General features: G+C 65.3%; 106 protein-coding genes and 2 riboswitches (2 of these 108 cut by a window edge). Of the genes, 68 read left to right on the top strand and 38 right to left on the bottom strand.

What is annotated here, in order from left to right:
* Together AC1PQG_RS01320 and AC1PQG_RS01315 are read left to right on the top strand one after the other, a co-directional pair.
* Positions 1-436, top strand: partial view of a bifunctional enoyl-CoA hydratase/phosphate acetyltransferase gene (locus tag AC1PQG_RS01320; protein WP_481120884.1) — the end only. It extends 974 nt beyond the left edge of the window; the window shows 436 of its 1,410 coding nt (coding positions 975-1,410); the start codon falls outside the window, past its left edge; its stop codon occupies positions 434-436.
* Complete coding sequence (locus tag AC1PQG_RS01315) at positions 433-1,632, top strand: acetate/propionate family kinase (protein ID WP_481120883.1); 1,200 nt, start codon at positions 433-435, stop codon at positions 1,630-1,632. Before AC1PQG_RS01320 ends, AC1PQG_RS01315 begins: the two co-directional genes overlap by 4 nt.
* Positions 1,633-1,766: 134 nt before the next feature.
* On the opposite strand, the gene AC1PQG_RS01310 is transcribed toward AC1PQG_RS01315, so the two are convergent.
* The 12 genes from AC1PQG_RS01310 to AC1PQG_RS01255 form a co-directional block, all read right to left on the bottom strand.
* The gene (locus AC1PQG_RS01310; protein ID WP_481120882.1) at positions 1,767-3,230 is read right to left on the bottom strand and encodes a glutamate synthase subunit beta; all 1,464 of its coding nucleotides are present in this window, start codon (positions 3,228-3,230) and stop codon (positions 1,767-1,769) included.
* Positions 3,231-3,232: 2 nt separating this feature from the next.
* Positions 3,233-7,909 carry a glutamate synthase-related protein gene (locus AC1PQG_RS01305; RefSeq protein WP_481120881.1) on the bottom strand — a complete coding sequence of 1,559 codons (4,677 nt, stop codon included), beginning with the start codon at positions 7,907-7,909 and terminating at the stop codon, positions 3,233-3,235.
* A gap of 235 nt (positions 7,910-8,144) precedes the next feature.
* Positions 8,145-9,269: a deoxyguanosinetriphosphate triphosphohydrolase gene (locus AC1PQG_RS01300; RefSeq protein ID WP_481122952.1), complete on the bottom strand. Its 1,125-nt coding sequence runs from the start codon at positions 9,267-9,269 to the stop codon at positions 8,145-8,147.
* 11 nt (positions 9,270-9,280) lie between these two features.
* Positions 9,281-10,360 (bottom strand): 3-dehydroquinate synthase, encoded by a 1,080-nt coding sequence (aroB, locus tag AC1PQG_RS01295; protein WP_481120880.1) that lies wholly within the window; start codon positions 10,358-10,360, stop codon positions 9,281-9,283.
* Entirely contained in the window at positions 10,348-10,875 is a 528-nt protein-coding gene (locus tag AC1PQG_RS01290) for a shikimate kinase (RefSeq protein ID WP_481120879.1), read from the bottom strand. The genes aroB and AC1PQG_RS01290 overlap by 13 nt, the downstream gene beginning before the upstream one ends.
* A 48-nt stretch (positions 10,876-10,923) precedes the next feature.
* Positions 10,924-12,090, bottom strand: a complete 1,167-nt coding sequence (locus AC1PQG_RS01285) for a hypothetical protein (RefSeq protein WP_481120878.1) — start codon at positions 12,088-12,090, stop codon at positions 10,924-10,926.
* Positions 12,087-12,977, bottom strand: coding sequence for an Ig-like domain-containing protein (locus AC1PQG_RS01280; protein ID WP_481120877.1), 891 nt, complete (start codon positions 12,975-12,977; stop codon positions 12,087-12,089). Before AC1PQG_RS01280 ends, AC1PQG_RS01285 begins: the two co-directional genes overlap by 4 nt.
* Positions 12,978-13,000: 23 nt before the next feature.
* Positions 13,001-15,181, bottom strand: coding sequence for a type IV pilus secretin PilQ (locus AC1PQG_RS01275; protein ID WP_481122951.1), 2,181 nt, complete (start codon positions 15,179-15,181; stop codon positions 13,001-13,003).
* Between the two features lie 2 nt (positions 15,182-15,183).
* Complete coding sequence (locus AC1PQG_RS01270) at positions 15,184-15,705, bottom strand: pilus assembly protein PilP (protein WP_481120876.1); 522 nt, start codon at positions 15,703-15,705, stop codon at positions 15,184-15,186.
* A gap of 5 nt (positions 15,706-15,710) precedes the next feature.
* Positions 15,711-16,349, bottom strand: coding sequence for a type IV pilus inner membrane component PilO (locus AC1PQG_RS01265; protein WP_481120875.1), 639 nt, complete (start codon positions 16,347-16,349; stop codon positions 15,711-15,713).
* 32 nt (positions 16,350-16,381) lie between these two features.
* Positions 16,382-16,987 (bottom strand): PilN domain-containing protein, encoded by a 606-nt coding sequence (locus tag AC1PQG_RS01260; RefSeq protein WP_481120874.1) that lies wholly within the window; start codon positions 16,985-16,987, stop codon positions 16,382-16,384.
* The gene (locus AC1PQG_RS01255) at positions 16,984-18,060 is read right to left on the bottom strand and encodes a pilus assembly protein PilM (RefSeq protein WP_481120873.1); all 1,077 of its coding nucleotides are present in this window, start codon (positions 18,058-18,060) and stop codon (positions 16,984-16,986) included. The genes AC1PQG_RS01260 and AC1PQG_RS01255 overlap by 4 nt, the downstream gene beginning before the upstream one ends.
* Positions 18,061-18,235: 175 nt before the next feature.
* Between AC1PQG_RS01255 and AC1PQG_RS01250 the strand changes: the two genes are divergently transcribed.
* Positions 18,236-20,518, top strand: a complete 2,283-nt coding sequence (locus tag AC1PQG_RS01250; protein ID WP_481120872.1) for a penicillin-binding protein 1A — start codon at positions 18,236-18,238, stop codon at positions 20,516-20,518.
* A gap of 17 nt (positions 20,519-20,535) precedes the next feature.
* On the opposite strand, the gene cyaY is transcribed toward AC1PQG_RS01250, so the two are convergent.
* Positions 20,536-20,856 (bottom strand): iron donor protein CyaY, encoded by a 321-nt coding sequence (gene cyaY / locus AC1PQG_RS01245; protein WP_481120871.1) that lies wholly within the window; start codon positions 20,854-20,856, stop codon positions 20,536-20,538.
* 47 nt (positions 20,857-20,903) lie between these two features.
* Between cyaY and lptM the strand changes: the two genes are divergently transcribed.
* Both lptM and lysA read left to right on the top strand, forming a co-directional pair.
* A complete protein-coding gene (gene lptM / locus AC1PQG_RS01240; RefSeq protein ID WP_481120870.1) occupies positions 20,904-21,092 on the top strand; it encodes an LPS translocon maturation chaperone LptM in 189 nt (62 codons plus the stop codon).
* The gene (gene lysA / locus AC1PQG_RS01235) at positions 21,089-22,351 is read left to right on the top strand and encodes a diaminopimelate decarboxylase (RefSeq protein ID WP_481120869.1); all 1,263 of its coding nucleotides are present in this window, start codon (positions 21,089-21,091) and stop codon (positions 22,349-22,351) included. The genes lptM and lysA overlap by 4 nt, the downstream gene beginning before the upstream one ends.
* Positions 22,352-22,481: 130 nt before the next feature.
* On the opposite strand, the gene AC1PQG_RS01230 is transcribed toward lysA, so the two are convergent.
* From AC1PQG_RS01230 to AC1PQG_RS01205, 6 genes are read right to left on the bottom strand one after another with little or no spacing between them, the layout of a single operon-like run.
* A complete protein-coding gene (locus AC1PQG_RS01230; RefSeq protein WP_481120868.1) occupies positions 22,482-23,885 on the bottom strand; it encodes an exonuclease domain-containing protein in 1,404 nt (467 codons plus the stop codon).
* A 7-nt stretch (positions 23,886-23,892) separates the two neighbouring features.
* On the bottom strand, positions 23,893-24,081 hold the full coding sequence (locus tag AC1PQG_RS01225; protein ID WP_481120867.1) for a DUF3460 family protein: 189 nt from the start codon (positions 24,079-24,081) through the stop codon (positions 23,893-23,895).
* A 39-nt stretch (positions 24,082-24,120) separates the two neighbouring features.
* Positions 24,121-26,331 carry a RelA/SpoT family protein gene (locus tag AC1PQG_RS01220; protein ID WP_481120866.1) on the bottom strand — a complete coding sequence of 737 codons (2,211 nt, stop codon included), beginning with the start codon at positions 26,329-26,331 and terminating at the stop codon, positions 24,121-24,123.
* Positions 26,332-26,357: 26 nt separating this feature from the next.
* Positions 26,358-26,573: a DNA-directed RNA polymerase subunit omega gene (rpoZ, locus tag AC1PQG_RS01215; RefSeq protein WP_079434420.1), complete on the bottom strand. Its 216-nt coding sequence runs from the start codon at positions 26,571-26,573 to the stop codon at positions 26,358-26,360.
* A gap of 1 nt (position 26,574) precedes the next feature.
* A complete protein-coding gene (gmk, locus tag AC1PQG_RS01210; protein ID WP_481120865.1) occupies positions 26,575-27,189 on the bottom strand; it encodes a guanylate kinase in 615 nt (204 codons plus the stop codon).
* Positions 27,190-27,198: 9 nt separating this feature from the next.
* The gene (locus AC1PQG_RS01205) at positions 27,199-28,065 is read right to left on the bottom strand and encodes a YicC/YloC family endoribonuclease (RefSeq protein WP_481120864.1); all 867 of its coding nucleotides are present in this window, start codon (positions 28,063-28,065) and stop codon (positions 27,199-27,201) included.
* 86 nt (positions 28,066-28,151) lie between these two features.
* On the opposite strand from AC1PQG_RS01205, the gene AC1PQG_RS01200 reads away from it, so the two are divergent.
* The 15 genes from AC1PQG_RS01200 to AC1PQG_RS01130 all read left to right on the top strand — a co-directional run bounded on the left by AC1PQG_RS01200 (position 28,152) and on the right by AC1PQG_RS01130 (position 42,887).
* Entirely contained in the window at positions 28,152-29,102 is a 951-nt protein-coding gene (locus AC1PQG_RS01200; protein ID WP_481120863.1) for a serine/threonine protein kinase, read from the top strand.
* The gene (locus AC1PQG_RS01195; RefSeq protein ID WP_481120862.1) at positions 29,099-30,007 is read left to right on the top strand and encodes a PP2C family protein-serine/threonine phosphatase; all 909 of its coding nucleotides are present in this window, start codon (positions 29,099-29,101) and stop codon (positions 30,005-30,007) included. Before AC1PQG_RS01200 ends, AC1PQG_RS01195 begins: the two co-directional genes overlap by 4 nt.
* Positions 30,004-30,750 (top strand): ribonuclease PH, encoded by a 747-nt coding sequence (rph, locus tag AC1PQG_RS01190; RefSeq protein ID WP_481120861.1) that lies wholly within the window; start codon positions 30,004-30,006, stop codon positions 30,748-30,750. The genes AC1PQG_RS01195 and rph overlap by 4 nt, the downstream gene beginning before the upstream one ends.
* Before the next feature lie 22 nt (positions 30,751-30,772).
* On the top strand, positions 30,773-31,366 hold the full coding sequence (rdgB, locus tag AC1PQG_RS01185) for an RdgB/HAM1 family non-canonical purine NTP pyrophosphatase (protein WP_481117037.1): 594 nt from the start codon (positions 30,773-30,775) through the stop codon (positions 31,364-31,366).
* Between the two features lie 25 nt (positions 31,367-31,391).
* Positions 31,392-32,615: a radical SAM family heme chaperone HemW gene (hemW, locus tag AC1PQG_RS01180; RefSeq protein ID WP_481120860.1), complete on the top strand. Its 1,224-nt coding sequence runs from the start codon at positions 31,392-31,394 to the stop codon at positions 32,613-32,615.
* Between the two features lie 34 nt (positions 32,616-32,649).
* Positions 32,650-33,918, top strand: a complete 1,269-nt coding sequence (locus AC1PQG_RS01175; protein WP_481122950.1) for an HsdM family class I SAM-dependent methyltransferase — start codon at positions 32,650-32,652, stop codon at positions 33,916-33,918.
* A gap of 97 nt (positions 33,919-34,015) precedes the next feature.
* Positions 34,016-35,314, top strand: a complete 1,299-nt coding sequence (gshA, locus tag AC1PQG_RS01170) for a glutamate--cysteine ligase (RefSeq protein ID WP_481120859.1) — start codon at positions 34,016-34,018, stop codon at positions 35,312-35,314.
* Between the two features lie 39 nt (positions 35,315-35,353).
* Complete coding sequence (gene gshB / locus AC1PQG_RS01165) at positions 35,354-36,295, top strand: glutathione synthase (RefSeq protein ID WP_481120858.1); 942 nt, start codon at positions 35,354-35,356, stop codon at positions 36,293-36,295.
* On the top strand, positions 36,286-37,338 hold the full coding sequence (locus AC1PQG_RS01160; RefSeq protein WP_481120857.1) for an FAD:protein FMN transferase: 1,053 nt from the start codon (positions 36,286-36,288) through the stop codon (positions 37,336-37,338). The genes gshB and AC1PQG_RS01160 overlap by 10 nt, the downstream gene beginning before the upstream one ends.
* A gap of 122 nt (positions 37,339-37,460) precedes the next feature.
* Entirely contained in the window at positions 37,461-37,844 is a 384-nt protein-coding gene (locus tag AC1PQG_RS01155) for a PTS sugar transporter subunit IIA (RefSeq protein ID WP_481120856.1), read from the top strand.
* Between the two features lie 60 nt (positions 37,845-37,904).
* Complete coding sequence (locus tag AC1PQG_RS01150) at positions 37,905-38,174, top strand: HPr family phosphocarrier protein (RefSeq protein WP_481120855.1); 270 nt, start codon at positions 37,905-37,907, stop codon at positions 38,172-38,174.
* Between the two features lie 64 nt (positions 38,175-38,238).
* Positions 38,239-39,960: a phosphoenolpyruvate--protein phosphotransferase gene (ptsP, locus tag AC1PQG_RS01145; RefSeq protein ID WP_481120854.1), complete on the top strand. Its 1,722-nt coding sequence runs from the start codon at positions 38,239-38,241 to the stop codon at positions 39,958-39,960.
* Positions 39,961-40,137: 177 nt separating this feature from the next.
* The gene (gene metX, locus AC1PQG_RS01140; RefSeq protein WP_481120853.1) at positions 40,138-41,262 is read left to right on the top strand and encodes a homoserine O-succinyltransferase MetX; all 1,125 of its coding nucleotides are present in this window, start codon (positions 40,138-40,140) and stop codon (positions 41,260-41,262) included.
* Positions 41,263-41,361: 99 nt separating this feature from the next.
* Positions 41,362-41,964 carry a methionine biosynthesis protein MetW gene (metW, locus tag AC1PQG_RS01135; protein ID WP_481120852.1) on the top strand — a complete coding sequence of 201 codons (603 nt, stop codon included), beginning with the start codon at positions 41,362-41,364 and terminating at the stop codon, positions 41,962-41,964.
* Between the two features lie 59 nt (positions 41,965-42,023).
* Positions 42,024-42,887, top strand: a complete 864-nt coding sequence (locus AC1PQG_RS01130) for a Dyp-type peroxidase (protein WP_481120851.1) — start codon at positions 42,024-42,026, stop codon at positions 42,885-42,887.
* Between the two features lie 24 nt (positions 42,888-42,911).
* Here the strand turns inward: AC1PQG_RS01130 and AC1PQG_RS01125 are convergent, their stop codons facing one another.
* The 3 genes from AC1PQG_RS01125 to AC1PQG_RS01115 form a co-directional block, all read right to left on the bottom strand.
* Positions 42,912-43,781: a PA4780 family RIO1-like protein kinase gene (locus AC1PQG_RS01125; RefSeq protein ID WP_481120850.1), complete on the bottom strand. Its 870-nt coding sequence runs from the start codon at positions 43,779-43,781 to the stop codon at positions 42,912-42,914.
* Positions 43,782-44,045: 264 nt separating this feature from the next.
* Positions 44,046-44,447: an alternative ribosome rescue aminoacyl-tRNA hydrolase ArfB gene (gene arfB, locus AC1PQG_RS01120; protein ID WP_481120849.1), complete on the bottom strand. Its 402-nt coding sequence runs from the start codon at positions 44,445-44,447 to the stop codon at positions 44,046-44,048.
* Between the two features lie 39 nt (positions 44,448-44,486).
* Positions 44,487-44,900 carry a VOC family protein gene (locus AC1PQG_RS01115; RefSeq protein ID WP_481120848.1) on the bottom strand — a complete coding sequence of 138 codons (414 nt, stop codon included), beginning with the start codon at positions 44,898-44,900 and terminating at the stop codon, positions 44,487-44,489.
* 144 nt (positions 44,901-45,044) lie between these two features.
* Between AC1PQG_RS01115 and AC1PQG_RS01110 the strand changes: the two genes are divergently transcribed.
* The 3 genes from AC1PQG_RS01110 to AC1PQG_RS01100 all read left to right on the top strand — a co-directional run bounded on the left by AC1PQG_RS01110 (position 45,045) and on the right by AC1PQG_RS01100 (position 49,190).
* Positions 45,045-46,082: an RNA methyltransferase gene (locus AC1PQG_RS01110; RefSeq protein ID WP_481120847.1), complete on the top strand. Its 1,038-nt coding sequence runs from the start codon at positions 45,045-45,047 to the stop codon at positions 46,080-46,082.
* 287 nt (positions 46,083-46,369) lie between these two features.
* Positions 46,370-48,481: a TonB-dependent receptor gene (locus AC1PQG_RS01105; protein WP_481120846.1), complete on the top strand. Its 2,112-nt coding sequence runs from the start codon at positions 46,370-46,372 to the stop codon at positions 48,479-48,481.
* A 10-nt stretch (positions 48,482-48,491) separates the two neighbouring features.
* Entirely contained in the window at positions 48,492-49,190 is a 699-nt protein-coding gene (locus AC1PQG_RS01100; protein ID WP_481120845.1) for a PepSY-associated TM helix domain-containing protein, read from the top strand.
* A 3-nt stretch (positions 49,191-49,193) separates the two neighbouring features.
* Here AC1PQG_RS01100 and AC1PQG_RS01095 read toward each other — a convergent pair whose 3' ends face one another.
* The 5 genes from AC1PQG_RS01095 to AC1PQG_RS01075 form a co-directional block, all read right to left on the bottom strand.
* Positions 49,194-50,201 carry a nucleoid-associated protein gene (locus tag AC1PQG_RS01095; RefSeq protein ID WP_374484526.1) on the bottom strand — a complete coding sequence of 336 codons (1,008 nt, stop codon included), beginning with the start codon at positions 50,199-50,201 and terminating at the stop codon, positions 49,194-49,196.
* Between the two features lie 167 nt (positions 50,202-50,368).
* Positions 50,369-50,572: a hypothetical protein gene (locus AC1PQG_RS01090; protein ID WP_481120844.1), complete on the bottom strand. Its 204-nt coding sequence runs from the start codon at positions 50,570-50,572 to the stop codon at positions 50,369-50,371.
* A gap of 15 nt (positions 50,573-50,587) precedes the next feature.
* The gene (locus AC1PQG_RS01085; RefSeq protein WP_481120843.1) at positions 50,588-50,959 is read right to left on the bottom strand and encodes a diacylglycerol kinase; all 372 of its coding nucleotides are present in this window, start codon (positions 50,957-50,959) and stop codon (positions 50,588-50,590) included.
* Between the two features lie 20 nt (positions 50,960-50,979).
* A complete protein-coding gene (locus AC1PQG_RS01080) occupies positions 50,980-51,777 on the bottom strand; it encodes an alpha/beta fold hydrolase (protein WP_481120842.1) in 798 nt (265 codons plus the stop codon).
* Between the two features lie 3 nt (positions 51,778-51,780).
* The gene (locus AC1PQG_RS01075; protein WP_481120841.1) at positions 51,781-52,272 is read right to left on the bottom strand and encodes a flavin reductase family protein; all 492 of its coding nucleotides are present in this window, start codon (positions 52,270-52,272) and stop codon (positions 51,781-51,783) included.
* Between the two features lie 101 nt (positions 52,273-52,373).
* Between AC1PQG_RS01075 and mutY the strand changes: the two genes are divergently transcribed.
* The gene (mutY, locus tag AC1PQG_RS01070) at positions 52,374-53,429 is read left to right on the top strand and encodes an A/G-specific adenine glycosylase (RefSeq protein ID WP_481120840.1); all 1,056 of its coding nucleotides are present in this window, start codon (positions 52,374-52,376) and stop codon (positions 53,427-53,429) included.
* Between the two features lie 33 nt (positions 53,430-53,462).
* On the opposite strand, the gene AC1PQG_RS01065 is transcribed toward mutY, so the two are convergent.
* The 4 genes from AC1PQG_RS01065 to AC1PQG_RS01050 all read right to left on the bottom strand — a co-directional run bounded on the left by AC1PQG_RS01065 (position 53,463) and on the right by AC1PQG_RS01050 (position 59,398).
* Positions 53,463-54,065 carry an LON peptidase substrate-binding domain-containing protein gene (locus AC1PQG_RS01065; protein WP_481120839.1) on the bottom strand — a complete coding sequence of 201 codons (603 nt, stop codon included), beginning with the start codon at positions 54,063-54,065 and terminating at the stop codon, positions 53,463-53,465.
* Between the two features lie 95 nt (positions 54,066-54,160).
* Positions 54,161-54,790, bottom strand: coding sequence for a flavin prenyltransferase UbiX (locus AC1PQG_RS01060; RefSeq protein WP_481120838.1), 630 nt, complete (start codon positions 54,788-54,790; stop codon positions 54,161-54,163).
* Between the two features lie 90 nt (positions 54,791-54,880).
* On the bottom strand, positions 54,881-56,389 hold the full coding sequence (locus tag AC1PQG_RS01055; protein WP_481120837.1) for a high affinity choline transporter 1: 1,509 nt from the start codon (positions 56,387-56,389) through the stop codon (positions 54,881-54,883).
* 90 nt (positions 56,390-56,479) lie between these two features.
* Entirely contained in the window at positions 56,480-59,398 is a 2,919-nt protein-coding gene (locus AC1PQG_RS01050) for an EAL domain-containing protein (RefSeq protein WP_481120836.1), read from the bottom strand.
* 312 nt (positions 59,399-59,710) lie between these two features.
* Here AC1PQG_RS01050 and ubiU point away from each other — a divergent pair, with 312 nt between their 5' ends.
* The 23 genes from ubiU (at position 59,711) to AC1PQG_RS00935 (ending at position 81,481) form a co-directional block, all read left to right on the top strand.
* Entirely contained in the window at positions 59,711-60,724 is a 1,014-nt protein-coding gene (gene ubiU / locus AC1PQG_RS01045; RefSeq protein WP_481120835.1) for a ubiquinone anaerobic biosynthesis protein UbiU, read from the top strand.
* A gap of 83 nt (positions 60,725-60,807) precedes the next feature.
* Positions 60,808-61,713, top strand: a complete 906-nt coding sequence (locus tag AC1PQG_RS01040) for a U32 family peptidase (protein WP_481120834.1) — start codon at positions 60,808-60,810, stop codon at positions 61,711-61,713.
* 19 nt (positions 61,714-61,732) lie between these two features.
* Positions 61,733-62,203 carry a ubiquinone anaerobic biosynthesis accessory factor UbiT gene (gene ubiT, locus AC1PQG_RS01035; protein WP_481120833.1) on the top strand — a complete coding sequence of 157 codons (471 nt, stop codon included), beginning with the start codon at positions 61,733-61,735 and terminating at the stop codon, positions 62,201-62,203.
* A 123-nt stretch (positions 62,204-62,326) separates the two neighbouring features.
* A complete protein-coding gene (locus AC1PQG_RS01030; RefSeq protein WP_481120832.1) occupies positions 62,327-63,406 on the top strand; it encodes a VanZ family protein in 1,080 nt (359 codons plus the stop codon).
* A gap of 93 nt (positions 63,407-63,499) precedes the next feature.
* Complete coding sequence (locus AC1PQG_RS01025) at positions 63,500-63,808, top strand: (2Fe-2S) ferredoxin domain-containing protein (protein WP_481120831.1); 309 nt, start codon at positions 63,500-63,502, stop codon at positions 63,806-63,808.
* Between the two features lie 2 nt (positions 63,809-63,810).
* Positions 63,811-64,449: an alpha/beta hydrolase gene (locus AC1PQG_RS01020; protein WP_481120830.1), complete on the top strand. Its 639-nt coding sequence runs from the start codon at positions 63,811-63,813 to the stop codon at positions 64,447-64,449.
* A gap of 13 nt (positions 64,450-64,462) precedes the next feature.
* Positions 64,463-65,071: a glutathione S-transferase gene (locus AC1PQG_RS01015; RefSeq protein ID WP_481120829.1), complete on the top strand. Its 609-nt coding sequence runs from the start codon at positions 64,463-64,465 to the stop codon at positions 65,069-65,071.
* Positions 65,071-66,027 carry an ATP-binding cassette domain-containing protein gene (locus tag AC1PQG_RS01010; RefSeq protein WP_481120828.1) on the top strand — a complete coding sequence of 319 codons (957 nt, stop codon included), beginning with the start codon at positions 65,071-65,073 and terminating at the stop codon, positions 66,025-66,027. The genes AC1PQG_RS01015 and AC1PQG_RS01010 overlap by 1 nt, the downstream gene beginning before the upstream one ends.
* 6 nt (positions 66,028-66,033) lie before the next feature.
* Positions 66,034-66,834, top strand: coding sequence for an ABC transporter permease (locus AC1PQG_RS01005; protein WP_481120827.1), 801 nt, complete (start codon positions 66,034-66,036; stop codon positions 66,832-66,834).
* A gap of 7 nt (positions 66,835-66,841) precedes the next feature.
* Positions 66,842-67,177 carry a divalent-cation tolerance protein CutA gene (cutA, locus tag AC1PQG_RS01000; RefSeq protein ID WP_481120826.1) on the top strand — a complete coding sequence of 112 codons (336 nt, stop codon included), beginning with the start codon at positions 66,842-66,844 and terminating at the stop codon, positions 67,175-67,177.
* Between the two features lie 87 nt (positions 67,178-67,264).
* Positions 67,265-69,088, top strand: a complete 1,824-nt coding sequence (gene dsbD, locus AC1PQG_RS00995) for a protein-disulfide reductase DsbD (protein WP_481120825.1) — start codon at positions 67,265-67,267, stop codon at positions 69,086-69,088.
* A 54-nt stretch (positions 69,089-69,142) separates the two neighbouring features.
* Positions 69,143-69,251: riboswitch (S-adenosyl-L-homocysteine riboswitch) on the top strand.
* 101 nt (positions 69,252-69,352) lie between these two features.
* Positions 69,353-70,765, top strand: coding sequence for an adenosylhomocysteinase (gene ahcY / locus AC1PQG_RS00990; RefSeq protein WP_481120824.1), 1,413 nt, complete (start codon positions 69,353-69,355; stop codon positions 70,763-70,765).
* A gap of 56 nt (positions 70,766-70,821) precedes the next feature.
* Complete coding sequence (metF, locus tag AC1PQG_RS00985; protein ID WP_481120823.1) at positions 70,822-71,679, top strand: methylenetetrahydrofolate reductase [NAD(P)H]; 858 nt, start codon at positions 70,822-70,824, stop codon at positions 71,677-71,679.
* A gap of 5 nt (positions 71,680-71,684) precedes the next feature.
* On the top strand, positions 71,685-71,963 hold the full coding sequence (locus tag AC1PQG_RS00980) for a DnaJ domain-containing protein (protein ID WP_481120822.1): 279 nt from the start codon (positions 71,685-71,687) through the stop codon (positions 71,961-71,963).
* Positions 71,960-72,466 (top strand): hypothetical protein, encoded by a 507-nt coding sequence (locus AC1PQG_RS00975; RefSeq protein WP_481120821.1) that lies wholly within the window; start codon positions 71,960-71,962, stop codon positions 72,464-72,466. The genes AC1PQG_RS00980 and AC1PQG_RS00975 overlap by 4 nt, the downstream gene beginning before the upstream one ends.
* A gap of 18 nt (positions 72,467-72,484) precedes the next feature.
* A complete protein-coding gene (locus AC1PQG_RS00970; protein ID WP_481120820.1) occupies positions 72,485-73,249 on the top strand; it encodes a hypothetical protein in 765 nt (254 codons plus the stop codon).
* A 10-nt stretch (positions 73,250-73,259) separates the two neighbouring features.
* Positions 73,260-74,486, top strand: coding sequence for a hypothetical protein (locus tag AC1PQG_RS00965; RefSeq protein ID WP_481120819.1), 1,227 nt, complete (start codon positions 73,260-73,262; stop codon positions 74,484-74,486).
* A 128-nt stretch (positions 74,487-74,614) separates the two neighbouring features.
* Complete coding sequence (locus AC1PQG_RS00960; protein WP_481120818.1) at positions 74,615-75,772, top strand: ABC transporter substrate-binding protein; 1,158 nt, start codon at positions 74,615-74,617, stop codon at positions 75,770-75,772.
* A 470-nt stretch (positions 75,773-76,242) separates the two neighbouring features.
* On the top strand, positions 76,243-76,491 hold the full coding sequence (locus AC1PQG_RS00955) for a hypothetical protein (protein WP_481120817.1): 249 nt from the start codon (positions 76,243-76,245) through the stop codon (positions 76,489-76,491).
* Positions 76,492-76,545: 54 nt separating this feature from the next.
* Positions 76,546-77,082, top strand: a complete 537-nt coding sequence (locus AC1PQG_RS00950; RefSeq protein WP_481120816.1) for a lipocalin family protein — start codon at positions 76,546-76,548, stop codon at positions 77,080-77,082.
* Positions 77,083-78,117: 1,035 nt separating this feature from the next.
* Positions 78,118-80,427, top strand: coding sequence for a PhnD/SsuA/transferrin family substrate-binding protein (locus AC1PQG_RS00945; RefSeq protein ID WP_481120815.1), 2,310 nt, complete (start codon positions 78,118-78,120; stop codon positions 80,425-80,427).
* Positions 80,428-80,630: 203 nt separating this feature from the next.
* Entirely contained in the window at positions 80,631-81,023 is a 393-nt protein-coding gene (locus AC1PQG_RS00940) for a hypothetical protein (protein WP_481120814.1), read from the top strand.
* Positions 81,024-81,052: 29 nt separating this feature from the next.
* Positions 81,053-81,481: a hypothetical protein gene (locus AC1PQG_RS00935; protein ID WP_481120813.1), complete on the top strand. Its 429-nt coding sequence runs from the start codon at positions 81,053-81,055 to the stop codon at positions 81,479-81,481.
* A gap of 161 nt (positions 81,482-81,642) precedes the next feature.
* On the opposite strand, the gene AC1PQG_RS00930 is transcribed toward AC1PQG_RS00935, so the two are convergent.
* A complete protein-coding gene (locus AC1PQG_RS00930) occupies positions 81,643-81,843 on the bottom strand; it encodes a PEP-CTERM sorting domain-containing protein (protein WP_481122949.1) in 201 nt (66 codons plus the stop codon).
* A gap of 245 nt (positions 81,844-82,088) precedes the next feature.
* Between AC1PQG_RS00930 and AC1PQG_RS00925 the strand changes: the two genes are divergently transcribed.
* From AC1PQG_RS00925 to AC1PQG_RS00905, 5 genes are all read left to right on the top strand, one after another.
* A complete protein-coding gene (locus AC1PQG_RS00925; protein ID WP_481120812.1) occupies positions 82,089-82,763 on the top strand; it encodes a CsgG/HfaB family protein in 675 nt (224 codons plus the stop codon).
* Positions 82,760-83,143 carry a DUF4810 domain-containing protein gene (locus AC1PQG_RS00920; protein WP_481120811.1) on the top strand — a complete coding sequence of 128 codons (384 nt, stop codon included), beginning with the start codon at positions 82,760-82,762 and terminating at the stop codon, positions 83,141-83,143. The genes AC1PQG_RS00925 and AC1PQG_RS00920 overlap by 4 nt, the downstream gene beginning before the upstream one ends.
* Before the next feature lie 37 nt (positions 83,144-83,180).
* The gene (locus AC1PQG_RS00915) at positions 83,181-83,846 is read left to right on the top strand and encodes a DUF799 domain-containing protein (protein ID WP_481120810.1); all 666 of its coding nucleotides are present in this window, start codon (positions 83,181-83,183) and stop codon (positions 83,844-83,846) included.
* Between the two features lie 114 nt (positions 83,847-83,960).
* Positions 83,961-84,851, top strand: coding sequence for an AraC family transcriptional regulator (locus AC1PQG_RS00910; protein WP_481120809.1), 891 nt, complete (start codon positions 83,961-83,963; stop codon positions 84,849-84,851).
* A gap of 39 nt (positions 84,852-84,890) precedes the next feature.
* A complete protein-coding gene (locus AC1PQG_RS00905) occupies positions 84,891-85,373 on the top strand; it encodes a NuoB/complex I 20 kDa subunit family protein (RefSeq protein WP_481120808.1) in 483 nt (160 codons plus the stop codon).
* Between the two features lie 2 nt (positions 85,374-85,375).
* Here AC1PQG_RS00905 and AC1PQG_RS00900 read toward each other — a convergent pair whose 3' ends face one another.
* Both AC1PQG_RS00900 and AC1PQG_RS00895 read right to left on the bottom strand, forming a co-directional pair.
* Positions 85,376-87,289 carry a hypothetical protein gene (locus tag AC1PQG_RS00900; protein ID WP_481120807.1) on the bottom strand — a complete coding sequence of 638 codons (1,914 nt, stop codon included), beginning with the start codon at positions 87,287-87,289 and terminating at the stop codon, positions 85,376-85,378.
* 221 nt (positions 87,290-87,510) lie between these two features.
* Complete coding sequence (locus AC1PQG_RS00895) at positions 87,511-89,511, bottom strand: UvrD-helicase domain-containing protein (RefSeq protein ID WP_481120806.1); 2,001 nt, start codon at positions 89,509-89,511, stop codon at positions 87,511-87,513.
* 81 nt (positions 89,512-89,592) lie between these two features.
* On the opposite strand from AC1PQG_RS00895, the gene AC1PQG_RS00890 reads away from it, so the two are divergent.
* From AC1PQG_RS00890 to AC1PQG_RS00850, 9 genes are all read left to right on the top strand, one after another.
* A complete protein-coding gene (locus AC1PQG_RS00890) occupies positions 89,593-90,540 on the top strand; it encodes a homoserine kinase (protein WP_481120805.1) in 948 nt (315 codons plus the stop codon).
* Between the two features lie 107 nt (positions 90,541-90,647).
* A complete protein-coding gene (locus AC1PQG_RS00885; protein WP_481120804.1) occupies positions 90,648-91,451 on the top strand; it encodes a BPSS1780 family membrane protein in 804 nt (267 codons plus the stop codon).
* Between the two features lie 4 nt (positions 91,452-91,455).
* Positions 91,456-92,229, top strand: coding sequence for a BPSS1780 family membrane protein (locus tag AC1PQG_RS00880; protein WP_481120803.1), 774 nt, complete (start codon positions 91,456-91,458; stop codon positions 92,227-92,229).
* Positions 92,219-92,869 carry a nicotinate-nucleotide adenylyltransferase gene (gene nadD, locus AC1PQG_RS00875; protein WP_481120802.1) on the top strand — a complete coding sequence of 217 codons (651 nt, stop codon included), beginning with the start codon at positions 92,219-92,221 and terminating at the stop codon, positions 92,867-92,869. The genes AC1PQG_RS00880 and nadD overlap by 11 nt, the downstream gene beginning before the upstream one ends.
* A gap of 4 nt (positions 92,870-92,873) precedes the next feature.
* Complete coding sequence (gene rsfS / locus AC1PQG_RS00870) at positions 92,874-93,242, top strand: ribosome silencing factor (protein ID WP_481120801.1); 369 nt, start codon at positions 92,874-92,876, stop codon at positions 93,240-93,242.
* 46 nt (positions 93,243-93,288) lie between these two features.
* Positions 93,289-93,759 (top strand): 23S rRNA (pseudouridine(1915)-N(3))-methyltransferase RlmH, encoded by a 471-nt coding sequence (gene rlmH, locus AC1PQG_RS00865; RefSeq protein WP_481120800.1) that lies wholly within the window; start codon positions 93,289-93,291, stop codon positions 93,757-93,759.
* A 4-nt stretch (positions 93,760-93,763) separates the two neighbouring features.
* Positions 93,764-94,363, top strand: coding sequence for a Maf family protein (locus AC1PQG_RS00860; RefSeq protein ID WP_481120799.1), 600 nt, complete (start codon positions 93,764-93,766; stop codon positions 94,361-94,363).
* 160 nt (positions 94,364-94,523) lie between these two features.
* Positions 94,524-95,978, top strand: coding sequence for a ribonuclease G (rng, locus tag AC1PQG_RS00855; protein WP_481120798.1), 1,455 nt, complete (start codon positions 94,524-94,526; stop codon positions 95,976-95,978).
* A 170-nt stretch (positions 95,979-96,148) separates the two neighbouring features.
* Positions 96,149-97,237, top strand: coding sequence for a ComEA family DNA-binding protein (locus AC1PQG_RS00850; RefSeq protein ID WP_481120797.1), 1,089 nt, complete (start codon positions 96,149-96,151; stop codon positions 97,235-97,237).
* A gap of 65 nt (positions 97,238-97,302) precedes the next feature.
* Here the strand turns inward: AC1PQG_RS00850 and AC1PQG_RS00845 are convergent, their stop codons facing one another.
* Positions 97,303-97,836 (bottom strand): M48 metallopeptidase family protein, encoded by a 534-nt coding sequence (locus AC1PQG_RS00845; RefSeq protein WP_481120796.1) that lies wholly within the window; start codon positions 97,834-97,836, stop codon positions 97,303-97,305.
* Between the two features lie 136 nt (positions 97,837-97,972).
* Here AC1PQG_RS00845 and AC1PQG_RS00840 point away from each other — a divergent pair, with 136 nt between their 5' ends.
* The 6 genes from AC1PQG_RS00840 (at position 97,973) to AC1PQG_RS00815 (ending at position 107,192) form a co-directional block, all read left to right on the top strand.
* Entirely contained in the window at positions 97,973-99,313 is a 1,341-nt protein-coding gene (locus tag AC1PQG_RS00840; protein ID WP_481120795.1) for a TolC family protein, read from the top strand.
* Positions 99,314-99,326: 13 nt separating this feature from the next.
* On the top strand, positions 99,327-100,394 hold the full coding sequence (locus tag AC1PQG_RS00835) for an HlyD family secretion protein (RefSeq protein WP_481120794.1): 1,068 nt from the start codon (positions 99,327-99,329) through the stop codon (positions 100,392-100,394).
* Between the two features lie 8 nt (positions 100,395-100,402).
* The gene (locus tag AC1PQG_RS00830; RefSeq protein ID WP_481120793.1) at positions 100,403-102,361 is read left to right on the top strand and encodes an ATP-binding cassette domain-containing protein; all 1,959 of its coding nucleotides are present in this window, start codon (positions 100,403-100,405) and stop codon (positions 102,359-102,361) included.
* Entirely contained in the window at positions 102,358-103,512 is a 1,155-nt protein-coding gene (locus tag AC1PQG_RS00825; RefSeq protein WP_481120792.1) for an ABC transporter permease, read from the top strand. The genes AC1PQG_RS00830 and AC1PQG_RS00825 overlap by 4 nt, the downstream gene beginning before the upstream one ends.
* Positions 103,509-104,678 carry an ABC transporter permease gene (locus AC1PQG_RS00820; protein WP_481120791.1) on the top strand — a complete coding sequence of 390 codons (1,170 nt, stop codon included), beginning with the start codon at positions 103,509-103,511 and terminating at the stop codon, positions 104,676-104,678. The genes AC1PQG_RS00825 and AC1PQG_RS00820 overlap by 4 nt, the downstream gene beginning before the upstream one ends.
* Before the next feature lie 75 nt (positions 104,679-104,753).
* Positions 104,754-107,192 carry a sensor histidine kinase gene (locus AC1PQG_RS00815; RefSeq protein ID WP_481120790.1) on the top strand — a complete coding sequence of 813 codons (2,439 nt, stop codon included), beginning with the start codon at positions 104,754-104,756 and terminating at the stop codon, positions 107,190-107,192.
* Between the two features lie 393 nt (positions 107,193-107,585).
* On the opposite strand, the gene AC1PQG_RS00810 is transcribed toward AC1PQG_RS00815, so the two are convergent.
* A complete protein-coding gene (locus AC1PQG_RS00810; RefSeq protein WP_481120789.1) occupies positions 107,586-109,961 on the bottom strand; it encodes a peptidase S53 in 2,376 nt (791 codons plus the stop codon).
* Positions 109,962-110,039: 78 nt separating this feature from the next.
* A riboswitch (cyclic di-GMP riboswitch) is annotated at positions 110,040-110,128 on the bottom strand.
* Positions 110,129-110,330: 202 nt separating this feature from the next.
* Between AC1PQG_RS00810 and AC1PQG_RS00805 the strand changes: the two genes are divergently transcribed.
* Positions 110,331-111,608 carry a Bcr/CflA family multidrug efflux MFS transporter gene (locus AC1PQG_RS00805; RefSeq protein WP_481120788.1) on the top strand — a complete coding sequence of 426 codons (1,278 nt, stop codon included), beginning with the start codon at positions 110,331-110,333 and terminating at the stop codon, positions 111,606-111,608.
* Between the two features lie 2 nt (positions 111,609-111,610).
* On the opposite strand, the gene AC1PQG_RS00800 is transcribed toward AC1PQG_RS00805, so the two are convergent.
* Together AC1PQG_RS00800 and uvrA are read right to left on the bottom strand one after the other, a co-directional pair.
* Positions 111,611-112,555 (bottom strand): LysR family transcriptional regulator, encoded by a 945-nt coding sequence (locus AC1PQG_RS00800; RefSeq protein WP_481120787.1) that lies wholly within the window; start codon positions 112,553-112,555, stop codon positions 111,611-111,613.
* A 4-nt stretch (positions 112,556-112,559) separates the two neighbouring features.
* Positions 112,560-114,514, bottom strand: the final stretch of a protein-coding gene (gene uvrA, locus AC1PQG_RS00795) for an excinuclease ABC subunit UvrA (protein WP_481120786.1). It continues 3,559 nt past the right edge of the window; the window shows 1,955 of its 5,514 coding nt (coding positions 3,560-5,514); its start codon lies beyond the right edge, outside the window; it ends in the stop codon at positions 112,560-112,562.

The raw sequence follows: 114,514 nt of genomic DNA, 5'->3' as shown, positions 1-114,514 counted from the left end.
GGCGATCATGATGGGCGTGCCGGAACCCAAGGTGGCGATCCTGTCCGCCGTCGAAACGGTCAACGTCAAGATCCGCTCCACCCTCGACGCTGCCGCCCTGTGCAAGATGGCCGACCGCGGCCAGATCAAGGGTGGCCTGCTCGACGGCCCGCTGGCCTTCGACAACGCGGTGTCGCTGGTAGCCGCCAAAACAAAGGGCATCCGCTCTGCGGTGGCCGGCCAGGCCGACATCCTGGTGGTGCCCGATCTGGAGTCCGGCAACATGGTCGCCAAGCAGCTCGAATACCTCGCCGACGCGCTGATGGCCGGCGTGGTGCTGGGTGCCCGCGTGCCCATCGTCCTGACCAGCCGTGCCGATACCGCCGAAACCCGTACCGCCTCCTGCGCCATCGCCCAGCTGATGGCCCATAAACGCCGCCAGGGAGTCCGCCTGTGAAAGCCATCCTCATCCTCAACGCCGGCTCGTCGAGCCTGAAGTTTGCCCTCTTCCCGATGATCCCCGAGCTGGCCGACCGGCCACGCCTGTCCGGCCAGGTGGAAGGCATCGGCGCCGAGCCGTTGATGCACGCGGTGGACAGCAGCACCGGCGAACGTTTCGCCGAAGGCCTGACTGTGCCGGAGGGCACCGACCAGAACGGCCAGCACCGCCTGGCGCTGGAATTCCTCTTCGAGTGGATCAACCGCCACACCCCCGGCGTGGACATCATTGCCGCGGGTCACCGCATCGTGCATGGCGGCGACCACTACGGCGCGCCGGTCGTGCTGACACCTGAAGTGGTCGGCGAGCTGGAAACCCTGATCCCGCTGGCACCACTGCACCAACCGCACAACCTGCGGGCCATCAAGTCGCTGTTTACGCTGATGCCCGACGTGCGCCAGGTCGGCTGCTTCGACACCGCCTTCCACCGTACCCGCTTGCCGGTGGCGTCGCGCTTCCCGCTGCCCCGGGCGCTCTACAACGAGGGAGTCAAGCGCTACGGTTTCCACGGCCTGTCCTATGAGTTCGTGTCCCGCCAGTTGCCCGATCTGCTCGGCGAGGAAAAGGCCGGCGGCCCGATCATCGTCGCCCACCTGGGCAACGGCGCCAGCATGTGCGCGCTACGCGACGGCGTCAGCCGCGACACCAGCATGGGCTTCACCGCAGTGGACGGCCTGATGATGGGCACCCGCACCGGCGCCCTCGATCCCGGCGTGATCCTGCACCTGATCGAACAGAAGGGCATGGACGCCAAGTCCCTCAGCAACCTGTTCTACAAGCAGTCAGGCCTGCTCGGCGTGTCCGGCATCAGCCAGGACATGCGGACCCTGCTCGACTCCGACGAAGCATCGGCGAAGGACGCCATCGAGTTGTTCTGCTACCGCGCCGCCTGCATGATCGGCCACCTGTCGATGGCCGCCGGCGGGCTGGATGCGCTGGTGTTCACCGGCGGCATCGGCGAACACGCGGCGCCGGTGCGCACACGTATCGCCGAATGGCTGGAATGGACCGGCCTGCGCCTCTACCCCGCCGCCAACCAGCGCCACGCCACGCGCATCCACGCCAAGGACAGCAAGGTGGAAGTGCTGGTGGTGCCGACCAACGAGGAATGGATGATCGGCCACCATACGGTGAATCTGCTAGGGCTGCACTGAAGCAGCGATATTGGGACGGGGAGCCCCTCTGCCGGGCTCTCCCTTAGGGGAGAATCCTCTCCTGTACAGCAAGCACTCCCCAGAAACGCAAAAAGCCCGGGTCACCCCGGGCTTTTTGCTTGATGCCTTGCAGATCAGCGCGGCAGGACGCTGCTGCCCATCAGGAAGGTGTCGACCTCGCGGGCGGCCTGACGGCCTTCGCGGATCGCCCACACGACCAGGGACTGGCCACGGCGCACGTCGCCGGCGGCGAAGACCTTCGGCACGTTGGTGGCGTAGCAGCCGTCACCGTCGGTGGTGGCCTTGGCGTTGCCACGGCCATCCTTGTCGACGCCGAAGGCTTCGAGCAGGGACGCCACCGGGTTGGTGAAGCCCATCGCGAACAGCACCAGGTCGGCCGGCAGCTCGCGCTCGGAACCCGGCACTTCGCTCGGCTTGCCGTTCTTCCATTCGAGTTCGACGGTCTTGAGGGCCTTGACCTTGCCGTTCTCGCCGATGAACTCCTTGGTGGACACGGCGAACTCGCGGGAGCAGCCTTCCTCGTGGGAGGAAGAGGTGCGCAGCTTGATCGGCCAATACGGCCAGGTCAGCGGACGGTTCTCTTCCTTCGGCGGCTCGGGCATCACTTCGAACTGGGTCACGGACGCAGCGCCGTGACGGTTGGAGGTGCCGACGCAGTCGGAACCGGTGTCGCCACCGCCGATCACAATGACGTTCTTGCCGGTCGCGGAGATCGGGTTCTTGTCGTCGCCAGCCACTTCCTTGTTCTGCGGAATCAGGAATTCCAGCGCGAAGTGGACGCCAGCCAGCTCGCGGCCCGGGACCGGCAGGTCACGCGGCACTTCGGAACCGGCGGCGAGGATCACCGCATCGAACTCGGACTTGAGCTGCTCGGCGGAGACCACTTCGACGGCGTCATCGTTGATGCCGGTGACGCCCGGCTTCACGCCGACGCAGACCTTGGTGCGGAAGGTGACGCCTTCGGCTTCCAACTGCTCGACACGACGGTCGATGGTGGACTTGTCCAGTTTGAAGTCGGGGATGCCGTAGCGCAGCAGGCCACCGATGCGGGAGCTCTTCTCGAAGACGGTCACGTCGTGGCCGACGCGGGCCAGCTGCTGGGCCGCAGCCAGACCGGCGGGGCCGGAACCGACGACGGCAACCTTCTTGCCGGTCTTGGCAGTGGCGGGCTGGGCAGTGACCCAGCCGTTTTCCCAGGCCTTGTCGATGATCGCGTGCTCGATCGACTTGATGCCCACCGCTTCCGTGTTGATGTTCAGCGTGCAGGCGGCCTCGCAGGGTGCGGGACAGATCCGGCCGGTGAAATCCGGGAAGTTGTTGGTGGAGTGCAGGACTTCGATCGCTTCCTTCCAATTGCCGCGATAAACCAGGTCATTCCAGTCGGGAATGATGTTGTTCACCGGGCAGCCGTTGTTGCAGAACGGAATACCGCAATCCATGCAGCGTGCGCCCTGCTTGGCCGCATCCTCGTCGTTCAGGTGATCGACGAATTCCTTGTAGTGCTTGAGACGCTGCTCAACCGGGGCATAGGCCTCGGAAAGACGCTGGTACTCGAGAAATCCAGTTGGCTTGCCCATTGTTACGCGGCCTCCAGTTCTTTCTGTTGTTGCGCGGCCATCTCGGCCAACGCGCGACGGTATTCGTGCGGCATCACCTTGACGAACTTGCAGCGGTAGGCTGCCCAGTCGGCCAGGATGGCCTTGGCGCGCTCGCTGCCGGTGTAGGTGGCGTGACGTTCGATCAGCATCTTGAGCAGGGCTTCATCGGCCATGCCGAGGTGACGCACGTCGACGCGGCCGTGGCCTTCGAGGTCGTCACCGGCCTCGGAGCCCTGACGGGCGGCGAATTCTTCCTCGACCGGCTCCAGGGCCACCTGGGCCATGTTGCAGCGGCCTTCGAAAGTGCCGTCCTCGTCGAACACGTAGGCGACGCCGCCGGACATGCCCGCAGCGAAGTTGCGGCCGGTCATGCCGAGCACCACGACGGTACCACCGGTCATGTATTCGCAGCCGTGGTCGCCCACACCTTCGACGACCGTGGTCGCACCGGAGTTACGCACCGCGAAACGCTCACCGCCGACGCCGGCGAAGTAGGCTTCGCCTTCGGTCGCACCGTACAGCACCGTGTTGCCGATGATGATGTTGCTCGGCGTGTCGCACTTGAAGCCGGGCGCCGGGCGCACAATGATGCGGCCACCGGACAGGCCCTTGCCGACGTAGTCGTTGCCTTCACCCACCAGTTCGAGGGTCAGGCCGCGGGACAGGAAGGCCGCAAAGCTCTGGCCGGCGGTGCCGTTGAGGCGGATATGCACGGTGTCGTCCGGCAGGCCGGCGTGACCGTACTTGGCCGCGAAGCGGCCGGACAGCATGGCGCCGACGGTACGGTTGATGTTGCGCACCGGGACTTCGAAGGAGACCTTTTCGCCGTTCTCGAGGGCCGGCTTGGCCAGCTCGATGAGCTTGTTGTCGAGGGCCTTGACCAGGTTGTGGTCCTGGACTTCGGTGTGCAGACGCGGCACTTCGGCGGGCACGTTCGGCAGGTGGAAGATGCGGCTGTAATCCAGACCGCGGGCCTTCCAGTGCTCGATACCGGCGCGCATGTCGAGCAGGTCGGCACGGCCGATCAGGTCGTCGAACTTGCGGATACCCATCTGGGCCATCAGCTCGCGCACTTCCTCGGCAACGAAGAAGAAGTAGTTGACCACGTGCTCCGGCTGGCCGGAGAAGCGCTTGCGCAGCGTCGGATCCTGCGTGGCCACGCCCACCGGACAGGTGTTCAGGTGGCACTTGCGCATCATGATGCAGCCTTCGACGACCAGCGGCGCGGTGGCGAAGCCGAATTCGTCGGCGCCCAGCAGCGCGCCGATGACGACGTCGCGACCGGTCTTGATCTGGCCATCCACCTGCACGCGGATACGGCTGCGCAGACGGTTGAGGACCAGGGTCTGCTGGGTTTCAGCCAGGCCCAGTTCCCACGGGGAGCCGGCGTACTTGATGGAGGACAGCGGCGACGCACCGGTACCACCGTCGTGACCGGCGATCACCACGTGGTCGGCCTTGGCCTTGGCCACGCCGGCCGCCACGGTACCGACGCCCACTTCGGACACCAGTTTGACGGAGATGTCGGCCGCCGGGTTGGTGTTCTTCAGATCGTGGATCAGCTGGGCCAGATCTTCGATCGAGTAGATGTCATGGTGCGGCGGGGGCGAGATCAGACCGACGCCCGGTACCGAGTGACGCAGGAAGCCGATGTACTCGGACACCTTGTGGCCGGGCAGCTGGCCGCCTTCACCGGGCTTGGCGCCCTGGGCCATCTTGATCTGGATCTGGTCGGCATTGACCAGGTACTCGGTGGTCACGCCGAAACGGCCGGAAGCCACCTGCTTGATCGAGGAACGCAGGCTGTCGCCAACCTTCAGCTCGATGTCGCGCTCGATGCGGCTCGCACCGATCAGCTCGGACAGCTTGGTGGGCTTGGAGATCGGGATGAAGCGCTTCGGATCCTCGCCGCCTTCGCCGGTGTTCGACTTGCCGCCGATGCGGTTCATGGCGATCGCCAGCGTCGTGTGGGCTTCGGTGGAGATGGAGCCGAGGGACATGGCGCCAGTGGCAAAGCGCTTGACGATTTCCTTGGCGGATTCGACCTCTTCCAGCGGCACCGGGGCACCGACGGGCTTGAGTTCGAACAGGCCGCGCAGCGTCATGTGGCGCTTGCCCTGATCATTGATGATCTTGGCGTATTCCTTGTAGGTGTCGAACTGGCCGCTGCGGGTGGAGTGCTGCAGCTTGGCGATCGCGTCCGGCGTCCACATGTGCTCGTCGCCACGGATGCGGAAGGCGTATTCGCCGCCGGCATCGAGGGCGTTGGCCAGCACCGGGTCGGCACTGAAGGCAGCCTGGTGCAGGCGGATGGCTTCTTCCATCACCTCGAACACGCCGATGCCTTCGACCTGGGAAGCAGTACCGGTAAAGTACTTCTCGACCAGCGTCTTCTGCAGGCCAATGGCTTCGAAGATCTGGGCGCCGGTATAGGACATGAAGGTCGAGATGCCCATCTTGGACATGACCTTCATGAGGCCCTTGCCGACGGCCTTGATGAAGTGCTTGATGTACTTCTCGGCGGTCTCGACATCACCGTGGGCCATCTCGGTGAGGGTCTCGAGGGCCAGGTAGGGGTGCACAGCCTCGGCGCCATAGCCGGCCAGCACGGCGAAGTGGTGGGTCTCACGGGCGGAGCCGGTTTCGACCACCAGGCCGGTGCGAGTACGCAGGCCCTTGGTAACCAGGTGCTGGTGAATGGCGGACGTGGCCAGCAGGGCCGGGATCGCCACCTGCTCGGCGCTGACCTTGCGGTCGGACACGATCAGGATGTTGGAGCCTTCCAGCACCGCGTTCTCTGCTTCGGCACACAGGGAGGCCAGACGTGCTTCGACGCCTTCCTTACCCCAGGCCAGCGGATAGCAGATGTCCAGTTCGGCGGAGCGGAACTTGTTCTCGGTGTAACGGGCGATCTCGCGCAGCTTCGCCATGTCGGCGAAGGTCAGCACCGGCTGGGTGACTTCCAGGCGGTACGGGGGGTTGATCTCGTTGATGCCGAGCAGGTTCGGGCGCGGGCCGACGAAGCTCACCAGGGACATGACCAGTTGTTCGCGGATCGGGTCGATCGGCGGATTGGTCACCTGGGCGAAGAGCTGACGGAAGTAGCTGAAGATCGGCTTGGCCTTGGCGGACAGCACAGCCAGCGGGCTGTCGTTGCCCATCGAGCCGGTACCCTCTTCACCTGTCTTGGCCATCGGCTCGAGGATGAACTTGACGTCTTCCTGGGTGAAGCCGAAAGCCTGCTGGCGGTCCAGCAGGGACGCGGCGCACTCGGGCGCGGCAACGCTCTCGGGCACGGCACAGGTGTCGAGCTTGATGTTGATGCGGGACAGCCATTCCTGGTAGGGCTTGGCGGCGGCAAGGGATTCCTTGATTTCCTTGTCGTCGATGATGCGGCCCTGTTCCATGTCGATCAGGAACATCTTGCCCGGCTGCAGACGCCACTTCTTGACGATCTTCTCGTCAGGAATCGGCAGCACGCCGGATTCGGAAGCCATCACGACGTAATCGTCGTCGGTGACCAGGTAACGAGCAGGACGCAGACCGTTACGGTCGAGCGTCGCGCCGATCTGGCGACCGTCGGTGAAGGCCACCGCGGCAGGACCGTCCCACGGCTCCATCATCGCAGCGTGGTATTCGTAGAAGGCACGGCGCTTCTGGTCCATCAGCGTGTGGGATTCCCAGGCTTCGGGAATCATCATCATCATCGCGTGGGCCAGGGAATAGCCGCTCATCACCAGCAGTTCGAGCGCGTTGTCGAAGGCGGCGGAGTCGGACTGACCCGGGTAGATCAACGGCCACAGCTTCTGCAGATCTTCGCCGAGCAGCGGGGACTGGGTGCCCTTCTCGCGGGCCCGCATCCAGTTGTAATTGCCGCGCACCGTGTTGATTTCGCCGTTGTGGGCGATGTAACGGAACGGGTGGGCCAGGTGCCAGGTCGGGAAGGTGTTGGTCGAGAAGCGCTGGTGGACCAGGGCCAGCGCGGAGACGCAGCGCGCATCCTGCAGGTCGGAGTAGTACTGGCCGACCTGGTCGGCGAGCAGCAGGCCCTTGTAGTTGATCGTACGCGCCGACATGGACGGCGTGTAGAACTCCTTGGAGTGCTTCAGCTTGAGGGCGGCGATGGCGTTGGCGGCACGGCGACGGATCACGTACAGCTTGCGCTCGAGGGCGTCAGTGACCATCACGTCGGGACCGCGGCCGATGAAGACCTGGCGGATCACCGGTTCCTTGGCCTTGACGGTCGGGGACATCGGCATGTTCGGATCGGTCGGCACGTCGCGCCAGCCGAGCACGACCTGGCCTTCGGCGCGGGTGGCGCGCTCGATTTCGTCCTCACAGGCGAGACGGGAGGCGTGCTCCTTCGGCAGGAAGACCATGCCGACACCGTAGTCGCCTGCCTGCGGCAGGGTGATGCCCTGCTTGGCCATTTCTTCGCGGAACAGCGTATCCGGAATCTGGATCAGGATACCGGCGCCGTCACCCTGCAACGGGTCGGCACCCACGGCACCCCGGTGGTCCAGATTCTTCAGAATTTCGAGACCCTGATTTACGATCTCATGCGTCTTGTTGCCCTTGATATGTGCAATGAAGCCGACACCACAGGCGTCATGTTCGTTGGCGGGGTCGTAAAGACCCTGCTCCAGGGGAAGATCCATCTTGTTTTTCCTCGACACAACACACACCGGCGCCGCGTAGCGCACCGCGCCGGACCTTCAAACTGCGGGAAATCGCCCCGTCCGAACCGTGAAAAAGCCGGCGACACGCGGCCAGCCGGCTACGTTCGATCCCGACGAGGAGACCGTTCAAACACATTGGGCGAGGGTCGAATATACCGCTCCAAGAGCCCTGTTTTCAAGGATTTTTTTGCGCCGCCGCAAGCCGTTGCGGGGCTCAGTGGATCTCACCGACCGCAAAGAGGCGCCGGTGTTCACGCATCGCATACCGATCCGTCATTCCAGCGACATAATCGGCGATCGCCCGTGGCTTGTCGTTACGGGCCATCTGCTGGTATTGCGGCGGCAAGAGGCGGGGGTCGTTCATGAACGCCCCGAAGAGATCCTGAATGATGCGACGGGCCTTGTCGGTCATGCGCAGCACCTGGAAGTGGTGATACAGATCTTCGCGGAGGAAGGTTTTGAGGACGCGCAACTCGGGCAACAGGGAGTCGCTGTAGGCCACCAGACGCGGCGCGGCATGCACATCGCCGAGAGATACGATGCCGGCCGCGGCGATATTGGCGCGGGTCTGATCGATGAGGTCCACCGCCATCATATTGATCATGCGGCGGATGGTTTCATGGATCAGCCGCCGTCCGGTCAGCCCCGGGTAGGCAGCTTCGACAGCCTCCCGGTTGCGCCGGAAAATCGGCACCGCGCCGAGCTGTTCGAGGGTGATCAACCCGGAGCGCAGGCCGTCGTCCACGTCGTGGTTGTTGTAGGCGATCTCGTCGGCCAGATTGGCCAGTTGCGCCTCCAGCGAAGGCTGGCGCCCGTCGATGAAACGTTGCCCGATGTCGCCGAGCAGTGCAGCATTTTTGAGCGAGCAGTGCTTGAGGATCCCTTCGCGGGTCTCATGCATCAGGTTGAGGCCATTGAACTCGGCATAGCTTTCTTCGAGCACATCCACCGTCCGCAGGGACTGAAGATTGTGTTCGAAGCCGCCGAAGTCCTTCATGCAGGCATGCAGCGCATCCTGCCCGGCGTGACCGAAGGGCGTGTGGCCGAGGTCATGCGCCAGAGCCACCGCCTCGGCCAGGTCTTCGTTGAGGTGCAGCGCCCGCGCGATGGAGCGGGTGATCTGCGCCACTTCGATGCTGTGGGTCAGCCGGGTGCGGAACAGGTCGCCTTCGTGATTGACGAAGACCTGGGTCTTGTACTCCAGGCGCCGGAAGGCCGTGCAGTGCACGATGCGGTCGCGGTCACGCTGGAACTCGCCGCGCGCCACCGGCGGCGGCTCGGCCACCCGGCGACCACGGGAATTGGCCTCAACAACAGCATAGGGCGCCAGTTCGGCCATCGGCGGGGTGCTCAGCAACAGGCCTCGATGGAAGCGCGGATGTCGGCCTGGCTGGCCTCGGCAGTAATCACCGCCTCCCCTATCGCCTTCAGCAATACCAGCCGCAGGGTTCCGTCCGCCACCTTCTTGTCATGGGCCATCAGCTCGAGATAGCGATCCACCCCCAGCGGCGCCCCCTTGACCGGCAGGCCGGCGCGCTCATGAATGGACCGCACCCGCTCGACGTCCGCATCGGACAGCCAGCCCAGACGCCGGGACAGGTCGGCGGCCATGATCGCCCCTGCGGCCACGGCCTCCCCATGCAGCCAGACGCCGTACCCCAACCCGGTTTCGATGGCATGGCCGAAGGTATGCCCCAGATTGAGCGTGGCGCGCACCCCCTGCTCGGTTTCATCAGCGGCGACGACTTCCGCCTTGTTGCGGCACGAACGCTCGACCGCCTCGGCCAGCGCCTCGGCATCGCGGGCGAGCAGACGCTCGACGTTTTCCTCGATCCACTCCAGGAAGGACAGGTCCCGGATCAGCCCGTACTTGATGACCTCCGCGAGCCCCGCCTTCAGTTCGCGCTCGGGCAGTGTGTTGAGGACGGAGGTATCGGCGAGCACCAGACGCGGCTGGTAGAAGGCGCCGATCATGTTTTTGCCGAGGGGGTGATTGATTGCCGTCTTTCCGCCGACAGACGAGTCTACCTGGGACAGCAGCGTAGTCGGCACCTGGATGAAGGGTACGCCGCGCTGGTAGGTCGCCGCTGCAAAGCCGACCATATCGCCAACCACGCCACCACCGAGAGCGATCAGCGTCGTTCCGCGATCGCAGCGGCTCGACAGCAAGCCATCGAAAATCGTGTTGAGTGTCTCCCAGTCCTTGTGCGCCTCACCATCCGGCAGCACGATCTCGGTGACGGTCAGCCCACGGGCTTTCAGCCCATCCGCAAAAGCACGCAGGTACAGAGGCCCGACCACGTCGTTGGTGATCACCGCCACCCGGCGTGACTTCACGTAGGGCAATACCAGCTCGAGGTCTGCCAACAACCCGCCCCCGATCCGGATCGGATAGCTGCGTTCGGCCAGTTCGACGTTCAGTGTGCGCATAAGTCCTGCAATTCCTTTTCGATCAGACGCACCATCGCATGCGGCGTTCCACGCCCTCCCTCGACAGTGATGTGAGCAACCTCGCGGTACAGTGGGTCGCGGACCACATATAGCTGCTGAAGGCGCCCTTTGGGGTCCGGCACCTGCAGCAGGGGACGCGTCTTGTCGTGACGGGTGCGCTCCCACAGAACATGGGGCGGAACATTGAGATAAACGACCACGCCCCGCTCGGAAAGCAGGGCGCGATTGATGGGATTGATTACGGCACCGCCACCGGTAGCGAGCACCATGTCCGACTCCGTGGTCAGTTCATCCAGGGTCTGGGTCTCCCGACGGCGAAAGCCATCCTCTCCCTCGATCTCGAAGATGGTCGGGATCTTGACTCCCGTCCGGGCCTCGATTTCGTGATCACTATCGACAAAACGGAGGCCGAGACGCTTGGCAAGTTCCCGGCCGACCGTGGTCTTACCGGAGCCGGGCATGCCAATCAGAACAACACAGCGTGGAAAATCCATTCCCTTCCTTTGCAGTCGGGGAAAGACTTTTACTCCCCAAGGTGTGTGTTAATTGATGGTGATAGTCTGACTACTCGCATTACCACTCGGTGACGTCACCGTGAGGGTAATGCTTCCAACGGGCTTCGTCTGGCACTTGGAGCCCTCCACCGTGAAGGTATGGAAGGTACCACCTGCAGCGCTCGTATTGGCAACAGATGCTGAACCAGAAGACACGCCCACTGAAGCCTTGACCGTATCCCCCGTATCATTCTTGTAAGTCACAGACGAATCCATGGTCAGCGTCGCACCTGCCGGCATCGGATTATTATTTTCATCAGACAACCGGAAAGTAAAGGAGCCCATACAACCCGGCATGGTGAAGGTGGACGGCGAAACCGTACCGATCACATAGCTGGACAATATGACCAGATTGACCCGGCGCACATGCGCCTGCCCCCACACGCCATCACATGTCCCTGCACTATATGGCGCATTCGCGTAACGCCCGTCAGCAGGATAGGCGGGACACGCCCCTGACTTGCCAAAGGCAATCTCGGACTCGCCAGCTTGCCTCACCCCGTCTTCATTGTTATCGACGAAAGCATTACCAAGATCACGGAAGGTTTCACCCGCGTCGTAGATATTGTTAAAGTTGCTGTCGTCAAAACTCTCCTCGCCCATCGCATAGGCCAGGATGGTCACTCGACCGTTCGTTACGGAGCCAGAAGGTTCCGTGTCATTGCGTGGCCGGTATTCCCCGCTGGTGATTGTCACGGAACACGAAGCAGAAATTGTCGTGCAGGAGGCGCCAATGCCCGCACCTTCACTGATGAAATTAATAACAGTGCCATCCGGAACCGGGTTGCCCAGGCGATCAAATGCATAGACGGTCGCGCTCGTGGTTGTCCCATCCCGACGCCAGCCTTCGATATTGAAGGTCCCAACCGCCAGCGAGAAACGGTCTTGGGTTGGACGTCCGGTGGAGATCGTCAGATTCGGCGACTGACTCTTGATCGCCGGGTTCTCCGCCAGTACTGCAGTCACCCACACCGGCGTAGGCACGGTGCCCGCAGTCACAGTCACGCTGACCGTACCATCAGCCTTTGTCGTGCCCTGCACAGTGCCAGAGGACTGTCCGTTCAGCTTGACTCCACCTACACGCGTCGACAAGTCGAAATTGACCGCCTTGCCAGCGATTGGGCTATTAGTGCTATCCACCAGCTTGAACGTCACGATGGAGTCGGACGACAAGCCCTCCCCCCTGTGCCAGCCAGCACGATTGATGAAGGTGAAGAGGATACGAAACTCACATTCGATGCCTGAGGTGCTGCAACCTGCAGGGAAATCGAACTTGAAGCCCCTTGCACGGATGCGGTGACCGCATCGGACCCAGCACACCCTTTATCGGTATAGGTTGCCGTCGCCACACCATTGACCGACGACACGCTATGCGTAATCGACGCCTTGCCTGCCGTGTCACAAGCGGATGAGAAGGTTACAGTCTGGGAGGATGTTGCTGGAGCACCGTTTACCAACACCTGCACTGCAACCGACGTACTTCCATAGGCACTCAGGGAAGTAGAATTGGCCGCCAGATTGGCAAGCGCCACAGAACCAGGGCTGACGGCATACCCGACCGTCTGCGTCAGCGACTTTCCGGCGACGCTCGCAGTCACGGTCAAAGTGGCCGCTCCGCTGGAAGCGAGACTTGCTGCCTGCAGGTTAACCGAGGCGATACCGCTACTGTTGGTCAGCGCCGTACCTGAGGCAGGATCGAATGATCCCAGCGTGGTGTCCGTCGCAAAAGTGACCACCACATTGGGAACAGCTGCACCACTAGCATCCTTCACCAAAGCCTTAACCGTCAAAGGCTTACCTGCTGACAGGGTATTGCTGCTTGCCCCCGATGCAGCATCGGTAAGGGTTAGGGTGATCGTGCCGTCCGTCGCTGTTGAGCCGCTTCCACCCGAAGAACAGGTGAGAAAGCCTCCCGGACAGGCCGTACTGCCGCTCGAACCGCCGCCTCCGCCGCCGCACCCCGCAACGGCCAGCGCAATGACACTCAGGGCGAAGAAACGGCCTTGTGATGACAAACGGCCCAAGGCACTGACGTTATGCATAGAAATTCCCATAATAATGAAGGTCAGCGCAGACCGAGCTGATCGTTGATGATTCGAGGTGTGATGAACACGAGCAGCTCGGTCTTGTTGTCCTTGCGCTCAGTGTTCCTGAACAGATAACCGAGAACCGGTACATCCCCCAGCAATGGAATCTTCGTCGTGTTATTGCCGACTTCCTGGATATAGATCCCGCCGATCACGACCGTACCACCGTTCTCGACCACCACTTCCGTCTTGACGTGCTTGGTGTCAATCGGCACATTGCCGCCGGCAACCGGCTGGTCGTAACGCGGCTGATCCTTATTGACCTCAAGTGCCATCATCACCTTGCCATCCGGCGTGATCTGCGGCTTCACTTTCAAGGTCAGGTTGGCCTTCTTGAAGCTGACGGTCGGGAAAGCGGTTCCCCCGGACTGGGTTTGATACGGCACTTCCGAACCCTGCTCGATAATCGCCTCCGCCTTATCGGCCGTCATCACCCGCGGGCGGGACACGACCTTGCCACGCCCATCTGCTTCCAGCGCCGAGACCTCGAGATCGATGTAACGGGTTGCCGCGCTGTTCCACAATGCAAACGAGAACGCGCCCGCAGACTTATTGTTGATCGACGACGCCGGCAGATTCACACCCAAGCCGTTGGTGTAATCAGGAACCGTCGTAATCTGGCCAGCTTGGTAGCCGATTGAAGACAGATTACCCGTCCCAAGAGTATTCCGGAAGACCGGAACCCCCCCCGTAGTCGTTCCAATCTGACCGCCGGTTTTGGCCCCGAAGCCGAGACGCACCCCCAGGTTGCTCGCAAACGTATCGGTGGCCTCGACGATCTGCGCCTCAATCAGGACCTGACGCACCTCGACATCCACTTCGGCGATCAGACGACGAATATCCTCAAGCCTAGAGGCCACATCATTGACGAAAATCTTGTTGCTGCGCTCGTCTGGCAGAACACTACCCCGCTTGGAAAGCACGGACTGGTCCTTGCTCTTCAGGAACTCGGCAACACTCTTAGCCTTATGGTAGTTGATCTGAAAACTCTCGGTCCGCAGCGGCTCCAGATCACCGACCTGAGCCTTGGCTTCCAAGTCGAGCTTCTCGCGAGCAGCCAGTTCGTCCCGCGGCGCGATCCAGATCACATTGCCGTTCTTGCGCATGTCCAGACCCCGCGCCTGCAGGATGATATCGAGGGCCTGATCCCACGGCACGTCTTTGAGGCGCAGCGTCAGGTTGCCCTGCACGGAGTCACTGGTGATGATGTTGAAATTCGTGAAGTCCGCGATGACCTGCAGCACGGAACGCACGTCGATGTTCTGGAAGTTCAGGGACAGCTTCTCGCCGGAGAAACGGCCCTTGCCCGCGCCTTGCGTCAGCTTGTTGGGATCCTCCTTGACAGGCTTCACCTCGAGCACAAACTGATTGTCGCTCTGGTAGGCGTTATGCTCCCACAGCCCACGCGGCGTCACCGTCATGCGGACATTGCCACCCTGGGTCTTGGTCAGCACGGTGGACACCGGGGTACCGAAATCCACCACATCCAGCTTGCGGCGCAATTGCTCCGGCACATCCGTCTTGAGAAAGTCGACTATCAGGTTCTCGCCCTGCTGACGAATGTCGATACCGGCATTCGGGTCGGACAGATCGACCACCAGCCGCCCCTCGCCATCCTTGCCGCGCCGGAAGTTGATATCGCGAATAGCGTGGTGCTCCGACTGCCCCACGGCGGCCGGAGCAAACTGGGTACTCTGCTGAGCGAGCTGGCTCGCCGCCTCACGGACCTGTCCAGCCGCCAGCGTGATCAGGAGATCGTTCCCATCCTGGCGCGTCTCATAAGGGTAGACCCGGGACAGGTTCAGGACCAAGCGGGTCCGGTCCCCGACCTGCACAACGTTCACACTCCGCAAATCACCAGCATTGAGCGTCTGGCTATTGCGCCCCAAGCCATTCGCCGTATCCGGGAAATCGAACGCAATGCGCGCCGGGCTCGCGACACTGAAACTTGCCGGCAAGGCGGCCAGCGGCCTAGCAAGGGTAAGCTTGAGGACAATGTTGCCCCCTTGCTCCATGGCCATGATCTTCTCAATCCGGTTGCCTGCCGGCACGGCGTCCGCCGCCTGCGGGACCTGGGCCAGCACGGACACCGGAAGCACCAGCCCGCCAAGACACGCAGCCACCGCCCATGCGCCCAACCTGACCCCACAAGGTCTCATTTTCATTTCTTCGCCTCCTGAGGCGCCTGCTCCTGCAACTGGAGCGTGCTGATGCGCTCGGTCCATTCACCGCCCACATCCTCGACAAGTTCTTTCAAGGTCACGGCGGATTCGCTGATGTCCGTGATCTTTCCGTAATTCTGCCCAAGATAATTGCCGACCTTGACCTGATGGAGTGTCTTGTCGACAGCGATAATGGCATGGGCCTGACCTTTTCTCATCATGACGCCAACCATCTTGAGCGATTCGAGCGGATACGCTTCAAGGGGCTCCCGGCGCCGGTTTGCATCCGGCATGAAGCCCGACTTCTTGTCCGGCTCAAGTTTGGCCTGCTTGAACGGATCGAGCAGGCCACTGCCTTGGTAATTCACGACGGACGCCTGGCGGATTGGCGGCAAGGGCTTTAGATTGGGCTTGAGGTCTTTCGACGCCTCGGCCATCCAGTCGCGCAAATCCTGCTGTTTGTCACCACACCCGGCCAGCAGTAACGAAAGAAGCAGAGGCACTATCAGAGTCAGTCGCATGATCGTCACTTGCGCGCCTTTTCCTTGGCCTTTTCCTTACGCAGGGCCGAGACTTCTTCGTCATCCAGGTAACGATATGTCACCGCCGTCGCATCGAACTTGAGGTTGCCTTCCTTGAGCGTCTCGATAGCGATGTCATTTAATGTCACGATCCGCGGCATCTGCGCCACGTCACTGACAAATTCGCCGAGGTCGTGGTAACTGCCGGTCACTCGCACGGAAATCGGCAACTCAGCATAAAAGTCCTTCAAGCCCTCGGCCCCTGGCTTGAACAGCTCGAACTGCAGTCCACGCCCCAGACCGGCCTGGTTGATGTCCGCCAACAAGGACTCGATCTCGGAGCGATTCGGCAACTGCTTCAATAAGGCACCAAACTGACGGTCGATCTCCGCCAGTTGCCGGCGGTATTCAGGAAGATTTACGGCCTGGCGCTTCTTCAACAACCACTCATCCTTGAGTGCGGCTTCTTCCTTTTCCTTGCTATCCAGCGTGGTCAGCTGATCGCTCCAGTCGAACCACCAGCCACCGACGACGATAGCCAGAAAAATCGCCAGCAACGTCGCCAACCGGGGCAGCAGCGGCCACTGCCCGGGATCATTGGGATCCAACCCCTGGAAATCCCGCATCAGGGTCTGGACATCCATCGTCCGGAGCTTCTCCATCGACTCCCTTAGACTCATGGCTTGCCTCCCGAAGGATTGCTGGCCCCGCCAGCCTTCGGCTTGCCAGAGTCCTCCGCCTTGGTGCGCTCGATGCTCACATTGAGATTGAATTCACTGACGCGACGGGTATTCAGAACCGCCGCCTTGACCTCGACCAGATCAGCACGCTCAAGATAAGGCGAAGCCTCAAGATTACGCATCAGGGTGGATACCCGCGCGTTCGACTGGGCATAGCCGATCAAATTGATCTTGGAGCCGGACTGCTTAAGCGACTTGAGATAAACGCCTTCAGGCATCTGACGGACCAATTCGTTGAACAACTGGACAGTTTCCGTACGATTGGTCTGCAACGACTCGATGACCTGCTTTCGGGACAGCAACGCCTCAGCCTGTTCCCGCAAGCCCTTGATTTCCACGATCTCCTTATCAAGCGCGGCGATTTCCTGCTTGAGGAAGACGTTCTTTGCATCCTGACCATCCACATACCCCGCCAGGATCGTATGACCGATGAACCACACCACAAGCCCTACCACCGCCACAAAGGCGGAAAACAGCGCGAATTGCTGACGGCGCGCCTTGCGCTTCTCTTCCCGATGGGGAAGCAGGTTGATACGGATCACGAATCGAACCTCCGCAAGGCCAGACCACAGGCAACCAGCAAGGCAGGGGCATCCGCCGCGAGATTTTTCGGCCGAACCTTTGAACCAAGGCTCATGTTCGCGAACGGGTTGGCCACCAGGGTATCCACCTGGGTACGGCCCGCGACCGTTTCCGCGAGCCCAGGGATGACGGCACAACCGCCAGCAAGGACGATATGGTCTACCTGATTGAACTGGGTGGAGGTGAAAAAGAACTGTAGCGCCCGCGACACTTCCAGTGCCATGGCGTCCATGAACGGGCGCAGAAGATCGGACTCATAGCTCTCGGGCAACGAACCGGTACGCTTGCCACTTTCGGCTTCTTCAAGGGACATCCCAAAGTGGCGCATGATGTCCTGGGTGAGGAAGAAACCACCGAAGGCCTGCTCACGGGCGTACACCTGATTGCCATTGCGCAGCACTGACACATTCATCACGTTGGCGCCGGCATCCACCAGCGCGATGATTTTGTCTTCCCCGCGGTCGGGCAGCTGCTCCTGAACCAGTTCGAAGGCAGCCAGCGACGCGTAGGACTCGACGTCCATCACCAGCGCCTTGAGGCCAGCAGCCTCCGCTGCAGCGACCCTGTCTTCGACCTTTTCCTTGCGGGACGCTGCGATCAACACCTCATCCTCGTCCGCACTGGAAGCCGCCGGACCGATGACCTGAAAATCGAGATTCACCTCATCGAGCGCAAAGGGAATGTACTGATTCGCTTCTGACTCGACCTGCACCTCCAACTCCTGGTCGCGCAGGCCCGCTGGGAGGATGATCTTCTTGGTGATGACCGCCGACGCCGGGAGCGCAAGCGCCACGAAACGGGTCGCGGTTCCGAGCCGACGCCAGCCACGCCGGATGGCATCGGACACAGCCTCCAGATTGACGATGTTTCCATCGGATACGGCCTCCCGCGGAAGCGCTTCGACGGCGTACCGCTCGACCCGATAGCCACCGCCCGAGACGGCGGACAACTCCACCATCTTGACCGACGACGACGAGATGTCGACACCGATCAAAGGGCGCGCCCGGGGGCTCAAAAAGGAGAGGTCGATCACAAAAAGTCCTGAAATTTCTTTATGTTAGGTGCAATACCAACAAACTACTTGAGATCCTAACAACAACCATGACAAGTGTAAAGGTAAGGCCCGGGAGAATACCGGATTGCATATCAGGCGACAAATCGGGCCTCCTCGTATAATGCAGCACTTTACTCTGCTCCCCGCTCCCGTCATGCGCTGGGTACTCTACCCCTTCATCGCACTTCTCGGCCTGCTGGCCATTGGCCTCGCCATCCTCGCCCTGGCCGTCGCCTTCGCCTGGCCGACCCTCCCGTCGCTGGAAGCACTGACCGACTACCACCCCAAGATTCCGCTGCGCGTCTACACGGCTGACGGGATTCTGATCGGCGAGTACGGCGAAGAGCGCCGTGCCTTCATCCACATCCAGGACGTACCGCCCGTTCTCAAGCACGCCATTCTGGCCGCCGAGGACGACCGCTTCTACCAGCACTCCGGGGTCGATTTCACTGGCGTGCTGCGTGCGGCGGGCGCCAACCTCGTCACAGGCAGCAAGCGCCAGGGCTCCTCGACGATCACCATGCAGGTGGCCCGGAACTTCTTCCTGACCCGCGAGAAGACCTACTCGCGCAAGCTTTACGAAATCCTGCTGGCGTTCAAGATCGAACAGAACCTCACCAAGGATCAGATCCTCGAGGTCTATATCAACCAGATCTACCTTGGCCGCCGCGCCTACGGTTTCGCCGTTGCCGCTCAGACCTATTTCGGCAAATCCATCCACGACCTTAATGTTCCGGAGGCCGCCATGCTCGCGGGCCTGCCGAAAGCCCCCTCCGCCTACAATCCGGTCGTCAATCCGAAGCGCGCCGCCCTGCGCCAGCAATACGTACTGCGTCGCATGACCGAACTGGGCTTCATCTCCGAAACGGAGCACCAGCAAGCCGTCAACGCTCCACTCAAGGTCGTCACCGGACCTGGCGACGTCGGTGGCAGCGCCGACTATGTGGCGGAAATGGCCCGCCAGATCGCCTACGAACAGTTCAAGGAAGAGGCCTATACCCGCGGCATCAAGGTCATCACGACGATCAACAAGGCCGAACAGGATGCCGCCTACCGGGCACTGCGCCGCGGCATCATGGATTACGACCGCCGCCACGGCTACCGGGGTGTCGAGGGCTATGTGGATCCTGCCCGAATGAGCGGGGAGCAGACCGAGGGCCTGGACGAAGTCCTGGCCGAGACACCTGATTACGACGACCTCCAGGCGGCCATCGTGACCCAGGCGGGCAACGGCGCAGTCACCGCCTACCGCTACGGCGAGACCTTCCGCATCAGCGGCGACGGACTGCGCTTCGCCGCGGCAATGCTCAGCGAGAAAGCCCCGCCCAACAAACGCATCCGCCCGGGCGCCATCATCCGCGTGGTGCATGTGGATAATCACTGGGAAATCAGTCAGCTACCAGAGGTCGAAGGCGCCCTGACCGCAGCCGACCCACACACCGGCGCGATCCGCGCGCTGGTCGGCGGCTTCGATTTCAACCGCAACAAGTTCAACCATGTCACCCAGGCGTGGCGCCAGCCCGGCTCCAGCTTCAAGCCTTTCATCTATTCGGCCGCCTTCGAGAAAGGCTACGGCCCCAACAGCATTGTCGACGACTCGCCGATCTCCTTCCCTGCGGGAGACACCGGCTCACAGGCCTGGGAGCCAAAGAACTACGACGGCAAGTACGACGGACCGATGTCCCTGCGCTCCGCACTGGCGCGCTCCAAGAACATGGTGTCGATCCGCCTGCTGAAATCCATCGGCCCCCGCTACGCGCAGGACTACGTCACCAAGTTCGGTTTCGACGCCGAACGCCATCCGGCCTACCTGACCATGGCCCTTGGCGCCGGCTCCGTCACGCCGTGGCAGATGCTGCGCGGCTACTCGGTCTTCGCCAACGGCGGTTACCGCGTCGAGCCTTACCTGGTGAAGGAAATCCAGGACGAGGCCGGCCACGTACTCGCCCGCGTCGACCCGCCGGTGGCCGGCGAAACCGCCGAGCGGGCCATCGACGAGCGCAATGCCTACCTGATGGACTCGATGCTGAAGGACGTCGTCCGCCGCGGCACCGCCGCCAAGGCGCTGGCCCTCAAGCGCGGTGACCTGGCCGGCAAGACCGGCACCACCAACGAGTACGTGGACGCCTGGTTCTGCGGCTACCAGCCGACCGTCGTCGCCGTGGCGTGGATCGGTTTCGATCAGCCTCGCAAGCTGGGCAGCGGAGAAACAGGCGGAGCAGCCGCACTGCCGCTGTGGATCAACTACATGCGAAAGGCTCTCGACGGCGTGCCCGAGAGCTATCCGACTCCGCCGGATGGCCTGATCCGCATCCAACCGGAAGGCAGTGCCACCGAGGAGCTGATCTACAAGGAGAACCTGCCGGCAGCACCGGTGGAAGCCCCGCAGGAGCCCACCAGCCCGCCGGCGGAAGAAGCCCCGCGCAATACCAACTAGCGCGGCCCGGGAGCCGGTCAGCCCTTCAGGTCGACCGGCTCGCCAGCCTGCTCGGACATGCAGCGGGACAGCACGGCGTAGAAATCCGCCCCATCCCGCGTGCCCAGCCAGCGCCCGCCGTCGGGGCGGAAGTGGAAACCGCCCGACTTGGCGGCCAGCCAGATCTCCCGCGCCGCACTGTGCCGGTTAACGATGATCTTGCTGCCGTTGTCGAACTCCAGCTCGAAGACCCCACCCGGCTTCACCTCGTAATCGAAATCCAGCTCGCAGGCCTCCAGCAGACCCTCCAGGCGCTCCAGCTCGGCATCCGCCAAGGCGTTGAAATCCGCTTCGTCCATCGACCCCTCCGTTGTTCTGTTAACATTGCCGTTTTTGCGCGGAACCCATGCGAACCATCGCCATTGCCGCCGCGACCTGCGGCCTACTCGTCCTAGCCGGCTGCGGCATCAAGGGGCCGCTGTACATCCCGCAAGTTCCCAAGCCTGCCAGCAAGCCGGCTCCGCAGCCCGCCGACGCCACCCAGGCGCCGGGCGGCGATCATAACAAACCCGCTCCCCAGGATTCAGCCCAATGACCACCGCACTGCCCGTGCCGACGCTCGCCGCCGGCCCCGCCGGCCTGACCCTCGAAGGGGTCGCCCTCGCCGACATCGCCGAGCGCTTCGGCACCCCGACCTACGTGTATTCCCGTGCCGCGCTGACCGCAGCCTTCGCGGCCTATCAGCAGGCCCTCGGCATGCGCAAGGCGCTCGTCTGCTATGCGGTCAAGGCCAACTCCAGCCTAGGCATCCTGTCGGTATTTGCCAAGCTGGGCGCCGGTTTCGACATCGTGTCCGGGGGTGAGCTGGCCCGCGTCCTCGCCGCCGGCGGCGACCCCGGCAAAGTGATCTTCTCGGGCGTTGGCAAGAGCGTCGACGAAATGCGTTACGCGCTGGAGTCGGGGATCGGCTGTTTCAACGTCGAATCCGCCGCCGAACTGGACCGCCTGAATGATGTAGCCATCAGCCTCGGCAAGCGTGCGCCGATCGCCTTCCGCGTCAATCCGGACGTCAATCCGAACACCCACCCGTACATCTCCACCGGCCTGCGCAGCAACAAGTTCGGCGTGGCCTTCACCGAAGCCCTCGACCTCTACCGCAAGGCGGCCAAGCTGCCGAACATCGAGATCAGTGGCATCGACTGCCACATCGGCTCCCAGCTCCTCGACCCGGCGCCGATGGCCGAAGCGGCAGACAAGATCCTGGGCCTGGTGGACCAGCTCGCCCGCGAAGGCATCAAGCTCGACCACATCGACCTGGGCGGCGGCCTCGGCATCCGCTACCGTGACGAGGAACCGCCGACGCCGACCGAATACCTCAAGCCCCTGCTGGAGCGCTTCGCCGGCCGCGACGAGGCCCTGTGCTTCGAACCGGGCCGCTCGCTGGTCGGCAACGCCGGCCTGCTGCTGACCCGCATCGAATACCTGAAGCCCGGCGTCGAGAAGAACTTCGCGATCATCGATGCGGCAATGAACGACCTGGCCCGCCCCGCGCTGTACGACGCCTACCACGAGATCGTCGCGGTGGCACCGCGCGCCGTCCCCGCCACCCGCTACGAAGTGGTCGGCCCGATCTGCGAGAGCGGCGACTTCCTCGGCCACGACCGCGACCTGTCGGTGGAAACCGGCGACCTGCTGGCCATCCTGTCGGCGGGCGCCTACGGCATGACGATGAGCTCCAACTACAACACCCGCCCACGTGCCGCCGAGATCCTGGTGGACGGCACGGACGTGCACGTCATCCGCGACCGGGAAACCCTCGCCCACCTGCTCGCCGGCGAACGCCCGCTGCCCTGAGCGCGGCCATTCTCCACGGGGCGCATCCATTGGCCCCACAGAGGAGTCGGGTTTTCACACAGATGATATGAGGCAGGAATTGTCCAGAGCCGACGGCAGGTCGGCTCTGGACAAATCGCGTTGACGCGCCTCAGCCCAGCGGCGTGACCGCGGCGCGCGCCAACGGCGTATCCAGCCAGCGGACGAGGATGCGGTAGATATCCGGATCGAAGCGGCGTTGCGGCAGGGCCGCCAGCAGACTGGCCAAGGCCGCCTCGTCATCGGCGCGGCCGAGCAGGCACCACTGATCCACCACGTGTGCGGCGCTGCGCCCGGTATCGGCATGGTGTTCGCGCACCACCACCGGGCCGGCCCACGGCCAACGCCGCAAGCGCAGGCTTTCGAGCACCTTCAGCAGACGCTCGTCATGCTGGGCGGGGCTTTCCTTGCCGGCACACACGCCGGCGCAGCGGCGCGCCTGGTGCGCGAGACAAGGCCCTTCCCCCCACGCTTCAGTGCCAATGCGGCGCGGGCACAGCTTGTAGAGACTGGCCAGTTCCCGCAGCGCATTGTCGGCTTCCTTCTTGGTCCGGAAAGTCCCGTAGAGACTGTCCCAGCTCGCCGGGTCACCGCCGTTCAGTGGCTCGCGCTGCAACACCGGGCCACGCCGACGGGCTGCGTCGAAACGCAGACCGAAGACCGCGGCGACATCCGCCGGCTGGCGATTCTCAGCCGGCCTCTCGGTACGGACCAGATGCGACTCGAGCAGCAGCGCACCCAGCTCGCCGGCGGTCACCCGCCAGTCCACACGGCGGACCTGCTGGATGATCTTGGCCTCCCGGCCCTTCAGCTTGTCACCTGCAAAGTGACTCATCACCCGCGAGCGCAGGCTGACGCTGCGTCCGACATACAGCAGCACATCGTTCTCGCCGTAGAAGAGATAGACCCCGGGCCCCTCGGGCAGACCTTCGAGCACCCCTTCGGGCAGACCGGCAGGGCGGTTCGGTGCCTTCATCGCCTTGACGATTGCCGCATCGAGCACACCGCGCTCGAAGCTCCCCACCACCTGGCCGACAAACTGGACCAAAGCCTCCGTATCGCCAAGGGCGCGATGGCGGGCCGAACAGACGAGTCCGTGGCGCTCGATCAAGGCGTCGAGACCGTGGCGGTGATGCTGGGGATAGAGGGCGCGCGACAGCTTGACGGTACACAGCACCGGCGCCTCGAAGGACTGGCCCAGACGCTGGAACTCGTTCTTGATGAAGCCGTAATCGAAGCGTGCGTTATGGGCGACGAAGATGCAGTCCGCGAAGAGCTCGCGGACCCGTTCGGCCACATCGGCGAACGGCGGCGCCTCTGCCACCATGTCGTCGGTGATGCCGACCAGACTCTGGATGTTCAGCGGAATGGTCCGCCCGGGATTGACCAGGGTGGACCACCGCTCAACCAGCTCACCGTCTTCGACCCGCAGAATCGCAATTTCGGTGATCCGGTCTTCCACCGGGTTGGCCCCGGTGGTTTCTACGTCGATGAAAGCAAGTTTGGGAGCGAGCAAAGCCCGCTCAGCTTTCGGTCGAGTAAGGATAGGGCTTCTGGGCAACGCGGCCAGCAGCGTACTCACGCTGGGTCTCCAGATCCTGCGGCTTGTCCCACCACAGGGAGCGCCCCTTCTTCTGCTCTTCGACCTGCTCAGGATGCTTGGCCATCCATTCACGCATGAACTTGGTGTGCTCGGACTCGTAACCTGCCATGTGGATCTCCCTTTTTAAGCGGCGTGGATTCTAGCAGCCTCAGCTGCCCTTCTGGTCGCCCTTGAGGCGGTTGATGCGGACCACCTCCGGGATGTTTCGTATCCCGCGGATGACCTTGGCGAGATGCAGGCGATGAGTCACCTGCACCGTGATGTAGATGGTGGAATAGGCACCCTGATCGCCATCGGTACTGACGTTCTGGATGTTGCAGTCTTGCTCGGCGATCGCATTGGCGACCTTGGCCAGCACACCACGCACGTTCTGCGTGAGCAGGCGCAGCGTCACGTCGAACAGGCGGTCGGTGGCGGCTTCCCACTCCACGTCGATCCAGCGGTCCCGCTCGCTGCGTAGCTTGCGGGCCTGCGGACAGTCGTGCATGTGCACTTCCAGCCCCTGCCCCTTGCGGATGATGCCGACGATGGGATCGCCCGGAATCGGTCGGCAGCAACGCGCCAATTGGACCGCAACGCCTTCTGTGCCGCGGATCAGGATCGCCCCGGCAGGCTTGGGCTTGACGACATCGGCGCGGCCGGACTCCATATCCTGGATCTCCGCCAAGCGCCGCGCGACGATGGCCGGCAGACGTCGGCCGAGGCCGATGTCGGTCATCAGTTCCTTGCGGTTGTTGAGCGTGAACTCCTTCAGGAAACGCTCCCATGCAAAGGTGCTGACCTGGCCGAGGGTCAGGCCGTGCAAGCGCAGGGCCTGGTTGAGCAGGCGCTCGCCGAGGGTCGAGGCTTCTTCCTGCTGGGCGTTCTTAAGGAAATGGCGGATCTGCGCCCGCGCCTTGCCGGTCCGCACATAGGACAGCCAGGCCGGGTTGGGGCTGGCGTGGGCGGCGGTGATGATCTCGATCTGGTCGCCGTTGTGCAGTTCGGTGCGCAGCGGCATCAGCTCGCCATTGATGCGTCCCGCCACACAGCGGTTGCCGACGTCGGTATGCACCGCGTAGGCGAAGTCCACCACCGTGGCGCCGCGCGGCAGCGCGAAGATCTTGCCCTTCGGCGTGAAGGCGTACACCTCGCCCGGGAACAGGTTGACCTTCACATGCTCCAGGAACTCGCTGGAGTCACCGGACGTGGACTGTAGTTCGAGCAGCGACTGCAGCCAGCTGTGGGTCTTGTGCTGCAGCTCGGTAAGGGTCTTTTCGTCTTCCTTGTACAGCCAGTGGGAAGCCACACCACTCTCGGCGATGTGGTTCATCTCCTGGGTGCGAATCTGCACTTCGACCGGCGTGCCGAAGGGGCCGATCAAGGTGGTGTGCAGCGACTGGTAGCCGTTCGCCTTGGGAATGGCGATGTAGTCCTTGAACTTGCCGGGCACCGGCTTGTAAAGCGCATGCAGCGCGCCGAGGGCGCGGTAACAGGTCTGCACGTCGGGCACGATGACGCGGAAACCGTAGATGTCGAGCACCTGGGAGAAGGTCAGGCGCTTCTCCGACATCTTCCGGTAGATGCTGTAAAGGTGCTTCTCGCGGCCGCGCACGTCGGCCTGGATATCCCACTGGGGCAGGCGCTCCTCGATCGCGACGAGGATCTTGCCGACCACTTCACGCCGGTTGCCACGAGCAGCCAGGATGGCCTTCGACAGCACCCGGTAGCGCATTGGGTAGCGATGCTTGAAGGCCAGTTCCTGCAACTCGCGGTACAGGCTGTTGAGGCCCAGCCGGTTGGCGATGGGCGCGTGGATTTCCTGGGTTTCGCGGGCGATGCGACGCCGCTTGTCGGGGCGCACGCAGTCGAGCGTGCGCATGTTGTGCAGGCGGTCGGCCAGCTTGATGAGGATCACCCGCAGGTCGCTGGCCATCGCCAGCAGCATCTTGCGGAAGTTTTCCGCCTGGGCTTCCTCGTGGGACTGGAACTCGATCTTGTCGAGCTTGGACACCCCATCCACCAGTTCGGCCGTGGTCCGCCCGAAACGTTCGGCGATCTCGGCCTTGGTGATGTGGGTGTCCTCCATCACGTCGTGGAGGAGGGCCGCGCACAGGGCCTGGGCGTCCAGATTCCAGCCGGCGAGGATCTCCGCAACAGCGACCGGATGGGAGATGTAAGGCTCCCCGCTGATCCGCATCTGCCCCTCATGGGCGTCGGCGGAAAAGTGATAGGCGGCCTCGATACGCCCCACGTCCTCAGGACGCAGGTAGGCACTGACGATGTTCTTCAGCCTGCCGAAGTCGAGGGGCAGGACGCAGGAAGCGGGGGGCTGGAAAACGCCGCTACCACTGACCGGAGTTGGTGCGGCGGATTCCATGGCATTGCTCTCTGGCGGAAAGGCGCTCAGGCCTGGCCGCGGTTCAGGACTTCGGTGCCGACCTTGCCGGCGGCGATTTCACGCAGCGCGATCACGGTGGGCTTGTCCTTGTCGTGGCGGTCCAGATCCACCTGCGGGGTGGCGCCGGCCGTCAGCTGACGGGCACGGTAGGTCGCAGCCAGGGTCAGCTGGAAGCGGTTGGGGATTCTTTTCAGACAGTCGTCGACGGTAACGCGGGCCATATCAATCCTGTTCCAGGTAATGGAAAAACTCCGGCTTGCGTGCCTCCTGGTTGGCGTAACGCAGCCGCGAGGCTCGCACCACGGCCACCAGATCATCCAGGGCCGCAGGCAAGTCTTCGTTGATTATAACGTAGTCGAACTCCGCCACATGGCGCATCTCGCCACGGGCTGCCAGCACACGACGGGCGATCACCTCTTCGCTATCCGTGCCACGGCCGCGCAGGCGACGCTCCAGTTCGTCCACCGACGGCGGCAGGATGAACACGCCGACCGCCTTCGGAAATACCTTGCGGACCTGCTGGGCACCCTGCCAGTCGATCTCCAGCAGGATGTCCTTGCCGGAGCTGATCTGGGACTCGAGCCAAGTTCTGGAGGTCGCGTAATAGTTGCTGTGCACCTCGGCCCACTCGAGGAACTCGCCCTTGTCGCGCAGCGCGCGGAAGGTCGGCACATCGACGAAGTTGTAATGCTGGCCATTCACCTCTCCGGTACGCGGTGCACGGGTGGCGTAGGATACCGACAGGCTGACCAGCGGGTCACGCTCCAGCAAGCCGCTGACGAGGGTGGTCTTGCCGGCGCCGGATGGCGCGGTGACGATGAACAGGGTACCCGGCATGCTCACTCCTTACTCGATGTTCTGCACCTGCTCGCGCATCTGCTCGATGGCCAGCTTGAGTTCGACGGCAATCGCGGTCATGTCGGCAGCCATTGCCTTGGAGCCGAGGGTGTTGGCCTCGCGGTTAAGCTCCTGCATCAGGAAGTCCAGGCGCTTGCCGGCCGCGCCACCGGCCTTGAGGATGCGCTCGACTTCATCCAGATGGGTGGATAGGCGGGACAACTCTTCCGCCACATCGACACGCTGGGCGAACAGGCCGACTTCCAGGCGGATGCGGTCGTCGTCAAGGGTCGCCGCTGCGTCGCGCAGGCGGGTGGCGAGCTTTTCCTGATACTCGGCGACCAACGCCGGCACCCGCGGCTGCACCGTGGCAACCAGACCGCGCATGTGGGCGATCCGCCCACGGATCATCTCGGCGAGCTTTTCGCCCTCGCGCCGGCGGGTGGCGATGAGCTCGTCCAGCGCCGCCGCAATGGTTGCCGCGATCTCCGGCTGCAGGGATTCGAAAGTCACGCTGTCGTCGGCCAGCATGCCGGGCCAGCGAAGGACCTCGGCCACGGACAGCGGCGCGGCCTGCGGCAGATCGGCCTGCACCGCCGCCTGGGCGGCTTTCAGCTGGGCCAGCAGCACACTGTTGATCGCAAGGTCGCGAGGTGCGCTATCCTTCGCCTGCAAATTGAAACGGCATTCGACCTTGCCCCGCCGCAGCTTGGCGGTGATGGCTTCGCGCAGCATGGGCTCAGCCTGCCGCAGATCATCGTTGATCCGGAAGGCAAGATCGAGATAGCGGGAATTGACGCTGCGCAATTCCAGGTGCAGGGCGACTCGGCCCAGGTCGCGGGCCTGGACGGCATAACCCGTCATGCTGTGGATCATCGTGTTTTTCCCGAGATAGCGCGGCGAAGCGAGGCTAAACTAGCGCCTTCGACCGCCACAAAAGACGAAGTGTAGCGCCCTGCCTGATGGCCACTCAACAAAACTGCGCCCTGCCGTCCGGATTTCAGCTCGACCACTACCGGGTCGAGCGACAGCTGTCCCTGGGCGGCTTCTCCATCGTGTACCTGGCCTACGATCAGGACGGGACGCCGGTCGCCATCAAGGAATACCTGCCCAACTCCCTCGCTCTGCGGGCCGAGGGCGAAGTCACGCCGCACGTCACCGAGGCCCACCAGGGCGCCTTCCGCTACGGCATGAAGTGTTTCTTCGAGGAAGGCCGGGCGCTGGCCAAGCTGGTGCACCCCAACGTGGTGCGGGTGCTCAACTTCTTCCGCGCCAATGGCACCGTTTATATGGTGATGCAGTTCGAACGCGGGCGGACGCTCCACGACTACGTGCAAAAGAACAAAGGCAACGTCCGCGAACGCTTCATCCGGGGCGTGTTCACGCGCATGCTCAACGGCCTGCGCGAGGTCCATGCGCACAAACTGCTGCATCTGGACATCAAACCGTCCAACATCTACCTTCGCGCCGACGGTACGCCGGTGCTGCTCGACTTCGGCGCAGCACGCCAGACCCTGATGTCCGACACGCCGATCCTGAAGCCGATGTACACGCCCGGTTTCGCGTCGCCGGAGCAATTCACCAACCGGGACGCACTCGGCCCGTGGAGCGACATCTACAGCGTGGGCGCCAGCATGTACGCCTGCCTGGCCGGCTCCTCGCCGCAACGCTCCGACGAGCGCCTCAAGCACGACACCGTGGTGCCTGCCACCAAGGCCTGGTACGGACAATACTCGCCGCATTTCCTGGCCACCATCGACTGGTGTCTGCAGCTCGACCCGCTGAAACGACCGCAGAGCTGTTTCGCCCTGCAGAAGGTGCTCGCCCAGCGCCATCGGGAAGCCCCCCCGCAACAGAAATCCTGGCTTGAAGGGCTGGGTACAAAACTAAGAACAATGATAGGCCGCTCATGAGATTCACAATTTTCCAGGAGAGCCGGGTCGGCAAGCGCCGCACCAACCAGGACCGCGTCGCCTACTCCTACACGCGGGATGCGCTGCTGATGCTGCTCGCCGACGGCATGGGCGGGCACCTCTACGGCGAGTTGGCGGCACAGATCTCCGTCCAGTTCATTGCGCAGTCCTTCCAGCAGGAAGCCAAGCCCAAGGTCACCGACCCGGTGCTGTTCCTGTCGCGGGTGCTCAGCAACGCCCACCACGCGATCCTCGATTACGCCTTCGACAAGCACCTGTCGGACATCCCGCGCACGACCATCGTCGCCTGCCTGATCCAGGACGGCGTCGCCCACTGGGCGCACGCCGGCGATTCCCGCCTGTACCTGATCCGCAAGGGACGCCTGATCGCCCAGACCCGCGACCACTCCCGCGTTCAACTGATGCTCGACCAGGGCCTGCTGGATGCCGAAAGCGCCGCCGTGCATCCGGGCCGCAACCGCATCTTCTCCTGCCTGGGCGGCAGCCATCCGCCGCAGATCGAGTTCTCCCGCGGCACCCCTCTCGGCAACGGCGACGTGATCGCCATGTGCTCGGACGGCGTGTGGGGCCCTCTCGACACCAACACACTGGTGAAGGCCCTTTCCGACGGGAAAGTCATGGAAAGCGTACCGCGCATCATGAATGAGGCCGAAGAACTCGGCGGCCCCCAATGCGACAACATGTCCCTGATCGCCATGACCTGGCACGACGACAACCCGGGCGACATCCCCGATACGGTATCCACCCGCACCATGCCCTTCGACGCCGTCACCACGCAGATGGAGGGCTTCGGGCGCGGCAAGCGTGATCAGGAAGACCTCAGCGAAGACGAGATCGAACGCGCCATCCGCGAAATCAACGCAGCCATCCACAAATTCAAATGACCACCGCCTCCGACACCTTTTCCCGCCCCAGCGGCCGGGCCCCCGCCGACCTTCGTCCGATCCGGATTACCCGCGGTTTCACTCGTCACGCAGAAGGCTCGGTGCTGATCGAATTCGGCGATACCCGCGTACTGTGCACCGCCAGCGTCGAGGAAAGCGTGCCGCCCTTCCTACGCGGCAAGGGCCAGGGCTGGCTAACCGCAGAATACGGCATGCTGCCCCGCTCCACCCACACACGCAGCCCGCGGGAAGCGGCCAAAGGCAAGCAGAGCGGCCGCACCCAGGAGATCCAGCGTCTGATCGGCCGCAGCCTGCGCGCCGTGGTGGACATGGAAGCCCTCGGCGAGCGCCAGATCACCATCGACTGCGACGTGCTGCAGGCTGATGGCGGCACCCGGACGGCGTCGATCACTGGTGCCTGCATCGCAGTCCATGACGCGCTGGAAGGCCTCGTCAAGGCCGGCAAGCTGCCCGCCAACCCAATGCGCGACTTCGTCGCCGCTATTTCCGTCGGCATCTACAAGGGCGTGCCGGTGCTCGACCTGGATTACCCGGAAGACTCCGGCTGCGACACTGACATGAACGTGGTGATGACCGGCAGCGGCGGCTTCGTGGAGGTGCAGGGCACCGCCGAAGGCACACCCTTCTCGCGCACCGAACTCGACAGCCTGCTGGAACTCGCCGCCGCTGGCGTGGCCCAACTGATCGTCGAACAGAAGAAGGCGCTCGGTCTCGGCGCCTGAAGCCCACGGAGGATCTGGCGCCATGAAACAACTCGTCCTGGCCAGCGGCAACGCCGGCAAACTCAAGGAACTTTCCGCCCTGCTCGCCCCGCTTGGCATCGAAGTGCTGCCCCAGTCGGCCTTCAACGTCAGCGAGGCCGAGGAACCGCATCCCAGCTTCGTCGAGAACGCCCTCGCCAAGGCCCGCCACGCGTCCCGCGCCACCGGTCTGCCGGCCCTCGCCGACGACTCGGGGCTGTGCGTGGATGTGCTGGGCGGAGCACCGGGCGTGCTATCGGCGCGCTTTGCCGGCGAACCCAAGTCCGACGAGCGCAACAACGCGCTGCTGCTCGAACGCCTGGCCGGCCAGGCCGACCGCCGCGCGCGCTTCTACTGCGCGCTGGCCCTCGTCCGCCACGCCGACGACCCGCAACCCCTGATCGCCTGCGGCGAATGGCACGGCGAGATCCTACCCGCGCCGCGCGGCAAGGGCGGCTTCGGCTACGACCCGCTGTTCCTCGTCAGCGAACTGGAGCAGACCGCTGCCGAAATCCCGCACGAACTCAAGAACGTCCTGTCCCACCGGGGCTCCGCCTTCCGCCAGTTGCTCGACAAGCTGCGCGCCGAACAGAGCTGAGCCCCCGCTTCACGCATCACGCTCCATGCCCGAAAACCGGATCATCCCGATCACACCCAGGGCCGCCGTGCCGAAATCCGCCGACGGCCGCTGGGAATCCCACCTCACCGCGTCGCCGCCCCTGTCCCTGTACGTGCATTTCCCATGGTGCGTGCGCAAGTGTCCGTACTGCGACTTCAATTCCCACGCAGTGAAGGACGAGGGCATTCCCGAGCAGGCCTACATCGCGGCCCTGGTGGCCGATCTGGAGAGCGCGCTGCCGCAGATCTGGGGCCGCCGCGTGCACACCATCTTCATCGGTGGTGGCACACCCAGCCTGATCACCCCCGACGGCCTCGACGACCTGCTCACCGCGATCCGCATGCGCGTGCAACTCGACCCGCAGGCCGAGATCACGCTGGAAGCCAACCCGGGCACCGTCGACGCAGGCCGTTTCCGGGCCTTCCGTCAGGCTGGCGTCAATCGCCTGTCGGTCGGCATCCAGAGCTTCGACGACCGCCACCTGCAGGCCCTCGGGCGCATCCACGGCCGCGCCGACGCCATCGCCGCGGCCGAAGCCGCGCTGAGCCATTTCGAGGCGGTCAACCTCGACCTGATGTACGCGCTGCCCGGCCAGACCCTCGCCGAAGCGGAGGCCGACCTCGCCACGGCGCTGGCCCTCGGCCCCCAGCACCTGTCCTGCTACCACCTGACGCTGGAACCCAACACCGCCTTCGCCGCCAACCCGCCGGAAGTGCCCGATCCCGACCAGTCCGCCGACATGCAGGATCACATCGAAGCGCGCCTGGCCGCAGCCGGCTACGGCCACTACGAGACCTCGGCCTTCGCCAAGCCCCACCGGGAGTGCCGCCACAACCTCAACTACTGGACCTTCGGCGACTACCTGGGCATCGGCGCCGGCGCCCACGGCAAGCTGTCGTCCCACGAAGGCATCGTGCGCGAAACCCGCCCCAAGCATCCAGCGGCCTACCTGGCGGCCCGCGACAGCGGAGCCTTCGTCCAGGAGCGGCGCAGCATCGGCACCGACGAGTTGCCCTTCGAGTTCATGATGAACGCGCTGCGCCTCAACAAGGGCGTGCCCCGCCGGTTGTTCTCCGAGCGTACCGGCCTGCCCTTCGAGGCCGCCGAGGAAGGCCTGCTGAAGGCCCGCCAGCAGGGCCTGATCGAGATCGACGACGAGACCCTTCGCCCATCCGCCAAGGGCCGCCACTTCCTCAACGAACTGCTGATGCTGTTCCTCGCTGCCTGAACCACCCGTGCCCGCCAAGCCCGGCCCCAAGCCCCTGACTCCGACCGCCGCCGACCTGCCGACCCCCGAGGCCCTCGGCCAGGTGTTCACGCCCGAAAAAGTCGTACGTGCCATGCTGCGCCTGCGCCAGAACGCCGGCCGCGTGCTCGAGCCCTCCTGCGGCGACGGCGCCTTCCTGCGCCACCTGCACAATGCGGTCGGTATCGAGTTCGACCCCCGCCAGTGCCCGCCCAATGCGCGCAACGAGGACTTCTTCGCCTATCCGGAGAACGAGAAGTTCGACACCGTGATCGGCAACCCGCCCTACGTGCGCTACCAGGATATCGGTCGGGACACGCGGGCGCTGCTGCGCCAGGACGGCCTCGACGGACGCAGCAACCTCTACCTGTTCTTCATCGAGAAGTGCCTGCGCCACCTGCAGCCGGGCGGCGAGCTGATCTTCATCACCCCGCGCGACTTCCTCAAGGCCACCAGCGCCCGCCCGCTCAACCGCTGGCTGTTCGAGCACGGCACCATCACCCACGCCATCGACCTGGGCGACGCCCGGGTGTTTTCCGGCGCGGTGCCCAACTGCCTGATCTGGCGCTACGAACTCGGCAACCTGTCGCGTCGCACCGCCTGGGCGCAGATCGGCCAGGGCGACGATCTCACCCGCAGCCTCGAACAGCCGCCCTGGCAGACCCGCCACTTCTTCGAATGCGCCGGCCACCTACTGTTCTCCCGCGGCGAATACCCCCTCAGCCTGGCCGACGTGGCCAGCGTGAAGGTCGGCGCGGTCTCCGGGGCCGACGACATCTACGTCAGCGACACGGCCGGCACCCGGGACTTCGTCAGCTCCCGCACCGCCCGCAGCGGCGAGACCCGCCGCATGATCTGGTGCGACCCCGGCACCGGCGCGCCCGACGTGCTGCTGCCGCACCGGGAACGCCTGCTCGCCCGGCGCATCCGCCCGTTCGACGACAGCAACTGGTGGCAGTGGGGGCGCGGCTATCCGCAGACCGACGCGCCTCGGGTCTACGTCAACACCAAGACGCGTCAACCGAACCCGTTCTTCCTGCACCCCTGCAACAACTTCGACGGCGCGATCCTTGGCATCTTCCCGCTGCATAAGGACGCTGATCTGGCCACTTTCCGCGATGCCCTCAACGGCGTGGACTGGGCCGACCTGGGCTTCGTCTGCGACGGGCGCTACCTGTTCTCCCAGCGCAGCCTGGAAAACGCACCGCTGCCCGACAGCTTCCGGGCCTTCCTGCCCCCCGTGGCCGACGCCCCACCGCCGGGGCCGCCGGAGTCGATGGTGTAACATCGGGCGAACAAATACGGGCCACGCAGGTCGACGACGCACACGTGCTCGTCGGACACCCGACGCATCGCCCCCTGAGAACAGTCCGCGAGGCCCCATGGTTCCCCATCTCACCACCGCCCTCACCGGCCCACTGCTGGAGCTGGAGCGCCACTTCCTCGACAACGCCTGCGCCATCGAGCGCTGGATGCGTACCCGCTGGCAGGAACACCTGCCTCCCTTCTACGCCTCGACGGACCTGCGCAACGCCGGCTTCAAGCTGGCACCGGTAGACCTCAACCTGTTTCCCGGCGGCTTCAACAACCTCCACGACGCCTTCCTGCCCCTCTGCGTGCAGGCCGCCCAGGCCGCCATCGAGCGCATCTGCGTCGACGCCCGGTCGATCCTGCTGATCCCGGAGAACCACACCCGCAACCAGTTCTACCTGCAGAACGTCGCCAAGCTGGTGTCCATCCTGCGTCTCACCGGCCTGGAAGTACGTCTCGGCAGCCTGCTGCCGGAGATCACCGAGCCGACCGTGGTCGAACTGCCCAATGGCGCCAGCCTCACGCTGGAACCGCTGGAGCGCCACGGCCGTCGCCTCGGCCTGAAGGACTTCGACCCCTGCGCGGTGCTGCTCAACAACGACCTGTCCGCCGGCGTTCCCGCCCAGCTGGAAAACCTGCACGACCAGTGGGTGATCCCTCCGCTGCATGCCGGCTGGCACGCCCGCCGCAAATCCAGGCACGCCGCCGCCTACGACCGTGTGACGCAGGAGTTCGGCGCCGCCATCAGCATCGACCCGTGGCGCATCAACCCGGCCTGGGACAGCTGCAGCGGACTGGACTTCCAGGCCCGCAGCGGCGAGCAGGAACTCGCCGACAAGGTCGCCACGATGCTCCACGGCATCCGCGCCAGGTACAAGGAATACGAAATCGGCGAGGAGCCCTTCGTGATCGTCAAGGCCGACGCCGGCACCTACGGCATGGGCATCATGACGGTCAGGGACGCCTCTGAGCTGATCGGCCTCAACCGCAAGCAGCGCAACAAGATGAGCGTCGTCAAGGAGGGCCTGGCGGTCCACGACGTGATCATCCAGGAGGGCGTTCCGACCGTCGAAACCGTCCACCACGCCACCGCCGAACCGGTGGTCTACATGATGGATCACTACGTCGTGGGCGGCTTCTACCGGGTGCATGGCCAGCGCGGCCGCGACGAGAACCTCAACGCCCCCGGCATGCAGTTCGAACACCTGGCCTTCGAGGCGCCCTGCAGCCTGCCCGACTGTAGCCTGGGGCCGGATGCCCCGCCAAACCGCTTCTACGCGTACGGCGTGGTGGCCCGTCTGGCCCTGCTCGCCGCCGCCCTCGAGATCGAAGCCACTGAACCCGCCGTCTTCGCTGCAGAAGCGGCCTGAGCCTTCCGACAAGAACACACCGCCAATACCGACACGACCATGAAATTCGCCTTCATCCTCGACCCCCTCGACAAACTCAAGGCCTACAAGGACTCCAGCATCGCGATGATGCGGGCCGCCGCCCGCCGCGGCCACCAGATCCACGCCATCCAGCGCGAACACCTGGTGTGGGAAGCCGGCACCGTCAGCGCCCGCGCACTGGCCCTGACGCTCACCGACGACGACGAAACCTGGTACGTGGCAGGCACCGAGGAAAGCCTGCCCCTCACCGCCTACGACGCAGTACTGATGCGCCAGGACCCGCCCTTCGATTTCGAATATGTAACCGCCACCTGGCTGCTGGAGAGTGCCGCCAGGGCCGGTGCGCGGATCTTCAACAACCCGGAGTCGATCCGCGACCACTCCGAGAAGCTGGCGATCCTCGAATTCCCCCAGTTCATCCCGCCGACCCGCGTGGCCCGCGCCGCGGCCGACGTCAATGCCTTCATCGACGCCCACGGCGACACCATCCTCAAGCCCCTCGACGGCATGGGCGGCAGCCAGATCTTCCGCGTGCGCGCCGACGACCCCAACCGCAACGTGATCATCGAGACGCTCACGCAGGAAGAGCGCCGCACGATCATGGCCCAGGCTTACCTGCCGGCCATCTCCGGTGGCGACAAGCGGGTGCTGATCATCGGCGGCAAGGTCATCCCGTATTCCCTCGCCCGCATCCCCAAGGCCGGCGAGACCCGCGGCAACCTGGCCGCCGGTGGCCGCGGCGTAGCGATGCCGCTGACCGACGGCGAGCGCGCCATCGCCGAATACCTGGCCCCCATCCTGTGGGCGCGCGGGCTGCTCATCGTCGGCCTCGACGTGATCGGCGACCGCCTCACCGAGATCAACGTCACCAGCCCCACCTGCATGGTCGAGATCACCGCCCAGATGGGCTTCGACGTGCCCGGCGCAGTCATCGACGCCCTGGAGGCCGCATGCGCGTGAAGCGGCGTATCGCCGGCTGGCTGGCGGTCCTCGCCTGCACCACCGGCCTCCTGGCCGGCTGCAGCCGGGAGCGCATCCACCAGCAGGAGTCCTACGTCTTCGGCACCCGCGTCGAGGTCCTGACCTGGGATGCGTCCGAAGAACATTCTCGCGCCGCGGTCAGCGAGGTTCTGCGCGAGTTCGACCGCCTGCACCGGGCCTACCACGCGTGGGAGCCGTCCGAGCTCACCGCCCTCAACAGCGCCATTGCCGCCGGCCAGCAGGACATCCCGGTGTCGCCCGAGCTGGCCGCCATGCTCAGCGATGCCAAGGCCATTGCCGCCAAGGGCGACGAGCTGTTCGACCCGGCCCTCGGCGAGCTGATCGCCCTGTGGGGCTTTCACACGGATACCTTTGTGCCGACTCACCCCGATCCGGCCAGGCTGGCGGCGATCACCAAGGCCCATCCGCAGATGGCCGACCTGACCATCGTCGACAACAAGGTGAGCAGCCGCAACCGTGCCGTCCAGCTCGACCTGGGTGGCTACGGCAAGGGCTACGCACTCGACCGGGCCGCCGCGATCCTGAAAGCCCACGGCGTCAATAACGCCCTCATCAACATCGGCGGCAACGTACTGGCGCTCGGCAGCAAGGGCGACCAGCCCTGGCGGGTCGGCATCCAGCACCCCCGCGAACCGCGTCCGCTGGCCTCCCTGCCACTGCGCGACGGCGAGGCGATCGGCACCTCCGGCGACTACCAGCGCTTCTTCGAGCTGGACGGCGTGCGCTACTGCCACCTGCTCGATCCGCGCACCGGCATGCCGGCCCGCGGCACCCAGGCGGTGACCATCCTGATCACGCCCCGCGCCAACGCCGGCACGCTGTCCGACGCAGCCAGCAAGCCGGTCTACCTCGGCGGCGACAAATGGCGCGAATACGCCAGACGCTTCGGTATCGACCATGCACTGCGGGTGAACGCCGACGGCAAGGTGGAAGTCACCCGCGCCCTCAACGACCGTCTGCAGTACGGCGACAAGATCAAGCCGGCGCTGATCGTCAACTGAGCCCCGCTTCTTTGATCTGACGCAGCCTTTCACATATTCCCACTTGCCAGCCGCCCCCCTTCTGACGCAGCCTTCAGGGATTCCGTCTTGCCCGGCGGAACCCATCGGATAGAATGGCCTGAATGATCGGAATCCTCATCATCACCCATGGCAGCCTGGGTGAAGCACTCATCCAGTGCTCCTGCCATGTACTGAACCGCCGGCCGCCCCAGTTGCTCCAACTCGGCGTTTCCGGGCAGGACGATCCGCTCGACGCCCTGCCACTGGCCCGACGCCTGCTGAACATGGTCGACAGCGGGGATGGGGTATTGATCCTGACCGACATTCTCGGCGCCACCCCCGCCAATACCGCGGCCAAGCTCCTGGAGCCGGGCCGCATCGAAGGGGTAGCCGGCGTCAACCTGCCCATGTTGCTGCGGACCATCACCTACCGGGAACGCAACATGGAAGTTCTGGTCAAGAAGGCCGTGGCCGGCGCCTGCGAAGGCGTCGTGCATATGAAATAAAGATAGCAACCGAAGGCCCCGACACAAGAGCCCAAAACCACATCGAGGAAGAAGAAAGAGATGCCACGTCAGGACGCCGAAATCATCAACAAGCTGGGCCTCCACGCCCGCGCCTCTGCCAAGCTGACCCAGACCGCCAGCGCCTATGAAAGCGACGTCTGGCTCGAGCGCAACGGCAAGCGTGTCAACGCCAAGAGCATCATGGGCGTGATGATGCTGGCCGCAGCCAAGGGCTGCACGATCACCATCGACACCAACGGGCGCGACGCCGACCAGGCCATGTCCGCCCTCCTCGGCCTCATCGCCGACAAGTTCGGGGAAGGAGAATGACGCGCCGCCCCGCTCCCTTCAGCATCCGTCCGGTCAGCCCTCAGTCTGCCGCACGGGTGCGGCGATGAGCTTCACCGTCCACGGACTCGCGGTCTCCCAGGGCATCGCCATCGGCCATGCCCATCTGGTTTCCCATGCGCTACTGGAAGTCGCCCATTTCACGATCGCTCCCAAGCACGTAGAGGCCGAGGTTTCACGCCTGCTCGCCGCGGTCGCCACCGTCAAGACCGAACTGGTCGGCCTGAAAGCCTCGGCCAGCACCGGCGCCGCGCCGTCCGAGGTCGATGCCTTCATCGGCATGCACATCATGATCCTGCAGGATCCGATGCTCGTCGATGCAGCCGCTAACCTGATCCGCACCCGCCGCGCCAACGCGGAATGGGCGATGGTCCAGCAGATGGAGCAGCTGGTCGAACAGTTCGAGGCCATCGAGGACGCCTACCTGCGCGAGCGCAAGGCCGACGTGGTGCAGGTGGTGGAGCGGGTCGTAAAGGTCCTGCTCGGCCATCCGGGCCACCTGCCGCCCAAGCGCAAGGATGGGCTGGGCACCATCGTCGTCGCCCACGATCTGTCGCCCACCGACACCATCGGCTTCAAGGACCACGCGGTCGCCGGCTTCATCACCGACGCGGGCGGTCCCACCGGCCACACCGCCATCGTCGCCCGCAGCCTGTCGATCCCGGCGGTGGTGGCGCTGCGTCACATCCGCCACGTGGTAAAGGACGATGAGCTGATCATCATCGACGGCACCCGCGGCGTGGTCATCGTCGATCCGGATGAACGGGTCCTCGAGGAATACCGCCTGCGCAAGGCCGAGGTGGAGCTGGAGCGCTCCAAGCTCAAGCGCCTCAAGTCGATGCGCGCGGCCACCCTCGACGGCGAGGAAGTGCAGATCCTCGCCAACATCGAGCTGCCGCCCGATGCGACCCAGGCCAAGAACGTCGAAGCGGACGGCGTCGGCCTGTTCCGCACCGAATTCCTGTTCATGAGCCGCGACACCTGGCCGGACGAGGACGAGCAGTTCGAAGCCTACAAGACGGTGGTCAAGACGATGGCCGGCAAGCAGGTCACCGTGCGCACCCTCGACGTGGGCGCCGACAAGGAGCTCGAAGGTGCCACCCGGCCGGAAGACAACCCGGCACTCGGTTTGCGAGCGATCCGCTACTGCCTGGCCGAACCGAAGATGTTCCTCACCCAGCTGCGCGCGCTGCTGCGGGCCAGCCACTTCGGCAAGCTGAAGATCCTGATCCCGATGCTGGCCAGCAGCAACGAGATCGACCAGACCCTGATCCTGCTCGAAAAGGCCAAGACCCAGCTGCGCGAACGCAAGATCAAGTTCGACGAGGCCGTGCCGGTGGGCGGCATGATCGAGGTGCCCGCCGCGGCCCTGTGCCTGGGCGCCTTCACCAAGCGCCTGCAGTTCCTGTCCATCGGCACCAACGACCTGATCCAGTACACGCTGGCCATCGACCGCGGCAACGAAGCCGTCGCCCACCTCTACAACCCGCTCCACCCGGCGGTGCTGCGCCTGATCCACCAGACCATCCAGGCCGGAGTTAAAGCCGGCATCCCGGTGTCAGTGTGTGGGGAGATGGCCGGCGACCCGGACTGCGCCCGCCTCTTGATCGGCATGGGCCTGCGCCAGTTCTCGATGCATCCGGCACAGATCCTCGAGGTCAAGCAGGCCATCCTGCGCGCCGATGCCGCCGACCTGACGGTCAAGGTGCAGCGCCTGCTCAAGCTGGACGATCCGGACCGGGTCCGTGAGGCAGTCGAGAAACTCTGACGTGCCGGCGACCGGCGGCGGGTTTGACTTGCCGCCGGCCATCGCGCTACTCTTTGCCCCACAGCGCCGATTTGAGTCCTTCAGCTTGCGGGCGCTTTACAAGTACGGCTAAAGCGACGGCAGCCCAGTCCGCGACCGTTCGCCGGCTGGGTTTTTCGTTTCCGGGACGAAACTGAGATGACACAAGAACAATCCATCGGAATCGTGGTGCCGCAGACGGCCCACTTCAGCACCCCACTTCCTCTCAAGAGCGGCGGAGCCCTCGCCGAGTACGACCTGGTCTATGAGACCTATGGCACCCTCAACGCCGCGCGCAGCAACGCGGTGCTGGTCTGCCACGCGCTGTCCGGCTCCCACCACGTGGCCGGCATCGACGCCGCCAGCGGCGCCGTCGGCTGGTGGGACAACCTGGTCGGCCCCGGCAAGCCCCTCGACACCGGGCGCTTCTTCGTGATCGGGGTGAACAACCTCGGCGGCTGTTACGGCAGCTCCGGCCCCAACTCGATCAACCCGGCCACCGGCAAGCCCTGGGGCGCCGACTTCCCCTTCGTCACCGTCGAAGACTGGGTCGACGCCCAAGCGCGCCTGGCCGACCAGCTCGGCATCGAGCGCTTCGCCGCGGTGGTCGGCGGCAGCCTCGGCGGCATGCAGGCACTGTCGTGGACGCTGCAGTACCCCGAGCGCGTCGCCCATGCGCTGGTGATCGCCTCCGCCCCCAAGCTCACCGCCCAGAACATCGCCTTCAACGAAGTGGCCCGCCAGGCCATTCTGAAGGACCCCGAGTTCCACGGCGGCCACTACTACGAGCACGGCGTGGTGCCCACCCGTGGCCTGGCGCTAGCGCGCATGGTCGGCCACATCACCTACCTGTCGGACGACGCGATGGGCCAGAAATTCGGCCGCACGCTGCGCCACGACAAGCCGGTGTTCAGCTACGACGTGGAATTCGAGATCGAGTCCTACCTGCGCTACCAGGGCGACAAGTTTGCCGGCTTCTTCGACGCCAACACCTACCTGCTGACCACCAAGGCCCTCGACTACTACGACCCGGCCTTCGACTACGACGGCGACCTGGTGGCCGCCCTCGGCCGCGCCAAGGCCGACTACCTGGTAGTGTCCTTCAGCACCGACTGGCGCTTCGCCCCGTCGCGCAGCCGCGAGATCGTCTACGCGCTGATGCACAGCGACCGGCGGGTCAGCTACGCGGAGATCGACTGTCCGGCCGGGCACGACTCCTTCCTCCTCGACGACGCCCAGTACCACTCCGTGCTGCGGGCCTACATCGACAACATCAAGCTGTGAGGTGACGGCCCCCGCCGACCTGCCGCTCCGCGCCAGGCCCCCCCGAGGGGGGTCAAGAAAACTCGGGGCGGCCCTTCGTTTTCTTGAGAGAGCACGAAAATGAGTTTCCAGCGTTACGACTACGATGTGATCTCCAACTGGATCGAGCCCGGCGAGCGGATCCTCGACCTCGGCTGCGGCGACGGCAGCCTGCTGCGCTACCTGAAGGAGCGCCGCCAGGTCCGCGGCTACGGCGTCGAGAACGACCCCGAGCGGGTCCTCGCCTGCGCGCGCAACGGTATCAACGTGATCCAGATCGACCTGGAACAAGGCCTTGCCGGCTTCGACGACGGCTTCTTCGACCACGTCATCATGAGCCTGTCGTTGCAGGCCATGCGCAACACCCAGGGCATCCTCAAGGAGATGCTGCGGGTCGGCCACGAGGCGGTGGTGAGCTTCCCCAACTTCGCCTACTGGCGTCACCGCCAAGCCATCCTCAACGGCCACATGCCGGTTTCCAAGAACCTGCCCTACCAGTGGTACGACACGCCCAACGTGCGCTTCTTCACCATTGCCGACTTCGAGACCCTGTGCGAGCAGGAAGGCATCGCGATTCATGAGCGGCTGGCCTTCGACGAGGACAAGGTGATCGTCGAGGAGCCCAACTTCCTGGCCAGCGTGGCCCTCTACCGCCTCGGCCGCAATGGCTCCGTAAGCGGCTGACGGCCCGGCGGGGATTGCTCTATCATCGCCAGCGAAGCGAACAATACCCGGAGAGAATCATGAGCACCCCGCAAGCCGGCATCCTGCAGCCGCTGCCGCCCCTCGCCCGCTACCTGTCCTTTTCCCTCACGCCCGACAGCGACGTGTCCGCCGGCCTCGCAGCCCTGCAGGCCGTCGTGGACGGCGAGCGCACCGTGGCCGGCATCGGCTTGGCTCCAGTCACTGCACTCGGCAAAAAGGTCGCCGGCCTCAAGCCCTTCCCGCCGCTCAACGGTCCCGGCGTGGAACTGCCCTCGACGCCCTTCGCGCTGTGGCTGTGGCTGCGCGGCGAGGACCGCGGCGAACTGCTGCACCGGGCCCGCCATATCGAGGAAGCCCTCGCCCCGGTATTCCAATTGGAAGAATCCTGGGACGCCTTCAAACATGACGGCGGCCGCGACCTCAGTGGCTACGAAGATGGCACCGAGAATCCCACCGAAGAAGCCGCTGTCGAAGCCGCCATCGCCGCCGACGGCTCCAGCTTCGTCGCCGTGCAACGCTGGATCCACGATTTCCGCCGCCTCGAAGCGATGGCACCGGAAGAGCGCGACGACTGCATCGGCCGCCGCCGTTCCGACAACGAAGAACTCGACGACGCCCCCGCATCGGCCCACGTGAAGCGTACCGCCCAGGAGAGCTTCAGCCCGGAGGCCTTCGTGCTGCGCCGCTCGCTGCCGTGGGCGGAAGGCCGCGATGCCGGCCTGATGTTCGTTGCCTTCGGCCACACGCTGGACGCCTTCCAGGCCCAGATGCGCCGCATGGTCGGCCTGGAGGACGGCATCGTGGACGCGCTGTTCCGCTTCACGCGGCCGCTGTCCGGCAGCTATTTCTGGTGCCCGCCGATGACTGACGGCCAGCTGGACCTGTCCCGCCTGCGGGCCTGAAAACGACCAAACGGCCCAGTCCGCTCAGTCCCCGCCCAGCGCCTCGAGCCGGGCTGCCTCCTGGCGGGCTCGCCGTTCGGCATCTTCATCTTTGGCTGCGTCGATGACCTGCATGACCTCATCCAGGTCCACGTCCCGCGCGGCCTCCTCGAAGCGGCCCGTCAAAGCGCTGTCCGGATGGAGCGCCCCGGTTTCGTAGAGGGACCAGATTTCAGGGCCGTAGCGGGTATCCAGCAACACCGGGGCGAACTGGCCGAAGTAGCTGGCCAGGTTGTCCACGTCCCGCTCAAGCATCCGCTTGGCGTTGTTGTTGGCCGCGGCATCCACGGCCTGGGGCAGGTCGATGATGACCGGGCCGTTCGCATCCACCAGCACGTTGTACTCGGACAGGTCGCCGTGCACGATACCCGCGCACAGCATGCGCACTACCTCGCGGATCAGGGCCGCATGGTAGGCGAGCGCTTCCTCCTCGCTCAGCGCCAGATCATTGAGGCGCGGGGCCGGCTCGCCATCCTCGTCGGCCACCAACTCCATCAGCAGCACGCCCTCATGGAACTGGTAGGGCTCGGGCACCCTCACGCCAGCCGCGGCGAGGCGGCGCAGCGCATCCACCTCGGCGTGCTGCCAGGCGGCCTCCTGCTCCTCGCGGCCATAGCGGGAACGCTTGGCCATCGCTCGGGCCTGGCGGCTGTTCTTCACCTTGCGGCCCTCGGTGTAATCCACAGCGGTGTGGAAACCGCGCTTGTTGGCCTCTTTGTACACCTTGGCGCAGCGGATCTCGTCGCCGCACTGGACGACATAGACCATGGCTTCCTTGCCACTCATCAACTGACGCAGCACACCATCCACCAGCCCGTCGGCGACCAGCGGTTCGATTCGGCTCGGTGTCTTCATGCGCGGACCACCGGGTTCAACCTGGCATGAGCCGCCAGCAACGGGGTGGCGATGGAGAATTCGAGAGCGGCATCCTTGCCGAAGATGAAACAGTGGGATTGCATGGGTGATCCTGCGGGATGCTGCGTGAAAAAGGCTGCCGACAGTGCCACCGGATAAACGACCGGCACATGCGGGAAGAGACAGGGGGGAAAACGGCGGGGCGCAGCGAAAGCATGCAGCGCCCGAATAAAGCGTGAGGCGGCGATTATCCCGCATCCAGCCCTATTCGACACGCCCCCGGCCAGCCTTGACGGCACTACGGCGCGCCTTGCCCTCCAGCCGGCGGGTCACCGACCCACGGGTCGGCTTGGTCGCGCGCCGCGCCTTCGGCACCACGGCGACACTATCGACCAGAGCCTGCAGGCGACCCAGGGCCTCGGCGCGGTTCTTGTCGAGGCTGCGGTATTCCTGGGCCTTGATGATGATCACCCCGCTCTTGCTGATACGCTGGTCGCCCAGCCTGAGCAGGCGCTCCTTGATGGCATCAGGGAGCGACGAGGCGACAATGTCGAAACGCAGATGCACCGCTGTCGACACCTTGTTGACGTTCTGCCCGCCGGCCCCCTGGGCGCGGATGGCGGTGAATTCGACCTCGTCGTCGGACACACGGAAAGAGGGGCACATCGCCGGCACTTTAACCGATACGCGCCCCCCGGCGGCCCGTCACGACGCCACGGTAACCATCCACAGCACCCCGAAGCGGTCCGTCACCATACCGAAACAAGGCGACCAGAAGGTCTTGCCGAGTGGCATCTGCACCTGCCCGCCCTCCGCCAGGGCCGTAAAGAATTTCTCGGCCACCGCCGGATCGGCTGGCGCGACGGACAAGGCGAAGCCCTGGAACGGCGTACTGCCCTGGCAGCGCCCATCGGAGGCCATCACCAGAGCGTCGCCGATGCGGAAACTGCAGTGTAGAACCTTGTCTTCCGAACCGGGCGGCAGCATGCCCGGCGGCGGCGGTTCCGGGTTGTCCCGGTTGCGCATCAGCATGTCCACCTGGGCACCGAGAGCGTGCTGGTAGAACTGGACGGCCTCTTCACAGCGGCCATCGAAGAACAGGTAGGGGTTCACTTGCATCGCATGCCTCCTTGGCAAAGCTTGGGCCGGAGGCCCAATGGTCAAGGTGTAGGCGATGGCGGCGCCGACGTCCACCGAGAGAGCGCCCATCATGGTCGATGCGGATGCCGCGGCATCGACCCAGTTGCTATCATTCGCCCCCTAATGCGTATCGAACAACTCCGCCAGCGCCTCGCCGACCTGGGCGCCAAACCCGTGCACATCCAGCGCGTACTGCGCGCGTGGACCCACGCCCAGCCCCTTGACGCCGGCCCTACCCGGCGCGGCCCAATGCTGCCTCAGGCTGTCGTGGACGCCCTGCCAGCCCTCACCGCAGAGCTCGCCAGCCTGGCCCAGGTACGTTCCGAACATCCCGGCGAGGACGGCTCGGCGCGCCTGCTGGTGCAACTTGCCGACAAGCAGACGGTGGAGAGCGTGCTACTGCCGCGGGACGGCCTGTGCGTGTCCAGCCAGGTCGGCTGTGCGGTGGGCTGCCGCTTCTGCATGACCGGCCGCGACGGCCTGCTGCGCCAGGTCGGCAGCGCCGAGATCGTCGCGCAGGTAGTGCTGGCCCGCGCCCGCCGCCACGTGAAGAAGGTCGTCTTCATGGGAATGGGCGAACCGGCCCACAATCTGGACAACGTGCTCGAAGCAATCCAGCTCCTCGGCACCGAAGGCGGCATCGGCCACAAGAACCTGGTGTTCTCGACGGTCGGCGATCCGCGGGTCTTCGAGCGCCTGCCGGAAGGCACGGTGAAGCCGGCACTGGCCCTGTCCCTGCACACCACCCGTGCCGACCTGCGGGCCGACCTGCTGCCGAAGGCGCCGCCGCTGACGCCGGACGAGATCGTCGAACTCGGCGAAGCCTACGCCCGCGCCACCGGCTACCCGATCCAGTACCAATGGACGCTGATCGACGGCCTCAACGACACGCCGGAAGAACTCGACGGCATCGTGCGACTGCTGGCCGGCAAGTACGCGATCATGAACATGATCCCCTACAACGCGGTGCCCGACCTGCCCTACCGCCGTCCGGACTGGGACAAGGCCGCCGATATCGCGCGCCAGCTCCACCGCCGCGGCATCCTCACCAAGCTGCGCAACTCCGCCGGCCAGGACGTGGACGGTGGCTGCGGGCAACTGCGCGCCCGTATCATCGCAGGCGAGGCGCCGGTACGCATGGTCCGCAAACCGGCGGCCTGACGCCACCTCCGCAACACCTCTCCCCCACCTGCCCCAACCACCGTTTTCCGCGCCCCCACGCGGAAAACGGTGGCCTCCTTGCGCCGTCTCCACAGACCAGCGCATGCCCTGCGCTGTACGAATCGGATTTGCCAGACTTGCAAATGAGAATAAACATCATTTACAATTTTCACAGATTTACCGATATTTACCCTGCTTAACACCCGGGCTTTCAGCCAGCCAGTGCCGTCAGACGACGCGACCAGCCAGCCACGCCGGATCTCATCCCAGGTCTCGAAGGAACCGACATGGCACTGCAACGACGCCCGCTGGCGCTGGCAATCTCCCTCCTCTGCAGCTCCGGCGCATGGGCCCAGCAATCTACCGAAACCGATGGCGGGCCGACCTTGTCCGCGGTCAAGGTCAGCGGCGGTCGTGAGCTGCCGCCGACCTACAACCCGCCCACCGCCACCAGCGCCACCAAGATCGACGCACCGCTGCGCGACATCCCGCAGACCGTGAACGTGGTGCCCCAGAGCCTGCTGCGCGACCAGGCCGTGCATTCGCTGCAGGACGTGCTGAAGTCGGTGCCCGGCGTCGGCCTGTCCACCGGCGACGGCCAGCGCGACCAGGTGACGATCCGCGGCTTCTCGGCGATCGCCGACCAGTTCATCGACGGCCTGCGCGACGACGCGATGTACTTCCGCGACCTGTCCAACGTCGAGCAGGTGGAAGTCGTCAAAGGGCCGGCGTCGGTGCTGTACGGCCGTGGCTCGTCGGGCGGCCTGATCAACCGCATCACCAAGAAACCCGGCATCGACCGCAGCGAGGTCAGCCTGCAGGTCGGCAGCTGGAACCAGCGCCGCGGCGAGGTGGACCTGGCCCACAAGTTCGACGACAGCGGCGTGGCCTTCCGCGTCACCGGCGCCATCGAGCGCAGCGACAGCTACCGCGACATGCAGTTTCTGGAACGCGAGGCCTTCGCGCCGTCGTTGTCCTTCCAGCTCGGCAGCCAGACCAGGCTGCTGATCCAGGCCGAATACCTGTCCGACCGCCGCCTGACCGACTTCGGCATTCCGGCCTACCAGGGCCGGCCGGTGAATGTGCCGGTCGGCACCTATTACGGCGCCGCCAACGCCCGCGACGCGGACTACACGCAGACCCGCGAGTCGGCCATCGGCTTCACGCTGGATCACCGCTTCGACGAGGCCTGGTCGGTGCGTAACGCCTTCCGTTATTACGACTACACGCTGGACCGCAACAACACCCTGGTCGGCTCGGTCAATGAGAAGGCCCTGACCGCCTCCCTCAACCGCAGCAATGTACGGCGCCAGGAAGACGGCTACTTCAACCAGACCGAGCTGGTCCACAAGACCACGCTGGCCGGCATGCCCCACCAACTGCTGTACGGCGTCGAGGTCAGCCAGCAGACCAAGGACCAACTGTTCCGCACCCAGAACAACATCGCCACCGTGTCGCTGTTCAACCCGGTGCTGCCGGTACTGCCCTTCAACGTGACCGCCGCGCCGTCCACCAACAACGTCGGCATCATGTCGGTAAGCAGCGCCTACATCCAGGATCTGGCCACGCTTTCAACGCACTGGAAGGCCCTCGCCGGCCTTCGCTATGACCGCTTCCAGCAGACGACCCGCGAGCGCCGCGCCGGCCAATCCAACCTGGAGCGCACCGACAGCGCATTGAGCCCGCGCGCCGGCCTGGTCTATCAGCCGACCGAGGACCGCTCCTACTACGCGTCCTGGAGCAAGTCCTTCCAGCCGTCCGGCGAGAGCCTCCCGCTGGCCGCCAACAACGCCAGCATCGCGCCGGAGGAAACCACCAACCAGGAGATCGGCGCCAAGTTCGACTTCTTCAATGGTCTGGCGTCGGCCAGCGCGTCGGCCTTCCGGCTTGAGCGCACCAACATCAAGACCACCGATCCGGCCACCAACATCCTCATGCCCCTCGGCGTGCAGCGCACCAACGGGATCGAGCTGAGCTTCTCCGGCGATCTGCCCCACGGCTGGCAGCTGTGGTCCGGCTACGCCTGGCTGGATGCGCGCATGGTGTCGTCGATCGCCATGGACGCCGGCCAGGCGGTGCAGGGCAAGCGCCCGACGCTGACGCCGGAACACAGCGCCAACCTGTGGCTGACCAAGGCCCTCGGCGGCGGCTTTGGCGCCGGCGCCGGCCTGAACTACGTCGGCGACCGCTTCGCCAATCCGGGCAACACCGTCACGCTGCCGTCCTACACCACCGTGGACGCGATGGCCTATTACCGCGTCAAGGGCCTCGACCTGCAGCTCAACCTGACCAACCTGTTCGACCGCAAGTACATCGTCGCCGGCCACGGCAGCAATGCCAACCTGAACCTGCCGGGCGCCCCGCGCGCCGTGCAGCTGACCGCCCGCTACGCCTTCTGAGGACTGCCCGATGCCTGCCAGCGACACCGCCGTCCTCGACGGCAAGCCTTCTGCCGCTCCGCTGCACGCTGCCGGCGCTCGCCCGCGGCGGCGCAGCCGACGTGCGGTGCTCCTCGGCTGGCTGCGCAAGATCCATCTCTACGTCGGGCTGTGGGGGGCAGCGCTGGGGTTGCTGTTCGGCGCCACCGGCATCCTGCTCAACCACCGGGCGGTGCTCAAGATCCCGGTGGAGAAGACCGTGCAGACGACGGTCCAGCTGCCGCTGCCGCGGGCTTTCGGCAGCCCCGACGAACTCGCCGGCTGGCTGCGGGAAGAGCTGGGTTTCAGCGCGGGACAAGTCACCCAGGTGAAGACCCAGCCGGCCCGCACGGTGGTCTGGGCCGACCGGGACGTGGCCCAGCCGGAGCGCTGGACCGTCGGCCTGCAGACGCCGACCCGTGGGGTCAGCGCCGAGTACTTCGTCGGCAACCGCTTCGTGAAACTGGACCAGTCGGACGCCACGCCGATCGGCACCCTCACGCGGCTGCACATGGCGGTCGGCGCCAGCGCCTTCTGGGTGCTGCTGTCCGACACCATCGCGGGCAGCCTGATCCTGCTGTCGATCACCGGCCTGCTGCTATGGACACAGTTCCACCCGCTGCGCACCACCGCCGTCGTCACCAGCCTCGGCGCCCTTGGCGCCGCCTGCTGGTTCATGTGGTCGGTGTAGGGCTCACTCCTCCAGCAGCAGCTTCTTGAGGCTCTCCGGCACGTTGGTCAGCACCAGCGTGTTGCTGGCCTTGTCGTACTGCACGGCGCCGGAGCGGAGGCCGCTGCGTTCGAACTCCAGCTTCCAGTCCTCAGCGCTGGCGCGGAAGCGGATCAGGGGCTTCAGGGCGCGCTTGTCCGGCACGAAGCCGCTGGCCAGGTCGAGGGCTTCGTCCTGCAGCGTTTCACTGAGCTTCTGCGGCGCGTCAGGGAAGATCTGGCTCGCCACCGACTGCAGGTCGAGGGCCGCGCCGCTCTCGCCCATTTCCTCCAGCACCAGGTGGGCGCGTTCGAGCAGCTCGTCGCGCTCGCGGGTTTCCAGCTGCTGGGTGTCGGCGAAATGGCTCAGCGTCTCGACCAGCTTCTTGGTCTCCTTGAGGGCGATCACCACGTCGGTGCAGCCGAGAAAGCGCTTGAACCAGCCGGCCAGGTCGCCGCGCCCCTTCAGGAAGGCGATGTAGCGCTCGGCGCCGTTCTGCCAGGCCGTGATGTCGATGCGCCCGGCCACCTGCAGCGCGCCGAAATCCAGGTGCGGGCTGTCGTGGATGCTCAGGCCGTCGCCGATCACCGTGCCGAGGGTCTCCTGCAGCAGGGCCACGTACAGGCAGTCAGCCCCGAAGATGGTGGCGCGGGCGATCAGCACGTAGCCGCCGTCGTCCACCTTGTCCTCGTCGAGGCGCTGCTGCAGGTGGGTCACCATCTCGCGGGACAGGGTCGCGAAATCCATGCTGCCGTCCACCGCGTGCTCGCGCACCAAGCGCGGCATCGGAAAAGCCCGCTCGTCTTTCTCAAACCAGCCATAGCCCTTGCCCGGCCGCTCGGCGAAATGCCGGCACAGGCGCTCCATCAGGCGCGCGGCGGGTTCGTCGACGGGATTGGAGGCCGGCCGCAGCTCGACCGTGGACGCGCCTTCGGCGGCACGGATCAGGCGGTGGATGACGAGGTCGGCGATCGCCTGGGTCGATTCGGACATGGACAACTCCGGAAATGGACGGGGGCGCGATTCTCTCACGCCGGGCAGGGGATGACGGACCCCGTGGACGCGAATTCACCCGCCCTGCAGCGGACCATGGGGAAATGAACGCATCCCCGCGCGGGACATCCCTCATCCCGCAGAGGACATCTCCTGCCGGGCGTCCGTCAGAAACGCATCTTGCGGCGGTTGCCGGGCAGCTGACGCAACTGCTCCCGGCGCTGCTGGCCGGCGGACAGCAGCTTCGCCGGTGCCGGGCTGTTCTGCGCCACCAGCTCCGGCGGGATGTTGGCCCCCACGCCGCGCGGACAGAAGCCGGTGGCGGCGCAGGTGCAATTGACACAGGGCTTCTTGCCGGACGCGGTACTCATGACGATTTTTCCTGCTTAGCCGAACAGCACCAGCCCCCACACGGCGACGACATTCACCAGCGCCACGAAGACCGCCGCGCTGCCGATGTCCTTGGCGCGCTTGGCCAGGTGGTGATGTTCGAGGGAGATGCGATCCACGGTGGCCTCGAGGCCGGAATTGATCAGCTCGACGATGATCACCAGCAGCACGCTGGCGATCATCAGTGCCTTGCCGATGCCGCTGGCGGGCAGGAACAGGGCCAGCGGCATCAGCACGACCGCCAGCCAGACCTCCTGGCGGAAGGCATCCTCGTTGCGGTAGGCGGCACCGAGCCCGGCCATCGAGTAGTGGAAGGCGTTCCACACGCGGGTCAGGCCGGTCTTGCCTTTGAAAGGGCTTTCTTCCATGGCGGGCAAAATGTCCAAGCCTAGCGGGTACCGGTGACAGGCAGGTTATCGAGGCCGGCGATAAAACCGCGGACCTCGGCGGCGAAGGCTTCCGGCTCCTCGAAAGGCGCCATGTGGCCGGCGTCCAGCTCCCGGTACGTGGCCAGCGGCAGGCGTTCGGCCATGCGGCGCACCACCTGTGGCGTGGATACGGTGTCGTGCGTGCCGGCCAGCACCAGCGCCGGCATTTCCAGCGTGGACAAGGCCGCCCGCTGGTCGAAACGCACCAGCGCATGCATCGCGGCCCGGTAACTGTCGGGCGGGATGCGCGCCATCAGGTCGACGGCGTCATGCACGACCTCGGCTTCGCTGCCCGGTCCGATCATCGTCGGGATCAGCTCGATGGCCAGTTCGCGCATGCTGGCCCCATCGTCCAACGGCCCCAGGCGACGGTCGAGGAAGGCTTTCTGCAGCGCACCCGACGCAGCGCCGAAGGCCGGCGTGCAGCAAGCCAGCACCAGGCCGGCGACCCGCTCCGGAAAACGCACCGCCGTCTGCAGCGCGATCATGCCGCCCATGCTGTGGCCAACCAGCACTGCGCTGTCGAGGCCGGCCTCGTCGAGCAGATCCACCACGGCACCAGCAAAGCTGTCGAAGCTGACGGGCTCCACCGCCGGGCTGGCGCCATAGCCGGGCATGTCCCAGGCCAGACCGCGCCAGCCTGCGGGCGTCATCTGCGGCAGGATGTCGAACGCGCTGGCGGCGCCACCGCTGACCCCATGCAGGAAAACCAGCCCACGGGAGCCGCTACCGGTCTCGATCCAGTGCGGTGCGTCCATGTTTCAGGCCAGGCGGCGGTACGCGCCGCCCTGGAAAACCAGCGGCGTCTTGTCGAGCTGGCGGTCGAAACGCGCCACCTCGCCGATGAACACCACATGGTCGCCGCCTTCGTGGCGGGAGAACTGGCGGCATTCGAACCAGGCCACGCAGCCCGGCAGCAGCGGCACGCCGTCCAGGCCCTCGGTGAAGGGCAAGCCGGCGAACTTGTCGTCGCTGCGGCTGGCGAAACGCTGGGAGATGTCCTGCTGATCCTCGGCAAGGATGTTGATCGCGTACACTGCGGCGTTTTCGAAGATCGGTACGCTCGGCAGGTGCTTAGACAGGCTCCACACGACCAGCGGCGGCGTCAGGGACACCGAATTGAAGGAGCTGACGGTGAGACCGATCGGCTCGCCACTCGGCGCGCGGGCGGTGATCACCGTCACGCCGGTGGGAAACATGCCCAGCGTGTCGCGAAAGGCGCGTACCGCCGGATCATTCTTGGGAGAGGTCATATGAAATCGGGTAGTCCGCGCGCCATCACGGCGGGCAGCAATCCAGTTGGGGGGAGTGAAATTATCGCTGCCCGGCGGGCCAGCGTCGAGAGCTTGCGAAATTGAGTACGTTTGCGGAAACCCTGATCGCCTGGCAGTGCCTGCATGGACGCCACGACCTGCCCTGGCAGACCGATGACGCCTACCGGGTGTGGTTGTCGGAAATCATGCTGCAGCAGACCCAGGTGGAAACCGTCATCCCCTACTACGCGCGCTTCCTCGAGCGCTTTCCGGATCTGCCCAGCCTCGCCGCGGCGCCGGTGGAGGACGTGCTGACCCTGTGGAGCGGCCTCGGCTACTACGCTCGCGCGCGCAACCTGCACAAGTGCGCCCAGGCCCTGATGGCCCGCCACGGCGGCGTATTTCCGGCCGACCCGGCCCAGCTCGCCGAGCTGCCGGGCATCGGCCGCTCGACGGCGGCGGCGATCAGCGCCTTCGCCTACGGCACGCGGGCGGCGATCCTCGACGGCAACGTGAAGCGGGTGCTAACCCGCGTCTTCGGTATCGACGGTTTCCCCGGCACCAAAGCCGTGGAAAACCGTCTGTGGGAACTGGCCGAGAGCCTGTTGCCGGCACGGGACGTAGGCGTTTACACCCAGGCCCAGATGGACCTCGGCGCCACGATCTGCACCCGTGGCCGGCCGGCCTGCGCCCGCTGTCCGCTGGCCGAGCGCTGCGTGGCGCTGCGCGACGGCCGCGTCGCCGAACTGCCGACCCCGCGCCCGCGCAAGGAAAGCCCCCAGCGCAGCGGCCGCTTCGCCGCCATCCTCGCCAATGGTGCCGTGCTGCTGGAGCGCCGGCCGCCGAGCGGTATCTGGGGCGGCCTGCTGAGCCTGCCGGAACTACCCGAAGACGCCGACAGCGCCGACTGGGTGGCCCGCCACTACGGCCTGGACGTCCGCCAGCGCACGCCGCTGACGCCCTTCCGCCACGTGTTCACCCATTTCACGCTGACGCTGCAGCCCGAAGCGCTCGAAGTCGCGCCGCCCGCCCCCGCCGTTGCCGAAGACGGCCGCCTGTGGCAGCCCCTCGACCGCCTCGCCGACGCCGCCCTGCCGGCGCCGATCCGCAAGCTGCTCGAACAGCTTGTGCAGGACGATCTGTTCGGCAGGCCATGACCACGGTGGGGCCGCAGCGGCCGCCCGCGCGGCTCAATCGCGGCTGTCAATCAGCTGGTGTTGCTGCAGGTAGGCATGGATGATCTCCAGCCGGGACAGCGGGTCTTGCAGCTCGAGCAGGCGCTGGCGGGCCTTCACCGGGATCGGCAGGATCTCCGCGAGACGGTAGCCAACCCAGCTGGCGTCGTCGAAGCGGTGCGGCGGCGGAAACATCTCGTCACCGGCGTCGACCACGATGGCACGCAGCAAAGGTAGCAAGCCATGCAGCTCGTCCGGCACCGGCTCCACCGGCGGTTCGAGGATCACCTCTACACGGGCCGTCTGCAAACGGTCGGAATGAATGTCCCGGGACACGATGCGGAAGCGCTCACCCCCCCGGCAGGTGATGAACAACAGACCGGGCTGGGACATGTCCCAATCCCCGATCCGCGCAACGGTACCGGTTTCGAAGGGCACCGCCGGATTGCCGACCTCGCCGCCCTCCTGGATCAGGCATACGCCGAAGGGTGCATTGGCCCGCATGCAGCGCGCCGCCATGTCGAGGTAGCGGGCCTCGAACAGCTTGAGGGACAGCACGCCATCGGGAAACAGCACCGTATGCAGCGGGAATAGCGGGATCTCGACGGTGTCATGCATGGTGTCACTCCTGTAATCCGGCACAGCCTTCCCGTCGGCACGCGCCCACTCGCCACGGAGCGCTACCCGACCGCCCGCGGGCGAGTGGATGCGCCTTACTCGTCGCCCTCGCCCCAGCGCGGCATCAGCGCATGCGGCACGGCCAACTGGTCGAGCACCCGGGCGACGACGAAATCCACCACGTCCCCGACCGTCTGCGGCCGGTGATAGAAGCCCGGATTGGCCGGCAGGATCACCACGCCCATGCGGGCCAGGCGCAGCATGTTCTCCAGGTGCAGCTGCGAAAACGGCGTCTCCCGCGGCACCAGGATCAGCTTGCGCCCTTCCTTGATGGCCACGTCGGCAGCCCGCTCGATGAGGTTGCCGGCCAGGCCGGCGGCGATCGACGCCAGCGAGCCCATCGAACACGGACAGACGACCATCGCGTCCGGCGGATTGGAACCCGAAGCTGGCGGCGCGAACCATTCCTCCCGACCAAACACCTGCAACTGCCCAGCTACCGCACCGAAGCGCTCGCTCAGAAGGGCTTCGACCTCAGTCGGCCGAGACGGCAGGGCAAGATCCATCTCCTGCCGCGCGACGATCTGCGCCACCTGGGAATACAGCAGCCACACCCGGCAGCCCGCGGCCAGCAGGCATTCCACCAGGCGCAGCCCATAGGGCATACCGGACGCTCCGGTGAGGGCGACGGCGATGGTCTTGGGCGATGGCGCGGACGGGTTCAAGGCAGGATCCTGGCAGGCAACGGTTAAGACGACAGACGGCAAGACTCGGCCAAGGTTCCGGCCGACGCGGCGGGACGCATGAGTCCGCCGCTACTGGCCATGTTTATGCACAGCGCCGATCCCCTCGTGGGCAATGCCGTGGGGCTCGGCCGCATAGTGGCCGCGGAGCAGGCGCTCATGCACGTGGATGTCATGGTGGACCAGCTGTTTCACCAGCGAACCGACCACCATCCCCACCGCGCTGGCCGCCAGGCCGGCCAGTTGGGCCGGCACGAAGGGATCCTCGCCACCGGCCAGATGCACCGCCAGCCACACGCCGATGCCGCAGAAGATGGACGCCAGCGCGCCCTGATTGGTCGCCCGCCGCCAGTACAGGCCGCACAGCAAGGGCACGAAGGCCGACACCAGAGTGATCTGGTAGGCGTTCTCGACCATCTTGAAGATGCTGGCCTTGGAGTACATCGCGTAGACGGTCACCAGCACGGTGAAGCCGAAGGTCACCACGCGCATCCAGAACAGCAGCTTGCGGTCGGTGAGATGCGGCAGCGCCGGCTTGAGGATGTTCTCGGTGAAGGTCACCGACGGCGCCAGCAGGGTGGCCGACGCACAGCTCTTGATCGCCGACAGCAGCGCGCCGAAGAACATGACCTGGGCCACCAGCGGCGCCTTGCTCAGCACCAGCTCGGGCAGGATCATCTGGGAATCGGACGAGATCAGGCGCGCCACCATGTCGGGCGAGATCAGCGTCGCCGAGTAGGCCAGGAACATCGGCACGAAGGCGAACACGAAATACAGACTGCCGCCGAGCACCGAACCCCACACCGCGATCTTCTCGGACTTGGCCGACTGCACGCGCTGGAACACGTCCTGCTGCGGGATAGAGCCGAACATCATGGTCACCGCCGCAGCGAAGAAGGCGATCATTTCCTTCGGGTCGGCCGGGGGCAGGAAGGCGAACTTGCCTTCACCCAAGGCGTGATTGACGACCGCACCGACGCCACCGGCCATGCTGCTGACCTCGCCACCGATCCACAGCATGCCGATGACGATGATGATCATCTGCAGGAAATCGGTGATCGCCACCGCCCACATGCCGCCGAACAGCGTGTAGATGAGGATCGTGCCGGAGCCGATCCACATGCCGGCCAGGCGGCTCACCTCGCCGCCCGACACCACGTTGAAGACCAGCCCGAGGGCGGTGATCTGGGCACCCACCCAACCGAGGTAGGAGATCACGATGGCCAGCGTGGTCAGCACCTCCGCAGTCCGCCCGTAGCGCCGCTTGTAGAAGTCGCCGATGGTCAGCAGGTTCATGCGGTACAGCGGTGCCGCGAAGAACAGCCCGACCAGGATCAGGCACAGGGACGAGCCGAAGGGATCGGCGACCACGCCGTGGAGCCCTTCGTTGAGAAAGGTCGCCGGAATGCCGAGCACCGTTTCCGAGCCGAACCAGGTGGCGAACACCGTAGCGGTGACCATGTAGAAGGGCAGATGACGGCCCGCAACGGCGAAGTCCTTGGTGTTGTGGACCCGCGTGGCGGCGATGAGGCCGATGGCCACCGAGATCAGCCAGTAGGCGATGACGAACCAGAACAGCATCGGGAAAAATGGAAAAAGCGTTGGCGAATCCGCGGATTATAGGGATGAGCCGGGTCCGCGGGGGAGCCGAGAAGGCGTAGCGTTTCCGCCTTATGCCAAACGCTCTGCGAAGCGTTCTGCAGGTTCCGCCTTGCCGAAGTGCCAGCCCTGCAGCGAATCGCAACCCAGATCGAGCAGCGCGTCGGCCATCGCCGCGCTCTCAACGCCTTCCGCCACCAGCCCTAGGCCGAGGTTGTGGCCGAGCCCGACGATGGCCGCGACGATCGCCCTATCCTCCGGCCCGGCGTTGATCGCCCGCACGAAGGACTGGTCGATCTTCAACTTGTCGAGGGGGAAGCGCCGCAGGTAGGCGAGGCTCGAGTAGCCAGTGCCGAAATCGTCGATCGCGATCGACAGGCCCAGCGCCTTCAGTTCGGCGAGCTGGTGGGCGGCCTGCTCCACATCGACCATAACCATGCTTTCGGTGACCTCGAGGGTCAGCAGTTCGGGCGGCACGCCATGGCGCGCCAGCGCCGCCGCCACGGTGGCGACGAAATCGGCCCGGCGGAACTGCAACGGCGAGATGTTGGCCGCCACCGGCACCATGCGGCGCCCCTCCGCCCGCCAGGCCGCCAGCTGGCGGCACAAGGTGTCGAGCACCCACGCGCCGATGGGCAGGATCAGCCCGCTCTCCTCCGCCAACGGAATGAAGCGGGCCGGCGGTACGTTGCCGAGTTCCGGGTGGGTCCACCGCAGCAGCGCCTCGGCGGCAATCAGCCGACCGTCGACTGCCACCACCGGCTGGTAGTTCAGCGCCAGCTCGCCGCGCTCCAGCGCCCGGCGTAGCGCGTGCTCGATGGACAACCGTTCGCTGGTCGCGGTGGCCATGCTCTCGGTGAAGAACTGCACGCCGTTACGCCCCTCTTCCTTGGCCTTGTACATCGCCATGTCGGCCCGGTCGAGCAGGATCTCCGCGTCCTCACCGTGATCCGGATAGATGGCCACGCCGACACTGGTGGACAAGCTGAACTCACATCCGGCCAGGCGGAAAGGTTCATCCAGGGCCGCCAGCAGGCGCTCCCCCGAGGCCTGGAGATCCGCCGGGCCGCCTTGCTCGGGCACCACCACGACGAACTCGTCGCCACCGTGGCGCAGCACGCACTCCCCTTCACGCAGTACCGAGGTCAGGCGCTGGGCGACCTCCACCAGCAGCTGGTCGCCGACGTGATGGCCGAGGGTGTCGTTGATGTTCTTGAAGCGGTCGAGGTCCAGGAAGCACAGCCCGATCCGCCGCCCATCCCGCCTCGCGTCCTCCACGGCGTGCGCCATGGTCGGCTGCAGCGCAGCCCGCGATGGCAGGCCGGTGAGGAAATCGTGGTTGGCCAGAAAACGGATGCGCGCCTCATCGGCCTTGCGCCGACTGATGTCGGAGAACACCCCGACGTAGTGGAAGGCCGGACCATCGGGGGCCCGCACGACGCTGATCGACATGTCGGCGGGGAAGCTCTCGCCGCTGGCCCGGCGTATCCACACCTCGCCCTGCCACAGGCCGTCCTGCAGCGCTACGGCGCGGATGCGGCTGGCGAAGCCGCGCGGATGCTTCTGCGGATCGAACAGCACCAGAGGCCGTCCGCGCACATCCTGCCCGGCAATGCCGGTGAGCGCGGTGAAGGCCCGGTTGGTCATCACCACCCGCCGCTCGGGATCGATGATGACGATGCCTTCCGAGTTGTTCTCGAAGACCTTCGCCGCCAGCCGCAGCGTCTCGTCGCGACGGTAATTGCGGAGGGCGAAGCCGATGTCGGTGCTCATCTCGTCGAGCAGGGCCACCGTCTGCGCATCGAAAAAGTGCTTCTCGGCCTTGCACAGCACCAGTGCCCCGTCCGGCCCACCGCTGTCACGGATCGGGAACAGGGCAAAGGAACCGGCCGCCTTGTCGCGCCCAAGGCCGTCCGGGCACGCCTCCACCATGTCGGGCAGAGCCGGATCATTGACGATCAGCGCCTCGGCCGGAACACGGTGCGTGGGCAGACAGCCCAGATCCGTGCCACCGTCGCGGCACTTGCCGTACATGGCCACCGGCTTGAGGACGCTGCCCTCGATCTCGGGGAAGCCGATCCAGGCCAGGTCCAGCTCGCCGAATTCAACCGCGATACGGCATACCTGGGGCAGCAGCGCATCCGCATCACGGGCATGCACGATCGCCTTGTTGGTCACCGACAAGGCGTGGTGCAGGCGCTGCAAGCGCTCGATATCACGGTTGCGGGCACGCAGCGCAGACAGGGTTTCGTCGAGGGTTTCGGCCAGTTCCCCGAGTTCGTCCCGGCGCACCACCGGCATGCGGATCTCGGCATCCTCGCCGCCGGGCGCCCGGCGGCGCCCCAGGGCCGCACGGATGGCCTCGGCCGGACGCAGCACGTAGCGGGACAGCAACAGATAGATCAGGCCGGCCACCAGGCTCAGCACCGCCCCCAGCCCGACGGACAGGTGCAGCGCCGTCTCCTCGGCGGCCTGCCACAGGCTGCCCGCATCGAGGCGCAGGAACAGTATGCCGTCGTCCAGGCGGCCGCTATCGCCCCCGGCGCCGAGCAGCAGCACCGGTTCCAACACATCCAGGCTGCGACGGCTCGAATCCAGCACCCGCGCGCCGTGACGGGACGCCTGCACACTGCCGAGACTGGCCGCCAGCGCCCGGTCGGGCAGCGCCGTCAACGGCAGATCGATCCAGTCGTGGTCACTGGCGGCGATGACGCGGCCCGGCTCACCCGCCACCAGCACCAGGCGCTGCACGTCCCGCGCAGCCCCCAGCGCAGACACGAGCCGGCGCAGATCGGTGGAATCCTGGGTGGTCTCCGCTGCGGCATGGACGGCCGACACGGTCGCCTCGGCGCGCTGCTCGACGAGGATCTGGAAGCGCTCCACGATCCCCGAGTACAGAACGCTGACCAGCAACCCCATCCCCATCGCCCACAGGGCCAGCAAGGGGCCAAGCAGACGCCAGCGCAGGGACAGGAAACGGGCGCCGCTCATCGGCGCATGCCCTTCGACATGCACATCATGCAGGGCGGTAACCCCCGATGATGGGCTCGCTGGCAATCAACGACAGGAAGCGACAGCGCGACACGGGCACGGACGAAGTCATAAGCCAAACCAATAACCTTCCTCGCGGGCAAGTATGCGCCAGCGTGCAAGAAATGCCCATGTCCCGAAACCGCCCGACACATTTGGCAAATGGCCTTCCCCGCTCCGGTCTCGACCCGGCGCCCCGTTGACCGCGGTCAAGGTTCGCCCGACGAGGGGCGCCTATAGTCGGCCGGCGTCATTTTTCGCCGCCCGGAACCCATGACTCCCCCGCATCCGATCGAACTGGTCTGCCCCGCCGGCAGCCTGCCCGCCCTCAAGACCGCCATCGACAACGGCGCCGATTGCGTCTATCTAGGCTTCAAGGACGCCACCAATGCCCGCAACTTCACCGGCCTCAATTTCGACGACAAGTCGATGGCTGAAGGCGTGCGCTACGCCCACGACCGCGGCCGCAAGGTGCTGCTGGCCCTCAACACCTACCCGCAGACCGACAACTGGCCCAGCTGGACCCGCGCCATCGACCGCGCAGCCGACTGCGGCATCGACGCGCTGATCCTCGCCGACCCCGGCCTGATGGCCTACGCGCGCAAGACTCACCCGCAGTTGCGCCTGCACCTGTCAGTGCAAGGCTCGGCCACCAGCTACGACGCCATCAATTTCTACTACGAACGTTTCGGTATTTCGCGCGCCGTGCTGCCGCGGGTGCTGTCCCTGGCCCAGGTGGAGCACGTGATTGCCAACACCCCGGTGGAGATCGAGGTGTTCGGCTTCGGCGGATTGTGCGTGATGGTAGAGGGGCGCTGCGCGCTGTCGGCCTACGCCACCGGAGAATCCCCCAACTGCAACGGCGCCTGCTCGCCGGGCAAGCACGTGCGCTGGGAGCAGACCCCGAAGGGCATGGAAACCCGCCTCAACGGCATCCTCATCGACCGCTTCGCCGACGGCGAGCGGGCCGGCTACCCGACCCTGTGCAAGGGCCGCTTCGACGTAAACGGCGAGACCTACTACGCCATCGAGGAGCCCACCAGCCTCAATACGTTGGAACTACTGCCCGAGCTGGCCCGCGTCGGCGTTCGCGCGATCAAGATCGAAGGCCGCCAGCGCAGCCCCGCCTACGTGACCCAGGTCACCAAGGTATGGCGCGCCGCCATCGACCGGCTGCAGGCCGACACCGCGCCCTTCCGCGTCGAGGCGGCGTGGATGGCCGAACTCAACAAGGTGTCCGAAGGCCAGAGCCACACCCTCGGCGCCTACTACCGCCCCTGGAAGTAAGCCTCCCAAACCTGCCGCTCCGCGCCGGGCCCCGGGAAGGGGCCAGCGAAGCCCGGGGCGGCCTTTCGCCTTACTGGAATGCGATGAAACTCGCCCTCGGTCCCCTGCTCTACTACTGGCCCCGCCAGGCCACGCTGGCCTTCTACGCCGACATGGCCGACGCGCCGGTGGATATCGTCTATCTCGGCGAGACGGTGTGCTCCCGCCGCCACGAACTGCGCCTCAGCGACTGGCTCGAAGTAGCCGACATCCTCGCCGCCGCCGGCAAGGAAGTCGTGCTGTCCAGCCAGGTGCTGGTGGAATCCGAATCCGACCTCAAGACCCTGCGCCGCATCGTCACCAACGGGCACTTCCGCGTCGAGGCCAACGACATGGGCGCAGTGCGCCTGCTCACCGGCGGCGACGCGCCGGTGGCGGACTGGATCGCCGGCCCCACGCTGAACATCTTCAACCCGGCCACCCTGGGCATGTTCGCCGAGCTCGGCGCCAGCCGCTGGGTCGCCCCGCCGGAGATGTCGCGCCAGCAGATCGCCGAGCTGCGCGGCGGCCTCGGCCAGCCGATGGAAGTGGAGGTCTTCGCCCACGGCCGCCTGCCGCTGGCCTTCTCGGCGCGCTGTTTCACCGCCCGCCACTACAATTTGCAGAAGGACACCTGCGAGTTCCGCTGCCTGCAGTTCGCCGACGGCATTCCGCTGAAGACCCGCGAAGGCGAACCCTTCCTGACCCTCAACGGCATCCAGACCCAGTCCGCCCATGTGCACACCCTGCTCGGCGACCTGCCTGCCGTGCAGGCCGACGGCCTCGATATCCTGCGCATCAGCCCCCAGGGCGAACACACCGCCGAGGTCATCGACCTGTTCCGCCAGGCCCTGGCCGGCCAGCTTCAGCCCGCCGAGGCCCTGCGCAACGCCCGCCCGCTGCTGCCGGAAGCGCCGTGCAACGGCTTCTGGCACGGCCGGCCCGGCGTCGAACAACTCGTCACCGCCTGATCCTCCGGAGCGCCCGACCATGAAACTGCCCGCCTTCACCCTGCCCAAGCCAATTGCCAGCATCGGCGCCCGCCTGCCCCAGCTGCCGCCGACGCTGGCGCTGGTCGGCGCCCTCAACCTGGCTCTCGACCGCATCCTGCCGCGCGACACGCTGGAGCCACTGACCGGCAAGCGCCTGCTCCTCAAGGTCACCGACGCCGGCCTGGCGCTGCGCTTCACCTTCACGGCGCGGGGCTTCCGCCCGCTGTTCGACCCGCGCCAGCCGGACCTGACCATCTCCGCCACCACCCGCGACTACCTGGCCCTCGCCCTGCGCGAGGAGGACCCGGATACCCTGTTCTTCAGCCGCCGCCTGCTGATGGAAGGCGAGACCGACCTCGGCCTGCTGGTCAAGAACACCCTCGACGCGGTGGACTGGGATGCGCTGCTGGCACGCCTCGCAGCCTTCCGACCCGGCTTCGGCAAGCGCGCGCCGACCCAGCCGGCCTGAGGCAGTAGCAGCGGGCGGCCCCTCATCCCGAATCCACCTCCCGGCCACGGCGTGGCGCGGGTCCCGCCCCAAACCCGTGTCCGCGGCTAGAATGAAGCCTGACGCGCTTCTCCAGCCAGCCCGATGCCTTCGCCACGCCACAGTTCTCCGCTCGCAGCCTACTTCGCCGCCGCCATCGGGATACTGATCGTTTACGCCTGCCTGCATCCCTTCACCGGCTGGCGAGACCCCGGCCTACCGCTCTTCGACTTCCTGTCCGCCCCGTGGCCGCGCTACTACAGCTGGGTAGACCTGGTGGTGAACGTCATCGGCATCGTGCCCTTCAGCTTCGCGCTGGTGCCGGCGCTGGGCCGCCTGCCCCGCGCGCTGGCGGTGCTGCTGGCGATCCTGCTCACCGCCAGCCTGAGCCTGTCGGTGGAAACCCTGCAGAACTTCCTGCCCACCCGTGTCTCGTCCAACGTGGACGTGGGCTGCAATACCATCGGCGGCATCCTCGGCGCGCTGGCCGGCGCGCGCTGGGGCGAGCGCCTGTTCGCCCCCGACAGCGGCCTCACCCGCTGGCGCCAGCGGCGCATCGTCCCCGGCCACGCCGGCGAGATCGGGCTGGTGCTGATGGGCCTGTGGCTGCTCACCCTGCTGACTCCCGAAAGCCTGCTGTTCGCCACCGGCGACCTGCGCCGCCTGTTCGATCTACCGACCCCGCTGCAATTCAACCCGACCCGCTTCGTCAAGGTGGAAGCCGCCATCGCCACCAGCCAGTTGCTCGCCGTCGGCCTCACCACCAGTTGCATGATGCGCCGCTTCAGCCCATGGCCGCTGGCCACGCTGGTGCTCCTCGGCCTCGGCGCCAAAACCCTCGCTGCCGCGGCCTTCTTTTCCCCTGGCGAGCCATTCCACTGGATGACCCCCGGCGGGCAGATCGGTCTTGCCGCCGGCGCGGCGCTGCTCGGCGTCTGCCTGCTGCTGCCCAAGCGCAGCCACGGCATGCTGGCCGGCATGGCGCTGCTGGTCGGCACGGCGCTGGTCAACCTGGCCCCCGAAAACCCCTTCCTGCCCAGCGACGTGGAACTGATCCGCCACGGCAACTTCCTCAATTTCCACGGTCTTACCCAGCTCACGGCCAGCCTGTGGCCCTTCGCCGCCTTTGCCTACCTGGGCCTGACGGGCCCCAACGCACCGGACGACAAGGGCCGCCGGCCCTGATTCCGGGCGTCACCCGACTCCCGCAGGAGCGGCGATTGGCCGATAATCGCGACCACATTCCAACAATCAGAACCGCTCCCCCGGAGACCGCCCATGAGCTACTTCAAGCACCACGTCTTCTTTTGCTGCAACCAGCGCGGCCCCGGCGAAACCTGTTGCGCAGCCCAGGGCGCCGTCGAGCTGCAGACCTATGCCAAGGACCGCATCGCCGCGCTCGGCCTGAAGGGCAAGGGCAAGGTACGCATCAACAAGGCCGGCTGCCTCGATCGCTGCGACGAAGGCCCGGTGCTGGTGGTGTACCCCGACAACGTCTGGTATACCTTCGTCGACAAGTCCGACGTGGACGAAATCATCAGCGAGCACCTACAGCACGGCCGCATCGTCGAACGCCTGAAGATCTGATCATGCCCGCCACTGAAACCGCCCTCATCAACGGCCCCGACGGCCCGATCGAACTGATCATCGACACCCCGGACCAGGTCCGTGGTATCGCGCTGGTGTGCCACCCGCACCCGCTGTTCCACGGCGCCAACACCAACAAGGTCGCCCACACCCTGGCGCGGGTCTTCCGCGACATGGGCTACGCGGCGCTGCGCCCCAACTTCCGCGGCGTCGGCAAGAGCGTCGGCACCCATGACAACGGCGGCGCCGAAACCGAAGACATGCTGTCCGTCATCGCCTGGGCGCAGAGCCGCTGGGGTGGCCTGCCGCTCGCCCTCGGCGGCTTCTCCTTCGGCGCCTACGTGCAGACCCGCGTCGCCGCCCGCCTGGCCGACAGCATCACACCACCGGGACGCATCGTGCTGGTCGGCACCGCCGCCGGTGAAGTCACCGGTGCGCGCAGCTACACCACGCTGCCGGTGCCCAAGGACAGCCTGATCATCCACGGCGAGCGGGACGAGACCGTCGCCCTCGCCAACGTGATGGAATGGGCCGAACCGCAGGAGCTGCCGGTCGTCGTCGTCCCCGGTGCCGACCACTTCTTCCACGGCAAGCTGCACATCATCCGCAGCATCATCGAACGGGCGTGGCGCCCTCTCTGACAACAGAAAAGCAATGAAACTCGTCGTCTCCCTCACTAGCCCCTACGCACGCAAGATCCGCATCGTGCTGGCCGAAAAGGCCCTGCCCTTCGAGCAGATCGTCGACATCCCGTGGGTTTCCGAGACCCGCGTGCCCGACTACAACCCCCTCGGCAAGGTGCCGGCGCTGGTCGCCGACGACGGCCAGGTATGGTTCGACTCGCCGGTCATCGCCGAATACCTCGAGACCCTCGGCGGCCCCGAGCTGATTCCCGCCGAGCGCCTGGCCGCGCTGCCGGTGCGCCAAAGCGAGGCCCTCGCCGACGGCATCACCGACGCCGCCGTGGCGGCCTTCCTGGAAAGCCGCCGCCCGCTGCCGAAGCAGGATCACGCCAACATCCAGCGCCAGCTCGACAAGATCCGCCGCGGCCTCGCCGCGCTAGAAGAACGCCTCGAACAACGGCTGGGGCTCGGTGACGAAGCCCTCAGCATTGCCGACATCGCCGCCGGCTGCGCCCTCGGCTACCTGGACCTGCGCCTCGCCGAGTTCAACTGGCGCTCCCGCCATACCGCGCTGGCCGCCTGGGCCGAGCAGATCCTCGCCCGGCCGTCCTTCGTATCCACCACGCCGCCGCCGAACTGATGCCCCTCGAGATCAGCGGACTCGTCAAGCGCTTCGGCGAAGGCAGCGAAGCCCGTGAGGTGGTGCGCGGGCTGGACCTCAGCCTGCGCCCCGGCGAATGCTTCGCGCTGCTCGGCCCCAACGGCGCCGGTAAGACCACCACACTGCGCTGCGCGCTGGGCCTCACCGCCCCCACCGCCGGCGACATCCGTCTGTGCGGCCTGCCGGTTCCCGAGCAGGCCCGGGAAGCCCGCATGCGGGTCGGCGTGGTGCCACAGCTCGACAGCCTCGACCCGGACTTCACCTGCGCCGAGAACCTGATCGTCTTCGCCGGCTACTTCGGCATCCGCGAAAGCGAGATCCGCCCGCGCATCCCCGAGCTGCTGGCCTTTGCCGGCCTGGAGGGCAAGGACAACGCACGCATCCAGTCCTTGTCCGGCGGCATGAAGCGGCGCCTCACGCTGGCCCGCGCGCTGGTCAACAAACCCGAGCTGCTGATCCTCGACGAGCCCACCACCGGCCTCGACCCCCAGGCCCGCCACCTGATCTGGGAACGCCTGCGCCGCCTCACCGCAGAAGGCACGACGATCCTGCTGACCACCCACTTCATGGACGAGGCCGAACGTCTCGCCCACCGGCTGGCCATCCTCGACGCCGGGCGCCTCCTCGCCCAGGGCAGCCCGCGGGAGGTCATCGCCGCCCACATCGAACCGCAGGTAGTGGAAGTCTTCGGTGAATGGACCGGCAACGGCCAGTCCGCCGGCCCCGAATCCGGTGCCGCCGCATGGGCCACCCGCCATGCAGCCAGCTTCAGCAAGCGCTGCGAGATCAGCGGCGAAACCGCCTTCTGCTATACCGACGACGCAGCCCCGCTGCTGGCCCACCTGGCCCATCAGCCCGGCCTGCGCACCCTCCACCGCCCGGCCAACCTGGAGGACGTGTTCCTCAAGCTCACCGGCCGCGAACTGCGCGACTGAACGCCCATGGATAAACCGTCCGCCCGCCGCGGCCACTTTGCTCCGCCACGCCTGTCCCTGCGCTTCGCCGCGGTGTGGCGGCGCAACTTCCTGGTCTGGAAGAAGCTGGCCCTGCCGTCCGTCGTCGGCAACCTGGCCGACCCGGTGATCTACATGCTGGGCCTCGGCTACGGCCTCGGCATGCTGGTGCCGCAGGTCGAGGGCGTGTCCTACATCGCCTTCCTGGCCGGCGGCACCCTGTGCTATTCCACGATGAACGCGGCCACCTTCGAGGTGCTGTACTCCGGCTTCTCGCGCATGCACGTGCAGAAGACCTGGGAGGCCATCATGAACGCCCCGATCGCCCTCGACGACATCGTCGCCGCCGAGCTGGTGTGGGCCGCCAGCAAGGCCACGCTGGCCGGCACGGCGATCCTCGCGGTGATCGCCGCCTTCGGCTTCACCGCCTCGCCGCTGGCGCTGGCAGCGATCCCGGTGATCTTCCTCACCGGCCTGTGCTTCGCCGCCCTCGGACTGATCATGACCGCCGTGGCGCCGAGCTACGACTTCTTCATGTACTACTTCACCCTCTTCATCACGCCGATGACGCTGCTGTCCGGCGTGTTCTTCCCGCAGAGCCAGCTGCCCGACGCGGTACGCCACATCGCCGACGCACTGCCCCTGAGCCATGCGGTCAGCCTCGCCCGCCCGCTGCTGCTCGGCCAGGTGCCGCAGAACATCGCGCTGCACGCCGGCGTGCTGGCCGCCGTCACCGTCGCGGCCTTCTGGCTGGCCCTGGCGCTGACGCGCCGCCGGCTGCTGAAATGAGAACCCCATGAGCACCACCGACGACACCCTGCTGGTCCTCACCAACCTGCCCGACGCCGCCGCAGCCAATACCCTCGCCGCGCTGCTGATCGAACGCCGCCTGGCCGCCTGCGTGAACATCCTGGCCCCGTGCACCTCGGTCTATCGCTGGCAGGGTGCCGTCGAAACGGCCAGCGAAGTGCCGCTGCTGATCAAGACCACCCGCGCCCGCTACGTCGAACTGCAGGCCGCGGTGCAGGAAGCCCATCCCTACGAACTTCCCGAGCTGATCGCAGTCCCTGTCACTGACGGTCTGCCCGGCTACCTGGCCTGGGTCGCCGCCGAAACGCAGGCGGCCACCTGAACGCCTCTGGCGCCTTCTACAGCCCGAGCGCCATTTCTTGATCCATTCGCGGGGCGGCCCGGCCGTGCTGCCCCTACACTGCCGGCCATGATCCGAATCCGTACCTTCCTGCTGCCCCTGCTGCTCTTCATTCTGTCCCTGCTCGGCAGCCTCGCCCACGCCGCCGAAGAGCCGCTGCCGGTCGAACAGGCCTTCCGCGTCTCCGCCCGCGCGGTGGACGACCACACCGTCGAAGTACGCTTCCAGATCGCCGACGGTTACTACCTGTATCGCCACCGCTTCAAGTTTCAGGCCGAAGGCGTGACCTTCGGCGAACCCGCCATCCCGCCCGGCAAGCCGAAGAAAGACGATGCCTTCGGGCAGGTGGAGATCTACCGCCACGAACTGGTCGTCCCGGTGCCCATCGTCGCCGGCAAGCCGCCCTTCGAGCTGGAAGTCAGCAGCCAGGGCTGCGCCGACATGGGCATCTGCTACCCGCCGCAGAAGCAGAGCTTCACCATCGCCGCAGCCGGCGCCGACGGCGGATCCGGCGGCTTCCTGGCCCGTGCGCTGGGCAAGGCCGAAACGCCCGCCGCCAGCGCAGCGCCGGCCTCGGCCGCTCCTGTGGCCGACAGCAGCCACGACGAATCCGGCCGCATCGCCCGCCTGCTGTCCGGCGGCAGCACCGCCACCATCCTGCTCAGCTTCTTCGGCTTCGGCCTGCTGCTGGCGCTGACGCCCTGCGTGTTCCCGATGATCCCGATCCTGTCCGGCATCATCGTCGGCCATGGCCATGCGATCACCAAGGGCCGCGCCTTCGGCCTGTCCAGCCTGTACGTGCTCGGCATGGCCCTCACCTACGCGGCCGCTGGCGTCGCCGCCGGGCTATCCGGCACGCTGCTGTCCGCCGCACTGCAAAACCCCTGGGTACTCGGCGCCTTCTCGCTGATCTTCATCGTGCTGGCCGGCTCCATGTTCGGCTTCTACGAACTGCAGCTCCCCATCGCGCTGCAGAGCCGCCTGTCCGACACCGTCAACCATCAGGGCGGCTCGCCCGGCGGCATCCTGCTGATGGGCGCCCTGTCCGCGCTGATCGTCGGCCCCTGCGTCGCCGCACCGCTGGCCGGCGCCCTGCTCTACATCGCCAAGACCGGCAACGCCGCGCTCGGCGGCGCCGCACTGTTCATCATGGCCCTCGGCATGGGTGCCCCGCTGCTGCTCGTCGGCGTACTGGCGCGCAGCGCGCTGCCCAAGCCCGGCCCGTGGATGGAAGGGGTCAAGCGCGCCTTCGGCGTGATGCTGCTGGGCGTCGCCATCTGGCTGGTCACGCCGGTGCTGCCGAGCGTCGTGCCGATGCTGGCCTGGGCCGGCCTGCTGGTGTTCTCGGCGATCTACCTGCACGCCCTTGATCCGCTGCCGCCCCATGCCAGCGGCTGGCAGCGTTTCTGGAAGGGTTTCGGCGTGCTCGCGCTGCTCGCCGGTGCGGCGCTGTTCATCGGCGCGATGGCCGGCTCCCGCGACCCGCTGCAGCCCCTCGCGATCCTGCGTGCCCAGGCCGCCGGAGCGCCCGCCGCAGCCGAAACCAGGTTCCAGCGCGTCGCCTCGGTGGAAGAGCTCGACCAAGTCATCAAGACCTCCACCCGCCCGGTGATGCTCGACTTCTATGCGGACTGGTGCATCTCCTGCAAGGAGATGGAGCGCTTCACCTTCGCCGACCCGGCCATCGCCAAACGCCTGGCCGGCTTCCAGCTCGTGCAGGCCGACGTCACCGCCAACAACGATGCCGACAAAGCCCTGCTCAAGCGCTTCAATCTGTTCGGCCCGCCCGGCATCATCTTCTTCAAGGCGGGCGGAGAAGAACGCCAGGATCTGCGCGTGGTCGGCTTCCAGGAAGCGGAGGTCTTTGGCAAGGTCCTCGACGCAGCGCTGTAGGAGCGCGGCAAAATTCTCAAGAAAATCAGCGTCGATCCGCTATAATCGCCCCCCTGAATCGAGGAGCGCTGCAAGACCGCCGGGTGCAAGGCCCGCCGTCCCAGGCTCGATGTCGGTGCCGCGAGGCTTTTCTCCGCGTCACCCGCAACCGCGCTCACCCGTCCATGCTTGTTTGCAAACCCGTGCCGGGCACGGGGAGACGCGGTGAGCCATCATCCCGAGCCACGCGTAGTCCCTTCCCGGCCACATGTTCGAGGAGTTCTCATGAACGCTGTGGCTGAAAAGTTCACCGATTTCGTTATTGCCGACCTGTCCCTGGCCGACTGGGGTCGCAAGGAAATCCGCATCGCCGAAACCGAAATGCCCGGCCTGATGGCCATCCGCGAGGAATTCGCCGCCAAGCAGCCGCTGAAGGGCGCGCGCATCACCGGCTCCCTGCACATGACCATCCAGACCGCGGTGCTGATCGAGACGCTGACCGCTCTCGGCGCCGAAGTGCGCTGGGCCTCGTGCAACATCTTCTCGACCCAGGACCACGCCGCCGCCGCGATCGCCGAAAAGGGCATCCCGGTGTTCGCCGTGAAGGGCGAATCCCTCACCGACTACTGGGACTACACCCACCGCATCTTCGAGTGGGCCGACGGCGGCTACAGCAACATGATCCTCGACGACGGCGGCGACGCGACGCTGCTGCTGCACCTGGGCGCCCGCGCCGAGCAGGATCTGTCGGTGCTGGACAACCCGGACAGCGAGGAAGCCGTGGTGCTGTTCGCCTCCATCAAGGCCAAGTTGCAACAGGATCCGACCTGGTACTCCACCCGCCTGGCGCAGGTGAAGGGCGTCACCGAGGAAACCACCACCGGCGTGCACCGCCTGTACCAGATGCACGCCAAGGGCGAGCTGAAGTTCCCGGCCATCAACGTCAATGACTCGGTCACCAAGTCCAAGTTCGACAACCTCTACGGCTGCCGCGAATCCCTGGTGGACGGCATCAAGCGCGCCACCGACGTGATGATCGCCGGCAAGATCGGCGTGGTGCTCGGCTACGGCGATGTGGGCAAGGGCTGTGCACAATCCCTGCGCGGCCTCGGCGCCACCGTGTGGGTCACCGAAATCGACCCGATCTGCGCGCTGCAGGCAGCGATGGAAGGCTTCCGCGTGGTCACGATGGAAGACGCCGCCTCCATGGGCGACATCTTCGTCACCACCACCGGCAACGTGGGCGTGATCACCCACGACCACATGAAGGCGATGAAGAACAACGCCATCGTCTGCAACATCGGCCACTTCGACTCCGAGATCGAAGTCGCCAGCCTGCGCCAGTACGAGTGGGAGAACATCAAGCCCCAGGTCGATCACATCATCTTCCCGGACGGCAAGCGCATCATCCTGCTGGCCGAAGGCCGCCTGGTTAACCTCGGCTGCGCCACCGGCCACCCGAGCTTCGTGATGAGCAACTCCTTCGCCAACCAGACCCTGGCCCAGATCGAGCTGTTCACCAAGCTCGAGCAGTACCCGGTCGGCGTCTACGTGCTGCCCAAGCATCTCGACGAGATGGTGGCCCGCCTGCACCTGAAGAAGATCGGTGCCAATCTCACCGTGCTCTCCCAGGCCCAGGCCGACTACATCGGCGTGCCCGTCGCCGGCCCCTACAAGGCCGAGCACTACCGCTACTAAGAGCTGGCCCCTGCCCGCCGACGCCCATGCGCCGGCGGGCCCACGAGGAAAATCCCGTGCCGAACAAGACTCCCTTCTCCATCGAATTCTTCCCGCCCCAGACCCTGGAAGGCGTCGAGAAGCTGCGCGCCACCCGTGCCCAGCTGGCCGTGCTGCAGCCCGAGTTCTTCTCGGTCACCTTCGGTGCCGGCGGCTCCACCCAGGCGCGCACCTTCGAAACGGTGTTCGAGATCCAGCGTGAAGGCCACCAGGCCGCGCCGCACCTGTCGTGCATCGGCTCCACCCGCGAGCACATCCGCGAGATCCTGCTGCGCTACAAGGACGAAGGCATCCGCCGCATCGTCGCCCTGCGTGGCGACCTGCCCTCCGGCGTCGGCGATCCGGGCGAACTGCGCTACGCCAACGAGCTGGTCGAGTTCATCCGCGCCGAGACCGGCGACCATTTCCGCATCGAAGTCGCCGCCTACCCGGAATACCACCCCCAGGCGCGCACGCCGCAGGACGACCTGCTGGCCTTCAAGCGCAAGGTGGATGCCGGTGCCGACTCGGCGATCACCCAGTACTTCTACAACCTCGACGCCTACCTGCACTTCCGCACCGAATGCGAGCGCCTCGGGGTCAACGTGCCCATCGTGCCGGGCATCATGCCGATCGTCTCGTTCTCCAAGCTGGCACGCTTCTCCGATGCCTGCGGCGCCGAGATCCCGCGCTGGATGCGCCGCAAGTTCGAAGCCTTCGGCGACGACTCGGAATCCATCAAGGCCTTCGGCCTCGACGTGGTCAGCGAGCTGTGCGCCAAGCTGATCGAAGCCGGCGCCCCCGGGCTGCACTTCTACAGCATGAACCAGGCCGGCCCCACCATCGCCCTGTGCGAACGGCTGGGCATCGGCCAGGTCAACAACAAGCAGGGCTGAGCGCCATGCGTGATCCCTACGAAGTCCTCGGCGTCGCGCCGAGCGCCTCGGCGGAAGTCATCAAGACCGCCTACCGCAAGGCGGCGCGCCTCTACCATCCGGACCGCAACCCCGATCCAGGCGCCGCAGCGCGCTTCCGCGACATCCAGACGGCCTATGATCTGCTCTCCGACGAGGCCAAGCGGCGCGACTACGACGCCCTGCGCCAGCGCAACCTCATCGACGACCCGCTGCAGGAGGCCACGTCCCTGTGGGCCTCGTACATTGAAAAGGTAATTTCTTGACCTCGTTTTACTTCGAAGACATTTTCGAGCGCTACGCCAGTGAAATCGACGACCTGCGCTCCGACTCGGAAGGCAAGGACGTGCTCAAGAAGCGCGTCCGCGAGAAACACAGTGAATTCCCCTTCCTGCTCTCGATGATCGACACCGCCCCCGAGATGGTGGCCTCCGCACTGCACGGCGCCTTCCGCTTCAGCGCGCCCAAGGCCCTGCACGCCGCCTCGCACACCGAGCCGGGCGACGGCAGCTTCCCCAACTGGGACGAACTCGCCGAATCCCTCGAACTCGCCCCGTGGGCCAAGCCGCTCGTCGAGCAGAGCCTCAAGCAGGCCGGCGGCAGCGATTTTCTCGTCACCGCCGCAGTGCTCGAATGGATGCTCGGCAGCGGCGCCATCGCCCGCGCTGCCGCCCCCAGCGCCAGTGATGAAGACGAAGACAGCGACGACCTCGGCGAAGCCGGGGAAGAGTGGCTGTCCGAACAGGGCTTCGACGCCGTCGACCGTTAATCGAAAGGTTTTCCCTCCATGTCTGAGCTTGTCATCAAGCAAACCCATGCCTTGATCCAGGCCGGCGAAATCGCCGAAGCCGAAGCCAATCTCGCCGTCATCGCCGAACAGGAAGGCGACCACGCCCTGGTGGCGGTGCTCGACGAGATGGCCCCCAAGGACGTGCTGGCCGTCATGCGCGAGTTCGACGCCAGCAAGGAATCGGTCATCAACCTGCTGGTCAGCCCCGAGCAGTTCGTCCAGGCCATCCTGCTCGAACGCCAGTACGGCGAGCCCCTCGAGAAGTACGTGCCGCGCCTGCGCAACACCATGAACGCCGTCATGCACCGCACCGGCCCGTCCTGCGCCGAGGTGCTGGACTGCCTCGCCGAGCACGACGAAGGCGTGCGCCTGCTGGCCGACTACTTCATCGACCACTACGACTCCCTGCTCGCCCTCGCCTTCCACGGCGTCTTCGAACAGGAGATCGATGCCGAAAAAGCCTTCGCGCCCAAGTCCGCCATCACCTGGGACGCCGAGCGTGTGGACGAACTCGACCAGGGCCTGGAGATCGGCGACGCCGTCGAGATGGTGCGCGTGCGCATGTCCCGCTCCGAAGTGGCCGACGGCGACTGGATGGAGACCGCCTGGGTGCTGCGCCACGAATTCCAGGACACCTTCGAACTGCTCGTCATCGAGATCCAGGACCGCCTCCAGCGCGCCGCCGAAGCCGCCCGCCTGCCGGCCGAATCCGAACCGGGCGTGCCGCGCCTGGAAGAAGACGACGAAGAATCCGCGATCTGATCCGACGCCCATGTCCATCGATACCGCACTCGCCACCGTCGACGCCAGCCCCTATTTCGAACGGGTGCTGCGCCACGCGCTGAAGAACCACCACGTGGATGCCGGCCGCCTGGACGGCATCCGCAAGGAAGGCGCCAAGGGCATCGTGCAGCTGGCCGCCTATTTCGGCACCGCCAACCTGCGCCCCGAGCTGGAAGCCGCCCGCAACCGGCTGGTAACCCTCGTCGGCCTGGCCCTCGAAGCGGAATCCGGTGGACGCATGGACGTCGCCACCCAACTGCTGCGCGAGAAGACGCTGCTGGCCCTCTCCAAGGCCGGCGCCGACCGCCTGCGCAAGCTCCACGCCTTGCCCAGCGAACGCCTGCTGGCCGGCCCCGAGGTGTTGCGCGAGAACGAGAAGGACTTTCTCGACAAATACACCTCGGTCACGCCGATCACCTACTCCCGCTACCTCGCCGAACGGCGCACCCGCGAGCAGCACCAGCACCACATCGAGCTGGCCTACTGGCTGGCCGGCAAATTCGGCGTAAGCCGCGACGACGCCACCGAATGGCACGTATTCAGCGAATCGGTGATCAACAGCGCGCTGCTGATCCTCCTCAGCGAACGCAAGCCCGCCGGCTTCTTCAGCGTCGACCGCTTCATGAAGCTGCACGAAGCCGCACTCAAGAAGCGCAGCCCCGCCTTCCCGACCCTCGACACCTGGCTGGAAGACGCCCCCGCCCACCTGCGCAGCCTGATGGAGAAGGAGAAGGAGCGCTTCATCGCCAAGGTGCTGCCGGTAATCCGCGAAGTCCCCGCCACCGAGCTCTACCGCAATCAAGACCGCTTCTCCGGCCTGTTCTTCTTCGACACCAACTCGGTGCACGAGATCACCCACCACGACAAGGCCCGCGCCGAGGAATGGCAGCACATCACCGGCCGCCAGGGCGACCACACCGACGTCCAGTGCGGCGTGCTGCTGATGGTCGCCACCGGCGTCGAACCTGCCCGCAGCCTTCGCAAAAAAGATGCCCTGCAGATCTGGGACAACTTCCGCGACAAGGGCTTCGATGAACAGGCCGTCGCCCACTTCATCGAACACGTCGTCCCCTTCGAATATCAGGCCGACGTGCGCCGCATGTGGCTCGAAGACCTTGGCCCCGAAGCCCGCATGCAGCTCGACCACCACGACGAAGGCGACGTCCTCGACTACCTGCAGGACACCTGCCGCGCCAGCTGGAAAAAACGCGGCTGACCCCCGGCATTACGCCAAATCCATGACGCCCCCATATCCGCAAGACATCGCTTGCGGATAAACTCCCGCCTCCAACAACCGAGAGCCGGCAGCAGACCGGCTCCGCCACCTTGTCCATGGAGACTGTCATGGGATTTTCCGCCCAGGGCCTTGGCGCCCTGACCACCCTGCTCGGCAGCCTGCTGCTTGCCAGCGCCCCGCTGCACGCCGCCCCCGAAGCCCCCGCCACAACCGACACCATCCGCATCGGCCAGACTGCCGCCCTCAGCGGCCCCCTGGCCGAGCTCGGCACCGAACTGCGCGACGGCGCCGACGCCTACCTCAAGTGGATCAACAGCAAGGGCGGCATCCACGGCAAGAAGATCGAACTCGTCAGCGAAGACGACGCCTACGTGCCTGAACGCGCGGTGCAGAACGTCAAGAAGCAGCTCGACAACGACAAGGTGCTGGCCTTCCTCGGCATCATGGGCACCGCCAACTACTGGGCCGTGATGCCGCTGCTCGACGAACGCAAGGTCCCCTCCGTCGCCCCTTTCACCGGCTCCGACGACCTGCGCAACCAGTCCTCCCCCTACACCTTCTGGGTGCGCGCCAGCTACGGCGACGAAGCCGAGAAGATCGTCCGCCAGCTCACCACCACCGGCGTCACCCGCATCGCCGTCTTCTACCAGAACGACACTCTCGGCATCTCCGGCGTGGACGGCGTCACCAAGGCCCTGCGCAAACGCAACCTGACCATCGCCGCCAAGGGCTCCTTCGACAAGAACAGCCTCGACGTTGGCCCCGCCGTGCGCAGCATCAGCGCCGCCGACCCGCAGGCGGTGATCATGTTCAGCACCTACAAGGCCACCGCCGCCTTCGTCCGGAAGCTCAAGCAGGGCGGCAGCGCTGCCCAGCTGTTCGCCGTCTCCGTCGTCGGCGTCAAAGCCCTCGCCAACGAACTCGGCCCCGACGCCACCGGCATCGCCATCTCCCAGGTCATGCCCTACCCCGGCAACGCCGCACTGCCGCTGGTGCGCGAATTCGAAGCCCTCCCCAAGCCCCTGCAACCCAAGGCCGGCCTCACCTACACCACGCTGGAAGGCTTCATCTCCGCCAAGGTCCTCGTCGAAGGCCTGCGCCGCGCCGGCCCCCAACCCACGCGAGAAAAACTCACCACCGCCCTCGAAAGCCTGCGCAACTACGACACCGGCGGCTACACCATCGACTTCGGCCCCGGCAAACGCCAGGGCTCCCACTTCGCCGAAGTCACCATCCTCGGCAGCGGCGGCAAGCTGATGCACTGAGCGTCAGCAAACGCCAGCGGTGCTCGAGGGCCAGGGCCAATCGTGCTGAACCCTTCGCGCATCGCTGGAAAGCAATAGACGGACGCGCCGTCACAATCACGACACAAATCTATTGCACAATCTGGCCCACGCATGGTAGGGTGCGCCACCAATTCACAAAGAAGCCCACCACCAATCGGGGCTTCTCGTGAATTTCAATAGCGCCCATCGCGCAAGCAGCGGTAACCCTCCCATCCAGACGCAGCGTCCCGAATTTGCCAGTCATGGCGCCAACGGAACGCCCGGATGCGAAGCCTTCCTCTTCTTGAAAACAAACCGGCGGACGAGCCATAACGCGCCATCGCGTCTGGCACCGGCAAGCACGGCCTACCCACGACATCACCAGCATTCCGATTTGCTTTGTCGTGACGCCGCACTTCCGGGGTACGCCTCCGAACACGACAGGTCTTGTCCTGTCGGATCTCTCCTGCATGGCACCCGCCATCTCAAAAAATATAACTATGCACAACACCACACCCATCACCGTAGGCCGCTTTCGCGTTTCCCCCATGACCAAAGCGGACTCCGACGGCGGCTTTGCCGCATCGGTATCCATTCACTCGGGCAGAGGCACATCCACCACGACCCGGATCATGCGTTTCAAACCCAGCTTCACGAGTCAGACCGCCGCGCTGCATTACGCATCGACAGAAGGTGTCGCCTGGGCCCTTCAGCACTGACAGCAGGGCCTTGGCAGCGCTCTTCGTCATGCCTCAGCCGGTATGATGTCGATCATGCGCACCGCCGTCCTCACCCTGCTCTTCACCCTGTCGCTGACGGCTTGTTCGACGATGCCTCCTGAAGGCGTGCATCCCGTAACGTCTTTCGACATCAATCGCTACCTCGGCCAGTGGTATGAAATCGCCCGGCTCGATCATTCCTTCGAGCGCGGCATGAGCGATGTGAATGCCACCTACGCGTTACAGGACGACGGCAGCGTCAAGGTCATCAACCGTGGCTATGACACCCGGCGCCAGGCCTGGAAAGAGGCCATCGGCCGTGCACTGTTCACTGGCGACAAGAACACGGGATCACTGAAGGTCTCGTTCTTCGGGCCCTTTTACGGCGGCTATCACGTGGTCGCGCTGGATCAACAGCACTATCGCTGGTCCCTCGTCGCCGGCCCCGATCGCGATTACCTGTGGATTCTGGCCCGCGACACGACGCTCTCCGCCGATGTTCGCCAGCAACTGCTGGCCCAGGCGCAGACCCTGGGCTTTGCCACGGACAAATTCATCTGGGTCGATCACCAGCGAACCGCCACGCCTTGAGCCCATCCACCGCCCGCAAGCACAGCAAAACATCTCGCATCCCAGAAGTTGTTTCTGCCCGACCCGAAATAATTTCTTCCATCTCATGAAGGTGTTCTGAGCATCCCGGATAAATTTCGGCACACGCAGAACACTTATCGCACACCTCCAAATCCTATTCGCTGCATCACGAATCGTCTTCGCCTCCTCGCGAAGTCCGATCACCGCCAGCCGAACTCACTTCGCGCCACCCGAGTTCGTCATGTCACAGCCCGAAATGCATAAGCCAGCGTAGCGCATCGAGCATGGACAGCATCTCCAGTCTATTGCTCACCGCACACACGCATGGCCAATCGGAACAAAACCCTCATCGCCCAGCACGAATTCCACGAACCGATCCCCGGCGTATAAAACCAGGTCAAGGCCATTTACGGGCCGGATTCGAATGAATTGGCCACCCAGGGGTTGAAGAAGCGGTTGGAGAAGAAGAGGCGGAGCCAGTTCTAATTGATAAATTGCAGCGACAGAAAAAGGTGACGATCAGCGAGGGGAAGGTTACTTGCAAGGTTAGGTAGATGAGTGGGAGATACCGGCACATATCGGCCAGGAGCCACCTTTCGGCAATCAAAAAGAACCGCCGACAAATACCCGAAAGACATAAAAACTCGCCTACCTTGGTTAACTAAACAAGCCTGGTCTCTCTAGACGTGAAGTTGACTTAAATCAAGTGGCTTGATGATAGCTTGGTCGGTTTTAGTAAAGATGGTTGCCCTTGGGGATTGAGCTAGTAGGATAAAAGATAACTATCGTTCAACGGCAATTAACTTAACGGACGGCGGCCCACTTAAATCATACCTGAGGGCTGCAGGACATTTTCTTAGCATGAAATCCGCGTCAATCACCGCTATGGCAGCCTATGGCCCGAAAGGATCTTCGAGAACCTTTTCCATGGATAGCGTCCCGACAGTATTCCATTTTTCGTCGTGGAAAGTTTGTTCAAGAAATCGAGACCGGTCCTGTCGTGGAACAACGACGCGCCCTGCTTGATAAGTCATCATGTTTATAAAAACGAAACGTTATGTACTCTGCACTGTTCTGCTGTGGTTCGTATTTCTAGGCTTTCCCTGCATAAGCTCTGCCACCCCTGACGCAGAAATAAAAGTTCCAGACGGAAAAAATGAAGACATCCATTTTGGCGTCCTAGCGTTCCGCCCGAAGCCGGAGACGATTAAGCGATGGCAACCACTCGTGGATTATTTGAACGCCCGCGGGCTCAAGCAAAGAATCGTTCTTGAGGCATACACGTACCAAGAGCTAAGTGAAGCGGTTCGTACCAAGCATACCGATATCGTTCTGACACAGCCGGCACATTATATCGAGTTGAGTTATGAACAAGGGCTCTATTCACCATTGGCGACCCTTGTTGGGAGGGATGGCGATATAGTTCTGCCAAATTTTGGTGGAGTCATCCTGACCCTGTCCGGCCGAGACGATATTCGCGAGCTGATCGACTTACGAGGAAAGCGCATTGCATTGACGGACACCATATCGGTTGGCGGTTATCAGGCACAAGCGAATGAGCTTTTCAAATTAGGTATCGAACTGCCACGCGACGCAACGTTGATTGAAACTGGCATGCCCCACGACAATGCCGTCGAGGCGATGTTGGCAGGCAAAGCCGATGCTGCATTCGTTCGGACTGGCATTGTCGAAGCGATGGTCAAGGAACATAAGCTTGATCCGACAAAAATAGCCATCCTCAAAGCATCTGACATTCCTCCATACCCCCTGAAACTCTCGACCCATTTGTATCCAGAATGGGCTCTTGCTGCAATGCCTTGGGTTGATGAAGAACTGGCACGACAGATCGCCGGCGCAGTCTTGTCTCTGCCGCATGGCGGTGAGGTGGCCAAGGCCGCCGAGATCGAGGGTTTCACCATTCCTGGCAACTACAAGATCATTGATGAAATGATGCGAACGTTGCACATAGCGCCGTTTGATGTGCCTCGCAAAATAACGCTGGAAGATTTGTGGCATCAATACGCGGACGCCATAGCAGCGACATCCCTTACTCTTGGAACGATCCCCCTGCTACTCCTGATAGCCCTACTCCGTTCGCAGGCTCGTACAAAGGAGGAGCACGTCAAGTACAGCGAGAATCTCGAACGCATCGTTGCAGAACGAACCAGCGAACTTGTTCTTGCCAAGCAAGCTGCAGAAACGGCCAATATTGCAAAGAGCGCATTTCTTGCAAACATGAGCCACGAAATCCGCACGCCATTGAATACCATCACGGGGATGGTATATCTATTGCAACGAGCAGGGGTGACACCTGAACAAGGGAGCCGACTGGAAAAGATCAATATTGCTGGCCGGCACTTGCTGGAAATAATCAACGCAATTCTGGATTTATCCAAGATCGAGGCCGGCAAGTTCACACTTGAAGAGGTGGAGGTCAATGTCAGAGCGATCGTTGCGAATACCATTTCCATGTTGACGGAACGAGCCCGTGCCAAGAACCTTGAACTACGTGTCGAAACCCAACCCCTTCCGCTCCATTTATTGGGTGATCCGACACGCCTGCAGCAGGCCATCCTTAATTACGCCAACAACGCCATCAAATTTACCAAGGCCGGCCACGTCACGATCCGAACCTCTTTGGCTGACGATGGCCCTGCCAGCGCTCTGGTTCGCTTCGAGGTGCAAGACACGGGCATCGGGATCGCACCGGAAAACGTGGTAAAACTATTCTCAGTTTTCGAGCAGGCTGACAATTCCATCACCAGGGAGAATGGGGGCACCGGTTTGGGGTTGGCAATCACAAAGAAACTGGCCTTACTGATGGGCGGCGATGCGGGCGTAGTGACCACACCGAATGTAGGTAGTACCTTCTGGTTTACCGTCCGGCTCAAGAAAGGCACATTGAATGAGCAGGTTATTGAGCCAGCGGCAATAGAGTCGGACGAGGACGCACTGCGCAGGGGATATGCACACTCTCGTATTCTTCTGGTTGAAGACGAACCGGTCAATCGCGAAGTAGCGTTGGATTTGCTGAATGATATCTGGCCACGGCTCGATGTAGCCGAGAATGGACTTGAGGCGGTCGAGAAGTCCAAGGAACATGCTTACGATCTGATACTGATGGATATGCAGATGCCGAAGATGGATGGATTGGAGGCCACCCGGCAAATTCGCCGTCTTCCCAACTTTGCCAGGACGCCGATTCTCGCCATGACGGCAAATGCCTTTATAGAGGACAAAGCACAGTGCTTTGCGGCTGGCATGAACGATTTCATCCCCAAGCCGGTCGAGCCTGATCTACTCTTTGCAAAGCTCTTGAAGTGGTTGTCACCGCAGCAAGACTGAACATTTAATCCGGTTATTGCTGCGGCTACCCTATCCCGGACAACGGGCATCAGACTGGACGCAGGGTCTGGGCTTTGTGCATCGGTCGCGGAACTCGCTTCGGGCCATCCGAGTGCGTCATGTCACAGCCCAAAATGCATAAGCCGTCGTAGTGTATCGGGCATAGACAGCGTCTCCAGCCTCTTGCCCGCCGCACACACGCCATGACCAATCCCACCAAAGTCCGCATGTCGCCGCAACATCTCAGGGCTGACGAAGATACCTACCGCGCCCTCAAAGGCATCCCCCACTACCAGCCCTACAAGGACGACTACAGCTTCCCCGCCGTCAGCGCGGCATACGACAAGCTGAACGCCGCCCACGAAGCCGAACTCCACGCCCGCAACACCCACGCCGCCACCCGTGACGCCCTCATCGCCGCCCAGCACGAATTCCACGAACTGATCCTCGGCGTGAAAAGCCAGGTCAAGGCCATCTACGGGCCGGATTCGGACGAACTGGCGGCGCTCGGGTTAAAGAAGCGGTCGGAGAGGAAGGGGCGGGGGAAGGCGTCACGCCAGGCCGCGGACAAATCGGCGGACGGAACATCAGCGTAAGTAGCCATCTGGACAACATCATCCCTCCAATGCGCATGACAAAGAGCTCACCAAGTATCGAGACACCCCGCATCGTTCATATTTCGACCAAGCTGCTATGGCTCGCGATGGCGTTGGCGATGATTCTTCAACTGATCTACGCGGAGTGGCACTTCGATGTAGTTCTCAATAGCTTTCTGAACGGCCTCATTCTGGTTTTTGCCTTACACGCATATCTCATTATTGGAATATCACGCGGCAGAAATTCAGCCCGATGGATTTCCCTTATGTTTTTTGTCGGCGGCCTCTTCCTTGCACCACCAAGCATTGCCGCATTTCCAAATGCGCCTCTACAGGTCTCCGTGGAGGTATCTCAAATACTTTCTCAGTGCATCGCTTTCATCGGGCTATTCACACCGCCTTCGAATGCCTGGTTCAGATCCTCATTCAGCAGCAGGCGCACCGTCAGTGTGGATTAAACCTGCCCCCAGGAAGCATCGAGAAATGCGCCAGCGAATGAGGCTGCGGACGATCTTGATAAAGGCGTCATGAATGGGTGCCAATCACCGATCCACCGCCAGGCAGAATGCACAAACCCAGCGCTCGGCGGGGCTTGTCGCTGAAGCCCATCTGGAACGGCTCAGCCCTTCCGGCGACGGAGCATGCTGGCGCCAGCAAGGCCGAGTGCTACCAGTGCCACGCTGCCGGGTTCCGGCACTGCGCCGCCCGGATTGCGGGGGTTGCCGATGGGCGCGTCGGTGGTGCCGAGGATAGGCACGAGATCGACGGTGTAGCTCAACAGCGCGTTGACCGGCCGGATATCGGTGAGGAACAGGTGCACTTCCAACTGATCGGTCGCGCCGTTGTAATCGCCCCAAGCGTGGAAGATCTTCTCGCTGAAATCCCCGACATTCGCGTCGTTTGCCGCTGATCAAAGACCGGACAACTGCACGCCAGAAGAATGAACAGACGCGGCCAAATCGGCCGTGAATGGCCGGCTCCCTGTGCCCCGATTCACAGACCGGACCATTACAGGAACATACAATGATGCTGGAAACATTCCCTATCGACTCCGAGAAGAGAAACATGAAACGCGTCCTTGTTCCCGCAATTGTTCTGGCCAGCGCCATCGGCGTGCTGAGTGGCTGTGCGACCGAAGATTCCCGCAGTCTTGCCGTCGCCAAATCCGCGTCGGCGGCGCGCCCCTATAGCGGCGTGCGCAATCCCATTTCCGTGGGCAAGTTCGACAATCGCTCCACGTTCATGCGCGGCATTTTCACCGACGGAGTAGACCGCCTCGGCAGCCAGGCCAAGACGATCCTGATCGGGCATCTCCAGCAGAGCAATCGCTTCAATGTGCTGGACCGCGACAACATGAGCGAGATCAAGCAGGAGGCGGCGCTCAGCAAAACGACGCAGACCTTGAAGGGCGCGCGTTTCGTCATTACCGGCGACGTCACCGAATTTGGCCGGAAGGAAGTCGGCGATCACCAGTTGTTCGGCATCCTGGGACGCGGCAAGCAGCAGATCGCCTATGCCAAGGTGACGCTGAACGTGGTGGATGTGCAGACCGCCGAAGTCGTTTATTCGGCCCAGGGCGCCGGCGAATACAGCCTGTCCAACCGGGAGGTGATCGGTTTCGGCGGCACGGCCAGTTATGACTCGACCCTCAACGGCAAGGTGCTCGATCTGGCGATACGCGAGGCGGTCGACAGCCTCGTGGGCGGCATCGAAAGCGGCGCCTGGCGCCCCGCCAATTGATCCGCGCCGACGCCCTCGCCATGTATCGCCTTTACAGAAGTGGTTTGCTGGCCGCGGCGGTGCTGACCGCCGCGCTGACGACGGGCTGCGCCAACCGCCCGCAGTCCGTGTATTACTGGGGCGACTATCAGCCTCAGGTCTACACCTATTTCAAGGGAGAAAAGGGGCCGGAGGATCAGATCCAGGCCCTGGAGGCGACGCGTGAAAAAGCCGCGGCGCAGGGCAAGCCCCTGCCGCCCGGCTTTCAGGCTCATCTGGCGATGCTGTACGGCCAGAGCGGGCGCACCGATCGCATGAAACAGAACCTCGAAGCAGAGAAGCAGCAGTTTCCGGAAAGCACTGCGTTCATGGACTTCCTGCTGAAGAAGATCTCCCCCTGACGGTCCGTCGAGGCACACCATGAAAGAGAAATACGCCATGAAATGGACCATCCTGCTGGCGGCAGCCGCCTTGCTGCTGGGTGGCTGCGCAACGCAAGGCAAGAAGTACGACTACTCGGCTTTCCAGCAAAGTCGCCCGGCCTCCATCCTTGTCCTTCCGCCCCTCAACGGTTCGCCGGATATCGGCGCGACCTACAGCATGTGGTCGCAGACGACGCTCCCGTTGGCCGAGTCGGGCTATTACGTGCTCCCGGTAACGCTGGTCGACGAGGCCTTCCGGCAGAACGGCATGACGGCGCCCGCCGACATCCACGAGATTTCCATCGGCAAACTGCGCCAGATCTTCGGCGCGGATGCGGCGCTGTATATCAACGTCAAGCAATACGGCACGTCCTATATGGTGGTATCGAGCGAGACACGGGTGACGGCAAGCGGCAAGCTGGTGGATCTGCGTTCCGGTGCAACCTTGTGGGAAGGCAGCGCAACGGCATCCAGCAGCGAGACCGACAATAATTCCGGCGGTGGCATTGTCGGTTTGCTGGTCAAGGCCATCATTTCCCAGATCGGCGACACCCTTTCCAACCGGGGACACGCTATTGCCGGCATCACCAGCAGCCGTCTGCTCTCGGCCGGGCAACCGAACGGGATTCTTTATGGGCCCCGCTCACCGAAGTATCTGAAGGACGGCTCGCCGACACCTTGATAACCGGAGGGGGCCACGCCCCCTTCCGACAAGCAGATAAGGCTCCCCTGGCCTCATCACTGACACGGTACATCCCCGTCGCCACGCCATCGGTCATCGCCGCCCACTCTACCGATGCATTCCCAACTGATCGTTCCTCCCCACCCCGCACTGGCGCCGTGGATCTATCCGACGCTGGTGGTCGGTTTCCCCACGGGCTGTCTGTCGCGCATTCCGGCGGCGATGAGTCCGGCGCTGATCCTGTTCGCGCGGGGTGGTGGCTGGCGGACGGATGCGGCGGGCAGGCGCTTGCATCGTTATCCGCGTGCGGTGATCGCCGGTCCGTGCCTCACGCCGCGCTTTACCGAGATCGACGCGGGCGGGGTGTTCGTGTCGATGCTGTTCCGCCCGGGCCTGCTGGCGGAGGCGCTGGGGCCGAGCGTGGCGGAGTTGCGTGACCGGACGTTTGCGCTGGACGAGGTGTTTCCGCCGGATGATGTGAGGCGCATGCTCGAACGCATCGACGAGGAACAGCATCCGGTCCGCTGGGTGGGCCACCTGCAGGCTCTGGTGCGCCGCGCGCTGCGCGTCGGCAGCGATGCGCAGCAGGCCCAGCATGCAACGGGCTCGATGGTGCGATTGTTCGAGCCGGCCGAAGCGCAGGCGGCGGCGCTGTCCGTCGGTTTGCGCCAATTCGAGCGGCGCCTCAACCGGGCCTATGGTGCCAATCTGCGGGATCTGCGACGGGTGGCACGCTTCGGCTTCGCCTTGCCGAAGTTGTTTGCGGACGCCGGGCGGCGCGGCCACGTGGCGCGGGTCGCCCAGGAGTTCGGCTATTACGATCAAGCCCACATGGACCGGGATTTCGCAGCGCTCACCGGCTATTCGCCACGCATGCTGGTGCAGTCGTCGGCCGGCGACGATCCGGGCTTCTGGCTGTACCGCATCGGCCAGCCGGATTTCCGCTCGCTGTTTCTGCCGGAGGATGTCGATTCCGTACAAGAAAGGGTCTTCGTTCGTCCCTAGAGTGGCATGCATTTGTTCTGCCCCGAAAGGAGATCCGCAATGCATGCCCCCACGCTCCACGGCGACGGTTACCTGCTGACCCGCGCCGATGCCCTGTTCGACATGGTCCGCAGCGACAGCCTGTGGTTCCTGACCTTCGGCCTGGCCTGTTGCGCGGTGGAAATGATCCACGCCGCATCGGCGCGCTACGACATGGACCGCTTCGGCGTGCTGCCGCGGGCCAGCCCGCGGCAGTCCGACCTGATGATCGTGGCCGGGACGCTGACCAACAAGATGGCGCCGGCCCTGCGCAAGGTGTACGACCAGATGGCCGAGCCGCGCTACGTGATCTCGATGGGCTCGTGCGCCAACGGCGGTGGCTATTACCACTATTCCTATTCGGTGGTACGCGGCTGCGACCGCATCGTGCCGGTGGACATCTACGTGCCCGGCTGCCCGCCCACCGCCGAGGCGCTGCTGTACGGGCTGATGCAGTTGCAGAACAAGATGCGCCGCCCGCCTGTGCCGATCCTGCGCGATTAGGATCAGCGGGACAGGGGCGACCACATGAGGGCTCCACGGATGCTCTTGGAGCTCCCCATCATTTCGCTATTGTTCAGCCACACCGCCAGCGTGCCCGTGGAGATCGACGCCAGAGCAGGGTAGTAGAGACGCGTGTAAGCCTCCGGGGCGCCGCTGAGGGCAAAGCCCGGCGCCGCTGGTGAAACACTGCCGTCGGTGCCGATACGCCGTGCATATACACCGGTCGGGCCACCCGGGTTATTGACGTAAGCCCCTTGCGACCAGGCCAGGATGTACCCGCTCGCGGTATAGACCAGGGACGAATCACCGGAATTGGTGGTGATTCCAAGAGCAAGGGGCAGCCCACCACTGGCCGGCGGACCGTTCAGCACCACACCTTCGCGGGTGATGAATGTGCCGTACATGTCGCCTGGCGTGGCGTAATTGAGACCAACGTAGTTGCGACGATCTATCCAGGTGATCAGGCAATTGACCGGATCGCAGGCGATACGGGGCGCGAATTGCATGTCGGGAGCCGTAGAGATGGCGATGGGCACGGGATCCAGCAGAGCGCCCGCAGTACTCACCCGGGCTGCCACAATGTCGTGGTCAGGCAGGCCGGATGAGCCGGTTTCCCAGGCTACGATGAAGTCCCGCCCATCGAACGCGACCGATGGCATATCCGAATAGCCGGAAATGGCCGTTCCGATCAGGAAGTCAGCCCCGACGACACCGCTGGACGAGACGAGCACGCCGCGAATGGTGCTCTGTACCGGGTCGTAGTTGTAATAGGCGACCAGATATTGTCCGTTGCCGTAGGCCACCGCGGGAAAGCGTCCGTTCACCGCCAGGACGGCCCCAGGGTAAGGATCCAACACTACGCCGTCGCTACTTACCCGTTGTGCGTGCAAACCGGCCTCGTCACGCATGACCGTCATGTATGTATTGCCATTGGAGGCAACAGCAGGCGCCCCCTCCAGACTGGACAAAGCCGCGCCGGAGAGGGCGATATTCTGCTGCAGCGCCCCGTCGGCAGCGATGAACTGGCCGATCCATTGTCGACCACTGGCGCCCTGGCGGTTACTGACGAGCAAATAGCGTATGCCATCGCTGGACAGGGCCGGTCCGCCGGGCCGGGTTGCATCGGAGTCTCCGTTAGCCAACCCGCCCAAAAGATCGCGCGGCGGAAATACCCCGCCCTTGATGCCATTGACGGACACCGCGCGCAAATCGGACGTCTCCGTGCTGGTTTGTGTACCGACAGTGGCTTTGACAAGCTGGCGGATGGCCCCTATGCCATCGGCACGCCATTCGTGGACGGTTTCCGTGATGGGCACAGCCCCCCCAGCAGACAAGGTCAGGGTGCCTGCTATGTCGTAACGGATCCGTGCAGCATTGGAGAAACTCCCGGCACCGAGCACCAGTGTCTCGTAACCTTCGACGACGCCGGTCACCTTGACGTCTACATGCTCGTCCTTGCCATCCCCGTCCAGATCAGTACCGATGTCCACGTTCTTGCGGTCGAGCAACGGCGTCTGGCTGAACGTGCCGTCGAAACGCATGAAGTCCACCTGATTGATGATCGCATTGACCCAGCTTGCCGGGGAATTGTCTCCCAAATAGACGAAGGCCCGGGCGTCCTTGGCGTAGTAGCTGTCGACGGCAATCCCGTCCCCGGATGGATTGCTTTCTCGGAACACCCAGGCATTAACACCTGCGACAGGCTGCGTCCCGGTGATCTGCATTTCGTTGATATAGGTGGAAACCGAGGAATCCGGAGCGATGGAATTGACGTCGTAAACCCAATCCGCCCCGGTGAGCACCGGATAATAGGACTCTGAAATTCCGGTCGCTTGCGGTGGCGTCGAACCGCCACCTCCACCCCCACCACAACCTGCCAGGAAGACGCCCAGCAGGACCATGATCCGCTGCCGCATGACACACCTCCCGTCTGTTCTTCGAGACTCTTTATTATTCAGGGTAGGCAGTGATCACTATGCTTTCAAGAAAATGGAGCGCATTTGCCATGCATCCATTTGAAATATAAAAAATGAAACTGAATTTCCCGATATTTACCCTTGCTTTGCTTCCGCCATAAATTGGCGAAATAGGGGACATCTAAAAAACTGTTATTAGCGCGAAGCCGAATAGCCCCCGATCAGGCGGCGCCACCACCTGTTTTACCGAGCATCGCCCGCAGGTTGGCGATGCGCGCCCGCGCGTCTTCCTTGCTGACCGGTTCGGGGTTCTTGCGGTCGCTGCGCTTGATGCCTTCGGCGCCCATCTCGTCGATGAAGCGCGACGGATCGCAGGTGCGCACGTCACGGCCGGCTTTGCGGCGTTCGCAGTAGCTGATGGTGAGGCTGCGCTGGGCGCGGGTGATGCCCACGTACATCAGGCGGCGCTCTTCCTCGATCTTGTCCTCGTCGATGGACGACTGGTGCGGCAGCAGGCCTTCCTCGACGCCGACCAGGAAGACGTGCTTGAACTCCAGGCCCTTGGAGGCGTGCAGCGTGGCGAGCTGGACCTGGTCGAGTTCTTCGTCGTCCTTGTCGAGCATGGTGATCAGGCTGATGGTCTGGATCATGTCCGACAGGGTCTTGCCGTCTTCTTCGCCCTTGCGGCCGAGCCAGCCGGTGAAATCGCCGACGTTGCTCCACTTGGTCTCGGCTTCGCGGGGCTCGCAGCTCTCGTACAGCCAGGCTTCGTAGTTGATGGCCTTGAGCATGTCGCCGATGACTTGCCCGGCGGGTTCGCGCGGGGCGCGGTGAGCCATGCGGTTGATGAAGTGGCAGAACTCCCGCACGGTTTCGAGCTGGCGCGTATTCACATGCTCGGAGACGCCTTCCTCGAAGGCCGCGGTGAACAGGCTGATGTTGCGGTTCGAAGCGTAGCGGCTGAGGGCTTCGATGGAGGCGGCGCCGACGCCGCGGCGCGGCACGGTGATCGAACGGATGAAGGACAGGTCGTCGTCCTCGTTGGCGATCAGGCGCAGGTAGGCGCACAGGTCCTTGATCTCGGCGTTCTCGAAGAAGCTGCGCCCGCCCGAAATGGCGTAGGGGATCTTGTGGTTGCGCAGTTGCTGCTCGAACAGGCGGGCCTGGTGGTTGCCGCGGTAGAGGATCGCGTAGTCCTTGAAGTGGGTGCGGTTCTCGAATTTATGGGCGGAGAGTTTCATCACCACCGCCTCGGCCTCGTGCTCCGGCGTCTGGTAGGCCACCACGTTCACCGGGTCGCCGGCGCCGTGCTCGGACCACAGCTTCTTCTCAAAGAGCTTCTCGTTGTTGGCGATGACGGTGTTGGCAGCATGCAGGATGCGCGTGGTGGAGCGGTAGTTCTGCTCCAGCTTGATGACCTTCAGCTTGGGGAAATCGACCGGCAGCTGGCGCAGGTTCTCCACGTCGGCACCGCGCCAGGCGTAGATGGCCTGGTCGTCGTCGCCCACCGCGGTGAAGGCCGCGCGCACGCCGGTGAGCAGCTTGATCAGCCGGTACTGGGCACGGTTGGTGTCCTGGTATTCATCGACCAGCAGGTAGCGCAGCTTGTTCTGCCAGCGCTCGCGCACCTCCGGGTGCTCTTCGAAGAGCTTGACCGGCAGGCGGATGAGATCGTCGAAATCCACGCCCTGATAGGCGCGCAGGGTTTTGTCGTACTCCATGTAGAGCAGCGCGGCGGCGGACGAGATTTCGTCGTTGGCCAGGTGGGCTGCCTCGTGGGGCTCGATGAGGGCGTTCTTCCAGCTGGAGATCTGCCACTGCAGGGCCTTGGCGCGGTTCTTGTCGGTGCTGGCGGTCATCTCGGCGATGATCTGCGTGGTGTCCGACGCGTCGAGGATGGAGAACTGCGGCTTGAGGCCGAGCAGCGCGGCTTCCTGGCGCACGATGCGCACGCCGAGGGCGTGGAAGGTACACACCGTGAGGCCCTTGACGGCGCGCCCGCCCATCAGCTTCTCGATGCGCTCCAGCATCTCCTTGGCGGCCTTGTTGGTGAAGGTGATGGCCGCGATGTTGTGCGGGTTGAAGCCGCAGTCGCTGATCAGGTAGGCGATCTTCTGGGTGATCACCCGCGTCTTGCCGGAGCCGGCGCCGGCCAGCACCAGGCAGGGGCCGTCCAGGTAATGGATGGCTTCACGTTGCGGGGCATTGAGGAGGAGCGACATGAGCGTGCTGCGGACATCGGGTGGAGCGGGAGCGCATTCTACCGCGCCGCAGGGGCTGGCCTGATGTAAGCTCTTCGCACCATGTCCGTCTTTACTTCCGTCACCGACGCCGACCTCGCGGTCTGGCTGCGCAACTATGCCATCGGCCGCCTGGATGTCTTGCAGGGGATCTCCGCCGGCGTGCAGAACAGCAACTTCTTCGTCACTACCAGCCTGGGCCGCTACGTGCTGACGCTGTTCGAGACGATGCCGCGCGCCGAGCTGCCCTTCTACCTGCACCTGATGGCCCACCTGGCCCGCCACGGCCTGCCGGTGCCGGCGCCGATCGCCAACCGGGACAACGAATACCTTGGCACCCTTTCGGGCAAACCGGCGGTGTTGGTCACACGTCTGGCCGGCAAGTCGGAGATGGCGCCGAGCGTCGCCCACTGCGCGCGCATCGGCGCGATGCTGGCCGGCCTGCACCTGGCCGGGCAGTCCTTCGGGCGCAAGCAGGCCAATCCGCGCGGCGCCGAGTGGCGGCGCGACTGCGCGGCCCGCGTGCGCGCCCATCTGCCCGCCGACGAACAGGCCGAACTCGATGCCGAGCTGACCTTCCAGGCCGGTTTCGACCTGCGCGCCCTGCCGCAAGGGGTGATCCACGCCGACCTGTTCCGCGACAACGTGCTGTGGGACGGCGACTTCGTCGGCGGCGTCATCGACTTCTACTTCGCCGGCGTGGATGCGCTGCTGTTCGACGTGGCGGTCACCGTCAACGACTGGTGCGCCGACGCCGACGGTCAGCTCGATGCGGCCCGCGCCGCCGCGCTGCTCGCCAGCTACGCCGAGGCCCGCCCCTTCACCGCCGCCGAACGCAAGGCCTGGCCAGCCGTACTGCGCGCCGCTGCGCTGCGCTTCTGGTTGTCGCGACTGGAGGATTTCCACCTGCCGCGCCCCGGCGAGATGGTGCTGGTAAAGGATCCGGGCGAGTACCGGCGCATCCTGCAGCTGCGTGCCCATGCCGATGGCCTGCCCGCCCTGCCGGCCTGAAAACGTGCCGCTAGGGTTTTGCCGGTTTGAACTGGGTGGGGGATTTGGGCTAGCATCTCGTCGCAGCGCAACATCCTGATTTTCCACTCCGTTTCCCACGCCCGACAATGACCGAACCGGCTGCCCCGGCACACCATCCCCACAACGCCGCGCGCCATCCGCGCCCACGGCATGTTTCGCCCTTCGAAAGCCTGGTCTGGCTGAAGGCCGGATGGTTCTATTTCGCCCGCAATCCGGGGGTGTGGGTCGCCATCAGCGTGATCTTCATCATCATGCTGTTCGTGCTGGGCCTGGTGCCGCTGCTCGGCTGGGCGGTGGTGCTGATCGGCTTCCCTGTGATGGTCGCCGGCATGGTGCTGGGCTGCCATGCACTGGCCCAGGGCAAGGCACTGCGCATCGAACACCTGTTCGCCGGCCTGAAGGTCCATGCCGGCAACCTGTCGCTGGTCGGCGTGTTCTACCTGCTCGGCGGCCTGATCGCCGGCTTTATATCGGTGCTGATCGGCGGCGGCGCACTGCTCACCGGCTACATCCTCGGCGCGCTGGCCGGCATGGGCATGGGCCTGGTCAGCGGCGTGCTGCTCGGCAGCATCGTGTTCTCGGTGCTGTGGGTGCTGCTGATCACCGCGCTGTGGTTCGCCGCCCCGCTGGTGGTGCTGCGCGACACCCCGCCGCTGGATGCGATGAAGCTGTCCCTGTCGGCCTGCTTCGGCAACTTCGGCGCCTTCGTGGTGCTGGGCGTGCTGATCTACGTGCTGATCTGGGTCGCCATGATCCCGGCAGCTCTCGGCGTACTGATCCTCGTCCCGGTGCTGGCCGGCACGCTGTACGCGTCCTACCAGGACGTCTTCGGCGACATGGCGCTGGTCTCACCGCACGCCGCCGCGGCACCGGCAGAAGAAACGGACTGAGCAGATGCAGGCACGCACCTTGCCGGCCCAGCGCGGCTGGGCCTGGATCGTCGATGGCTTCGCGCTATGGCGGCGCAACCCGGCGCTGGTCACCTTCCTGGTCTTCGGCAGCTCGCTGACGCTGCTGCTGGTCGCCGCGATTCCCCTCATCGGCCAGGTCATCATGTTCCTCGTGATGCCGGCCCTGTCGCTGGGCATCTTCAACGGCTGCAAGGCGATTGCCGAGCGGCGCAAGGCCGGCCCCGACATCCTCGTCTCCGGCTTCCGCCAGAACCTGCAGGAGCAGGTCAAGATCGGCGGCATCTACTTCATCGGCTCCCTGATCGTGCTCGGCCTCAGCACCCTGTTCGATGCCGAGGTGAACAGCAAGCTGTTCAAGGCCGTGATGGGCAAGACCAGCTGGGGCGAGACCCTTGACGATCCGTCCTTCCTCATTGCGCTGCTGGTCAGCACCGTCGGCTCCACACCGCTGATGATGGCCTACTGGTTTGCGCCGCTGCTGGCCGGCTGGGGACGCATCCCCGCCACCAAGGCGCTGTTCTTCAGTTTCATCGCCTGCCTGCGCAACTGGCGCGCCTTTCTGAGCTTCGGGCTGGGCCTGATGGGCGTGGCGCTGGGCGCTGGCGTGCTGGTCAGCGTACTCGAACTGGTCTCGCCGCTGCTGAGCCTGTTGCCGGCGCTGGCCTTCCCGATCGTCTTCATTCCTGTGGTCTTCGCCAGCTTCTACGCCAACGCGCTGGACGTCTTCGACCATATCGGTCCCGATGATGCCAGTTGAACACGCCCTCGGGCTTTTCGGTGGCACTTTCGACCCCATCCACTACGGCCACCTGCGCCTCGCCGAAACAGCCCGCGAAGCCCTCGACCTGGAGAAAGTACGCTTCATCCCCGCCGGCCAGCCGCCGCACCGGGACGTCCCCGGCGCCAGTGCCGCAGACCGGCTGGCAATGGCCCGGCTGGCCACCGCGGACAACCCGGCCTTCGAAGTGGATCCGGCGGAAGTGGAAGCCACTCAGGCCAGCTTCACGATCCTGACCCTCGAACGCCTGCGTGCCGAGCTGGGCCCGAAGCGGCCGCTGGTGCTGCTGCTCGGCGTCGATGCGCTGCTCGGCCTGCCCACCTGGAAGCGCTGGCACGAACTCTTCGACTTCGCCCACGTGGCCGTCGCCAACCGCCCCGGCTACAGCCTCGACAGCGCACGCATGGCGCCGGAACTGGCCGAGCTCACGCACCGCCGGCACGGCACGCTGGACGCTCTCGAAGGCCGCCCGGCCGGCTCGCTGGTTCAGTTCGCGATGACGCCGCTGGCGATCTCCGCCACCGACATCCGCGCCCGCCGCAGCACCGGTCAGAGCCTGCGCTATTTGCTCCCGCCGGCGGTTGTTGACTATATTTCTCTGCACCAACTCTATATCTGAATCAATGGAAATCACCCAGTTCGAACAACTCGTCGTCTCCGCCCTCGAGGACATCAAGGGCAAGGACATCCAGGTCATCGACACCACGCGCCTCACCTCGCTCTTCGACCGCGTGATCATCGCCAGTGGCGACTCCAACCGGCAGACCCGCTCCCTCGCCCGCAACGTCGCCGACAAGGCCCGTGAAGCCGGCCTCAAGGTGGTCAGCGTGGAAGGCGAGGACTCCGGCGAATGGGTGCTGGTGGATCTGGGCGACATCGTGGTGCACGTCATGCAGCCGGCCGTCCGCGCCTACTACAACCTGGAAGAACTGTGGTCCGCCACGCCGGCGCGCCCGTCCCGCCCTGGCAGCGCCGCTGCGCGCGCCGCCTGAGCCTTTCCGCACCACCCGCGGCGCAACCGGCGCCGCCCCCTGCCCCATGAAACTCCTGATCGTCGCGGTCGGCACGCGCATGCCGGCCTGGGTCGACACTGCCTTCGACGACTTCGCCAAGCGCATGCCGCGCGAACTGCCGCTGCAGCTCGTCGAAGTGAAGGCCGAACCCCGCACCACCGGCAAGACCGTGGAAGCCATGATGGCCCTCGAAGCGGCCCGCATCGAGGCGGCCCTGCCAACCCGCTGCCGGCGCCTGATCCTCGACGAACGCGGCGAGGACCTGACCACCAAGGCCCTCGCCAAACGCCTGGAACGCTGGCAAGACAGCGGCGACGACGTGGCGCTGATCATCGGCGGACCGGACGGCCTCGACCCGGCCCTGAAGGCCACCGCCCACGAAACGATGCGCCTGTCCAGCCTGACCCTGCCCCACGCGATGGTCCGGGTGATGCTGTCCGAAGCCTTGTACCGGGCCTGGAGCCTGTCGAAAAACCATCCGTACCACCGGGAATGATGTCGTGATCTACCTCGCCTCGAACAGCCCCCGTCGCCGCGAACTGCTCAAGCAGATCCACGTCCGTTTCGAACCCCTGCTGTTCCGCAGCGGGGCGCGGGCCGACGCGGACGTGAACGAGGACGCGCTGCCCGGCGAGGACGCCTTCACTTACGTACGGCGGGTCGCCATGGCCAAGGCCGTCGGCGGCATCAAGCGGATCAGCTGGCGCAGCCTGCCGCCGCGTCTGCTGCTGGCCGCCGACACCACGCTGGAACTGGACGGAGCCATCATCGGCAAGCCGGACAACGCGGAGCACGCGGTGGACATCCTGCGTTCCCTGTCCGGCCGCAGCCACCAGGTCCTCACAGCGGTGGTGGTCGGCGACGGCCAGCGCTACGCCCACCGCCTGTCGGTCAGCGAAGTGCGCTTCCGCGCCGTGGACGAGCAGGACATCCGCCGCTACGTGGCCAGCGGCGAAGCCGCCGACAAGGCCGGCGCCTACGGCATCCAGGGCCGCGCAGCGGTCTTCATCGAGGAGATCCGCGGCAGCTACACCGGCATCATGGGCCTGCCGCTGTTCGAGACTGCCGCCCTGTTGCAGGAATTCGGCTATCCTCTCTGACTGACGCCGGCCACCAAGAGTCGGCCGCCTATCGGAGGAGAGGACAAGCACACACCAGCTGGCGCGGCACGCCCCGCGCAGCCGATGCCGGACGAGCGGCGATCGGCGATGGCACATCCGCGCGATGTGTCATCGCCCATCACCGTTTGCTTCCCGCATCATGTCTGACGAATACCTGATCAATTTCACCCCTCAAGAAACCCGCGTCGCCCTCATGCAGCAGGGCGTCGTGCAGGAAGTCCACGTCGAACGTACGGCGAGCCGCGGCATCGTCGGCAACATCTACCTGGGCCGCGTCGTGCGCGTGCTGCCCGGCATGCAGTCGGCGTTCATGGACGTTGGCCTCGAACGCACCGCCTTCCTGCACGTAGCCGACATCTGGGCCGACCGCCACCACGGCGACGCGCCGCGACCCATCGAACGCATCCTGTCGGAAGGGCAGAACCTGATCGTTCAGGTGCTGAAGGACCCCCTCGGCACCAAGGGCGCACGCCTGTCCACACAGATCTCCATCGCCGGCCGGATGCTGGTCTACCTGCCCCAGGACAAGCACATCGGCATTTCCCAGCGGATCGGCGACGAGGCCGGCCGCGAAGCCCTGCGCGAGCGCGTCACGCGCCTGCTGCCGGCCGACGAGACCGGCGGCTACATCGTCCGCACGATGGCCGAGAACGCCAGCGATGAGGAGCTCGCCGCCGACATCGCCTACCTGCGCAAGCTGTGGGCCGAGATCAAGAACCGCAGCGTCGGCGCCCGTCCGCCCACGGTGCTGTACCAGGACCTCAACCTGGCCCAACGGGTGCTGCGCGATCTGGTCACCGACGCCACCACGCGGATCGTCGCCGACTCCCGCGAGAACTTCCAGAAGCTGACCGGCTTCGCCACCGAGTACATGCCGCAGGTGCTGCCGCTGCTCGACCACTACACGGGCGAGCGCCCGTTGTTCGACCTGCACGGCGTCGAGGCGGAGATCGAGAAGGCCCTGGCGCGGCGGGTGGAACTCAAGTCCGGTGGCTACCTGATCATCGACCAGACCGAGGCGATGACCACCATCGACGTGAACACCGGCGGCTTCGTCGGCGCGCGCAACTTCGACGACACCATCTTCAAGACCAACCTCGAAGCGGCCCAGGCCATCGCCCGCCAGCTGCGCCTGCGTAACCTGGGCGGCATCATCATCGTCGACTTCATCGACATGGAAAGCCCGGAACACCGTACCGCGGTGCTCGAAGAGTTCCGCAAGGCGCTGGCCCGCGACCACACCAAGATGACGGTGAACGGTTTCACCACCCTCGGCCTGGTGGAGATGACCCGCAAGCGGACCCGCGAGTCCCTCGCCCACCTGCTGTGCGAGCCCTGTCCGACCTGTAACGGGCGCGGCGAGGTGAAGACCGCCCGCACCGTTGCCTACGAGATCCTCCGCGAACTGCTGCGCGAGGCACGCCAGTTCAACGCCCGGGAGTTCCGCGTGCTCGCCGCACCGAACGTCATAGATCTGTTCCTGGAGGAAGAATCCCAGGCGCTGGGCATGCTGTCGGACTTCATCGGCAAGGCTATTTCCCTGCATCCCGAAGCCAGCTACGGCCAGGAACAGTTCGATATCGTGCTGCTCTGACAACGACGTCCGCATCACCGCACCGATGTAGCGCATCCTACATCTGGCGCGGCCTGCGGCGGTTTTCTGCCCCTCGTCGGTGCATCGAAATATTCAATCGGCCAGCGATTGACGATGCAATCAAAGCGCCTTCAAAATCCGGCGCCTCGATACAGGCAGGACCACTTGCAATGCATACCCAGAACATTCTCCAGGCCACCACCGGCCAGCATGCCGGCGCCGTGCGCATCGGTTTCAATCACGGCTACGCCTTCGACGGCGACAGCGTCCGCCTCGACGCAGAGCTGCTGGTCGACAATCCCGATGCGACCGCCGATCAGGAATGGGCACTGCAACTGTGGGCCTGCGAGACGCCCTTCGCCGGTGAACCGGTTCCCGGCACCAAGGTCGCCGAGTTGCCGGTCGGCCAGCTCGACAGCCTCAACCAGAGCTGGGTCAGCGCCTTCACCGCGGCCCTGCCGCCTGCCGGCCATGCCGAGCACAGCATGGTACTGGTCCTCGCCAGCGGTCGCGACGGCCGGTTCGATGCGGTTCAGGATTTCGCCAACTTCCCGCGCGCGGAGAGCTTCATGCAGCCGCGTCTGGCTGGCGCCTCCGGCTTCAGCCTCGGCGAACAGAGCGTCGGCATGCATGTGGAAAGCCTCGAAAACCCCCGCGCCAGCGACAATCTGAGCGGCACCCTGTCCCTCGAACTGTGGGCCCTGGCCGCCCCCTACGCAGCCGGCATGCCCGATGGCACCCAGCTGGCCGCTGCCCAGCTTGGCTCCCTGGCCGGCCAGCATAGCTGGCAAGACCTCGACCTGACCCTGCCGCTGGCCGCCCGCCCTGTCGGTACCTGGCATGTCGCGCTGCTGCTGCGCGAATGGACCGCCAGCGGCTACGCAACCCGCGACTTCGCCAACTTCTCGCTGCCGGTCAGCTGGACCGCCGACGAAGAACCCGGTGCCACGTCCGAGCCCGTCAAGGCCGAACCGGCTGCCGAACCCGTCGCCCAGCCGAAGAAAGCCGGCAAGACCGCACCGAAAGCCGCCACCAAGGCTTCCGCAAAGTCTGCCAAGGCTGAACCGGCTGATACCACCAGCCGTGTCTCCATCAACACCGCCGGCAAGACCGAGCTGGCCGCACTGAAGGGCCTGTCGAAGACAGCCGCCGCAGCCATCATCGCCGCCCGCCCGTTCAAGACCATCGACGAACTGCTGACCGTCAAGGGCATCGGCGCCAAGCTGCTCGACAAGCTGAAGGGCAACCTGAGCCTGTAAGCACGGCTCCGGCACGCATCGCGAGGCCCGGCCCGGATCAACTCCGGCGCCGGGCCTTCTTCATTTCAGGGACCCGCGCCCGGCGTCCACACCCCGTCGCCGGTGGCCTCCAGCCAGCACAACCAGGCCCGCACATCGAACTCGAACTGGTGGTAATCCGGCTCCATGCGGCAGCACAGCTGGTAGAAGGCCTTGTCATGCTGGCGCTCCTTCAGGTGGGCCAGCTCGTGCACCACGATCATGCGCAGAAATTCCGGCGGCGCCTCGCGGAACAGGTTGGCGACGCGGATCTCCCGCTTGGTCTTGAGCTTGCCGCCTTGGACGCGCGCCACCGTGGTGTGCGTGCCGAGCGCATTGTGGATGGTCTGCAGCTTGCCGTCGAAAGCCACCTTGCTGAGGGGCTCCGCATTGCGCAGATGGCGCGCCTTCAGCTCCGTCACATACTCGTAGAGGGCCGTGTCGTTGCGCACGCCGTGGGTCTGCGGGTACTTCTTCAGCAGCAGCGGGCCGAGGCGATGCTCTTCCAGCAACTCGCGCACCTGGCCGACCAGATGCTCGGGGTAACCGAAAAGGTACTTGAGGGACAGAGGAGCGGACATCGGTGACGCAGACAAAACGGAAGGACGTGATTCTAACGGTTGACGCCGGGTCACTTTGATCTTCCGCAATGCGGTGTCCATCCTGTTGGCGTAATTTACTGACCAATAAGTCATTAATTCCCCGGCGGAGGATTCGATGAAGGCTCCCCGTACCCACCTCGGACCTGCCACAAGCCCATGCCGCTTGGTACGGCCCGCGTTGCTGGCGGCGCTCCTCGCCACCACACTGCCGGCCTGGTCAGCCGAAACCCTGGCCGACGCGTGGCGCCAGGCCCTGTCCGCGGATGCCCGCCTGCGTGCCGCCGACGCCGACGCCGACGCGGCCCGCGCCACCCGCGCTGCCGCCCGCGGGCTGGCGCTACCGAAAGCCACCGCCAGCTCCAGCTACACGATGCTGAGCCGGGAGCCGGCAGCGCTGATCGGCCTGCCGTCCATCCCCGGCATCAACCTGCCCGACCAGATGCCGCTGTCGGAACGCAACTACGCAACCCATGCGCTGCAGGCCACATTGCCGGTCTACACCGGTGGCCGCATCAGTGCCGCAGTGAATGCCGCCGAAGCCGGCGTGCAGGCGAGCGGCTTCGAACGCACGCGCAGCGAGCAGGCCGTCAAGCTCGACGTCGCCGAAACCTACCTGAACGTTCTGCGGGCACGTAGCGCACTGGCGGCCGCCGAGCGCCACCTGGCCGCCCTCGACGCCCACGCCGCCGACGTGGCCGAACTCGGCAAGCAGGGCCTGGTCGCCCGCAACGACATCCTGTCGGTCGCCGTCGCCCAAGCGGATGCGCGCCAGCGCCAGACCCAGGCCCGCAATGCCGCCGAACTCGCCGCCGCGGCCTACAACCGCCTGCTCGGCCGCCCGCTCGACAACCCGGTGGACGTCGCCGAGCCCGCCAGCGACATGCCCAGCCGCCCGGACATCGCCGCCCTCGAAGCCCGTGCCCGCGGCCAGCGCCCGGAAATCGCGCTGCTCGGTGCCCACGCCGAAGCCACCGACCACGAAGCCGAGATGGAACGCGCCGGTACCCGCCCACAGGTCGGCATCAAGGCCGCCGTGATGCACGAGGACAACCGCTACCGGGTCAACCAGGACGTTGCCCAGCTGATGGTCGGCGTGCAGTGGGACATCTTCGACGGCAACGTGCAGCGCCGTCGCGCCGATGCCGCCACGGCCCGCGCCCGCGCCGCCCGCGAGCGCCAGGACGACGCGGCCAGCCTGATCGCGCTGGAAGTCCGCAAGGAATGGCTGGCCGTCGGCGAGGCCGACGAACGCCTGGCCACCACCCGCACCGCCCTGGCCCAGGCCGACGAGAACCTGCGGGTGGCCCGCGACCGCTACCGCAACGGCGTCGGCACCCACACCGAGGTGCTCGACGCGGAAGCCCTGCGCAGCCTCACCGACAGCAACCACCTCAACGCCCACTACGATCTCCACCTCGCCCGGCTCCGGCTCAAGAAGGCCGTCGGCGAGCTGTAACGGGAGCCTCGCCATGCGATTCGACAAGAAGAACCTCCTGATCGGCCTCGTCGCCGTGGCCGTCGTCGGCGGCGGCATCTGGGCGTGGCAGCGCTTCGCCGGCAGCGGCACGCTGCCGGAAGGCCTGATCCAGGCCAACGGCCGCATCGAGGGCGACCACACCACCGTCGCCAGCAAGCTGGCCGGGCGCATCGCCGTGCTGAAGGTGCGCGAGGGCGACGCCGTGCAGGCCGGCCAGGTACTGGCCCAGCTCGAAGACACCCAGCTCGCCGCCAAACAGCAGCAGGCCGATGCCGCCGTCGCGACGATTGCCGCCCAACTCCAGTCCGCACGCGCCCAACTGGCCATCGCCCGCCGTGAAGTGCCGCTGGCCGAGGCCAGCGCCGACGCCGTGCTCGCCAAGGCCCGCGCCGCCGAAGCCCAAGCCGCCAAGGATGCCCGGCGCTTCGACGAGTTGGCCGAGCGCGGTACCGTCGAACCCCGCCGCGCCGAGCAGATGCGCCTCGCCCACACGGCGTCCGCCGCCGACCTGCGCCAGGCCGAGCAGAGCGTCAGCTCCGCCCGCCTGGGCCACGACAAGGTGAAAGCCCGCGAGAACGACGTCGCCGCGCTGGAAGCCGGCCTGCGCCAGGCCGAAGCCGGGGCGAAGGAAGTCGCCAGCCTGGTGGACGACCTCACCTTGCGCGCGCCGACCGGCGGCGTGATCCTCACCCGCCTGCGGGAAGCGGGCGAGATGGTTGCCGCCGGCACGCCCATCTTCGACCTGGTGGACCTCGACAAGCTCTACCTCAAGGTCTATGTGCCCGAAAAGCAGATCGGCCAGTTGCGCCTCGGCCTGCCGGCCCAGGTGTATACCGACGCCTTCCCCGACAAGACCTTTCCCGCCACCACCCGCTACATCGCGTCCCAGGCCGAGTTCACGCCGAAGGAAGTGCAGACTCCCGACGAGCGGGTCAAGCTGACTTATGCGGTGAAGCTCTACTTCGACGCCAACCCCGAACACCGCCTGACCCCGGGCGTACCCGCCGACGCGGTGATCCGCTGGCGGGACGGCGTGCCCTGGCAGGCCCCACGCTGGTAACGCAGACCATGTCCGCACCGGCGATCCGCGTCGAAGGCTTCATCAAGCGCTACGGCAAGCGCGTGGCAGCCGACGGTCTGGCGCTGACGGTGCAGCGTGGCGAAATCTACGGCCTGGTCGGAGCCGACGGGGCCGGCAAGTCCAGCCTGATGAAGTCGGTGGCCGGCGTGCTGGCCCACGACGGCGGCACGGTGGAAGTCTTCGGCACCGTCATCGATTCCGAGCGGGCCGCCGAGAAGGTCAAGCAACGCATCGGCTTTCTGCCCCAAGGGCTGGGCCTCAATCTCTACCCGGACCTGTCCATCGAGGAGAACGTGGATTTCTTCGGCCGCCTGCGTGGTGTGCCGGGCGCGGAGCTGGCCGAGCGCAAGAACATGCTCCTCGGCATGACCCGCCTTGACGCCTTCCGCAGCCGCCCGATGCGCCAGCTGTCCGGCGGCATGAAGCAGAAGCTCGGGCTGGTGTGCACGCTGATCCACGAACCCGAGCTGGTGATCCTCGACGAGCCGACCACCGGCGTCGATCCGGTGTCGCGCCGCGATTTCTGGGCCATCCTCGGCAAGCTGCTGGAGGAAAAGGGCATCACCGCGCTGGTGTCCACCGCCTACCTGGACGAAGCCGACCGCTTCCACCGCGTGTCCCTGTTCCACGAGGGCAAGGTGATGGGCGAAGGCACGCCGGCCGAACTGATCGCCCGCGTGCCCGGCACCCTCGCCCTGTTCCGCGCCGAACCCCAGGCCGACGCGCTGCCACGCCTGAAGGCGCAGTTTCCGCAGACCGAAGCGATGGGCGCCTGGCTGCGGGTGTTTGCCGAAGGGCTGGATGCGGCCCAAGCGCGTGCGGCGGTCGACACCTGCCTCGCCGCGTCCGCCCCCGCCGATACCACCATCCATCTCAGTGACTGGTTTGCCCGCGAGCCCGAACTGGAGGATGTCTTCGTCGCCATGCTGCGCCAGCGCGGCGCCCGCCTCGACACCAGCCTGCCCGCCGATGCGCCCGCCGCCGCACCGACCTCGACGCTGGCCATCGAAGCCACCGGCCTGACCCGTGTCTTCGGCGACTTCCGCGCCGCCGACGCAGTCAGCTTCGCGGTACCCCAGGGCGAGATCTTCGGCCTGCTCGGCGCCAACGGGGCCGGCAAGACCACCGTGATCAAGATGCTCACCGGCATCCTCAAACCCTCGTCGGGCGCCGGCCGGGTCGCCGGTGCCGACATGCGCAGTGCCGGGCTGGCGATCAAGGAACGCATCGGCTACATGAGCCAGGCCTTCTCCCTGTACCACGACCTGTCGGTGGTCGAGAACATCCGCCTGTACGCCGGCATCTACGGCCTCGACGACCGCCGCGCGCGCCAGCGCAGCGACTGGGTGATCGGCATGGCCGGGCTGGCTGGCTTCGAGAACGACGCGGCTGGCCGCCTGCCGATGGGCCTGCGCCAACGCCTGGCCCTCGGCTGCGCGCTGGTCCATGAACCGCGCGTGCTGTTCCTCGACGAACCCACCTCCGGCGTCGATCCGATCGGCCGGCGCATGTTCTGGGACATCCTCTTTCACCTGTCGCGGCGCGAAGGCGTGGCGATCCTGGTGACCACCCACTACATGAGCGAGGCCGAGCACTGCGACCATCTGGCCCTGATGTTTGCCGGCCGCGTCGTCGCCGACGCCTCGCCGGAGGCCATGAAGCAGGCGCTGATCGCCAGCGCCGGCCAGTTGCTGGAGCTGCGCGTCGACCGCCCGGTGCCGGCCCAGAACGCGCTGCGCGACGCCGGCTTCGCCAACGTAGCCTTGCACGGGCGCGCCGTGCACCTGCTGTCACGCGAAGCCGACACCGACCGTGAACGCCTGCCAGCCCTGCTCGACAAGGCCGGCATCGCGGTGCAGTCGGTAGGCCTGCGCCCGCTGTCGATGGAGGACGTCTTCGTGCAGCGCATCACCGCGCTGGAAGACGCCGGACGGAGATCGCCATGAACGGCCAACGCATCGTCGCCCTGGCCTGGAAGGAATGGCGCGAGATCATCCGCGACCGCCTGTTCTTCGCGCTGGCCTTCGTCGTGCCGGCCATGCTGATGCTGCTGTTCGGCTACGGCCTGACGCTGGACGTGGAAAACCTGCCCTTTGCGGTGGTCGATTACGACAAGACCGCCGCCAGCCGCGACTACGCCTACCGCTTCATCTCTTCACGCTACTTCGCCTTCCAGGGCTACGCCGCCGACGAGCACGACGTGGACGCGCTGCTCGCCGACAACAAGGTGCGCATGGTGCTGGTAATCCCGCCGCGCTTCGACGAACGCCTTGGCCGCGGCGAACCGGCGCCGGTGCAGGTGCTGATCGACGGCACCTTCCCCGAACGCACCCAGACCAGCATGGGCTACGTGGCAGCCATCAACAGCGCGGTGAGCCTCGACAACATGGCCCACGCCCTGTCCCGCGTACGCGGCATTCCGCTCGCCGAGGCGCGCCAGCGGGTCCAGCCGGTCAAGCTGGAGGTGCGCTACCTCTACAACCAGAGCGTGAAGAGCATCTGGTCGCTGGCACCCAAGCTGATCATGCTGATCATGATGTTGTCGCCGCCCTTCCTCACAGCAGTCGGCGTGGTGCGCGAGAAGGAGTCCGGCTCCATCTTCAACATCTACTCGTCCACCGTGTCGCCGGGCGAATTCCTGCTCGGCAAGCTGGCGCCCTACGTAGCGATCTCCATCGCCAACGCGATGTTCCTGTGGCTGCTCGCTACCTGGCTGTTCGGCGCGCCTTTCAAGGGCGACCCGCTGTTCTTCGCCTTCGCCACGGTGCTCTACGTCATCTGCACCACCGGCATCGGGCTGGTGATCTCGATGCTGGTTCAGACCCAGGTGGCGGCCATGATCGTCGCCAGCATCGTCAGCATCATCCCGGCGGTGCTCTACTCCGGCGTGCTGCTGCCGCTGCCCTCCCTGTCGCCGGCGGCATCGATGCTGGCCCACGCGCTGCCGCCGATGTATTACACCAACATCGTCGTCGGCTGCTTCCTGAAGGCGGTGAGCTGGCATGCCCTGTGGCTCGAGGTGCTGGTGCTGGCCGCCTACGCGGTAGGCCTGTTCGGGCTGGGCTACCTGCTGTTCACCAAGAGGCCGAGATCATGAGCGACATGACGAACGGCGGACTTTTCTCGGTGCCCGGGCTACGCCGCCTGCGGGTGATGACGCAGAAGGAGCTGCTGCAGCTGTTCCGCGACGTGGCCCTGATGGTGTTCTTCCTGTACAGCTTCACCGGCGACATCTACCTGGCCGCCTCCGGGGTCAGCATGCAGCTCAAGAACGCCGCCATCGCCACCCTCGACGCCAACTACAGCTTCGCCTCGCGGGAGCTGGCGAGCCGCTTCCAGCCGCCCTATTTCCAGCCCGCCGGCAGCGTGGCCGACGCCCGCCAGGCGATCCGCCGCCTCGACGACGGCGACGTGATGGCCGTACTCGACGTACCGCCACGCTTCCAGGAACGCCTGCAGCGCGGCGAACAGGTATCGGTCCAGCTGCAGGTGGACACCTCCAACTCGGTACTCGGCTTCCTCGCCTCCAGCTACGGCGCACAGATCGTCGGCAAGTACGCCCTCGAAGCGGCCGCCCAGCGGGAAGGGCTGGCGGCGGCCGGCGGCATCGCCGGCCCAGTGGTCGAGGCCGATACCCGCGTGTGGTACAACCCCAACCAGAACGACGCGTGGTTCATGGGCATCTCCGAGCTGCTCACCGTCGTGACCCTGTTCTCGATCCTGCTGCCGGCGGCGGCGATGGTCCGCGAGAAGGAGCGCGGCACCATCGAGCAGCTGATGGTCACGCCATTGACGTCCTTCCAGATCCTCTTCCCGAAGGTCGTCGCGATGACGCTGGTGATCCTCGCCGGCAGCGCCATCGCGCTGTTCGGCGTGCTCGGCCCGCTGTTCCAGCTGCCGATGCGCGGCAGCCTCGTCACCTTCTTCCTGATCACCGCCCTCTACGTGTTCACCACCGCCGGCCTCGGCCTGCTGGCCGCCACCGTGGCCCGCAACCTGGCCCAGGTTGGCATGCTGACGGTGGTGATCCTGATGCCAATGCTGCTGCTCTCCGGCGCGTGGACACCCATTGAGGCGATGCCCCCGTGGATGCGTGGGCTGGCGTGGATTTCGCCGCTGCACTACTTCCTCGACGCGGCCTACGGCATTCTGCTGAAGGGCGTCGGCATGGACCTGCTATGGGATTCGGTGCTGGCGATGGGCGGGCTGGGCGTCGTCGTCTTCGCCGCCGGCATGCGCCGCTTTGGCCGCCAATTCGGCTGAGCGCAGCGGCTTAGGCCGCACCTTCCGCCACGGAATGGCGTAGAGTCCTGTTCCATAACAAGAACAGCCTACGTCATGCCCGCCTCGTCGAATCCGTCCGCCAGCCGCACCCTGCTCGCCCGCAGCCTGTGCCTGCTGGTCTGCCTCGCCCTGTGCCTGCTGCAGGGCCTGGCCCGGGCCGATAACGGGCCCCTGCCCCCCCATGTGCTCTACCTCAACTCCTACCATCCGGGCTACCAGTGGAGCGATGCCATTGAAAAGGGCATCCGGAGGGAGCTGGCCGACGACACACGCCAGGTGGAACTGTCAGTGGAATATCTGGACGCCCGCCGCTTCCCTGACCCCGCCCGCATGGACCTCCTCGCCGACGCGATGGCGATCAAGTACCGTGGCTACCGGCACGACCTGCTGATCGTCTCCGACAACGACGCCTTCGACTTCGCGATCCGCCACCGGGCGCGTCTGTTTCCCGGCCTGCCCATCGTGTTCTGCGGCTTCAACCATTTCCGCCCGGATGCACTGAAGGGCATCGACAACATCACCGGAGTCAACGAGGAGATCGACATCGGCGCCAGCGTGGAGCTGGCGCTGAAGGTCCATCCCGCCACGCGCCAACTGGTTTTCATCCTGTCCACCGGCGATCCGAGCAGCGCACGCAGCGCCAGCGAAGCCGAGAGCAGCATCCTGCCCCGCTACAAGGCACGCTTCCAGGTCAGCGTGCTGAAGGATGCGTCGATGCAGACCATCCGCGAGCGCCTTCAGTCCCTGCCGAGCAATGCGCTGGTCTTCCTCGCCGGGCAGACCAGCGATCTCGGCGAAGGGCGCGCACTGACACCAGTGGAAAACGGCCGCCTGGTGGCCGCCGCCAGCCCGGTGCCGGTATATACCTTCTGGGACTTCCACCTCGGGACCGGCGTACTCGGCGGCCACGTGCTCAACGGCCTCGACCAGGGCCGCGAGGCCGCCCGCCTGGCCCGCCAGGTCCTCGACGGGCACCATGCGTCCGACATCCCGGTGACAATGAAATCCCCGGCCCGCGACGTGTTCGACTACCCTACGCTGCAACGCTTCGACATCCCGACCAGCGCCCTGCCCGACGGCGCCGAGATCATCGACGCCCCGACCAGCCTGTGGGCGCTCTATCGCGGCCAGATCATCGCTGCCGTCATCGTCGTAGTGCTGCAAGGTCTACTGATCGTCGCACTGGTGCGCGTCGCCGGCCAACGCCGCCTGGCCCTCGCCGAACTGGCCGAGGAACGCAGCCTGCTCGAAGCCCGCGTGCGCGAGCGCACCACAGAACTGGCCGACGCCAACACCCAGCTCACCGACGAGGTCGCCGAACGCCGCCGCGCCGAAAACGGCCTGCGTGAGGCCGTCGCCGTCACAGAGACGGTGCTGTTGGCCTCGCCTGTGCCGATCGGCGTGTATCGGGACACCGGCCCCTGCGTGATGGCCAACGAAAGCTACGCCCGCCTGGTCGGCTCCAGCCGGGAACAACTGCTGGCCCAGAGCTTCCACAGCATCCATGCCTGGCACGCCAGCGGCATCCACGATGACTGCCTGCGCGCGCTGCAGACCGACACGCGCCAACAGCGCCAGATCCACGTGACGACCTCCTTCGGTCGCGAAATCTGGGCCGACTGCCTGATCCTGCCGGTACACCTCAATAACGAAAAACACCTGCTGATCCAGTTCGTGGACCAGACCGAGAGGGTCCAGATGCTGACCGAGCTGGAGCAGCACCGCCAGCACCTGGAAGCCCAGGTCCGCCTGCGCACCGCCGAGCTGCAGGCCGCCAAGGAACTGGCCGAAAGCGCCAATCGCGCGAAAAGTACCTTCCTGGCCAACCTGAGCCACGAGATCCACACGCCGCTCAACGCCATCCTCGGCTTCACCCGAATCCTGCGGGACAAGAACGACGATGCCACTCAACGGGACCGCCTGGAACGAGTCCTGAAGGCCGCTGGCGGCCTCCATCAGATTCTCGACGACTTGCTCGACCTCGCCGCGCTCGACGCGGAACGCATGCCGATCGACGAGAAGCCGTTCGCTACCGACGACATCGCCCGCCGGGTCGCGGACGCCACCGGCGCCGATCTGCGTGCCCGCGGCCTGGACTACACGGCCGATCTCACCGGCCTGCCCGCCCAGTTGAAGGGCGACCCACAGCGCATCAGCCAGATGCTGATCAACTACGTCAGCAATGCCGCCAAGTTCACCGAGCGGGGTTTCGTCGCGGTGCATGGGCGCGTGCTACGGGAAGATGCCAGAGGCCTGCTGCTACGCTTCGAGGTGCAGGATTCCGGTATCGGCGTGAAGCCGGAGGACCAACAGCGTATCTTCCTCAGCTTCGAACAGGCTGACGGTTCCTTCACGCGCCGCCACGGCGGCACCGGCCTCGGCCTCGCCATCAACCGCAAACTGGCCCGCCTGATGGACGGCGAAACCGGCGTGAACAGCACGCTGGGCGAAGGCAGCACCTTCTGGTTCACCGTCCGCCTGAAAAAACCATAAGGCCTAGACTACGCTACGGCAAACACGACAAAGCGGGGCCTCCAAGCAGCCAGCCAAGACTCTCTTCGCTATTTTGTTGCTCCAGCCTTTGGACCACCGTGGGAACTGGATGATGCCGCATGCCGACATGAGCGCCTGGCGGGGCTACCGGCGCGCTGCTGACGCGGCTTCATCACCGCCCTGGAAGCCTCCGGTTTGCTTGCCGCCCCGGCCTCGGTACCAAGCTGCTCGGCAGCCACACTCGCCGGGGGCGGAACAGGAATGAGCCGATGCGGCGGGGTCGCCACCTCAGTTGGAGGGGCGTCCGCAGCGTAGAGTGCTGCGGCTGCAGCGAAGAGGCCTGTTGCAAGGACAACTTTGAGGGGGCCCATGGCTTGCCTCCGAAGTCTCCGCCTACTTGGCGGTTACGGTGAGCGGAATGCTGACTTGGGTACTGAGTCCAGCGGAGTCAATGGCACGCAAACTCAGCGAATAGCTACCGGTAACCGGGAAGAGCCAAACATACTGTAGCGTCTGACCACTGATAGAAAACTGCATGCCGAGAGGTGCATTGGAGACGGTGATAGTGACATAGCTGGCACCAGGATCGGAGAAGGCAATGGAGCCCGTCAGTTTCTGGCCGGCCAAGCCTTTGATCGGCGTAGCGGTAATGACCGGTCCGCCCGAACTGATCTGAATGCTGTAGCTCGCCTGGCCTGTAAGGCCGGTCTTCGAATCCTTGACCGTCGCAATGACGGTGTAGCTACCCACGACGGGTTGCTGCCAGCTGACGACTCCACTGCTGCTGATCGCCATGCCCGAGGGCGCGCCGCTCAGACTGTAGCTCACCGGATTGAGGCTGGTGACCACGACCGGGAACGACAGGGCCACGTTGGGCTTGCCGGTGATCGTGCCACCGGTGACGAGCGGCGCCTTGGCGGCAATGGTGATCGTGTAGATCCCTTGTCCGCTCAAGCCGCTGGTCTTGTCGGTGGCCGTCACGGTAACCGTATAGGAACCCGCCACAGGACTGGCCCAGCTGACGACGCCACTGGTGCTGATGCTCATGCCGCTGGGAGCGCCACTCAACGCATAGCTGACCGCATTAGCGGCATTGACAGCCACCGTAAACGTCAAAGGTGTTCCCGCTGAACCTGAAATACTGGCCGGAGTGACAGTCGGAGCACTGGGCAGATTGGTCGTGCTCGTGAGCTGGGTAATCAGATTGCCGACGTTGGGCGTTCCCAGCCCCGACAAGGTGTCGTAGCCCGTATGGGCCGAACAGGTCACACAACTACCGTTGGTGCCTTGGGTGATATCGGCAAACGAGGCGGCATAGGAGCCAGGAACAGTAGCGATCTGAGTGTACAGAATCGAATGCGGGAGGCCGAGGACGGATTTGCTCGCGCTGATGCGCGACGCGTTCGCCACCGCGATCAGCCCTGCCCACTGGGGCGTGGCCAAACTCGTACCGCCGGCGCTGAACCAGCTGGCGGTACTACTGCCGGGAGACAGGATGGCAACGTATTGACCGGTGGTCGGGTCTGCATTGAAGGCTACGTCGGCAACGGTTCGCCGGCTGACGGAGCCCAGGCCCGGCACGCTGGTGGTCTGATAGCCGGGAACCGCCGTATAGGCACTCGTGCCTCCCCCCGTCCCCGACCAGCTCACTTCACTACGCGCACCGCTGCCGCTGTAGCGCAGGCTCGTGCCACCAACCGCCAGCACCTTGGTGGAGACAGCGGGCCAAGATACGCCCACGCCGGAGTCACCGGTAGCCGCGAGGTAGGTCATGTTGCTGCCGCTGAAAGCGCTATCGACGGAAGCGGTCCAGCTGCCTTCATTGGAGCCGAAGCTCATCGAAACGATACCTGGCCCCATTGCATTGGCGAGCTTGATCGCCGCCAGCAGGCTGTTCGTCGTGGCATCCGGAGCTTCGATCAGAACGATGCGCGCCAGAGGGGCGGTGGCATGGACCCATTGCACATCGAGGGCGATTTCGGTCGCCCAGCTGGAGTTATAGCCCCGGGGCGTGCCACTCATACCACCACTGGTATTGGCATAGACCACCGAGAACTCGCAAGCACTGGAACTGGCTGTGCCGAGCGGAAGACCCGCAGTGGTTGCAATCGCCTTGCTGGTGCACGCCGGGAGGGCAAACTTGGCATTGAAAGCGGCGAGCTCGGCCGCGACGTTCGGATCGTGATACGCCGCAACGATGTAGATCGTCTGTCCGGCCCCCATTTGTGCAGCTTGCGTCGCCGTGGGAGTGCTGCCGGCAGTCGGCAAGGCCGGCATACCGTAGGCGGCACGGATCTGGGCCGGCGTATAGGTGACGACACTGCTGCTGGTGGCCATCGGGGCGACGTCCGTCGCACCCTGCACGTACTGGATTCCACTGGACTGAACGCGACGAAATGCGGCAATCGCCTGAGGGGTTAGATTTCGCGAGGACAGGGCCCGAAGTTCGCTCGGGACGGACTGGTAATGGGGATACACCTGCGCCGAAGCGCCATCTCCAGCCTGATCGGCCCCACCCGGCTCGTCGATCGGTGTGGGCGCAAGGTGGAACGCAGGTTCGACGGTCTTTGTCGCTATATCAGCCGGCAGCGCAGCCAAGTCCATCTGGAGACTCGTGCTGGCGGACGCCAGGGGAGCCGCCGTTTGCGGCGCCGACGCCTCGGAGCCGCTTCCGCCACCACACCCGCTGACAAGCGCCGAAGCGACAACCGCCGCGGCGATGGGAAGCCGATATACCTGGATTTGACTGTGCGGGAGAACGATCTTCATGGCCCTGACTCCTGGGTTATTTCAGGGCCTCGCTGACGACAGCATCGAACAGATCGTTGGAACACGGCGGCTCGATGTGCCGGCAACCCCGCTGCCATGGCGCACCGACGCGCTTTAGGCCGGAAGTTTTGCGTCCTCATCTTTTAATGAGTTTGCCCTTCATCCCGTCATTTTGACTGAACGGTCTGTATCTTAGTCCTCCAGGGCCGAATCCGAAAGCCACGGAATCGTGATTCGGCATTGCAACATTCAGGATCTCCGCCCCCCCCAAACCACCGTCGGTGGCACCGCATAGCGGCTATGCGCTCAGCGCCATGAGCGGAGTCTGCTGCTCACCCATACTGCAATCCCCAACCCGCAGTCCCCATCATGACAACAATTTCCAATTCCTCTGACTCCCGGCTCGGCCTACCACCCTGGCTGATCCTGCTCGGTGTGCTGACCGCCATCGGCCCGCTGTCCATCGACATGTACCTGCCCAGTTTCCCTCAGATCGAGCGCAGCCTCGGCGGGCAGCCCGGCAGCGTTGAACTGACCCTGGCCGCCTTCTTCATCGGGCTGACCTTCGGCCAGCTGTTCTACGGCCCCCTCAGCGATCGCTTCGGCCGCAAGAAGCCGCTCTACGTCGGGCTCATCATCTACACCGTGGCGGCAATCGGCGCCGCCTGCGCGACAAGCATCCCGGCGTTGATCGGCTGGCGCTTAGTGCAGGGCCTCGGCGGCTGTGCCGGCATCATCATCCCCAGCGCCATCGTCCGCGACCGCTGCTCGGCGAGGGACTCCGCACGCGCCTTCTCGCTGCTGATGCTGGTAATGGGCCTCGCCCCCATCCTCGCCCCGCTGATCGGCGGCGCGCTGCTCGGCGTCTCCGGCTGGCGCAGCATCTTCATCGTGCTGGCGGTGTTCGGCGCAGCCTGTCTGCTTGCCATCCGCCTGGGCCTGGCGGAAAGCCACGACACCCGCCACGAACCGCCGCTGCAGCTCGGCACGGTGCTCCGCAACTACGGCCGCCTGCTCGCCAACAGGGCCTTCCTCGGCTACGCGCTGGGCGGCGGCCTGGCCATGTCGGGTATGTTCGCCTACGTTGCCGGCTCACCCTTCGTGCTCATCGACCTGTACGGCGTCGCACCGCAGGACTACGGCTGGTTCTTTGGCAGCAACGCCTTCGGCCTGATCGCCGCCAGCCAGCTCAACGCCCATCTGCTGAAGCGCCACTCGGCGACGCTGCTGCTGCGCCGCGCCCTGTGGGTGCCGCTGCTGACCGGCATGCTGCTCGCTGGGCTGGCCTTCACCGGGCAGATCTCGCTACCGTGGTTCGTCGGTGTCTTCTTCTGCTTCGTCAGCAGCCTCGGCTTCATCATCCCCAACGCCACCGCCTCGGCGCTCGCCACCCACGGGCAACAGGCCGGCACCGCGGCGGCCCTGGCCAGCGCGCTGCAGTTCTTCTTCGCGACCCTCGCCGGTGCACTGGTCGGCCTGCTCCACGACGGCAGCGGACGACCACTGGCGGTAGTGATGGCCATGTGCGGCATCGGCGCCTGGGCCTTGCACCGCCTGCTGGTCGCCCATCACGACAAGCATCCTCCGCTCTCTGCCGCCGAAGGCAGCACCGAGCGTCGCCCGGAACCCTCTCACGCGACGCGCTGAGATCACGGCCCCTCGGCAGGGATCGTGGCCAACCGCGCATCCGGCCACTCGCCGGACGCGACGAGGCGGACCACCTCGTCCTTGATCAGCCGGACGATGGTCCACAGGCCATCCGGCACGACCCGGTTGCGTGCCAGCACCAGACCGACCTGCCGGCTCACCTCCGGGTCGCTCAGCCGACAACTCCGCAGCACGCCGGCGGCGATCTCGTCGCGCACCGCAGCTTCGGGCAGCAGGGTTCCGCCGCAGCCTTCCGCCACCATCCGCTTGATGAGGGCGATCGAGCCATCCAGCTCGACCGCGATCCGCGGCGCAAAGCCATGGCGAGCCGCCAAGGACTCCACCAACATGCGCAGGCCGTGGTGAGTACTCGGCAGGATCAACGGGATGTCGCGTAGCGCGGACACCGGCACGGCCTCGCCGGCCAGCCGGTGCGCGGCGGGCAAGACCAGGCGCAGCCCTTCGCTGAGCAGTACATCGGCCTGCACGGCACCCTGCTCAGGCAGGTAGATCAGCGCCAGGTCCACGTCACCGCTGGCCAGCTTGTCGAGCAGCTGATCGGCCAGTGCTTCCACGAAGCGCAGCCGGCTGTCGGGGTAGTGTTCCTTCAGCAGCCGCGCCAACGGCGCAAAGAGCAGGCTGGCGATGGTCGGCTGGGCGGCGATGTGCAGCTGGCTCGGGCCGCGTCCGTCCCCGTGCTGCATCACCGAGCCGGCCTCGTCGAGCAGGCGGCCGATGGACTCGGCGTATTCGAGCAGCTTCTCGCCCCTTTCGGTGGGCAGCACGCCGCGCCCGCTACGGTGCAGCAGGCGCGTGCCGAGCTCCCCTTCCAGTGCCGCCAGGCGCCGGCTCAGCGTGGACTGGTCGACGCCTGTCTCCAGCGCCGCGCGGGAGATGCTGCCGGCCTTGACGATGCGCGCGAACAGCCGCAGGTCGTCGGAGTTCATCGGCTCAGGCGGCCTCGCCGCGGCGCGCCGCCAGGAACTCGCCGAGGATGCGCCCGGTGTGGGAGCGCGCCACCTGCACCACCGCCTCCGGCGGCCCTTCGGCGACGATCTCGCCACCGCCGTCGCCGCCTTCCGGCCCCAGATCCACGATCCAGTCGGCCTCGGCCATCAGATCCAGGTCGTGCTCGATGACCAGCACCGTATGGCCGGCATCGGCCAGGCGGTGCAGCACGTGGATCAGCTTCTCCACGTCGGCCATGTGCAGGCCGACGGTGGGCTCGTCGAGCACGTACAGGGTGTGCTTCTCCGGCGGCAGCGGGCGGCCGGGGCCGGCCGCCGATTCGCCGGCGCGGCCGCGCACCTTGGCCAGCTCGGAGACCAGCTTGATGCGCTGGGCCTCGCCGCCGGACAGGGTCGGGCTGGGCTGGCCGAGGGTCAGGTAGCCGAGGCCCACGTCCTGCAGCAGGCGCAGCGGATGGGCGATGGACGGATGGGCGGCGAAGAAATCCACCGCGTCCTCCACCGCCATGTGCAGCAGGTCGGCCACCGTCTTGCCCTTCCACTGCACGGTCAGGGTTTCCGGGTTGAAGCGGGCACCGCCGCAGGCCTCGCAGGGCATCTTCACGTCGGGCAGGAAGTTCATCTCGATGGTGATCTGGCCCTGCCCTTCGCACACCGGGCAACGGCCGGCGCCGGTGTTGAAGGAGAAGCGCGAGGCGTTCCAGCCGCGCATCTTGGCCTCGGTGGTCTCGGCGAACAGCTTGCGGATGGCGTCCCAGAAGCCGATGTAGGTGGCCGGGCAGGAGCGCGGCGTCTTGCCGATCGGCGTCTGGTCCACTTCCAGCACGCGGCCGACCAGCTCGCGGCCGGCCAGCTCGGCGCAGCCCACCGGCGCGCCCGCCGCCAGGCTGGCGTGCAGCACGTCGCGGGCGAAGGTGGATTTGCCGGAGCCGGACACGCCGGTCACCACCGTCAGGCGGCCGAGGGGCACGCGGGCCGACACGTTCTTCAGGTTGTGCAGGCTGGCGTCGCGCACCACCAACGCCGGCTGCTCGTCCGCCACCGCGCGGCGCGGCGCCAGCGGATGCACCAGCGGCTGGCGGAAACAGCGGCCGGTGGCCGATTCCGGTGCCGCCATCAGGTCAGCCAGCTTGCCTTCGGCGATGATGCGCCCGCCGCGCACGCCGGCGCCGGGACCGATGTCGATGACGTGGTCGGCGCGGCGGATGGTGTCCTCGTCGTGCTCCACCACCAGCAGGGTATTGCCGCGGCCGCGCAGGGCTTCCAGCGTGTCGAGCAGCAGCTGGTTGTCGCGCGGGTGCAGGCCGATGGTCGGCTCGTCGAGGATGTAGCACACCCCGGTGAGGTTGGAGCCGAGCTGGGCCGCCAGGCGGATGCGCTGGGCCTCGCCGCCGGACAGGGTCGGTGCGGCGCGGTCGAGGGCCAGGTAGCCGAGGCCGACCTTCTTCAGGAAGTCCAGCCGGCCGCGGATCTCGCCGACCAGGTCGCGGCCGATGTCGGCCTCCCGACGGGCCAGCTGCAGGCCGTCGAAGAAGTCCGCCACCTTGCCCACCGCCAGCGAGGCCAGCTCGTGCAGGCCCAGGTCGCGGAAGCGCACTGCGCGGGCCACCGGGTTGAGGCGGGCGCCGTGGCAGCTCGGGCAGGCCTCGTCGCTGTCGGCCTCCAGTTCGCCCAGGTCGAGGTCGTCCGGGTTCTCCACCTTGCCGGCGATCTTGATGCCGGTGCCGTAGCAGTCCGGGCACCAGCCGTGCTTGGCATTGTAGGAGAACAGGCGCGGGTCGGGCTCGGGGAAGCTGGTGCCGCAATCCGGGCAGGCGCGCAGCGTGGACAGGGTGGTCAGCGTCGCGGACTCGTCACCGAGCGGCAGCAGCTTGAGGACGCCCTTGCCATGCTCCAGCGCCGCCGCCACGTATTCGCGCAGCGGGGTTTCGGTGTCCG

The sequence above is a fragment of the Zoogloea sp. GDB6 genome (assembly GCF_056724105.1).
Note: the sequence above shows the minus strand (reverse complement) of the source record. Positions and strands in the feature narration are given on the sequence as shown.

Excerpts from the sequence above, each read along its gene's own strand:
- AC1PQG_RS01310 (WP_481120882.1), bottom strand. The coding sequence starts at position 3,230 with ATGGGCAAGCCAACTGGATTTCTCGAGTACCAGCGTCTTTCCGAGGCC.
- AC1PQG_RS01305 (WP_481120881.1), bottom strand. The coding sequence starts at position 7,909 with ATGGATCTTCCCCTGGAGCAGGGTCTTTACGACCCCGCCAACGAACAT.
- AC1PQG_RS01300 (WP_481122952.1), bottom strand. The coding sequence starts at position 9,269 with ATGGCCGAACTGGCGCCCTATGCTGTTGTTGAGGCCAATTCCCGTGGT.
- aroB (WP_481120880.1), bottom strand. The coding sequence starts at position 10,360 with ATGCGCACACTGAACGTCGAACTGGCCGAACGCAGCTATCCGATCCGG.
- AC1PQG_RS01290 (WP_481120879.1), bottom strand. The coding sequence starts at position 10,875 with ATGGATTTTCCACGCTGTGTTGTTCTGATTGGCATGCCCGGCTCCGGT.
- AC1PQG_RS01280 (WP_481120877.1), bottom strand. The coding sequence starts at position 12,977 with ATGCATAACGTCAGTGCCTTGGGCCGTTTGTCATCACAAGGCCGTTTC.
- AC1PQG_RS01275 (WP_481122951.1), bottom strand. The coding sequence starts at position 15,181 with ATGAGACCTTGTGGGGTCAGGTTGGGCGCATGGGCGGTGGCTGCGTGT.
- AC1PQG_RS01270 (WP_481120876.1), bottom strand. The coding sequence starts at position 15,705 with ATGCGACTGACTCTGATAGTGCCTCTGCTTCTTTCGTTACTGCTGGCC.
- AC1PQG_RS01265 (WP_481120875.1), bottom strand. The coding sequence starts at position 16,349 with ATGGATGTCCAGACCCTGATGCGGGATTTCCAGGGGTTGGATCCCAAT.
- AC1PQG_RS01250 (WP_481120872.1), top strand. The coding sequence starts at position 18,236 with ATGCGCTGGGTACTCTACCCCTTCATCGCACTTCTCGGCCTGCTGGCC.
- cyaY (WP_481120871.1), bottom strand. The coding sequence starts at position 20,856 with ATGGACGAAGCGGATTTCAACGCCTTGGCGGATGCCGAGCTGGAGCGC.
- lptM (WP_481120870.1), top strand. The coding sequence starts at position 20,904 with ATGCGAACCATCGCCATTGCCGCCGCGACCTGCGGCCTACTCGTCCTA.
- lysA (WP_481120869.1), top strand. The coding sequence starts at position 21,089 with ATGACCACCGCACTGCCCGTGCCGACGCTCGCCGCCGGCCCCGCCGGC.
- AC1PQG_RS01225 (WP_481120867.1), bottom strand. The coding sequence starts at position 24,081 with ATGGCAGGTTACGAGTCCGAGCACACCAAGTTCATGCGTGAATGGATG.
- AC1PQG_RS01220 (WP_481120866.1), bottom strand. The coding sequence starts at position 26,331 with ATGGAATCCGCCGCACCAACTCCGGTCAGTGGTAGCGGCGTTTTCCAG.
- rpoZ (WP_079434420.1), bottom strand. The coding sequence starts at position 26,573 with ATGGCCCGCGTTACCGTCGACGACTGTCTGAAAAGAATCCCCAACCGC.
- gmk (WP_481120865.1), bottom strand. The coding sequence starts at position 27,189 with ATGCCGGGTACCCTGTTCATCGTCACCGCGCCATCCGGCGCCGGCAAG.
- AC1PQG_RS01205 (WP_481120864.1), bottom strand. The coding sequence starts at position 28,065 with ATGATCCACAGCATGACGGGTTATGCCGTCCAGGCCCGCGACCTGGGC.
- AC1PQG_RS01200 (WP_481120863.1), top strand. The coding sequence starts at position 28,152 with ATGGCCACTCAACAAAACTGCGCCCTGCCGTCCGGATTTCAGCTCGAC.
- AC1PQG_RS01195 (WP_481120862.1), top strand. The coding sequence starts at position 29,099 with ATGAGATTCACAATTTTCCAGGAGAGCCGGGTCGGCAAGCGCCGCACC.
- rph (WP_481120861.1), top strand. The coding sequence starts at position 30,004 with ATGACCACCGCCTCCGACACCTTTTCCCGCCCCAGCGGCCGGGCCCCC.
- rdgB (WP_481117037.1), top strand. The coding sequence starts at position 30,773 with ATGAAACAACTCGTCCTGGCCAGCGGCAACGCCGGCAAACTCAAGGAA.
- hemW (WP_481120860.1), top strand. The coding sequence starts at position 31,392 with ATGCCCGAAAACCGGATCATCCCGATCACACCCAGGGCCGCCGTGCCG.
- gshA (WP_481120859.1), top strand. The coding sequence starts at position 34,016 with ATGGTTCCCCATCTCACCACCGCCCTCACCGGCCCACTGCTGGAGCTG.
- gshB (WP_481120858.1), top strand. The coding sequence starts at position 35,354 with ATGAAATTCGCCTTCATCCTCGACCCCCTCGACAAACTCAAGGCCTAC.
- AC1PQG_RS01160 (WP_481120857.1), top strand. The coding sequence starts at position 36,286 with ATGCGCGTGAAGCGGCGTATCGCCGGCTGGCTGGCGGTCCTCGCCTGC.
- AC1PQG_RS01155 (WP_481120856.1), top strand. The coding sequence starts at position 37,461 with ATGATCGGAATCCTCATCATCACCCATGGCAGCCTGGGTGAAGCACTC.
- AC1PQG_RS01150 (WP_481120855.1), top strand. The coding sequence starts at position 37,905 with ATGCCACGTCAGGACGCCGAAATCATCAACAAGCTGGGCCTCCACGCC.
- ptsP (WP_481120854.1), top strand. The coding sequence starts at position 38,239 with ATGAGCTTCACCGTCCACGGACTCGCGGTCTCCCAGGGCATCGCCATC.
- metX (WP_481120853.1), top strand. The coding sequence starts at position 40,138 with ATGACACAAGAACAATCCATCGGAATCGTGGTGCCGCAGACGGCCCAC.
- metW (WP_481120852.1), top strand. The coding sequence starts at position 41,362 with ATGAGTTTCCAGCGTTACGACTACGATGTGATCTCCAACTGGATCGAG.
- AC1PQG_RS01130 (WP_481120851.1), top strand. The coding sequence starts at position 42,024 with ATGAGCACCCCGCAAGCCGGCATCCTGCAGCCGCTGCCGCCCCTCGCC.
- AC1PQG_RS01125 (WP_481120850.1), bottom strand. The coding sequence starts at position 43,781 with ATGAAGACACCGAGCCGAATCGAACCGCTGGTCGCCGACGGGCTGGTG.
- arfB (WP_481120849.1), bottom strand. The coding sequence starts at position 44,447 with ATGTGCCCCTCTTTCCGTGTGTCCGACGACGAGGTCGAATTCACCGCC.
- AC1PQG_RS01115 (WP_481120848.1), bottom strand. The coding sequence starts at position 44,900 with ATGCAAGTGAACCCCTACCTGTTCTTCGATGGCCGCTGTGAAGAGGCC.
- AC1PQG_RS01110 (WP_481120847.1), top strand. The coding sequence starts at position 45,045 with ATGCGTATCGAACAACTCCGCCAGCGCCTCGCCGACCTGGGCGCCAAA.
- AC1PQG_RS01105 (WP_481120846.1), top strand. The coding sequence starts at position 46,370 with ATGGCACTGCAACGACGCCCGCTGGCGCTGGCAATCTCCCTCCTCTGC.
- AC1PQG_RS01100 (WP_481120845.1), top strand. The coding sequence starts at position 48,492 with ATGCCTGCCAGCGACACCGCCGTCCTCGACGGCAAGCCTTCTGCCGCT.
- AC1PQG_RS01095 (WP_374484526.1), bottom strand. The coding sequence starts at position 50,201 with ATGTCCGAATCGACCCAGGCGATCGCCGACCTCGTCATCCACCGCCTG.
- AC1PQG_RS01090 (WP_481120844.1), bottom strand. The coding sequence starts at position 50,572 with ATGAGTACCGCGTCCGGCAAGAAGCCCTGTGTCAATTGCACCTGCGCC.
- AC1PQG_RS01085 (WP_481120843.1), bottom strand. The coding sequence starts at position 50,959 with ATGGAAGAAAGCCCTTTCAAAGGCAAGACCGGCCTGACCCGCGTGTGG.
- AC1PQG_RS01080 (WP_481120842.1), bottom strand. The coding sequence starts at position 51,777 with ATGGACGCACCGCACTGGATCGAGACCGGTAGCGGCTCCCGTGGGCTG.
- AC1PQG_RS01075 (WP_481120841.1), bottom strand. The coding sequence starts at position 52,272 with ATGACCTCTCCCAAGAATGATCCGGCGGTACGCGCCTTTCGCGACACG.
- AC1PQG_RS01065 (WP_481120839.1), bottom strand. The coding sequence starts at position 54,065 with ATGCATGACACCGTCGAGATCCCGCTATTCCCGCTGCATACGGTGCTG.
- AC1PQG_RS01055 (WP_481120837.1), bottom strand. The coding sequence starts at position 56,389 with ATGCTGTTCTGGTTCGTCATCGCCTACTGGCTGATCTCGGTGGCCATC.
- AC1PQG_RS01050 (WP_481120836.1), bottom strand. The coding sequence starts at position 59,398 with ATGAGCGGCGCCCGTTTCCTGTCCCTGCGCTGGCGTCTGCTTGGCCCC.
- ubiU (WP_481120835.1), top strand. The coding sequence starts at position 59,711 with ATGACTCCCCCGCATCCGATCGAACTGGTCTGCCCCGCCGGCAGCCTG.
- AC1PQG_RS01040 (WP_481120834.1), top strand. The coding sequence starts at position 60,808 with ATGAAACTCGCCCTCGGTCCCCTGCTCTACTACTGGCCCCGCCAGGCC.
- ubiT (WP_481120833.1), top strand. The coding sequence starts at position 61,733 with ATGAAACTGCCCGCCTTCACCCTGCCCAAGCCAATTGCCAGCATCGGC.
- AC1PQG_RS01030 (WP_481120832.1), top strand. The coding sequence starts at position 62,327 with ATGCCTTCGCCACGCCACAGTTCTCCGCTCGCAGCCTACTTCGCCGCC.
- AC1PQG_RS01025 (WP_481120831.1), top strand. The coding sequence starts at position 63,500 with ATGAGCTACTTCAAGCACCACGTCTTCTTTTGCTGCAACCAGCGCGGC.
- AC1PQG_RS01020 (WP_481120830.1), top strand. The coding sequence starts at position 63,811 with ATGCCCGCCACTGAAACCGCCCTCATCAACGGCCCCGACGGCCCGATC.
- AC1PQG_RS01015 (WP_481120829.1), top strand. The coding sequence starts at position 64,463 with ATGAAACTCGTCGTCTCCCTCACTAGCCCCTACGCACGCAAGATCCGC.
- AC1PQG_RS01010 (WP_481120828.1), top strand. The coding sequence starts at position 65,071 with ATGCCCCTCGAGATCAGCGGACTCGTCAAGCGCTTCGGCGAAGGCAGC.
- AC1PQG_RS01005 (WP_481120827.1), top strand. The coding sequence starts at position 66,034 with ATGGATAAACCGTCCGCCCGCCGCGGCCACTTTGCTCCGCCACGCCTG.
- cutA (WP_481120826.1), top strand. The coding sequence starts at position 66,842 with ATGAGCACCACCGACGACACCCTGCTGGTCCTCACCAACCTGCCCGAC.
- dsbD (WP_481120825.1), top strand. The coding sequence starts at position 67,265 with ATGATCCGAATCCGTACCTTCCTGCTGCCCCTGCTGCTCTTCATTCTG.
- ahcY (WP_481120824.1), top strand. The coding sequence starts at position 69,353 with ATGAACGCTGTGGCTGAAAAGTTCACCGATTTCGTTATTGCCGACCTG.
- AC1PQG_RS00980 (WP_481120822.1), top strand. The coding sequence starts at position 71,685 with ATGCGTGATCCCTACGAAGTCCTCGGCGTCGCGCCGAGCGCCTCGGCG.
- AC1PQG_RS00970 (WP_481120820.1), top strand. The coding sequence starts at position 72,485 with ATGTCTGAGCTTGTCATCAAGCAAACCCATGCCTTGATCCAGGCCGGC.
- AC1PQG_RS00965 (WP_481120819.1), top strand. The coding sequence starts at position 73,260 with ATGTCCATCGATACCGCACTCGCCACCGTCGACGCCAGCCCCTATTTC.
- AC1PQG_RS00960 (WP_481120818.1), top strand. The coding sequence starts at position 74,615 with ATGGGATTTTCCGCCCAGGGCCTTGGCGCCCTGACCACCCTGCTCGGC.
- AC1PQG_RS00955 (WP_481120817.1), top strand. The coding sequence starts at position 76,243 with ATGGCACCCGCCATCTCAAAAAATATAACTATGCACAACACCACACCC.
- AC1PQG_RS00950 (WP_481120816.1), top strand. The coding sequence starts at position 76,546 with ATGCGCACCGCCGTCCTCACCCTGCTCTTCACCCTGTCGCTGACGGCT.
- AC1PQG_RS00945 (WP_481120815.1), top strand. The coding sequence starts at position 78,118 with ATGTTTATAAAAACGAAACGTTATGTACTCTGCACTGTTCTGCTGTGG.
- AC1PQG_RS00940 (WP_481120814.1), top strand. The coding sequence starts at position 80,631 with ATGACCAATCCCACCAAAGTCCGCATGTCGCCGCAACATCTCAGGGCT.
- AC1PQG_RS00935 (WP_481120813.1), top strand. The coding sequence starts at position 81,053 with ATGCGCATGACAAAGAGCTCACCAAGTATCGAGACACCCCGCATCGTT.
- AC1PQG_RS00925 (WP_481120812.1), top strand. The coding sequence starts at position 82,089 with ATGAAACGCGTCCTTGTTCCCGCAATTGTTCTGGCCAGCGCCATCGGC.
- AC1PQG_RS00915 (WP_481120810.1), top strand. The coding sequence starts at position 83,181 with ATGAAATGGACCATCCTGCTGGCGGCAGCCGCCTTGCTGCTGGGTGGC.
- AC1PQG_RS00910 (WP_481120809.1), top strand. The coding sequence starts at position 83,961 with ATGCATTCCCAACTGATCGTTCCTCCCCACCCCGCACTGGCGCCGTGG.
- AC1PQG_RS00905 (WP_481120808.1), top strand. The coding sequence starts at position 84,891 with ATGCATGCCCCCACGCTCCACGGCGACGGTTACCTGCTGACCCGCGCC.
- AC1PQG_RS00900 (WP_481120807.1), bottom strand. The coding sequence starts at position 87,289 with ATGCGGCAGCGGATCATGGTCCTGCTGGGCGTCTTCCTGGCAGGTTGT.
- AC1PQG_RS00895 (WP_481120806.1), bottom strand. The coding sequence starts at position 89,511 with ATGTCGCTCCTCCTCAATGCCCCGCAACGTGAAGCCATCCATTACCTG.
- AC1PQG_RS00890 (WP_481120805.1), top strand. The coding sequence starts at position 89,593 with ATGTCCGTCTTTACTTCCGTCACCGACGCCGACCTCGCGGTCTGGCTG.
- AC1PQG_RS00885 (WP_481120804.1), top strand. The coding sequence starts at position 90,648 with ATGACCGAACCGGCTGCCCCGGCACACCATCCCCACAACGCCGCGCGC.
- AC1PQG_RS00880 (WP_481120803.1), top strand. The coding sequence starts at position 91,456 with ATGCAGGCACGCACCTTGCCGGCCCAGCGCGGCTGGGCCTGGATCGTC.
- nadD (WP_481120802.1), top strand. The coding sequence starts at position 92,219 with ATGCCAGTTGAACACGCCCTCGGGCTTTTCGGTGGCACTTTCGACCCC.
- rsfS (WP_481120801.1), top strand. The coding sequence starts at position 92,874 with ATGGAAATCACCCAGTTCGAACAACTCGTCGTCTCCGCCCTCGAGGAC.
- rlmH (WP_481120800.1), top strand. The coding sequence starts at position 93,289 with ATGAAACTCCTGATCGTCGCGGTCGGCACGCGCATGCCGGCCTGGGTC.
- rng (WP_481120798.1), top strand. The coding sequence starts at position 94,524 with ATGTCTGACGAATACCTGATCAATTTCACCCCTCAAGAAACCCGCGTC.
- AC1PQG_RS00850 (WP_481120797.1), top strand. The coding sequence starts at position 96,149 with ATGCATACCCAGAACATTCTCCAGGCCACCACCGGCCAGCATGCCGGC.
- AC1PQG_RS00845 (WP_481120796.1), bottom strand. The coding sequence starts at position 97,836 with ATGTCCGCTCCTCTGTCCCTCAAGTACCTTTTCGGTTACCCCGAGCAT.
- AC1PQG_RS00840 (WP_481120795.1), top strand. The coding sequence starts at position 97,973 with ATGAAGGCTCCCCGTACCCACCTCGGACCTGCCACAAGCCCATGCCGC.
- AC1PQG_RS00835 (WP_481120794.1), top strand. The coding sequence starts at position 99,327 with ATGCGATTCGACAAGAAGAACCTCCTGATCGGCCTCGTCGCCGTGGCC.
- AC1PQG_RS00830 (WP_481120793.1), top strand. The coding sequence starts at position 100,403 with ATGTCCGCACCGGCGATCCGCGTCGAAGGCTTCATCAAGCGCTACGGC.
- AC1PQG_RS00825 (WP_481120792.1), top strand. The coding sequence starts at position 102,358 with ATGAACGGCCAACGCATCGTCGCCCTGGCCTGGAAGGAATGGCGCGAG.
- AC1PQG_RS00820 (WP_481120791.1), top strand. The coding sequence starts at position 103,509 with ATGAGCGACATGACGAACGGCGGACTTTTCTCGGTGCCCGGGCTACGC.
- AC1PQG_RS00815 (WP_481120790.1), top strand. The coding sequence starts at position 104,754 with ATGCCCGCCTCGTCGAATCCGTCCGCCAGCCGCACCCTGCTCGCCCGC.
- AC1PQG_RS00810 (WP_481120789.1), bottom strand. The coding sequence starts at position 109,961 with ATGAAGATCGTTCTCCCGCACAGTCAAATCCAGGTATATCGGCTTCCC.
- AC1PQG_RS00805 (WP_481120788.1), top strand. The coding sequence starts at position 110,331 with ATGACAACAATTTCCAATTCCTCTGACTCCCGGCTCGGCCTACCACCC.
- AC1PQG_RS00800 (WP_481120787.1), bottom strand. The coding sequence starts at position 112,555 with ATGAACTCCGACGACCTGCGGCTGTTCGCGCGCATCGTCAAGGCCGGC.